Source organism: Klebsiella sp. ME-303, assembly GCF_007910085.1.
In the GTDB taxonomy this organism is placed as follows: domain Bacteria; phylum Pseudomonadota; class Gammaproteobacteria; order Enterobacterales; family Enterobacteriaceae; genus Klebsiella; species Klebsiella michiganensis.
Window position 1 is genome coordinate 101,008 of the sequence record NZ_VOJB01000062.1, and the last position, 114,410, is coordinate 215,417.

General features: G+C 56.9%; 95 protein-coding genes and 3 pseudogenes. 40 read left to right on the forward strand and 58 right to left on the reverse strand.

Annotated features, from left to right (window positions below; translation table 11 throughout):
- On the reverse strand, window positions 1–400 hold a 400-nt coding region (locus FQK12_RS27595; RefSeq protein ID WP_261392899.1), incomplete at its 3' end, for an enterochelin esterase domain-containing protein.
- Window positions 401–672: 272 nt separating this feature from the next.
- Here FQK12_RS27595 and FQK12_RS07850 point away from each other — a divergent pair.
- Window positions 673–2,922, forward strand: a complete 2,250-nt coding sequence (locus FQK12_RS07850; protein WP_014228348.1) for a TonB-dependent siderophore receptor — start codon at window positions 673–675, stop codon at window positions 2,920–2,922.
- Window positions 2,923–2,990: 68 nt separating this feature from the next.
- Entirely contained in the window at window positions 2,991–3,614 is a 624-nt protein-coding gene (entD, locus tag FQK12_RS07855) for an enterobactin synthase subunit EntD (RefSeq protein WP_014228347.1), read from the forward strand.
- Window positions 3,615–3,669: 55 nt separating this feature from the next.
- On the opposite strand, the gene FQK12_RS07860 is transcribed toward entD, so the two are convergent.
- Complete coding sequence (locus FQK12_RS07860) at window positions 3,670–4,605, reverse strand: transketolase family protein (protein WP_014228346.1); 936 nt, start codon at window positions 4,603–4,605, stop codon at window positions 3,670–3,672.
- Entirely contained in the window at window positions 4,598–5,428 is an 831-nt protein-coding gene (locus FQK12_RS07865; RefSeq protein ID WP_004848651.1) for a transketolase, read from the reverse strand. Before FQK12_RS07865 ends, FQK12_RS07860 begins: the two co-directional genes overlap by 8 nt.
- Before the next feature lie 364 nt (window positions 5,429–5,792).
- Between FQK12_RS07865 and FQK12_RS07870 the strand changes: the two genes are divergently transcribed.
- The 8 genes from FQK12_RS07870 to FQK12_RS07905 all read left to right on the forward strand — a co-directional run bounded on the left by FQK12_RS07870 (window position 5,793) and on the right by FQK12_RS07905 (window position 14,957).
- Window positions 5,793–6,743: a sugar-binding transcriptional regulator gene (locus tag FQK12_RS07870; protein ID WP_004848649.1), complete on the forward strand. Its 951-nt coding sequence runs from the start codon at window positions 5,793–5,795 to the stop codon at window positions 6,741–6,743.
- Between the two features lie 362 nt (window positions 6,744–7,105).
- Complete coding sequence (locus FQK12_RS07875; RefSeq protein ID WP_014228345.1) at window positions 7,106–8,626, forward strand: FGGY family carbohydrate kinase; 1,521 nt, start codon at window positions 7,106–7,108, stop codon at window positions 8,624–8,626.
- Window positions 8,627–8,906: 280 nt separating this feature from the next.
- Window positions 8,907–9,842: a D-ribose ABC transporter substrate-binding protein gene (locus FQK12_RS07880; RefSeq protein ID WP_004130307.1), complete on the forward strand. Its 936-nt coding sequence runs from the start codon at window positions 8,907–8,909 to the stop codon at window positions 9,840–9,842.
- A gap of 43 nt (window positions 9,843–9,885) precedes the next feature.
- Window positions 9,886–10,506, forward strand: coding sequence for a DUF2291 family protein (locus tag FQK12_RS07885; RefSeq protein ID WP_014228344.1), 621 nt, complete (start codon window positions 9,886–9,888; stop codon window positions 10,504–10,506).
- Window position 10,507: 1 nt separating this feature from the next.
- The gene (locus tag FQK12_RS07890) at window positions 10,508–12,052 is read left to right on the forward strand and encodes a sugar ABC transporter ATP-binding protein (RefSeq protein WP_014228343.1); all 1,545 of its coding nucleotides are present in this window, start codon (window positions 10,508–10,510) and stop codon (window positions 12,050–12,052) included.
- A gap of 17 nt (window positions 12,053–12,069) precedes the next feature.
- Window positions 12,070–13,125: an ABC transporter permease gene (locus FQK12_RS07895; RefSeq protein ID WP_004848640.1), complete on the forward strand. Its 1,056-nt coding sequence runs from the start codon at window positions 12,070–12,072 to the stop codon at window positions 13,123–13,125.
- Window positions 13,126–13,185: 60 nt separating this feature from the next.
- Entirely contained in the window at window positions 13,186–13,983 is a 798-nt protein-coding gene (locus tag FQK12_RS07900) for an SDR family oxidoreductase (RefSeq protein WP_014228342.1), read from the forward strand.
- 188 nt (window positions 13,984–14,171) lie between these two features.
- Window positions 14,172–14,957, forward strand: a complete 786-nt coding sequence (locus tag FQK12_RS07905) for an SDR family oxidoreductase (protein WP_014228341.1) — start codon at window positions 14,172–14,174, stop codon at window positions 14,955–14,957.
- Window positions 14,958–15,151: 194 nt separating this feature from the next.
- On the opposite strand, the gene FQK12_RS07910 is transcribed toward FQK12_RS07905, so the two are convergent.
- Window positions 15,152–15,304 (reverse strand): Hok/Gef family protein, encoded by a 153-nt coding sequence (locus FQK12_RS07910; RefSeq protein ID WP_004130292.1) that lies wholly within the window; start codon window positions 15,302–15,304, stop codon window positions 15,152–15,154.
- Between the two features lie 222 nt (window positions 15,305–15,526).
- Complete coding sequence (locus FQK12_RS07915; protein ID WP_014228340.1) at window positions 15,527–17,560, reverse strand: choline transporter; 2,034 nt, start codon at window positions 17,558–17,560, stop codon at window positions 15,527–15,529.
- A gap of 128 nt (window positions 17,561–17,688) precedes the next feature.
- On the opposite strand from FQK12_RS07915, the gene betI reads away from it, so the two are divergent.
- Genes betI through betA form a run of 3 tightly spaced genes read left to right on the forward strand, consistent with a single transcriptional unit; the run spans window position 17,689 to window position 21,444 of the window.
- On the forward strand, window positions 17,689–18,282 hold the full coding sequence (gene betI / locus FQK12_RS07920) for a transcriptional regulator BetI (protein WP_014228339.1): 594 nt from the start codon (window positions 17,689–17,691) through the stop codon (window positions 18,280–18,282).
- Window positions 18,283–18,292: 10 nt separating this feature from the next.
- Window positions 18,293–19,765 carry a betaine-aldehyde dehydrogenase gene (betB, locus tag FQK12_RS07925; RefSeq protein WP_014228338.1) on the forward strand — a complete coding sequence of 491 codons (1,473 nt, stop codon included), beginning with the start codon at window positions 18,293–18,295 and terminating at the stop codon, window positions 19,763–19,765.
- Window positions 19,766–19,779: 14 nt separating this feature from the next.
- Window positions 19,780–21,444, forward strand: a complete 1,665-nt coding sequence (gene betA, locus FQK12_RS07930; RefSeq protein WP_014228337.1) for a choline dehydrogenase — start codon at window positions 19,780–19,782, stop codon at window positions 21,442–21,444.
- 51 nt (window positions 21,445–21,495) lie between these two features.
- Here the strand turns inward: betA and FQK12_RS07935 are convergent, their stop codons facing one another.
- The gene (locus FQK12_RS07935) at window positions 21,496–22,191 is read right to left on the reverse strand and encodes a GNAT family N-acetyltransferase (RefSeq protein WP_014228336.1); all 696 of its coding nucleotides are present in this window, start codon (window positions 22,189–22,191) and stop codon (window positions 21,496–21,498) included.
- 209 nt (window positions 22,192–22,400) lie between these two features.
- On the opposite strand from FQK12_RS07935, the gene FQK12_RS07940 reads away from it, so the two are divergent.
- The 5 genes from FQK12_RS07940 (at window position 22,401) to FQK12_RS07960 (ending at window position 27,536) form a co-directional block, all read left to right on the forward strand.
- Window positions 22,401–23,969, forward strand: a complete 1,569-nt coding sequence (locus FQK12_RS07940) for an ABC transporter substrate-binding protein (RefSeq protein WP_014228335.1) — start codon at window positions 22,401–22,403, stop codon at window positions 23,967–23,969.
- A gap of 164 nt (window positions 23,970–24,133) precedes the next feature.
- Entirely contained in the window at window positions 24,134–25,183 is a 1,050-nt protein-coding gene (locus tag FQK12_RS07945) for an ABC transporter permease (RefSeq protein WP_014228334.1), read from the forward strand.
- Complete coding sequence (locus FQK12_RS07950; RefSeq protein ID WP_014228333.1) at window positions 25,183–26,016, forward strand: ABC transporter permease; 834 nt, start codon at window positions 25,183–25,185, stop codon at window positions 26,014–26,016. The genes FQK12_RS07945 and FQK12_RS07950 overlap by 1 nt, the downstream gene beginning before the upstream one ends.
- Window positions 26,009–26,845 carry an ABC transporter ATP-binding protein gene (locus FQK12_RS07955; RefSeq protein WP_014228332.1) on the forward strand — a complete coding sequence of 279 codons (837 nt, stop codon included), beginning with the start codon at window positions 26,009–26,011 and terminating at the stop codon, window positions 26,843–26,845. The genes FQK12_RS07950 and FQK12_RS07955 overlap by 8 nt, the downstream gene beginning before the upstream one ends.
- Entirely contained in the window at window positions 26,832–27,536 is a 705-nt protein-coding gene (locus FQK12_RS07960) for an ABC transporter ATP-binding protein (protein ID WP_014228331.1), read from the forward strand. The genes FQK12_RS07955 and FQK12_RS07960 overlap by 14 nt, the downstream gene beginning before the upstream one ends.
- A gap of 108 nt (window positions 27,537–27,644) precedes the next feature.
- On the opposite strand, the gene FQK12_RS07965 is transcribed toward FQK12_RS07960, so the two are convergent.
- Window positions 27,645–28,982 (reverse strand): aspartate aminotransferase family protein, encoded by a 1,338-nt coding sequence (locus tag FQK12_RS07965; protein WP_014228330.1) that lies wholly within the window; start codon window positions 28,980–28,982, stop codon window positions 27,645–27,647.
- Window positions 28,983–29,164: 182 nt separating this feature from the next.
- On the opposite strand from FQK12_RS07965, the gene FQK12_RS07970 reads away from it, so the two are divergent.
- Complete coding sequence (locus FQK12_RS07970) at window positions 29,165–29,929, forward strand: SDR family NAD(P)-dependent oxidoreductase (RefSeq protein ID WP_014228329.1); 765 nt, start codon at window positions 29,165–29,167, stop codon at window positions 29,927–29,929.
- A 544-nt stretch (window positions 29,930–30,473) separates the two neighbouring features.
- On the opposite strand, the gene FQK12_RS07975 is transcribed toward FQK12_RS07970, so the two are convergent.
- From FQK12_RS07975 to FQK12_RS07990, 4 genes are read right to left on the reverse strand one after another with little or no spacing between them, the layout of a single operon-like run.
- Window positions 30,474–31,235, reverse strand: coding sequence for an amino acid ABC transporter ATP-binding protein (locus FQK12_RS07975; protein WP_014228328.1), 762 nt, complete (start codon window positions 31,233–31,235; stop codon window positions 30,474–30,476).
- Window positions 31,228–31,893, reverse strand: a complete 666-nt coding sequence (locus FQK12_RS07980) for an amino acid ABC transporter permease (protein WP_014228327.1) — start codon at window positions 31,891–31,893, stop codon at window positions 31,228–31,230. Before FQK12_RS07980 ends, FQK12_RS07975 begins: the two co-directional genes overlap by 8 nt.
- A 14-nt stretch (window positions 31,894–31,907) precedes the next feature.
- Window positions 31,908–32,549: an amino acid ABC transporter permease gene (locus FQK12_RS07985; RefSeq protein ID WP_004100025.1), complete on the reverse strand. Its 642-nt coding sequence runs from the start codon at window positions 32,547–32,549 to the stop codon at window positions 31,908–31,910.
- Window positions 32,550–32,597: 48 nt separating this feature from the next.
- Window positions 32,598–33,449 (reverse strand): transporter substrate-binding domain-containing protein, encoded by an 852-nt coding sequence (locus FQK12_RS07990; protein ID WP_004848610.1) that lies wholly within the window; start codon window positions 33,447–33,449, stop codon window positions 32,598–32,600.
- 234 nt (window positions 33,450–33,683) lie between these two features.
- Here FQK12_RS07990 and FQK12_RS07995 point away from each other — a divergent pair, with 234 nt between their 5' ends.
- Window positions 33,684–35,150, forward strand: coding sequence for a PLP-dependent aminotransferase family protein (locus tag FQK12_RS07995; protein WP_014228326.1), 1,467 nt, complete (start codon window positions 33,684–33,686; stop codon window positions 35,148–35,150).
- A 24-nt stretch (window positions 35,151–35,174) separates the two neighbouring features.
- Here the strand turns inward: FQK12_RS07995 and FQK12_RS08000 are convergent, their stop codons facing one another.
- Both FQK12_RS08000 and FQK12_RS08005 read right to left on the reverse strand, forming a co-directional pair.
- On the reverse strand, window positions 35,175–35,816 hold the full coding sequence (locus FQK12_RS08000) for a LysE family translocator (protein WP_014228325.1): 642 nt from the start codon (window positions 35,814–35,816) through the stop codon (window positions 35,175–35,177).
- Between the two features lie 275 nt (window positions 35,817–36,091).
- Window positions 36,092–36,517: pseudogene (locus FQK12_RS08005) on the reverse strand (PLP-dependent aminotransferase family protein); the annotation flags it as partial.
- On the opposite strand from FQK12_RS08005, the pseudogene FQK12_RS08010 reads away from it, so the two are divergent.
- Window positions 36,506–37,222, forward strand: a pseudogene (locus FQK12_RS08010) (DMT family transporter); the annotation flags it as partial. The pseudogenes FQK12_RS08005 and FQK12_RS08010 overlap by 12 nt on opposite strands.
- An 817-nt stretch (window positions 37,223–38,039) precedes the next feature.
- Here FQK12_RS08010 and FQK12_RS08015 read toward each other — a convergent pair.
- Genes FQK12_RS08015 through FQK12_RS08045 form a run of 7 tightly spaced genes read right to left on the reverse strand, consistent with a single transcriptional unit; the run spans window position 38,040 to window position 46,080 of the window.
- A complete protein-coding gene (locus FQK12_RS08015) occupies window positions 38,040–39,308 on the reverse strand; it encodes a Zn-dependent hydrolase (protein WP_014228322.1) in 1,269 nt (422 codons plus the stop codon).
- Window positions 39,298–40,482, reverse strand: coding sequence for an amidase (locus FQK12_RS08020; protein WP_014228321.1), 1,185 nt, complete (start codon window positions 40,480–40,482; stop codon window positions 39,298–39,300). Before FQK12_RS08020 ends, FQK12_RS08015 begins: the two co-directional genes overlap by 11 nt.
- 18 nt (window positions 40,483–40,500) lie before the next feature.
- Complete coding sequence (locus FQK12_RS08025) at window positions 40,501–41,511, reverse strand: ABC transporter ATP-binding protein (protein ID WP_014228320.1); 1,011 nt, start codon at window positions 41,509–41,511, stop codon at window positions 40,501–40,503.
- Window positions 41,501–42,544 carry an ABC transporter ATP-binding protein gene (locus FQK12_RS08030; protein WP_004848592.1) on the reverse strand — a complete coding sequence of 348 codons (1,044 nt, stop codon included), beginning with the start codon at window positions 42,542–42,544 and terminating at the stop codon, window positions 41,501–41,503. Before FQK12_RS08030 ends, FQK12_RS08025 begins: the two co-directional genes overlap by 11 nt.
- A 3-nt stretch (window positions 42,545–42,547) precedes the next feature.
- Window positions 42,548–43,441, reverse strand: coding sequence for an ABC transporter permease (locus FQK12_RS08035; RefSeq protein WP_014228319.1), 894 nt, complete (start codon window positions 43,439–43,441; stop codon window positions 42,548–42,550).
- Between the two features lie 2 nt (window positions 43,442–43,443).
- Window positions 43,444–44,397 (reverse strand): ABC transporter permease, encoded by a 954-nt coding sequence (locus tag FQK12_RS08040; RefSeq protein WP_014228318.1) that lies wholly within the window; start codon window positions 44,395–44,397, stop codon window positions 43,444–43,446.
- 18 nt (window positions 44,398–44,415) lie between these two features.
- Entirely contained in the window at window positions 44,416–46,080 is a 1,665-nt protein-coding gene (locus tag FQK12_RS08045) for an ABC transporter substrate-binding protein (RefSeq protein ID WP_014228317.1), read from the reverse strand.
- Window positions 46,081–46,529: 449 nt separating this feature from the next.
- Between FQK12_RS08045 and FQK12_RS08050 the strand changes: the two genes are divergently transcribed.
- Window positions 46,530–47,645: a YbdK family carboxylate-amine ligase gene (locus FQK12_RS08050; protein WP_004848584.1), complete on the forward strand. Its 1,116-nt coding sequence runs from the start codon at window positions 46,530–46,532 to the stop codon at window positions 47,643–47,645.
- Window positions 47,646–47,696: 51 nt separating this feature from the next.
- The gene (locus FQK12_RS08055; protein ID WP_014228316.1) at window positions 47,697–48,416 is read left to right on the forward strand and encodes a phosphodiester glycosidase family protein; all 720 of its coding nucleotides are present in this window, start codon (window positions 47,697–47,699) and stop codon (window positions 48,414–48,416) included.
- A gap of 643 nt (window positions 48,417–49,059) precedes the next feature.
- Here FQK12_RS08055 and FQK12_RS08060 read toward each other — a convergent pair.
- The 3 genes from FQK12_RS08060 to FQK12_RS08070 all read right to left on the reverse strand — a co-directional run bounded on the left by FQK12_RS08060 (window position 49,060) and on the right by FQK12_RS08070 (window position 56,039).
- Complete coding sequence (locus FQK12_RS08060) at window positions 49,060–52,152, reverse strand: efflux RND transporter permease subunit (protein ID WP_014228315.1); 3,093 nt, start codon at window positions 52,150–52,152, stop codon at window positions 49,060–49,062.
- 10 nt (window positions 52,153–52,162) lie between these two features.
- Entirely contained in the window at window positions 52,163–53,245 is a 1,083-nt protein-coding gene (locus tag FQK12_RS08065) for an efflux RND transporter periplasmic adaptor subunit (RefSeq protein WP_014228314.1), read from the reverse strand.
- A 70-nt stretch (window positions 53,246–53,315) separates the two neighbouring features.
- A complete protein-coding gene (locus FQK12_RS08070) occupies window positions 53,316–56,039 on the reverse strand; it encodes a cation-transporting P-type ATPase (protein ID WP_014228313.1) in 2,724 nt (907 codons plus the stop codon).
- A gap of 494 nt (window positions 56,040–56,533) precedes the next feature.
- On the opposite strand from FQK12_RS08070, the gene FQK12_RS08075 reads away from it, so the two are divergent.
- The gene (locus tag FQK12_RS08075; RefSeq protein ID WP_014228312.1) at window positions 56,534–56,782 is read left to right on the forward strand and encodes a DUF1158 domain-containing protein; all 249 of its coding nucleotides are present in this window, start codon (window positions 56,534–56,536) and stop codon (window positions 56,780–56,782) included.
- Here FQK12_RS08075 and FQK12_RS08080 read toward each other — a convergent pair.
- Entirely contained in the window at window positions 56,711–58,333 is a 1,623-nt protein-coding gene (locus FQK12_RS08080; protein ID WP_014228311.1) for an alpha/beta hydrolase, read from the reverse strand. The two genes, FQK12_RS08075 and FQK12_RS08080, sit on opposite strands and share 72 nt — an antisense overlap.
- 153 nt (window positions 58,334–58,486) lie before the next feature.
- Between FQK12_RS08080 and FQK12_RS08085 the strand changes: the two genes are divergently transcribed.
- Complete coding sequence (locus tag FQK12_RS08085) at window positions 58,487–60,631, forward strand: TonB-dependent siderophore receptor (RefSeq protein WP_014228310.1); 2,145 nt, start codon at window positions 58,487–58,489, stop codon at window positions 60,629–60,631.
- A 36-nt stretch (window positions 60,632–60,667) separates the two neighbouring features.
- Here the strand turns inward: FQK12_RS08085 and FQK12_RS08090 are convergent, their stop codons facing one another.
- Both FQK12_RS08090 and FQK12_RS08095 read right to left on the reverse strand, forming a co-directional pair.
- The gene (locus FQK12_RS08090) at window positions 60,668–61,009 is read right to left on the reverse strand and encodes a RamA family antibiotic efflux transcriptional regulator (RefSeq protein ID WP_004848570.1); all 342 of its coding nucleotides are present in this window, start codon (window positions 61,007–61,009) and stop codon (window positions 60,668–60,670) included.
- 32 nt (window positions 61,010–61,041) lie between these two features.
- Complete coding sequence (locus FQK12_RS08095; protein ID WP_014228309.1) at window positions 61,042–62,142, reverse strand: MBL fold metallo-hydrolase; 1,101 nt, start codon at window positions 62,140–62,142, stop codon at window positions 61,042–61,044.
- A 190-nt stretch (window positions 62,143–62,332) separates the two neighbouring features.
- Between FQK12_RS08095 and FQK12_RS08100 the strand changes: the two genes are divergently transcribed.
- The 3 genes from FQK12_RS08100 to nfsB all read left to right on the forward strand — a co-directional run bounded on the left by FQK12_RS08100 (window position 62,333) and on the right by nfsB (window position 64,054).
- Window positions 62,333–62,914, forward strand: a complete 582-nt coding sequence (locus FQK12_RS08100) for a TetR/AcrR family transcriptional regulator (protein ID WP_004848568.1) — start codon at window positions 62,333–62,335, stop codon at window positions 62,912–62,914.
- Window positions 62,914–63,282 carry an MmcQ/YjbR family DNA-binding protein gene (locus FQK12_RS08105; RefSeq protein WP_014228308.1) on the forward strand — a complete coding sequence of 123 codons (369 nt, stop codon included), beginning with the start codon at window positions 62,914–62,916 and terminating at the stop codon, window positions 63,280–63,282. Before FQK12_RS08100 ends, FQK12_RS08105 begins: the two co-directional genes overlap by 1 nt.
- A gap of 118 nt (window positions 63,283–63,400) precedes the next feature.
- Complete coding sequence (gene nfsB / locus FQK12_RS08110; protein WP_014228307.1) at window positions 63,401–64,054, forward strand: oxygen-insensitive NAD(P)H nitroreductase; 654 nt, start codon at window positions 63,401–63,403, stop codon at window positions 64,052–64,054.
- Window positions 64,055–64,213: 159 nt separating this feature from the next.
- Here the strand turns inward: nfsB and FQK12_RS08115 are convergent, their stop codons facing one another.
- From FQK12_RS08115 to FQK12_RS27980, 18 genes are all read right to left on the reverse strand, one after another.
- Window positions 64,214–65,056 (reverse strand): prepilin peptidase, encoded by an 843-nt coding sequence (locus tag FQK12_RS08115; RefSeq protein ID WP_014837743.1) that lies wholly within the window; start codon window positions 65,054–65,056, stop codon window positions 64,214–64,216.
- Between the two features lie 61 nt (window positions 65,057–65,117).
- On the reverse strand, window positions 65,118–65,858 hold the full coding sequence (locus FQK12_RS08120) for a type II secretion system protein N (RefSeq protein ID WP_014228305.1): 741 nt from the start codon (window positions 65,856–65,858) through the stop codon (window positions 65,118–65,120).
- Window positions 65,848–66,342 carry a type II secretion system protein GspM gene (gene gspM, locus FQK12_RS08125; RefSeq protein WP_014228304.1) on the reverse strand — a complete coding sequence of 165 codons (495 nt, stop codon included), beginning with the start codon at window positions 66,340–66,342 and terminating at the stop codon, window positions 65,848–65,850. Before gspM ends, FQK12_RS08120 begins: the two co-directional genes overlap by 11 nt.
- Window positions 66,329–67,534: a type II secretion system protein GspL gene (gspL, locus tag FQK12_RS08130; RefSeq protein ID WP_014228303.1), complete on the reverse strand. Its 1,206-nt coding sequence runs from the start codon at window positions 67,532–67,534 to the stop codon at window positions 66,329–66,331. Before gspL ends, gspM begins: the two co-directional genes overlap by 14 nt.
- Window positions 67,534–68,520, reverse strand: a complete 987-nt coding sequence (gspK, locus tag FQK12_RS08135; protein WP_014228302.1) for a type II secretion system minor pseudopilin GspK — start codon at window positions 68,518–68,520, stop codon at window positions 67,534–67,536. The genes gspL and gspK overlap by 1 nt, the downstream gene beginning before the upstream one ends.
- Window positions 68,517–69,116 (reverse strand): type II secretion system minor pseudopilin GspJ, encoded by a 600-nt coding sequence (gene gspJ, locus FQK12_RS08140; RefSeq protein WP_014228301.1) that lies wholly within the window; start codon window positions 69,114–69,116, stop codon window positions 68,517–68,519. The genes gspK and gspJ overlap by 4 nt, the downstream gene beginning before the upstream one ends.
- Window positions 69,113–69,478, reverse strand: a complete 366-nt coding sequence (gene gspI / locus FQK12_RS08145; RefSeq protein ID WP_014228300.1) for a type II secretion system minor pseudopilin GspI — start codon at window positions 69,476–69,478, stop codon at window positions 69,113–69,115. The genes gspJ and gspI overlap by 4 nt, the downstream gene beginning before the upstream one ends.
- A complete protein-coding gene (gspH, locus tag FQK12_RS08150) occupies window positions 69,475–70,026 on the reverse strand; it encodes a type II secretion system minor pseudopilin GspH (RefSeq protein WP_014228299.1) in 552 nt (183 codons plus the stop codon). Before gspH ends, gspI begins: the two co-directional genes overlap by 4 nt.
- Complete coding sequence (gene gspG / locus FQK12_RS08155) at window positions 70,026–70,454, reverse strand: type II secretion system major pseudopilin GspG (protein ID WP_014228298.1); 429 nt, start codon at window positions 70,452–70,454, stop codon at window positions 70,026–70,028. Before gspG ends, gspH begins: the two co-directional genes overlap by 1 nt.
- Before the next feature lie 29 nt (window positions 70,455–70,483).
- Window positions 70,484–71,704: a type II secretion system inner membrane protein GspF gene (gene gspF, locus FQK12_RS08160; protein WP_014228297.1), complete on the reverse strand. Its 1,221-nt coding sequence runs from the start codon at window positions 71,702–71,704 to the stop codon at window positions 70,484–70,486.
- Between the two features lie 4 nt (window positions 71,705–71,708).
- On the reverse strand, window positions 71,709–73,214 hold the full coding sequence (gspE, locus tag FQK12_RS08165) for a type II secretion system ATPase GspE (RefSeq protein ID WP_014228296.1): 1,506 nt from the start codon (window positions 73,212–73,214) through the stop codon (window positions 71,709–71,711).
- Window positions 73,214–75,178 (reverse strand): type II secretion system secretin GspD, encoded by a 1,965-nt coding sequence (gene gspD / locus FQK12_RS08170; protein WP_369816083.1) that lies wholly within the window; start codon window positions 75,176–75,178, stop codon window positions 73,214–73,216. The genes gspE and gspD overlap by 1 nt, the downstream gene beginning before the upstream one ends.
- Window positions 75,179–75,193: 15 nt before the next feature.
- Window positions 75,194–76,051 (reverse strand): type II secretion system protein GspC, encoded by an 858-nt coding sequence (gspC, locus tag FQK12_RS08175; protein ID WP_071881718.1) that lies wholly within the window; start codon window positions 76,049–76,051, stop codon window positions 75,194–75,196.
- 280 nt (window positions 76,052–76,331) lie between these two features.
- The gene (locus tag FQK12_RS08180; RefSeq protein ID WP_014228292.1) at window positions 76,332–79,019 is read right to left on the reverse strand and encodes a glycoside hydrolase family 32 protein; all 2,688 of its coding nucleotides are present in this window, start codon (window positions 79,017–79,019) and stop codon (window positions 76,332–76,334) included.
- 131 nt (window positions 79,020–79,150) lie between these two features.
- A complete protein-coding gene (locus tag FQK12_RS08185) occupies window positions 79,151–79,999 on the reverse strand; it encodes a mannose/fructose/sorbose PTS transporter subunit IID (RefSeq protein ID WP_014228291.1) in 849 nt (282 codons plus the stop codon).
- Window positions 80,000–80,010: 11 nt separating this feature from the next.
- Window positions 80,011–80,811, reverse strand: coding sequence for a PTS mannose/fructose/sorbose transporter subunit IIC (locus tag FQK12_RS08190; RefSeq protein ID WP_014228290.1), 801 nt, complete (start codon window positions 80,809–80,811; stop codon window positions 80,011–80,013).
- Window positions 80,812–80,822: 11 nt separating this feature from the next.
- On the reverse strand, window positions 80,823–81,299 hold the full coding sequence (locus FQK12_RS27975) for a PTS system mannose/fructose/N-acetylgalactosamine-transporter subunit IIB (RefSeq protein ID WP_014228289.1): 477 nt from the start codon (window positions 81,297–81,299) through the stop codon (window positions 80,823–80,825).
- Between the two features lies 1 nt (window position 81,300).
- Window positions 81,301–81,732 carry a mannose/fructose/sorbose PTS transporter subunit IIA gene (locus tag FQK12_RS27980; protein WP_014228288.1) on the reverse strand — a complete coding sequence of 144 codons (432 nt, stop codon included), beginning with the start codon at window positions 81,730–81,732 and terminating at the stop codon, window positions 81,301–81,303.
- Between the two features lie 432 nt (window positions 81,733–82,164).
- On the opposite strand from FQK12_RS27980, the gene gspS reads away from it, so the two are divergent.
- Complete coding sequence (gene gspS / locus FQK12_RS08205) at window positions 82,165–82,560, forward strand: type II secretion system pilot lipoprotein GspS (protein ID WP_042934299.1); 396 nt, start codon at window positions 82,165–82,167, stop codon at window positions 82,558–82,560.
- A gap of 83 nt (window positions 82,561–82,643) precedes the next feature.
- Here gspS and FQK12_RS08210 read toward each other — a convergent pair whose 3' ends face one another.
- Both FQK12_RS08210 and FQK12_RS08215 read right to left on the reverse strand, forming a co-directional pair.
- Entirely contained in the window at window positions 82,644–85,520 is a 2,877-nt protein-coding gene (locus FQK12_RS08210; RefSeq protein WP_014228286.1) for a sigma-54-dependent transcriptional regulator, read from the reverse strand.
- Window positions 85,521–86,082: 562 nt separating this feature from the next.
- Window positions 86,083–86,946 carry a helix-turn-helix transcriptional regulator gene (locus FQK12_RS08215; protein WP_014228285.1) on the reverse strand — a complete coding sequence of 288 codons (864 nt, stop codon included), beginning with the start codon at window positions 86,944–86,946 and terminating at the stop codon, window positions 86,083–86,085.
- Between the two features lie 109 nt (window positions 86,947–87,055).
- Between FQK12_RS08215 and FQK12_RS08220 the strand changes: the two genes are divergently transcribed.
- Entirely contained in the window at window positions 87,056–88,483 is a 1,428-nt protein-coding gene (locus FQK12_RS08220; protein ID WP_014228284.1) for an MFS transporter, read from the forward strand.
- A 77-nt stretch (window positions 88,484–88,560) separates the two neighbouring features.
- On the forward strand, window positions 88,561–89,805 hold the full coding sequence (locus FQK12_RS08225) for a mechanosensitive ion channel family protein (RefSeq protein ID WP_009654157.1): 1,245 nt from the start codon (window positions 88,561–88,563) through the stop codon (window positions 89,803–89,805).
- Window positions 89,806–89,810: 5 nt separating this feature from the next.
- Here FQK12_RS08225 and FQK12_RS08230 read toward each other — a convergent pair whose 3' ends face one another.
- On the reverse strand, window positions 89,811–90,791 hold the full coding sequence (locus FQK12_RS08230) for a LacI family DNA-binding transcriptional regulator (RefSeq protein ID WP_014228283.1): 981 nt from the start codon (window positions 90,789–90,791) through the stop codon (window positions 89,811–89,813).
- Window positions 90,792–91,002: 211 nt separating this feature from the next.
- Here FQK12_RS08230 and FQK12_RS08235 point away from each other — a divergent pair, with 211 nt between their 5' ends.
- From FQK12_RS08235 to FQK12_RS08265, 7 genes are all read left to right on the forward strand, one after another.
- Complete coding sequence (locus tag FQK12_RS08235) at window positions 91,003–91,401, forward strand: NUDIX hydrolase (RefSeq protein WP_041165303.1); 399 nt, start codon at window positions 91,003–91,005, stop codon at window positions 91,399–91,401.
- A 681-nt stretch (window positions 91,402–92,082) separates the two neighbouring features.
- Window positions 92,083–92,700: a LuxR C-terminal-related transcriptional regulator gene (locus FQK12_RS08240; RefSeq protein ID WP_014228281.1), complete on the forward strand. Its 618-nt coding sequence runs from the start codon at window positions 92,083–92,085 to the stop codon at window positions 92,698–92,700.
- Window positions 92,701–92,770: 70 nt separating this feature from the next.
- Window positions 92,771–93,349: a common pilus major fimbrillin subunit EcpA gene (locus tag FQK12_RS08245; RefSeq protein WP_014228280.1), complete on the forward strand. Its 579-nt coding sequence runs from the start codon at window positions 92,771–92,773 to the stop codon at window positions 93,347–93,349.
- Between the two features lie 64 nt (window positions 93,350–93,413).
- Window positions 93,414–94,091 (forward strand): hypothetical protein, encoded by a 678-nt coding sequence (locus tag FQK12_RS08250; protein ID WP_014228279.1) that lies wholly within the window; start codon window positions 93,414–93,416, stop codon window positions 94,089–94,091.
- An 8-nt stretch (window positions 94,092–94,099) separates the two neighbouring features.
- Window positions 94,100–96,637, forward strand: coding sequence for a TcfC E-set like domain-containing protein (locus FQK12_RS08255; RefSeq protein ID WP_032694584.1), 2,538 nt, complete (start codon window positions 94,100–94,102; stop codon window positions 96,635–96,637).
- Entirely contained in the window at window positions 96,627–98,246 is a 1,620-nt protein-coding gene (locus tag FQK12_RS08260; protein ID WP_014228277.1) for a hypothetical protein, read from the forward strand. Before FQK12_RS08255 ends, FQK12_RS08260 begins: the two co-directional genes overlap by 11 nt.
- Window positions 98,243–98,926, forward strand: coding sequence for a fimbria/pilus periplasmic chaperone (locus tag FQK12_RS08265; RefSeq protein ID WP_032694585.1), 684 nt, complete (start codon window positions 98,243–98,245; stop codon window positions 98,924–98,926). The genes FQK12_RS08260 and FQK12_RS08265 overlap by 4 nt, the downstream gene beginning before the upstream one ends.
- A gap of 6 nt (window positions 98,927–98,932) precedes the next feature.
- Here FQK12_RS08265 and FQK12_RS08270 read toward each other — a convergent pair.
- Together FQK12_RS08270 and FQK12_RS08275 are read right to left on the reverse strand one after the other, a co-directional pair.
- Window positions 98,933–99,632 (reverse strand): annotated as a pseudogene (locus tag FQK12_RS08270) (helix-turn-helix transcriptional regulator).
- A gap of 266 nt (window positions 99,633–99,898) precedes the next feature.
- Window positions 99,899–100,807, reverse strand: a complete 909-nt coding sequence (locus FQK12_RS08275; RefSeq protein ID WP_014228274.1) for a LysR family transcriptional regulator — start codon at window positions 100,805–100,807, stop codon at window positions 99,899–99,901.
- A 180-nt stretch (window positions 100,808–100,987) separates the two neighbouring features.
- On the opposite strand from FQK12_RS08275, the gene FQK12_RS08280 reads away from it, so the two are divergent.
- Together FQK12_RS08280 and FQK12_RS08285 are read left to right on the forward strand one after the other, a co-directional pair.
- Window positions 100,988–101,737, forward strand: coding sequence for an SDR family NAD(P)-dependent oxidoreductase (locus tag FQK12_RS08280; protein WP_014228273.1), 750 nt, complete (start codon window positions 100,988–100,990; stop codon window positions 101,735–101,737).
- A gap of 127 nt (window positions 101,738–101,864) precedes the next feature.
- Window positions 101,865–102,281, forward strand: a complete 417-nt coding sequence (locus tag FQK12_RS08285) for an Exc2 family lipoprotein (protein WP_014228272.1) — start codon at window positions 101,865–101,867, stop codon at window positions 102,279–102,281.
- Window positions 102,282–102,318: 37 nt separating this feature from the next.
- On the opposite strand, the gene FQK12_RS08290 is transcribed toward FQK12_RS08285, so the two are convergent.
- From FQK12_RS08290 to FQK12_RS08330, 9 genes are all read right to left on the reverse strand, one after another.
- Window positions 102,319–103,470 carry a Gfo/Idh/MocA family protein gene (locus FQK12_RS08290; RefSeq protein ID WP_014228271.1) on the reverse strand — a complete coding sequence of 384 codons (1,152 nt, stop codon included), beginning with the start codon at window positions 103,468–103,470 and terminating at the stop codon, window positions 102,319–102,321.
- Window positions 103,470–104,495 carry a sugar phosphate isomerase/epimerase family protein gene (locus tag FQK12_RS08295; RefSeq protein WP_014228270.1) on the reverse strand — a complete coding sequence of 342 codons (1,026 nt, stop codon included), beginning with the start codon at window positions 104,493–104,495 and terminating at the stop codon, window positions 103,470–103,472. The genes FQK12_RS08290 and FQK12_RS08295 overlap by 1 nt, the downstream gene beginning before the upstream one ends.
- Before the next feature lie 16 nt (window positions 104,496–104,511).
- Window positions 104,512–105,753, reverse strand: coding sequence for an MFS transporter (locus FQK12_RS08300; RefSeq protein WP_014228269.1), 1,242 nt, complete (start codon window positions 105,751–105,753; stop codon window positions 104,512–104,514).
- 150 nt (window positions 105,754–105,903) lie between these two features.
- Window positions 105,904–107,280, reverse strand: a complete 1,377-nt coding sequence (gene pheP, locus FQK12_RS08305) for a phenylalanine transporter (protein ID WP_014228268.1) — start codon at window positions 107,278–107,280, stop codon at window positions 105,904–105,906.
- A 267-nt stretch (window positions 107,281–107,547) separates the two neighbouring features.
- Window positions 107,548–109,785, reverse strand: a complete 2,238-nt coding sequence (locus FQK12_RS08310; protein WP_014228267.1) for a TonB-dependent receptor — start codon at window positions 109,783–109,785, stop codon at window positions 107,548–107,550.
- A 342-nt stretch (window positions 109,786–110,127) separates the two neighbouring features.
- Window positions 110,128–111,081: an aldo/keto reductase gene (locus FQK12_RS08315; RefSeq protein ID WP_014228266.1), complete on the reverse strand. Its 954-nt coding sequence runs from the start codon at window positions 111,079–111,081 to the stop codon at window positions 110,128–110,130.
- 131 nt (window positions 111,082–111,212) lie between these two features.
- A complete protein-coding gene (locus tag FQK12_RS08320) occupies window positions 111,213–111,989 on the reverse strand; it encodes an ABC transporter substrate-binding protein (protein WP_004848539.1) in 777 nt (258 codons plus the stop codon).
- A 19-nt stretch (window positions 111,990–112,008) separates the two neighbouring features.
- Window positions 112,009–113,187 carry a M20 aminoacylase family protein gene (locus FQK12_RS08325; protein WP_014228265.1) on the reverse strand — a complete coding sequence of 393 codons (1,179 nt, stop codon included), beginning with the start codon at window positions 113,185–113,187 and terminating at the stop codon, window positions 112,009–112,011.
- A gap of 441 nt (window positions 113,188–113,628) precedes the next feature.
- On the reverse strand, window positions 113,629–114,111 hold the full coding sequence (locus FQK12_RS08330) for an RcnB family protein (RefSeq protein WP_014228264.1): 483 nt from the start codon (window positions 114,109–114,111) through the stop codon (window positions 113,629–113,631).
- Window positions 114,112–114,410 lie beyond the last annotated feature (299 nt).

The following is a 114,410-nucleotide window of genomic DNA, read 5'->3' on the forward strand; positions in this document are numbered from 1 at the left end:
TTTGCGGATTGAGCGGGTCGGCAATCGCCTGCGGCAGCAGCCTGCGCCAGCCTTCGCGCAGCAGCGCGCGGTCCGGGCCGTCACCGTTAAAAAGCTGGGGGGAAAAGTCGTCGTCGCGGGCGGAAGGGATAAAGCAATAGCTGCCGCGCCAGGTCGGAGAAAGCGTGGTTTGCCAGCACCAGGCATCGGTACCGGGAATGCGCCGCAGGGTTTGCGGTACGGCATTTTTATGATGGTCAGTCACGCCGGTGATATAAATCCATACCCGCCGGGTTGCCGAAGACGTTTCGTTGCCCGCCGGATCGCGCCACCAGAAGGTTACCCGATACGCGCCGTCAACGGCTTCGATTTGCGGGCCGGAGATATGCTGCCACCAGTCGTCACTTCCTGTCTTATGCATTCCTTTTCAACCCTATGTTTATCGTGACATTTATCAACAAACGCATTAATAAACGCAATATTTATTGATAATATTATTGATAACTATTTTCATTTGCAATAGCGTATTAGCGCGCTGTGGGAAGCGCGTCTTTCAAAATTAAACATGTCTGAGAGGGCTCATTTAGTCCGCGACGGAGCGCCCTTTGCCCTCTACCGGCAACATTGATACCGCCTCTCCTCCCGCTGGGAAGGGTCTTTTGGAGAAGGTGGCGACAAAAAGCAGGAATTACAATGAATAACAGGATCAAATCCCTGGCCTTGCTGGTCAATCTGGGAATCTACGGGGCTGCGTTTCCGCTGAGCGCGGCGGAAACCGCCTCCGATAGCAAAACCGCAACCGCTGATGAAACCATGGTCGTCACCGCCGCCGAGCAGAACCTGCAGGCGCCCGGCGTTTCAACCATTACCGCAGATGAAATTCGTAAACGCCCGCCAGCGCGCGACGTGTCGGAAATTATCCGTACCATGCCCGGCGTTAACCTGACCGGCAACTCCACCAGCGGCCAGCGCGGCAACAATCGCCAGATTGATATTCGCGGCATGGGCCCGGAAAACACCCTGATCCTGATTGACGGCAAGCCCGTGACCAGCCGCAACTCCGTGCGTCTGGGCTGGCGCGGCGAGCGCGATACCCGCGGCGATACTTCATGGGTACCGCCGGAGCTGATCGAACGTATTGAAGTCATTCGCGGCCCGGCGGCCGCGCGCTATGGCAACGGCGCGGCGGGCGGCGTGGTCAATATCATTACCAAGAAAAGCGACGGCGAATGGCATGGTTCATGGAACACCTACATGAACGCCCCGGAGCATAAAGAAGAAGGCTCGACCAAACGCACCAACTTTAGCCTCAGCGGCCCGCTGGGCGGCGATTTCAGCTTCCGCCTGCTGGGCAACCTCGATAAAACGCAGGCCGATGCCTGGGATATCAACGACGGGCATCAGTCAGAGCGTACCGGCGCGTACGCTAATACCATGCCTGCCGGGCGTGAAGGGGTTAAAAATAAGAACATTAACGGCGTCGTGCGCTGGGATTTCGCCCCGATGCAGTCGCTGGAGTTTGAATCCGGCTACAGCCGTCAGGGCAACCTCTACGCGGGCGATACGCAGAACACCAATACCAACGATCTGGTAAAAGAGAACTACGGGAAAGAGACGAACCGCCTCTATCGCCAGACTTACTCCGTCACCTGGAACGGCGGCTGGGATAACGGCGTGACCACCAGCAACTGGGCCCAGTACGAACGTACCCGCAACTCGCGTAAAGGCGAAGGTCTGGCGGGCGGTACGGAAGGTATCTTCAACAGCAACCAGTTCAGCGATATCGACCTGGCCGACGTGATGCTGCACAGCGAAGTTAACATCCCGCTGGATCTGGTGTTTAACCAGAACCTGACGCTGGGCTCCGAGTGGAATCAGCAGCGGATGAAGGATTTGGCGTCAAATACCCAGACCTTTATGGGCGGCGATATCGACGGCTATGACAGCACCGGCCGTAGCCCATACTCGAAGGCCGAGATCTTCTCCCTGTTTGCCGAAGACAACGTGGAGCTGACCGACACCACCATGCTGACGCCGGCGCTGCGTTTCGATCATCACACGATCGTCGGCAACAACTGGAGCCCGTCGCTCAACCTGTCTCAGGGTCTGTGGGATGACTTCACGTTGAAAATGGGCATCGCCCGCGCCTATAAAGCGCCGAGCCTGTACCAAACCAACCCGAACTATATTCTCTATAGCAAAGGCCAGGGCTGCTACGCCAGCGGCACCGGTACCGGTTGCTACATGATGGGTAACGATGACCTGAAAGCCGAAACCAGCATCAACAAAGAGATTGGCCTTGAGTTTAAACGCGACGGCTGGCTGGCGGGGGTGACCTGGTTCCGCAACGACTACCGCGATAAAATCGAAGCCGGCTACGCGCCGATTTCGCAGACTACGAACGGTAAAGTGAAAACTGATATCTATCAGTGGGAAAACGTGCCTAAAGCGGTGGTTGAAGGTCTGGAAGGCACCCTGAACGTGCCGGTCACCGAAACGGTGAACTGGACCAATAACATCACTTATATGCTGCAAAGTAAAAACAAGGAAACCGGCGATCGTCTGTCGATTATTCCGGAATATACCCTGAACTCCACTCTGAGCTGGCAGATTCAGGAGGATATTTCGGTGCAGTCGACCTTCACCTGGTACGGCAAGCAGCAGCCGAAGAAATATAACTACAAAGGTGAGCCCGCGGTGGGTTCTGAAACGGATGAAGTCAGCCCATACAGCATCGTTGGCCTGAGCGCCACCTGGGATGTGACCAAAAACGTCAGCCTGACCGGCGGCGTGGATAACGTCTTCGACAAGCGCCACTGGCGCGCGGGGAATGCGCAAACCACCGGTAGCCTGACCGATGTTTCTTATATGGCTGGCGCGGGCGCCAACACCTATAACGAATCTGGCAGAACCTGGTATCTGGGCGTCAATACCCACTTCTGATTGTCTGGCCGTTCCCCCCGCCCTCTTGCCATAGAGGGCGGCGGGGAGAATCTGTTAACATCCCCCCTATGCAAACCCAACGTTCTATTATTCAGCTTGCCGATCGCTCGCTGCAGCGTGTCGATTTCGACCCATTGACCTTTCGGCCTGAAGATCTCCTCTGGCTGCCTCATCATGCCCGGCTAAGCGACTGCGCCCGCAAGCGGCAGACCGAGCACCTCGCGGGGCGTATCGCCGCGGTTTACGCGCTGCGGGAGGTCGGTGAGACAGAGATCCCTGCCATTGGCGACCAACGCCAGCCCCTGTGGCCCGCGCCGTGGTACGGCAGCATCAGCCACTGCGAACGCAGCGCGCTGGCGGTTGTCTCCGCCGGGCCGGTCGGCGTTGATATTGAACGCATCCTGTCTCCCGCCCTCGCGGCCGAGCTGGAAAGCAGCATCGTCAATAGCGCGGAAAAAAGCCTGCTGGACGCCAGCGGCCTGCCGTCGGCGCTGGCGCTGACGCTGGCGTTTTCGGCAAAAGAGAGCGCATTTAAGGCCAGCCCGCCCGAAATACAGAACTGCGTGGGTTTCAGCGATTTTGAGGTGACGTATATAAAGGAAGGAAATCTGCTTCTTCGGCTCTCCGCCGGGGAGTATCGGCTGCAATGGATTAAGGCCGGTGACTACGTCATCACGCTCTGCGCAGCGTAAAAAACAAAACCCGCGCGGCAGACCGCGCGGGTTATCGGTTTACGGCGCCGTAAAATCAGCGCATTTTCTGCGCCAGCTCGGCGACGGAAGCTGCATCGAAGCCGTGGTGTTTGCGCAGCCAGCCGCGGTCCGCCGCCGCCGCATACTCGCCATCCGGGATCCCCAGACGTTTGAGCGGGATTCCCGCGCCGGCTTCGGCCAGCACTTCCGCCACCAGGCTCCCCAATCCGCCGTTGACGTTATGCTCCTCCACCGTTATTACCGCTTTGCACGGCTTCAGGGCCGCCAGCAGCGCGGCGGTATCGCAAGGGCGAATGGACGGCACGCTCACCACTTTGGCCTGAATCCCCGCGTCGGCCAGCCTCTGCGCGGCATCGACGATTTCATGCACCGTCGAGCCGGTGGCCACCAGCGCGATATCCTCGCCTTCCCGCAGCGTAACGACCGCTCCCGGCACAAAGCGATAGCTTTCATCGTGCAGCTCCGGCAGCGCCTTGCCGTCGAGGCGAATATAGACCGGCCCCTGATAGCCGATGGCGTAATCGATAATCTGCCGACATTCGCGTGGCGAAGACGGAGCGAAAATCTGGATATTACCGAAGCCGCGCATCACCGCCAGATCGTCAATCGCGTGATGGGTGCTGGCCAGCGGGCCGTAGCTGGCGCCGGCGTTAAGGCCAAATAGCTTAACGTTGGTGTTGTTATAGCAAACGTCGACTTTAATCTGCTCATTGGCGCGGGAAATCAGGAACGGCGCGGCGTTACAGGTGACCGCCACTTTGCCCCCCAGCGCCAGACCCGCCGCCGTCCCGACCATGCTCTGCTCGGCGATACCCACGTTCACCAGACGCCCGGGGAACTGTTTAATAAACGGCGCGATTTTGGCCGTTGACGTGGAGTCAGCCACCACCGGCACCAGATCGACGCCGCGGTCGACCGCATCAATAAAGGCCTGAACCATCACGCTCGCCAGGTGTTCTGCATTACTCATCTTTCAGTTCCTCCAGTGCCAGTGCAATTTCTTCGCCTTTCGGTACCCGGTGGTGCCACTCCGGGCGCCCCTGGATAAAGGAAATACCGGCACCTTTCGTGGTGTTGGCGATAACGACGTTCGGTTTACCTTCCTGCTTCAGCCCTTCCAGGGTCGCCACTACCGATGCCATGTCGTTGCCCTGGCATTCGGTGACCGTCATCCCGAAGGCCTTCCATTTGTCGGCCAGCGGATCGGTATTCATGATTTCGCGCGTCGGACCCGCCAGCTGGAGATTGTTCTTGTCATTAATAATGATCAGATTATCAAGGCCGTAGTGCGCCGCGGCTAGCGCCGCTTCCCAGTTGCTGCCTTCCGCCAGCTCGCCATCGCCGGTAATTAAAAAAATGCGGCGGGAGCTGTTGCTTTTTTTCGCAGCCAGCGCCAGCCCCACCGCAACAGGCAAACCGTGGCCCAGCGCGCCGGTGTTAAGCTCAATCCCCGGCGTTTTCTGGCGCACCGGGTGACCCGGAAGATGGGAGTTCGCATGCTGATAGGTTTCCAGCCACTCAACCGGAAAGAAGCCCGCCTCGGCCAGCACGCAGTAGTAGCAGCCCACCGCATGGCCTTTCGACTGGATGTAGATATCGCGCTGGTCGTCAGCAAGACGCTCCGGCGCGACGTTCAGAATACGGAAATAGAGCGCGGTGAGCAGTTCAACCTGCGACAGGTCGGCGCCGGTGTGCCCGCCCGCAGGGCTGTTGGCGTTCAATCTGACGATATGGCGACGTACGGCGCGGGCTTTACGCTCAAGGGCCTGGACATCATAGCTATAGGGATTCATTTAATACCTCTGAATTTATTTTCAACTTGGAATATTTATTCCGTCAGGGACTAAAAAAACCAGACATCCCCAGGCAACGCATCGTAAGGCTTACGCCGCTGCATCATACTCAGGAACATTCTGCCTCCTTACCACCGGGCGTGACGTCACCCGGGCACTTTTCAGTTGACCTGAAATCGCCATGAATATATATTCACTAACGACTCTTTATTCAATTATGCGGCTACTGTTCTGTTTTTGTCCATAGCTGATTTTGAGGATTGGCGAAAGTTAGATATCCATCACACTTAACTGTCTTTTCTTTTCGCGTATGATAATGAGCTCTAACATAATGGCTGCACGTAAATGATTTTCGGGGAAATATATGGCTAAGCAGGATGAACAACGGCTATTAGTTAAGATTGCCACGCTCTACTATCTTGAAGGACGAAAGCAGTCCGATATCGCTCAACTTCTCTCGCTTTCTCAGTCATTTATCTCCCGAGCGATCGCCCGCTGCCAAAAAGAAGGCGTAGTCAAAATCAGCGTTGTTCAGCCATCGAATATTTTCCTCAATCTTGAAAAAGGCCTCGAGGATCGCTACGGAATTAAACAGGCCATCGTCGTGGATACCGAAGAGGACGCCAGCGATCACACCATCAAGCGCGCCATTGGATCCGCCGCGGCCCACTATCTGGAAACGCGATTGCGGCCGAAAGATCTGATTGGCGTCTCGTCGTGGAGTTCGACTATCCGCGCAATGGTTGATGAGGTTCACGCGCAAAACCTGAAGGCCAACGGCGTGATTCAACTGCTCGGCGGCGTGGGTCCTAACGGTAACGTGCAGGCGACCATCCTGACCCAGACCCTGGCGCAGCGTCTGAACTGTGAAGCCTGGCTGCTCCCTTCCCAGAGCATCGAAGGTTCTACGGAGGAGAAAAATCGCCTCGTGGCCAGCAAAGATGTCGCCGATGTGATTGCGCGCTTCGACGAAGTCGATATCGCCATCGTCGGGATTGGCATCCTTGAACCTTCGCAACTGCTCAAAACGTCCGGTAACTACTATCACGAAGATATGCTGCAGGTGCTGGCGGAACGCGGCGCCGTGGGTGACATTTGCCTGCACTACTACGATAAAAACGGCAAGGCGGTGTTACGCGATGATGAAGATCCTGTGATCGGCATGGCGCTGGAGAAAGTGAAGAAGTGCCCTAACGTGGTGGCCCTTGCCGGCGGCAGCGAGAAGGTGGCGGCTATCAAAGGCGCGCTTTCAGGCGGTTATATCGATGTTCTGATCACCGATTATCCAACGGCCAGGCTGCTTATCGCCGGGTAATTTCCTCACTCAAACACTTTCCCACAGCCTTTACGCTTTCCTTCAGGCGTAAAGGCTTCGCCAATAAATTTTTATATTTCAATCGTATATAACCAGCCAACCGCGCTCTTTTCCCCCGACATCCAGAAGCTTCACCAAACGGATAAGTGTGATTGCCAGCACAATTGATAACTTTTCCTGTAGCCCGACGGGAAGTTTCTGGCTAAGGTAACAAATAAATAATCACCATCGAATATATATTCAGTGATTAAAAAAGTGAAAACGAATTGTCACATCATGGCCTGCTAAGAAGCAATGCGATAAAGAGGAATGCCGACTTCCCCCTCCGCGCCAGGACGAAGTGTGACTCAGGAGACTACCTAATGCAGGCAACACGTAAAGAGTTCATCATTGCGCTGGACGAAGGCACCACCAATGCCAAAGCCGTCGTACTCGATAGCCGCGGCCAGGTCGTGGTGAAATTCTCTCAGCCGCTGGCGATCCAGACGCCGCGTGAAGGCTGGGTCGAGCAGTCGGGAGAAGTCCTGGTTGACGCTTCGCTGGCGGTTATCGCGCAAGCGGTAGCGCACGTTGGCGCAGAAAACGTCGCGGCATTAGCCATCAGTAACCAGCGCGAGACCGCGATCGGCTGGTATCGCCAGAGCGGTAAGCCAATCAACGCCGCGATCACCTGGCAGTGCAGCCGCAGCGCCGCGTTTTGCGATGAACTGCGCCACAGCGACAAAGAGCGGCAAATCAAGGCCGTGACCGGCCTGCCGATTGCGCCTCTGTTTTCGGCCTCGAAAATGCGCTGGCTGCTGGAATCTCTTCCTGAGGGGCGCGCGCTGGCTGAGCGCGGAGAAATCTGCCTCGGCACTATCGACAGCTGGCTGCTGTGGAACTTAACCCAGGGCGAGGCGTTCTACTGCGATTACTCCAATGCCGCGCGTACCCAGCTGCTGAACCTGCAAACCGGCCAGTGGGATGACAACATGCTGGCGCTGTTCCAGATCCCGCGCGCCGCACTGCCGGAGATCAAGCCCTCCAGCGGATTGTTTGGCTATACCCGGGGGTTGAACGCTATCCCTGACGGTATTCCCGTAATGGCGATGGTCGGGGATTCCCACGCCGCGCTGTTTGGCCACGCGCTGGGCGAACTCGGTTGCGTGAAAGCCACCTACGGTACGGGGTCATCGGTGATGGCGCCGGTAAAATCCGCACAGTGCGATATCGGCGCGCTGGCCACCACCATCGCCTGGCACGACGGCGACAGCATCACCTACGGACTCGAAGGTAATATTCCGCATACCGGCGATGCCGTGGCGTGGATGGCGGACAGCACCGGCCTGAGCGAACTTTCCGATGCCGAACTGGCGCATGAACTCAACACCCTGCCCGCCTCCGTGGACTCCACGCTGGGCGTCTATTTTGTGCCGGCGTTAACCGGCCTGGGTGCCCCGTGGTGGGATGACAGCGCCCGCGGCGTGATTTGTGGCCTGAGCCGCGGCGTCAAGCGCGCCCATCTGATTCGCGCCGCGCTGGAATCCATTACCTATCAAATCGCCGATGTCGTGGTAGCGATGCGCCAGCAGGACGACTTCCACTTAACGGCGCTGATGGTCGACGGCGGCCCAACCAGGAACGACTGGCTAATGCAGTATCAGGCTGACCTGCTCGGCTGTCCGGTGATGCGCAGCGACGTTGCCGAGCTGTCGGCGATTGGCGCGGCCCTGCTCGCGCGCAAAGCCCTGAATCCCGGATCGGTGACCGACCTGAACGCGTTTTTAACCGAACACAGCGAATTTATCCCCGATATGGCCCGCCACCAGCGCCTGCAGAAAAGATGGCAGGAGTGGCGACATGCGGTGAACAGAACATTATGGAAACCGGCAACGTCCGCCTGACGCCCACCAGGGAATCGAACGCGTGACGCACCTTAGAGCCTATCCCAGTAGGCGTTATTGGCGCAGGCAGTTTGAACACGGACAGCGCGGAAGAACCGGAGCGTACACGTAGTACGTGAGGGTTTTGAGCACTGCCCTGGTTCAAAATGGCCAGTAAAATAGCCCTAATGGACAGGCTCTTAATCATCAACAAAAGGAGACCCCCGGCCCATAAACTCGATTTACAGGCCTTACGTTGTTTCACCGTACCCGACAATAACAACCAAGAGAGAAAATTGTCATGAAATTACGTTTAACGCTTTTAACCGCTGCTACCCTGACCGCCTTTTCTTTCGCTGCCCAGGCGGCAGAAAAAGGCACCATCATGATCATGGTTAACTCGCTGGATAACCCCTATTACGCCTCTGAAGCCAAGGGCGCCAGCGAGAAAGCTAAAGAGCTGGGCTACCAGACCACCATTTTGTCGCATGGTGAAGATGTCAAAAAACAGAATGAGCTGATCGATACCGCCATCGGTAAAAAAGTTCAGGGCATTATCCTGGATAACGCCGACTCCACCGCCAGCGTCGCCGCCATTGAAAAAGCGAAGAAAGCGGGTATTCCGGTGGTTTTAATTAACCGCGAAATTCCTGTCGATGATATCGCGCTGGAGCAAATTACCCATAATAACTTCCAGGCCGGTTCTGAAGTCGCCAACGTATTTGTCGAGAAAATGGCGGAGAAAGGCAAATATGCCGAACTGACCTGTAACCTTGCGGATAATAACTGCGTGACCCGCTCTAAATCTTTCCACCAGGTGATTGACCAGTACCCGGATATGGTCAGCGTCGCTAAGCAGGACGCGAAAGGCACCTTAATCGACGGCAAGCGCATTATGGACAGTATTCTGCAGGCGCACCCCGACGTGAAAGGCGTGATTTGCGGCAACGGTCCTGTGGCCCTCGGCGCCATTGCCGCGCTGAAAGCCGCGAACCGTAACGATGTGGTGGTGGTCGGTATCGATGGCAGCAACGATGAGCGCGACGCGGTAAAAGCCGGCACCCTGCAGGCCACCGTGATGCTTCAGGCGCAGGCCATCGCCGCTCAGGGAGTGACCGACCTCGATAACTACCTGCAAAAAGGTGAAAAACCGGCCAAGCAGCGCGTGATGTTCCGCGGCATTCTGATTACTCAGGACAATGCAGACAAAGTGCAGGACTTCAATATCAAATCCTGATTTCGGGTTGTTGCGCCCCGTCCGGGGCGCACAGGAGCGTATTATGTATAAAAAAATCTCGCTGACGCTGGTTATTCTTGCGCTCGGGGGCTGTCGTATCGTCTCTCAGCAGGAGCTGGCCGATCTTAAATCTCCGCCCAACCCGCATATGGCGGATATCGATCGGACATGGCAAGACCAGCTGGTTCCCCAGGTTGTGGCTAAAGCCCGCCCCGTTGCCGAGCTGATGACCGCCCTGCGCGCGGCGAAAGATATCGATAGCGCCTGCAAAACCTTAGGCTATCGCGCTCAGGACGAAAACCCCTGCGTGTTTTACGTCAAAGTCGAAGGCAATATCAGCAAAATTGATTCCGCTTCGCGCAGCGGAAAAATGACGATTCAGGATATCAGCGGCGGCAACGTGGTGGTGCAAATTGGCCCAACGCTGCGCGGCACATTATTACGCGACGGCTATCAGGGCGCCAGCTATCAGGACTTTAACGATCAGGTGCTGTTTGGCGAATATAGCCGGGCGATTAACGAACATGCGGTGAAGATGATCCAGACGGCGCAGGTGAAAACCGGCGAAGCGGTACAGGTGTACGGCGTGTTCTCGGCCTGGGATATTCCGCAGACCATGCCTGATATTACGCCAGCCAAAATTGTTCGTTTGGGAGGGCAATAACATGCAGCGGCAAGAACTCGTCAATTCCCAACCAGTCGACTCTGAAGTTATTATCGAAACTCGCGAATTATCTCGCGTTTATCCGGGCGTTGTCGCCTTAGATAGCGTGAATTACCGGGTCTATCGAAATAAAGTAAACGTTCTGATCGGTGAAAATGGTGCGGGTAAATCCACCATGATGAAAATGCTTGCTGGCGTTGAAACACCCTCTTCCGGTCAAATTATTCTTGATGGCGCCCCGGTGACCCTTAGCTCGACGCATCAGGCTGAAAAGCAGGGAATCAGCATCATTTTTCAGGAATTAAATTTATTCCCGAATATGAACGTCATGGATAATATTTTTATGGCTAACGAATTCTTTCAAAAAGGGAAGATTAACGAAAAATATCAATATGAGTTAGCCAAATCATTACTGGAAAGACTGGAGCTGAATGTCGATCCCTACACCCAGCTTGGCGAATTAGGCATTGGCCATCAGCAGCTGGTGGAAATTGCGCGCGCGCTTTCTAAGGACACCCGGGTATTAATTATGGATGAACCCACTTCCGCGCTCAGCCAGTCGGAAGTCAAAATCCTGTTTAACGTGATCGAACAGCTTAAACGCCGCGGCGTCACCATTATCTATATTTCCCACCGTCTGGAAGAGCTGATGGAAATTGGCGACCACATCACTATTTTCCGCGACGGGCGCTTTATCAGCGAGCGCGAGGTCAGCGACGCCAGTATTCCGTGGATTATCGAACAGATGGTCGGCGATAAGAAAAAACATTTCGACTACCGGCCGGCGCCGAAAGGCGAAGCGGTCCTTGCCGTTGAAGGCCTGACGGCGCTGCACCCCAGCGGCGGCTATAAGCTCAACGATGTGACCTTTACCTTAAGTAAGGGAGAAGTGATCGGCATCTACGGCCTGCTCGGCGCCGGACGCACGGAGCTGTTTAAAGGTCTGGTCGGCCTGATGCCCTGCCAGAGCGGTAACGTCCATCTCAACGGCGAAAATATCGAAAAGGCCCCGTTCCAGGCGCGGCTGAAAAAAGGGCTGGCGCTGGTGCCTGAAGACCGTCAGGGCGAAGGCGTGGTGCAGATGATGTCGATTCAATCGAATATGACCTTATCCGATTTCAGCCTGCAGGGATTTCGCCGGGCGTGGAAATGGCTGAATCCGCAGAAAGAAATCGCCTGCGTCAAAGAGATGATTCGCGAACTGGCAATCAAGGTGAGCGACCCCGATCTGCCTGTCACCTCGCTCAGCGGCGGCAACCAACAAAAGGTGGTGCTCGGCAAGGCGTTGATGACGAAGCCGGAAGTGGTGTTTCTCGATGAGCCCACTCGCGGTATCGACGTCGGCGCGAAAACCGACGTTTATCATCTGATCGGCAAAATGGCCCAGCAGGGTCTGGCAGTGATGTTCTCTTCATCGGAGCTGGATGAAGTGATGGCGCTGGCGGATCGCATCCTGGTCATGGCCGACGGTCGGATTACCGCCGATTTACCGCGTCATGCGGTGACCCGCGAAAAATTAATCGCGGCTTCAACACCTCAAGATTAATCAGGCTGGAACCCATCATGAACCAGAAATATATGATTTATATGTACCTGCTGAAGGCCAGAACGTTCATCGCTCTGCTGCTGGTTATCGCGTTCTTCAGCGTGATGGTACCGAATTTCCTGACCACATCTAACCTGCTGATTATGACCCAGCACGTGGCCATCACCGGCCTGCTGGCCATCGGCATGACGCTGGTTATCCTGACGGGCGGTATCGACCTCTCCGTCGGCGCCGTGGCCGGCATCTGCGGCATGGTGGCCGGAGCGCTGTTAACCAACGGCCTGCCCTTATGGAACGGCAGCGTTATCTTCTTCAACGTACCGGAAGTGATCCTCTGCGTGGCGCTCTTCGGCGTGCTGGTTGGCTTCGTTAACGGCGCGGTCATCACCCGCTTCGGCGTCGCGCCCTTTATCTGCACCCTGGGCATGATGTATGTCGCCAGAGGCTCGGCGCTGCTGTTCAACGACGGCAGCACCTACCCCAACCTCAACGGCATGGAAGCGCTGGGCAACACCGGTTTCTCCACCCTGGGATCCGGGACGCTGTTGGGCATCTATCTGCCAATCTGGCTGATGATCGGCTTCCTGCTGCTGGGCTACTGGCTGACCACCAAAACCCCGCTGGGCCGTTATATCTACGCTATCGGCGGTAACGAATCCGCCGCACGCCTGGCCGGCGTGCCTATCGTCAAGGCAAAAATCTTCGTTTACGCCTTCTCCGGCCTGTGCTCAGCGTTCGTCGGCCTTATCGTCGCTTCGCAGCTGCAAACCGCGCACCCGATGACCGGCAATATGTTCGAAATGGACGCCATTGGCGCCACCGTGCTCGGCGGAACCGCGCTGGCGGGCGGTCGCGGCCGGGTGACCGGGTCAATCATTGGCGCGTTCGTCATCGTCTTCCTCGCCGACGGCATGGTGATGATGGGGGTCAGCGATTTCTGGCAGATGGTCATTAAGGGGGTGGTTATCGTCACCGCCGTCGTCGTCGACCAGTTCCAGCAGAAACTGCAGAACAAAGTCATCCTGATGCGCCGCCATGAGGAGAAGCTGGCGGCGGCAGGCGCCACCAGCTAATCACGTCTTTATTACCCCGCCGGATGCTCTGCCGTCCGGCTTCAATAAGGGATGAAAAACATGCAAAGAAATTTCCACAACAAAACGGTTGTTATCACCGGCGCCTGCCGCGGAATTGGTGCAGGTATTGCCGAGCGCTTTGCGCGCGACGGCGCGAATCTGGTGATGGTCTCTAACGCCGAGCGCGTCCACGAAACGGCGGAAACCCTCCGCCAGCGCTACCAGGCCGACATCCTGTCGTTACAGGTTGATGTGACCGACGAAGCGCAGGTGCAGTCGCTGTACGAGCAGGCGGCAGCGCGTTTCGGCACCATCGACGTCTCTATCCAGAACGCAGGCGTGATCACCATCGACTATTACGATCGCATGCCGAAGGCCGACTTTGAAAAAGTGCTGGCCGTTAACACCACCGGCGTCTGGCTGTGCTGCCGCGAAGCCGCCAAATATATGGTCAAGCAGAACCACGGCAGCCTGATCAACACCTCTTCCGGCCAGGGTCGTCAGGGCTTTATCTACACCCCGCACTATGCCGCCAGCAAAATGGGCGTGATCGGCATCACCCAAAGCCTGGCGCACGAGCTGGCGCCGTGGAATATCACGGTTAACGCCTTCTGTCCGGGCATTATCGAAAGCGAGATGTGGGATTACAACGACCGCGTCTGGGGCGAAATCCTCAGCACCGAGCAGAAGCGCTACGGTAAAGGCGAGCTGATGGCAGAGTGGGTCGAAGGCATTCCGATGAAGCGCGCCGGCAAACCGGAAGACGTTGCCGGGCTGGTGGCGTTTCTCGCCTCCGACGATGCGCGCTACCTCACCGGGCAGACCATCAATATCGATGGCGGCTTGATTATGTCGTAATGCCGCCAGCCTGGCATTTTTCAGGTCAGGCTACACAAATCATGTCCCGGAGGCGGTGCTGCGCACCTGTCCGGGCTACCCGACTACCCGACGGCACAAGCCCCGTAGCCCGGACAGGCGCAACGCGCCGCCTCCGGGAACGCCAACACCGGGCATGCTAAAGAATATTTTTTTAGAGAGTAATAACTATGATCGCAAAAGATTTTGCCCAACAGCTGTTTAACCTGCAGGACCGCGTGGCCTTTGTCACCGGCGCGGGCAGCGGCATCGGCCAGATGATTGCTTACGGGCTCGCCAGCGCGGGGGCTCGGGTCGTCTGCTTCGATCTCCGCGAAGACGGCGGCCTCGCCGAAACCGTCAAAAATATTGAAGCCATCGGCGGAGAGGCCTGCTTCTACACCGGTGATGTGCGCCAGCTTAGCGACCTACGCGCCGGCGTGGCATTAGCGAAAAGCCGCTTTGGCCGCCTCGATATAGCCGTCAACGCCGCCGGGATTGCCAACGCCAATCCGGCGCTGGAGATGGAAACCGAGCAGTGGCAGCGGGTTATCGATATTAACCTGACCGGCGTGTGGAACTCCTGCAAAGCGGAAGCCGAACTGATGCAGGAAACGGGCGGCGGTTCGATTATTAATATCGCCTCGATGTCCGGCATTATCGTTAACCGCGGTCTCGATCAGGCGCACTATAACTGCTCTAAAGCGGGCGTTATCCACCTGTCGAAAAGCCTGGCGATGGAGTGGATCGGCAAAGGGATTCGGGTCAACTCCATCAGCCCCGGCTATACCGCCACGCCGATGAACACCCGCCCTGAGATGGTTCATCAGACCCGCGAATTCGAAAGCCAGACGCCGATCCAGCGCATGGCGAAGGTTGAGGAGATGGCCGGCCCGGCGCTGTTCCTCTCCAGCGATGCCGCCTCGTTCTGCACCGGCGTTGACCTGGTGGTTGATGGTGGTTTTGTCTGCTGGTAGAACGGATTTAGCTTAGAAAAATGCCGGTAAGGGTGAGGTTAACGTCAGCGAAGCAGTATGCAGGGTGGCGGCGCGATTGTTTTAACCGGTCGATGTTCTCTCGCCGTCCATCCTGCCCCCATAAGCAGAAAAAAGGTGCCTTAAGGTTCCTTACCCAGCCTGCGGATAAGCGGGGATAGCTCCCCGCATACCGGCTACTTCTTCGTTTCGTAAGCGAGAACGGCCTTGAACTCCATACTACGTTCTTTGATGCTCAGCTCGCACAGCGAATCGCGCACCATTAACGTCAATCCCAGCGCTGTCAGACACAGCACGATGATTGCCACCAGGGCGTATTTTGTCAGCATCTCGTTGCCTCCATGCGAAGAAGAGGCTACTATCCAACGTGCTAGGGTTGGATCGTGAGCCTCAGGTTGATGGGAACATCTCCTGGGGCTTCGTCTTTCTGAATCCTCACCTAAGCCTGAACGCAGAAAGCCTCAGGCACCCGCCGCCATCATACGCTTCCCTGCGCAATTCACTGTATATTTAACCAGCCGCAATCCTTTTTCAGAAAACGTTTAGATGACCTACATTCCGGGGAAGGTCACGCTGTTGCCCGGTGCTTCGCGATGCAGATGGATAAAGTTCAAATGACGCTCGTACTGGTCAAGAATATCGGTAATGACCTGCTCTTTGCTGTAGTCCATCAGGTCGTTGCCCTGACTCCCTTCCAGCAGGAAGGTCTCCAGACGATAGTAGGTCGACTTCCCGCTGCGCGCCCGGTAGGTAAAGCCGGGAATGGAGTACTGCTGCGGCCAGACCTGATAAACAAAGTTCTGCTCGTCGCCCATATGCACCAGCAGGTCAAGATGGCCCAGGCTGTCTCCCTCTTCCGGCGGCAGGCTTTTCAGCTCGACGTAAGCGCCGCGCAGCTTCAGCTCCTGCGCCACCTCTTCCATCGCCGGGAAGCACACCGTCTCCATCATCTGGCGGGTATAGCGCGTGCCGGGATAGTTCATCAGCCGCGACAGGCGCTTCTTCCAGCTCAGGCGATCCTGCACGCCGAGCGGTCGCGGAGCGGTGTCGCGGTTGGCGCTCTCGCGGCGATAATCCTCAACCTTCAGCGACTTGTACAATCCCGCCATCACGAAGAAGATCACGAAGCTAAACGGCAGCCCCATAATCACCGTCGCGTTCTGCAGGGCGGAAATTCCGTTAGTCATCAGCATCCCGAGGGTCAGCAGGCCGATAACCACCGACCAGAAGATCCGCAGCCAGTTTGGCGCATCGCTGTTGATATCCTTCAGCTTCGAGGTGAAGTTACCCAGCACCAGCGCCCCGGAATCCGCGGAGGTCACATAGAACAGCAGGCCGGTAATCGTCGCCACCGAAGCGCTAAAGGTAAACGCCGGATACTGCGCCAGCAGGTTATAGAAGCCGCGCTCCGGGTGGGCGACCGCCTCGGCGGCGAAGGCCGCATTGCCGTGGATGATTTCATACAGCGCGCTATTGCCGAACACTGACAGCCACAGCAGGGTAAAGGTGAACGGGATAATCAGCGTTCCCACCACAAACTGACGAATGGTGCGTCCACGTGAAATACGCGCCAGGAACAGGCCGACAAACGGCGACCACGCCACCCACCACGCCCAGAAGAACAGGGTCCAGTTGTTCATCCACTCTACCGGACGATCGAAGGCGAAGCTGTTCAGGGTCATGCCCATAAAACGATTCACATAGTCGCCAACGTTGAGCACCAGCGCGTTGAGCAGAAACTCGGTGTCGCCCATAAACAGGACAAACAGGATCAGCCCGAGGGCCAGCACCACGTTAAGCTCGGAAAGAATACGAATGCCTTTATCCACCCCGGAGGTCACGGAGATGGTGGCGATAATGACCGACAGCACGATCAGCGCCGCTTTCGCGCCCAGCGAGTCCGGAATATCAAACAGCACGTTGAGGCCGTAGTTTAGCTGCACCACGCCAATCCCGAGCGTGGTGGCGATACCAAAAATGGTGCCGATAACGGCGGCGATATCCACGCTGTGGCCGATTGGGCCATTAATCTTTTTGCCGAAGATCGGATAGAGCGCGGAGCGGATGGTCAGGGGTAAATTATAACGATAGCTAAAGTATCCCAGCGCCATCCCCATCAGGGCATACATCGACCAGCCGGTCAGCCCGTAGTGAAACAGCGTCCACACCATCGCCTGGCGCGCCGCCTCCATGGTCTGCCCCGCCCCTTCCGGTGGCTGCATATACTGGGTCACCGGTTCGGCGACGGAGAAGAACATCAGGTCGATACCGATACCGGCGGCGAACAGCATTGCCGCCCAGCTGAGCACGCTAAATTCCGGCTTCGAATGTTCCGGCCCGAGCTTCACCGAACCGAAACGCGAGCAGGCGATGCACACGACAAACACGATATAGAGCGTCGCGGCGAGCAAATAGTACCAGCCAAAGGTGCGGGAAACCCAGTTCAGGGTACGGCCAATCCAGGCCGCGGAAAAATCGCTGAAGAAGAGAGTCATCAGGGAAAACAACAAAATCAGTCCGGCGGAAGTGTAAAAAACCACCGGATTGATTTTGTCCTTTTCTCTGCTCGGCGAAAGGTCTGTCATCCATTCTCCTTACTGTTTTTGCAACTATTAGAACCAAAATCGGCAACAATTAAGACACATTTTATATTGAACGTCCAATCAAAAACCGCTTTAATAGATAAACAAAGCTGATGAATGGAGTCTGAGAAATGCCCAAACTGGGGATGCAACCGATACGGCAGCGGCAGCTGATTGACGCCACCCTGGCCGCCATCAATGAAGTGGGAATGCACGATGCCACCATCGCGCAGATCGCCCGGAGGGCTGGCGTATCAACCGGCATCATCAGCCACTATTTCAAGGATAAGAACGGGCTGCTGGAAGCGACGATGCGCGATATCACCGGCCAGCTGCGCCAGGCGGTGTTGGGCCGTCTGCACGCCCTGCCCGGCGCCGGCCCGCAGGAACGCCTGCGCGCCATCGTGGCGGGAAACTTCGACGACAGCCAGATAAGCAGCGCGGCAATGAAGGCCTGGCTCGCCTTTTGGGCCAGCAGCATGCATCAGCCGATGCTCTATCGCCTGCAGCAGGTCAGCAGCCGGCGACTGCTGTCGAATATCGTCTATGAGTTTCAGCGCGCCCTGCCGCGCGAAGAGGCGCAGGAGGCCGGATACGGTCTCGCCGCGCTGATCGACGGGCTGTGGCTACGCGCGGCGCTGAGCGGTAAACCGCTGGATAAAGCCCGCGCCGAAACGCTCGCCGAGCACTTCATCAGCAAATATCTGCCACCGACTTCTCACTAATGGAGGACCCATGTCCCGAATGGCCGAACAGCAGCTTTACATCGACGGTGGTTATGTTTCCGCCACCAGCGGTAAAACCTTCGAGACGATTAACCCCGCCAGCGGGGAAGTGCTGGCGACCGTCCAGGCCGCCGGCCGCGAAGACGTCGACCGGGCGGTAAAGAGCGCCCAAAAAGGGCAAAAAATCTGGGCGGCGATGAGCGCCATGGAACGTTCGCGCATTCTGCGTAAAGCGGTCGATATTCTGCGCGATCGCAACGATGAACTGGCGCGTCTGGAGACTCTCGATACCGGCAAACCGCTGAGCGAAACCGCCGCCGTCGATATCGTCACCGGCGCCGATGTGCTGGAGTACTACGCGGGCCTGATCCCGGCGCTGGAAGGGAGCCAGATCCCGCTGCGCGATAGTTCATTCGCCTACACCCGCCGGGAACCGCTGGGCGTCGTCGCCGGGATCGGCGCCTGGAACTACCCGATCCAGATCGCCTTGTGGAAATCAGCCCCGGCGCTGGCGGCCGGTAACGCGATGATCTTTAAGCCGAGTGAAGTCACCCCGCTCACCGCCCTGAAGCTGGCGGAAATTTACCGCGAGGCGGGACTGCCGGCGGGGGTATTTAACGTGCTGCCGGGCACGGGCGCCGAAACCGGCCAGTATCTCACCGAGCACCCGGACATCGCCAAAATCTCCTTTACCGGCGGCGTCGCCAGCGGCAAAAAAGTGATGGCCAACTCCGCCGCCTCCTCGCTGAAGGAAGTCACCATGGAGCTGGGCGGTAAATCGCCGCTGATCGTCTGCGAAGACGCCAACCTCGACCTCGCCGCCGACATCGCGATGATGGCTAACTTCTATAGCTCAGGACAGGTCTGCACCAACGGCACCCGGGTATTCGTTCCGGCGCGCCTGAAGGCGGCGTTTGAAGAGAAAATCCTCGCTCGCGTGGCGCGTATCCGCCCCGGCGATCCGTTTGCTGAAAGCACCAACTTCGGGCCGCTGGTGAGCTTCCCGCACCGCGATAACGTGCTGCGCTACATCGCGATCGGCAAGCAAGAAGGCGCGCGCCTGCTCTGCGGCGGCGAGGTGCTGAAAGGCGAAGGCTTCGACCGCGGCGCGTGGGTCGCCCCGACGGTGTTTACCGACTGCGATGACCAGATGACCATCGTCCGCGAAGAGATCTTCGGCCCGGTGATGTCGATTCTGAGCTACGACGATGAGGAAGAAGCGGTTCGCCGCGCCAACGCCACCGAATACGGCCTCGCCGCCGGCGTCGTCACGCCGGATTTAAACCGCGCCCATCGCCTGATTCATCGGCTGGAGGCCGGGATCTGCTGGATCAACACCTGGGGTGAATCCCCGGCGGAGATGCCGGTCGGCGGCTACAAGCACTCCGGTATTGGCCGCGAAAACGGCGTGCAGACGCTGCACAGCTACACCCAGATAAAATCCATCCAGGTTGAGATGGGTCAGTTTCAATCCATATTTTAACCAGGAGGTCATTTTTGCAGTTTGACTACATTATTATTGGTGCCGGTTCCGCCGGCAACGTACTGGCTACACGACTGACGGAAGATCCCCAGACCACCGTCCTGCTGCTGGAAGCGGGCGGCCCGGATTACCGTTTCGACTTCCGCACCCAGATGCCCGCCGCGCTGGCCTTTCCTCTACAGGGTCGGCGCTATAACTGGGCCTACGAGACCGAGCCTGAACCGCATATGAACAATCGCCGCATGGAGTGCGGACGCGGTAAGGGCCTCGGCGGATCCTCGTTAATCAACGGCATGTGCTATATCCGCGGCAACGCTATGGATCTCGATAACTGGGCCTCGGCGCCGGGGCTTGAGCACTGGAGCTACCTCGACTGCCTGCCCTACTACCGCAAAGCGGAAACCCGCGATATTGGCGCCAACGACTACCACGGCGGCGACGGCCCGGTCAGCGTCACCACGCCAAAGCAGGGCAACAATCCGCTGTTCCACGCGATGATTGAAGCCGGCGTACAGGCCGGCTACCCGCGCACCGACGATCTTAACGGCTACCAGCAGGAAGGGTTTGGCCCCATGGATCGTACCGTGACGCCGCAGGGACGCCGCGCCAGTACCGCGCGCGGCTATCTCGACCAGGCGCGCGCGCGTCCCAATCTGACCATTCGCACCCATGCGCTGACCGATCGCATTATTTTTGCCGGCAAACGCGCCGTCGGCGTCGAGTGGCTGGAGGGCGACAGCACCGCGCCGTCAAACGCCACCGCCAGTAAAGAAGTGCTGCTCTGCGCGGGCGCCATCGCTTCGCCGCAAATCCTGCAGCGCTCCGGCGTCGGCAGCCCGGAACTGTTGCGCCAGTTCGATATTCCGCTGGTTCACGCCCTGCCCGGCGTCGGCGAGAACCTGCAGGATCATCTGGAGATGTATCTGCAGTACGAATGTAAAGAGCCGGTGTCGCTTTACCCGGCGCTGCAGTGGTGGAACCAGCCGAAAATCGGCGCCGAATGGCTGTTCGACGGGACCGGCATCGGCGCCAGCAACCAGTTTGAAGCGGGCGGATTTATTCGCAGCCGGGAAGCCTTTGCGTGGCCGAATATTCAGTACCACTTCCTGCCGGTCGCGATTAACTACAACGGCTCAAACGCGGTGAAAGAGCACGGATTCCAGTGCCACGTCGGCTCCATGCGCTCCCCAAGCCGCGGCCACGTGCGTCTGAAGTCGCGCGACCCGCACGAACATCCGGCGATTCTGTTTAACTATATGTCCAGCGAACAGGACTGGCAGGAGTTCCGCGACGCGATTCGCATTACCCGCGAAATCATGCATCAGCCGGCGCTGGATAACTATCGCGGCCGGGAGATCAGTCCGGGGGCGGAGTGCCAGAGCGATGCCGAGCTGGATGAGTTTGTGCGCAATCATGCGGAAACCGCCTTCCATCCGTGCGGCACCTGTAAAATGGGCTACGACGAGATGGCGGTGGTGGATGGCGAAGGTCGGGTTCACGGGCTGGAAGGCCTGCGCGTGGTCGACGCCTCGATTATGCCGCAGATTATTACCGGCAACCTTAACGCGACCACCATCATGATTGGCGAAAAAATGGCTGACGCCATTCGCGGCCGTCAGCCGCTGCCGAAGAGCACCGCGGCGTATTACGTGGCGAACGGCGCGCCGGTTCGCCGGTAAGAGTAAGCCCCCGCCCCTCTCCCTGCGGGAGAGGGTTAGGGTGAGGAAAAACTAGCGAAAATCTTCCAGCCGCTTTAGCTGCCGTCCATCAGCATCAAAGTTCTCCGGCGCCAGCCACGCCCGCAGCGCCGCGTCGCGCGCGGGCCATTCGCTATCGATAATCGACAGCATATCGCTATCGCGGGTGCGTCCTTTGCGCACCATCCTCTGACGAAGACGCCCCTCCCAGGTAAACCCCAGCCGGTCGGCGGCGCGGCGGGAGGCGAGATTCATCGAATCGCACTTCCACTCCAGCCGACGATAGCCGTGAGCAAAACCATTTTGCAGCAGCAGCCACACCGCCTCGGTCCCGAGCGGCGTATTTTTCATCGCCCGCGACCAGGTGACGTGCCCTATCTCCACCGTGCCCATCGCCCGCTCAATCGCCATATAGCTGACCAGCCCGACGGCCCGCTCGGCGCGCAAATCGATAACCGCATACGGCACCAGCCCGTCGTCCATAACCTTACCGGTGATCCAGTTCGCCGTTGACTCCACGCTCTGTGGACAGGTGCTGGCAAGCCAGGTCCAGTCGCTGTCGTCGCCGAGGGCATAGGCGGCAAACAGATCCGCCGCGTGCCGCTCGGTATCCAGCGGCTCCAGCCGGCAAAAGCGGCCATTTAACGCCGTGCGGCGCAGAAGTCCCGCGCCCTGCCACCCTGGCACGCGATCGTTGACCTGCTGACCAAATTCATTAATTTCCGGCACGCTTATCTCTCCCGTAGTGTTATCAAATTGTTATATCAAGAAAGGCGAATGGCCGGAAGATGCCCGGTACGATCGATCGTCATAACCCCTTGGTCTTGCTTATGCTTTTTAAGCATAAACTTAGCCGATCTTTGACTTTACGCCCGTAATTAAGCGGCCTAACGTAGCGAAACATCAATAATCACAATAACTTTTTTCAGGGATCGCATATGACTAAAAAACTGCTGCCGCTGCTGGTGCTCGCCGCGTTATCCGCCGCCGTTCACGCCGCCACGCCGCCGGGGACCCTGGTGGTCGCGCAGGGCCTCGACGATATCGTCAGCCTCGACCCGGCGGAAGCCAACGAGCTCTCCAGCATCCAGACGGTACCGAGCCTTTATCAGCGCCTGGTGCAGCCGGACCGCGATAACCCTGAAAAAATCACCCCGATCCTGGCCGAAAGCTGGCAGGCCGATCCGGCGGCGAAAACCCTGACCATTAAGCTAAAGCCCGACGCCAAATTCGCCTCCGGTAACCCGCTGCGCCCGGAAGATGTCATTTACTCGTACACCCGCGCGGTCATCCTGAACAAATCGCCAGCGTTTATTCTTAACGTCCTCGGCTGGCAGCCGGACAACATCGCCAGCCAGCTGAAGAAGGTAGACGACCATACCCTGGAGCTACGCTGGACCGCCGACGTCAGCCCGGCGGTGGCGCTGAATATTCTCTCCACGCCGATCGCCTCTATCGTCGATGAGAAACAGGTCGCCCCGAACGCCAAAGATAACGACTTCGGTAACGGCTGGCTGAAAATGCACTCGGCGGGCAGCGGCGCGTATAAAATGCGGGTCTATCAGCCGCATCAGGCCATCGTGCTGGAGGCCAACAGCAGCGCACCCGGCGGCGCGCCGAAGCTGAAAAGCATCATTATTAAGAACGTTCCGGACCCGGCCTCACGTCGTCTTCTCATCCAGCAGGGTGATGCCGACGTGGCGCGCGATCTCGGCGCCGACCAGATTGCGGCTCTACAGGGTAAACCGGGCGTCAAGGTCCTCAGCATCCCTTCCGCTGAGCAGAACTATCTGGTCTTTAATACCGGCAACAGCGCCAACCCGCTGCTGAAAAACCCGGCCTTCTGGGAAGCGGCGCGCTGGCTGGTAGATTACAACGGCATCACGAAAGATTTGCTGAAGGGGCAATATTTCGTCCATCAGAGCTTCCTGCCGGTCGGCCTGCCGGGCGCGCTGGACAATAACCCGTTTACATTCAACCCGCAAAAAGCCAAAGACATCCTCGCTAAAGCGGGCATCAAAGAGGCGCATTTCACCCTCGACGTCGAAAACAAGCCGCCGTTTATCACCATCGCCCAGTCGATGCAGGCGAGCTTCGCCCAGGGCGGCGTGAAGGTGGATTTGCTGCCGGCCGCGGGTAGCCAGGTCTATGCTCGCGTGCGCGCCAAACAGCATCAGGCGGCGATTCGGCTGTGGATCCCTGACTATTTCGATGCCCACTCTAACGCCAGCGCCTTTGCGTACAACGACGGTAAATCCAGTACCGTCGCCGGGCTAAACGGCTGGCAGATCCCGGAGCTGAATAAAGCGACCCTGGCGGCAGTCGCCGAGCCGGACGCAGCGAAGCGCCTGGATCTGTATAAAAACATGCAGGAGGCGCTGCAGCGCAGTTCGCCTTACGTGTTTATCGATCAGGGTAAAACCCAGATTGTGGTTCGCGATAACGTGAAGGGTTATCAGCAGGGTCTCAATGCCGATATGGTCTGGTATGACCGGGTAACCAAATAACGCCTGGGGCAGGTACGATCACGTAGCCCGGACAGGCGCAACGCGCCGCCTCCGGGAACGCAGGCCCCGATACCTTATGTTTTCCCGGTGGCGCTGCGCTGACCGGGCTACAACAACAGATCGCGCCAGCTGATAACACTGTACTTTTTACCAACGGAATAACCATGTCTGCTGTGTTACCCCCCCGAGCAGAGCGGCGCGCAAAACGCCCCCTGCTCGCGCTGTTTCAGGGACTGCTGACGCTGGCCCTGACGCTGCTCGGCCTGCTGCTGGTGACCTTTGCGCTCTCGGCGCTGTCGCCGGTTGATCGGGTGCTGCAAATCGTCGGCGACCACGCCAGTCAGTCCACCTATGATCAGGTACGCCACCAGCTCGGCCTTGACCAGCCGTTGCCGCTGCAGTTCTGGCACTATCTGGTGAATCTCGCCCACGGCGATCTCGGTATCGCCAGCTCAACCGGCCAGCCGGTGCTGCACGACCTGCTTGCCGCTTTCCCGGCCACCCTCGAACTGGCTACGCTGGCGCTGATTATCGGCGCGCTGTCGGGCGTTATCGCAGGCGTTCTCTGCGCCCGCTACGTCGGCTCGCCGTGGGATCTGGCGATGCGCACCTTTACGCTGCTCGGCAACTCGGTGCCGATTTTCTGGCTCGGTCTGCTGATGCTGGCGCTGTTTTACGCCAAACTGCAGTGGACGCCGGGGCCGGGGCGGCTGGACGATATTTATCAGTACACCGTCGAACCGCGCACCGGCTTTGCGCTCATTGATACCTGGCTCTCGGGTGATAAAGAGGCGGTTAAAAACGCCGCCGGGCACCTGCTGCTGCCGGTGCTGCTGCTGGCCTATTATTCTCTGGCGAGCATCACCCGCCTGACCCGTTCCGCCTGCCTGAGCGAAATGAACAAAGAGTACATCCTGCTGGCGCGCGCCAAAGGGGCCGGTGAGATGACGATTCTGCTGCGTCACGTCCTGCCCAATATCCGCGGCACCCTGCTGACGGTGACCGCCCTCGCCTGGACCTCCATGCTGGAAGGCGCGGTGTTGACCGAAACCGTCTTCTCCTGGCCGGGAATTGGCCGCTATCTGACCACCGCGCTCTTTGCCGGCGATACCACGGCGATTATGGGCGGTACGCTGCTGATCGGCGCGAGCTTTGTGCTGATTAATAACCTCACCGACCTGCTGGTGCGGCTGACCGATCCGAGGATACGCTGATGCCTGGCTACCTTTTTTTACGCCGCCTGCGCCGTTCTCCCGCCGCCTTTTGCGGCCTGATCATCATTACGGTACTCCTGCTGATTGCGCTCTTTGCACCCTGGCTGGCTCCTCTCGACCCGAACTGGCAGGACGCCGCCGCGCGGCTGCAGGGTCCGGGCCCGCGGCACTGGCTCGGCACCGACAGCTACGGCCGCGATCTTCTCTCAAGGCTGATTTTCGGCGCCCGTCCGGCGCTGGGGCTGGTCGCGCTGGTGACGGCGATTACGCTCCCCGCCGGTCTGCTGGTGGGGATCCTGTCCGGCTATTACGGCGGCTGGCTGGAGCGCGTGCTGATGCGTTTTACCGACGTGGTAATGTCGATGCCGCGGCTGATTCTGGCCTTCGCGTTTGTCGCGATGCTCGGCCCGGGCCTGGTGAACGGCGCCCTGGCGCTGGCGCTAACGACCTGGCCCGCTTACGCCCGTCAGGCGCGCAGCGAAATTCAGCGCCTGCGCCACAGCGACTATCTGGCGGCGGCGGAGATGATGGGCATTCGCGGCTGGCGTCTGCTGATGGGTCATATTCTGCCGCTCTGCCTGCCCTCAGCTATCGTCCGGCTGGCGCTGGATTTAGCCGGGATTATTCTCGCCGCTGCCGGTCTCGGCTTCCTCGGCCTCGGCGCCCGCCCGCCAATGGCGGAATGGGGCGCGATGATCGCCGACGGCATGCAGGTTATTTTCGACCAGTGGTGGATCGCCGCCGCCCCTGGCGCCGTTATCCTGATCGCCAGCCTGGCGTTTAACCTGCTGGGCGATGGCCTGCGCGACGTTCTGGAGCCGCAACATGACTGATCCTCGCCTGATCGTTCAGGGACTGACCATCGACTATCCCACCGCCAGAGTGGTGGACCATTTAAGCTTCACGCTCGGCAACGAGCGGCTGGCGCTGGTCGGCGAATCCGGCTCCGGTAAATCCATGACCGCCCGCGCCCTGATGGGGCTGGTACGCCGGCCCGGCGTCGTCAGCGCCGAGGCGCTCAACGTGCTGGGGCGCGACGCATTAACCCTTCGCGAACGCGGCTGGCGCGAGCTACGCGGCAACGATATAGCGATGGTGCTGCAGGACCCGCGCTACGCGCTCAATCCGGTAAAAAACATTCAGGCGCAGCTGGAAGAGGCATTAACTCTGCATCAGCGCCTTAGCCGCCGCGCGCGGCTGGAGGCGGTCAAAGCCGCCGTTGCCGCCGTCGGTCTGGATTTACCGGTGCTCAACCGTTATCCAGGCGAACTCTCCGGCGGGATGGGCCAGCGGGTGATGATTGCCCTTGCGCTGCTCAATAATCCGCAGGTGCTGATCGCCGATGAGCCCACTTCAGCCCTCGATGCCCGGCTGCGTAATCAGATCCTCGAACTGCTGGTAGAGCAGTGCGAACAGCGGCGGATGGCGATGCTGTTGATTAGCCACGACCTGCCGCTGGTGGCCGAGCACTGCCAGCGGGTGCTGGTCCTGTATCAAGGGGAAAAGGTCGATGAGATGGCGGCGCGAGATCTGCCGAAGGCGACGCATCCCTACACCCGTACGCTCTGGACCTGTCGCCCGGCCGCGCAAACTTACGGTCAGATGCTGCCGACCCTCGACCGAACCCTGAACTTGACGGAGGCGGCGCATGGTGGTCGTTAATCTCAAGGATTTACAGGTTATTTTTGGCGAAAAAACCGCGGTGTCCGCCGCCAGCTTTGCCGTTGACGCGGGAGAAACGTTCAGCCTGATCGGCGCATCCGGCTGCGGAAAATCAACGATTCTGCGGGTATTAGCCGGGCTGCAGCGGGACTGGCGCGGCCGCGTTGAACTGTTCGATAAGGCCATTACGCCGGGCGCGCGTTTTCAGGGCGAGCTGCGGCGCAACGTACAGATGGTGTTTCAGGACCCGTACGCCTCGCTGCATCCCAATCATACGCTATGGCGCACGCTGGCGGAGCCGCTGAAAATTCACGCTATCGGCGAGATCGAACAGCGGGTGTCCACCGCCCTGCAAGAGGTGGGGCTGCCTGCCGACGCCGCGCGCCGCTATCCGCACCAGCTTTCCGGCGGCCAGCGCCAGCGGGTGGCGATTGCTCGCGCGCTGCTGCTGCGGCCAAAGATTCTGCTGCTGGATGAGCCAACGTCGGCGCTGGATATGTCGGTGCAGGCGGAAATACTGAATCTGCTCAATCGGCTAAAGCAGGAGCACGGAATGACCTATCTGCTGGTCAGCCACGATGCCGATGTGATTGCCCATATGTCGGACCGGGCGGCGTTTATGGCGGAAGGCGTGATTCAGCGCTTCTTTAACCGCGAAGCGCTGGTGAACGGCGAACATCGGATAGGCTGAAAACCCGCCCCCGCTCGCGCTACGCTTAGCGGGGCTACGGGTTCGCCGCCATCTGCGAGAAGGTCGCCCGGGTAAGGCATTTACGCCGCGACCCGGGAAATCATCCCCTTACTGAGCCAGGCTCGCGAAGCGGGCGAATACCGCATCAAAAATCGCCAGCCCTTTTGCCACCTGTTCGGCGCTGATGGTGCACGGCGGCACCACGTGAATGCGGTTCTCCACCACAAACGCCAGCAGGCCGGCTTCGGTTAACGCGCCTTTAATGGCCGCCATATCGGCAGCGGTCAGCGGAGTTTTCCGCTCGCGGCTGCTGACCAGCTCCAGCGCCTGGAACAGACCGCGGCCGCGCACGTTGCCGATAATCGCGTGCTTCTCCGCCAGCGCTTCCAGCCCCGGACGCAGCACCTCGTTGCCGATGGTCGCCGCGTTCTCCACCACCTTCTCTTCCTTCATCGCGTCAATGGTGGCGACAATCGCCGCCATCGCCAGCGGATGGCCGGAATAGGTCAGCCCCCCGGCAAAGAAATGGTCATCAAAGTAGCGGGCGATTGGCTCGCTAATCAGCACGCCGCCGGCCGGGACATAGCCGGCGTTCACCCCTTTGGCGAAAGTCACCAGATCCGGCACCACGCCATCCTGCTCGAAGGCGAACCAGCTCCCGGTACGACCAAAACCGGCCATCACTTCATCGAGGATCAGCACAATGCCAAACTCGTCGGCCAGCGCCCGCACGCCCTGCATATAGCCCTCCGGCGGGACAAGAATCCCGGCGGTGCCCGGAATCGACTCCAGCAGAATCGCGGCTATCGCGTTCGGGCCTTCGCACTCGATCATCCGCCGCAGATGGGCCAGCGCGCGCTGGCACTCCTCCTCTTCCGTCGCGGCGTTAAATTCGCTGCGGTAGAGATAGGGGTTAAAGAAGTGCACGTGACCGCGTGAATACTCATTCGGCACGCGGCGCCAGTCGCCGGTGGCGGCAATCGCGCTGCCGGTATTGCCGTGATAGGAGCGATAGGCGGAGAGCACTTTATCGCGCCCGGTATAGAGCCGCGCCATACGGATGGCGTTCTCGTTGGCATCGGCGCCGGCGTTGGTGAAGAACACTTTGCTAAAGCCTTCCGGCGCCAGCTCGACAATCCGCTTCGCCGCTTCGCCGCGGGCGAGGTTGGCGGTGGCGGGCGCGATGGTCACCAGCTCTTCCAGCTGGGCTTTCATCGCCGCCAGCACGCGAGGATGCTGATAGCCAATGTTGACGTTGACCAGCTGGCTGCTGAAATCCAGGTAAGTATTGCCTTCGTAATCCCACAGCTCGCAGCCTTTTGCCCCGGCGATCACCAGCGGATGTAAATTGCCCTGCATCGACCATGAATGAAACACATAAGCGCGATCCAGCTGCCGAACTTCATCATTGCTTATCGCTACCTCGTTCTGTAGTGCCAGCTTCATACCCTGCCCTCTCTCATGTCGTTGTTGTTGGCCTCATCATTGGCCGTGCGGGGGAGAAACGGATAGAGCCAGTCAGGCGAAAATGATGTGACACCGTGTCACATCGCCGCGCGCCGACTGGCCCTGTGCCCGCACGCGCGCGGTTTTTATAGTGGGAGCGACAACCTGCACAGGAGAATGAAATGGCAACGAGCAAAGTGGTGTTTATTACCGGGGCGACCTCGGGATTTGGGGAAGCAGCGGCGCAGGTCTTCGCCGATGCGGGCTGGTCGCTGGTGCTGAGCGGACGCCGTTTTGCGCGGCTGAAGACGCTACAGGATAAGCTCGCCTCGCAGGTGCCGGTGCACATTATCGAACTCGACGTACGCGATAGCGATGCGGTGGCCGCGGCCGTGGCGGCGCTGCCCGCGGGCTTCGCCGATATCACGACGCTGATTAACAACGCCGGGCTGGCGCTGTCGCCGCAGCCCGCGCAGAAAGTGGATCTGGACGACTGGAAAACGATGATCGACACCAACGTCACCGGGCTGGTCAACGTGACCCACGCGCTGCTGCCGACGCTGATTAACCACGGCGCGGGCGCGAGCATCATCAATATCGGCTCTATCGCCGGGCAGTGGCCCTACCCCGGCAGCCACGTCTACGGCGCCAGTAAGGCTTTCGTGAAGCAGTTCAGCTATAACCTGCGCTGCGATCTGCTCGGGACCGGGGTGCGCGTGACCGATCTCGCGCCGGGTATTGCCGAAACGGAATTTACCCTGGTGCGCACCAAAGGCGACCAGGCGGCGTCGGACAACCTGTATCGCGGTACCACGCCGCTGAGCGCGCGGGATATTGCCGAACAGATGTTCTACATCGCCACGCTGCCGGACCATATGAATATCAACCGGGTCGAGGTGATGCCGGTGCGTCAGGCCTGGCAGCCGTTCGCCATCGATCGGGATTAAGGTTTGATAGAGCGGAGAGGCGCGTCAAGCGCCGCCTCCGGGAGAGTTTCATGCAGCTACGGATATGTCTCTGAAACAACGTGTTATGCAGCGATGCCCTGGCCCCCGCTGAAATCGGCGAACCGGAGGACCGAAGACAAGGGCTGGCCGCCAGGGATGGCGGACAGAGGCGAATCGAGACAGTGATGTCGAGTTGAGCCGACCGCAGGCTGAGGTCCGGGAGGTGAGCGCAGTGCGCAGCACCGATTTCTTTGCGGGACCGCGGGGATTGTAAAGGGGGAGACGGTTTTCTCCCCCTTTACCCGTTCACCTACCACGGTGAGACATTTTCTGCGAAATAGCGGTGAACGGAACCCCTACCACACCGTCCCGGGGGCGGCGCTTGACGCGCCTGTCCGGGCTACCCAATCTGCCACCCTCAGGCGCCGAGCCCGGAAATCCCGGGTCGCGGCGTAAACGCCTTACCCGGGCTACTCCCCGCTGACGGCTGGAACCCCGTAGCCCCGGTAAGCGCAGCGCGACCGGGGAGAACGGCCGCTGATGCTTACCGGCTGCTCTGCAAAAACTGCCTGACGCGCTCGGAATCCGGGTTGGTGAAAAACTTCTCCGGCGGCGCTTTCTCAATCAACAACCCCTTCTCAAGAAACACCACCTCATCCGAGACCTGGCGCGCAAAGTCCATCTCGTGGGTCACCACCACCATCGTGTAGCCCTCGGCGGCCAGCGCCTTCATTACCCCCAGCACCTCGTTGACCAGCTCGGGGTCCAGCGCCGACGTCGGCTCATCAAACAGAATCACCTCCGGCGACATCGCCAGCGAACGGGCAATCGCCACCCGCTGCTTCTGTCCGCCGGAGAGCGTAATCGGGTAAACGTCGGCTTTATGCGCCATCCCCACTTTCTCCAGCTGCTGCATGGCGATAGCTTTCGCTTCATCACGCTTCATCCCCTTCACGTGCAGCAGCGCTTCGCTGACGTTCTGCTGCACCGTCAGGTGCGGCCACAGGTTAAAGCTCTGAAACACCATGCCTACCCGCTCGCGGATTTTCGACAGCTGGCGATGGGACATCGCGCGGCCATTATGCTCATCAATCCCCAGCCGCTGGCCGCTGATGCGGATCTCGCCGCGATCCGGCTGTTCCAGCCAGTTCATGCAGCGCAGCAGCGTCGATTTACCCGACCCCGACGAGCCGAGAATGCTCACCACGGTCCCCTTTTCTACCGTCAGGTTGATATCACGCAGAACTTCCACGTTATCAAACTGTTTAGAGACGTTTTTGACGCTTACAGCAGTAGTATCAGACATGACTCATTCCTCTTCTGACTCCCCAGGCGCTCAGGCGTTTAATCAGCAGCTCCAGCAGGATGCTGATCGCCCAGTAGAGCCCAATCGCGACGATAAAAGCGTTAAACGGGATAAAATAGGTGGCCTGCACGCTGTTAGCCGCGGCGGTTATCTCCTGGACGGTGATAATGCTGAGGAAAGCGGTATCTTTCAGGCAGATAATCAGCTGGTTCCCCATCAGCGGGAGCGCGGAAGAGAGAATATTGGGCAGAATAATGCGGCGGAATATTTTGTAGCGCGAAAACCCCTGCGCGACCGCCGCCTCGATATAGCCACCGGAAAATACCCGCCGCTGGCTGCGCAAAATCTCAAAGAAATAGGCGCCGTGGTAGATAATTAAGGCAATTAAACCGGCGGTCCAGGGCTCCATACTAATACCCACTTGCGGCAGCCCGTAATAGAGCAAATAGGCGAGGATCAAAAAGGGAATCGCCCGCATTAAGCTGACAAAGGCAATAATAAGCCGGTTAAGGGTTTTCTTTTGATATTCGGTTAAATAGCACAGGACAATGCCGATAATTAATCCGGCAATTGCCGCGGTAATAAAAAGCTCAAGGGTGGCGAGTAAACCGGCAATAAAGCTGTCGCGCACCGACCAGATAACGGCCCACTGATTCATAGCACCTCCCGTATTTATCGTGCCAGACGCTTCGCTTTACGCTCGGCCATTCCCTGCAGTTTCAGCAGCAGGCCAATAATCACCACGTACAGCAGACCCGCCGCCAGAATCGGCGAAAGCGGTTCATAGGTGACCGAAGAAATCCGGTTGGTGACGCGCGTCAAATCCACCACGCCAATCACCGCAATGGCCGGACTGCCCTTAATCAGGAACGACATCTCGTTAACCAGCGCGGGCAGGCTTTCAATCCACATCTGCGGCAGCATGATGTAGCGGAAGTAGGCCCAGCGGCGCATCCCGACCGACTCCGCCGCTTCCCGCTGTTCGCGGGGAAAAGTGCGAAAGGCGTTGCGCCATATTTCGGCGTTAAAGGCCGAGGTATTGAGCGTCAGCGCCACAATCGCCGCGACGTTTTTGTCGAGGTTAATCCCGACGGTCGGCAGAGAAAGAAACAGGAACAGCACCAGCGTGACCAGCGGCGTCGCGCGGGCGAGGCTGATATAGACCACCAGCAGCTGATCGATAACCGGAATGCGCAGCATGCGCACCAGCGCAATCAGCAGGCCAATCACCACCCCAAAGGCAATGGCGATGGCCGAAATCCAGAGGGTCGTCCATGCGCCTTCAATCAGTAACTGCCAGGAAATTGCATCCATGAAGCCCTCCTTCACTCAACGGGCGGCGGTTACCCGCCGCAGAACGCATTACAGACCGGCCAATTTATGGAACTGTTCCGGGCTGGTGATTGGCACGTTCGGAAGATCGTCATAGGTTTCGCCAAACCACTTTTTCTGGAGTTCCGCGAGCTTGCCGGTCTCCTTCATGTGGTTCATAAATTTGGTCATATAGGCCAGCAGCTGCGGCGAGTTTTTCGGGATCGGCCAGGCCATATAGCCCGGGCCGGATACCGCCAGACCTTTGGCGAACACCTTCGGCTTGGCCTTCGCCAGGTCGTTGACCGAGATAACCACGTTAATCACGTAGTCCAGGCGTTTGTTGGCGAGATCGGCGTAGGCTTCCGGGTAGGAGGGATACTCCACCACCGGCCCCAGCTTACCGCCGGTTTTCTCCAGCATCGCTTTCAGTTCCGGCAGCCTTGCCAGCAGCGCGCTGCCCGCCTGAACGCCCACCTTTTTCCCGCTCAGTTCGGCAATGGTGTTCAATGAATTATCGCCCGCGCGTTTGACAAAATAGTGCTGCGCTGACGCCCACGGCGGCGTGAAATCAAAGACCTTGAGACGGTCGTCGGTAATTACCGCGCCGGTTAAGGCCATATCGTATTGGCCGGTAGAAACCGCCGCCAGTAATCCGGTCCACGGCAAAATGCTCTGGTCGACGTTGAATTTCGCGTATTTGCGTAATTCATCGAGCATATCTTTGTTGAAGCCATCCGCCTGGCCGTTATTCATAAAGTTAAAAGGCGCGTAATCATCTTCGGTTGCGACTTTCAGGGTGCCGGATTTTTCTATTTCCGGAAGATCCGCGGCGGCTGCGTGATAAGAAAAGGCCATCGCCATGATGGCGCCCAGACAAATTGAACCTAATGATTTTTTCATTAATTCACCCCTAATTAATTCGCCAGACGTGTTCACTCCAGAACATGAAAAGGTTTTGCAAAATATGTGCCGACGGAAGTTCCGGTCCGCGACTGATGAATACGTTTTTACTGTAGGGAGCGTTTTAAATTTCCGGATAGAGCCAGATTCACCGCGCGGATGTGTCAGTCATTCTCAGGGTGGTATGGAATTTGCTCCAGTGTCTGTACTGAGCGTTTGAGTAAGGAGCCAGGCATGATCCGACACCTGTTACACGTTGATTTCGACCCGCGCCGCGGTTTGCAGGAGCAGGTGCGCGAGACGCTGATTAACGCCATTCTGGGCGGCATTTTTTCCGCCGACACGCCGCTCCCCTCCTGCCGCCAGCTGGCCAGCCAGCTGCGGGTCTCGCGCAACACCACGGCGCTGGTTTTTGAGGGTCTGGTTAACGAGGGATACCTCGTGAGCCGCCCGCGCAGCGGTTATTACCTGCATCCGGATTACCAGCACGCCAGCCCCTCTTCGGCGCCGGAAGCTGCACCGCAGGACGAGGGTTCTGCACCACGCTGGGGCACGCGGCTGCAAATCACCCCCAGCCAGCAGGAGTCGATTCTGAAGCCGGCCGGCTGGATGAACTACCGCTATCCGTTTATCTACGGCCAGCCGGATACTCGCCAGTTCCCGCTGGCGACCTGGCGCTCGGCGGCAAACTGGCTGCACGGCGGGGTTCGCGACCCGGAGTGGGTGGTGGATCACATCGATCGCGACGTGCCGATGCTGATTGAGCAGATCCGCACCCGGGTGCTGCCCAAACGCGGCATTGTCGCCTCGCCGGACGAGATTCTGATTACCCTCGGTTCGCAAAACGCGCTGTACCTGCTGACGCGCCTGCTGATGTCATCCAGCACGCGCGTTGGCGTGGAGAATCCCTGCTTTCGCGAGGCCATTAACACCTTTCTGCTTGCCGATACCGATATCGTGCCGCATCCGGTGGATGAACAGGGGATCGTCCTCAACGACGCCCCCTGCGATTACTACTACGTCACTCCCGGACACCAGGTGCCAACCGGGGTGGCGATGAGCAAAGCGCGGCGCGACCAGCTGCTGGAGCATGCCGCTCGCCATGATGCGGTGATTATTGAGGACGATTACGACTCTGAAAGTAACTTTATGCTCAACCCGCTGCCGGCGCTGAAGGCCAGCGATCGCTGCGGAAGAGTGATCTACGTGAGCAGCCTGTCAAAAGCGCTATCGCCGGGCCTGCGGCTGGGCTTTATGGTCGCTGACCCGGATCTGATTGACGAAGCCCGGGCGCTGCGGCGGCTGGTGTATCGTCATCCGCCGACCAATATTCAGTATCAGATGGCCCATTTCCTCGCCCAGGGCCACTATGAAACCCACCTGCGGCGCTACCATTACGACTCTGCCCAGCGCTGGGACCGTCTCAACAACGCGCTACAGCAGCATCTGCCGGAGTGCCGCATCATCCCCGGCAGCGAACACGCCAACGCGTTCTGGCTGGCCACGCCGGAGCAAATTAACACCCAGCAGCTGACCTGGCGCGCCGCCCACGCCGGGGTACTGATTGAGCCCGGCGCGCGGCATTTTCTCAGCGACGCGCCGCCGGCTAATTTCTTCCGGATGGGGTTCCACGCCATTCACCCTGACGCCATCGAACAGGGCGTGGAGGTACTGCGCGGCCAGCTGGCGCAGATGGGCTGAACGCCGGGCCCCGCGCCCTCACGGTCATGACGACAAATAAGGATGAACGGCGGAAACAATAAGACCGACGGCAAAACACACAAACACGATGCCACCGGTTTTATTCAGCTTAACAAAGGCATTCCCGGACGACATTTTCGTTTTTACGCTGTGTGCGAAAAGGCCGTAGAGTGAATGAATGACAACCACCAGAATACAGAAGGTTATCGACAGCACGCTGAACTGCGGAATAAAGGGCTGCTGCGGATGAATAAACTGGGGAAACAGCGCCATAAAAAACACAATGGGTTTGGGATTAAACAACGACACCAGTACTCCCTGACGAAACCGCTGGCTGGCGGAAGGCATCGTTGAATCGGCGGAAGAGAGAGGTTGATTCAGCGCGCGGGGCACCGAGCGAAAGAGCTTTACGCCCAGATAGATCAGATAGGCCGCCCCAACCCCCTTGACTATCAACAGCGTCAGCTGAGAGGTGGTAATCATCACGCCAACGCTGCTGGCAGCAATAATCGATATGACGCCCATCCCCACCGCCACGCCGATAATCCCCGCCATTGCATTACGCAGATTATAATTCAGGGTGTTGGTCAGCGTCAGAAGCACTCCTGGCCCGGGGCTGGCAATGGTCAGGCTGGCAATCAGTATATAAAGGTAGAGCTGCTGCATTGAAAAAGTATCCTGTACAGAACAGGGCGCGGCTCCGCCCCTGAAATGATTAACAACGTCGTATCTTCAGGACGTGCGCTCGCTCAGCGTCAACAGCACAACCGTACTTGATGTGTTTTGTACACTACCGTAACAATTTTATATTGTCATTAAATTTAAAATTAACCCTATAAATCATAACAATAAAAAAACAACATTTATTTTAAGACTATTAACCCGCTATCTACCCCATAAAACGTTACTAATAAGTCACCCTATCGCTCGCCGCCGAAACGCTAGCGATATTGCTCATACTCCACGGCTTCGCGAACCTGGTTCAGCGCCGCGCGCAGGCTATCGAAGGGAACGGAGCCGAGGGCGATGCGGAGCGCCTGCGGAACGTTCGCTGTAACGCAAAAAGGCTCGGCGGTCGACACGGAAATATGGCGCTCCATCAGCGTTTTCGCCAGCCGATCGGCCCGACTCTCCTCGCCCAGAGGCAGCCAGACAAAATACGAACCCGGATGGCTGACGAAGGGAAGCGCGCCGAGAACCTCGCGGGCAACCCCCTGCCGCCGCCGCGCATCCTGGCGTTTCTGCGCTTCAAAACGCGCCACCGTGCCATCTTCAATCCAGGTGCAGATCAGCGAACTCACCAGCGAAGGGGTGTTCCACGTGGTGGCCCGTATAGCGCGCTCAATCTCCGGCCGATAGCGGGACGGGCAGGCTTTCGCCAGAAACGGCCGCGCGCGTAGCAGCTTGTGCCGCTGGCCATCGTCTCGTCAGGGGTGGTGATCGGCTTTCCGCTGCTCACGGCGCTGGCCCTGCGGCACGTCACGTCAGCGCATTCGATCGTTTTTATCGGGCTATTGCCGCTGATGACGGCCATTTTTGGCGTACTGCGCGGCGGAGAACGTCCGCGCCGCGCTTTCTGGATCTTTTCGGTTATTGGCAGCCTGCTGGTGGTGGGATTCGCCCTGACGCAAAACGCGGCGGCGTCGCTCAGCGGCGATCTGCTGATGCTGGCGGCGGTGATCGTCTGCGGCCTCGGCTATGCGGAGGGCGCGAAGCTGACCCGGGAGCTCGGCGGCTGGCAGGTGATTAGCTGGGCGCTGATTATGGCGCTGCCTTTTATGCTGGTGGCCTCGTGGATGACCCGGCCAGCGTCATGGGGCGCTATATCGCCTTCCGCCTGGATCGCGCTCGGCTATGTGTCGCTCTTTAGCATGCTTATCGGCTTTATTTTCTGGTACAAAGGGCTCGCCGCTGGCGGTATCGCCGCCGTCGGCCAGCTCCAGCTATTACAGCCGTTCTTCGGGCTTGGCCTGGCGGCGGCGCTTTTGCACGAAACCGTCAGCCCATTGATGCTGGCCGTGACGCTGGGCGTGATTCTGTGCGTTGTCGGTTCGCGCAAATTTGGCAGCTAGCCTGTATTGCCCTTGTAGCCCGGAAATCCCGGGTCGCGGCGTAAACGCCTTACCCGGGCTACCGCCCCGCAGACGGCTGGAAACCCGTAGCCCCGGTAAGCGCAGCGCGACCGGGGAGAACGGCCTGATGCTGACCGTAACCCTGGGCGTGATTCTGTGCGTTATCGGTTCGCGCAAATTTGGCAGCTAGCCTGTATTGCCCTTGTAGCCCGGAAATCCCGGGTCGCGGCGTAAACGCCTTACCCGGGCTACTCCCCGCTGACGACTGGAAACCCGTAGCTCTTGTAGCCCGGACAGGCGCGTCAAGCGCCGCCTCCGGGAGAGTTTCATACAGCAGCGGGGATATCTCTGAAACAACGTGAGATGCAGCGATGCCCTGGCCCCCGCTGAAATCGGCGAACCGGAGGGCCGAAGACAAGGGCTGGCCGCCAGGGATGGCGGACAGAGGCGAATCGAGACAGCGATGTCGAGTTGAGCCGACCGCAGGCTGAGGTCCGGGAGGTGAGCGCAGTGCGCAGCACCGATTTCTTTGCGGGACCGCGGGGATTGTAAAGGGGGAGACGGTTTTCTCCCCCTTTACCCGTTCACCTACCACGGTGAGACATTTTCTGCGAAATAGCGGTGAACGGAACCCCTACCACACCGTCCCGGAGGCGGCGCTTGACGCGCCTGTCCGGGCTACTCAATCAGCCTCCCTCAGGCTCCGGACCTGGAAATCCCGGGTCGCGGCGTAAACGCCTTACCCGGGCTACTGCCCCGCAGGCAGCTGGAAACCCGTAGCCCCGGTAAGCGCAGCGCGACCGGGGAGAGCGGCCGTTTATACCACCCGCGCGTACTGCAGCATCACCTGCAGCAGCACGTTCGCACCGGCCTCAACGTGCTCCGGCGACGCATACTCAATTTCGTTGTGGCTGATCCCGTCCTTGCAGGGGATAAAAATCATCCCGGTCGGCGCCAGATAGCTCATATACACCGCGTCGTGCCCGGCGCCGGAGACAATCTCCCGCGCCGGATAGCCCAGCCGCTGCGCGGCGTCGGCGATTGCCGCCTGGCACTCCGGGTGGAACGGCGCCGCCGGATAGTGGCTCACCTCTTTCAGCGCCACCTTCAGGCCGCTCTCCCGCTCAACCCCGGCGATAAACGCCCGCAGCTGGCGGTCCATCTCATCCACCAGCGCATCGCTGAGATTACGCATATCAATCGAAAAAGTGACCTCTCCCGGCACCACGTTGCGGCTGTTCGGATAGACCTGCACCCTCCCTACCGTACCGCGCCCCTCGTCGCTGCGCCCGGCGATCGCCACGACCTCCTGCATAATGCGGGTCGCCGCCTGCAGCGCATCCTGACGCAGGCGCATCGGCGTCGGTCCGGCGTGGGACTCCTGGCCGGTCACCACGCAGTCATACCAGCGGATCCCCAGCACGCCCTGCACGATACCGATAATTTTCGCTTCATCCTCCAGAATCGGCCCCTGTTCAATATGCGCTTCAAAGTAGGCGCCAATCGGATGATCGCCCGGCGTCTGGCTGCCGATATAGCCGATGCGCGCCAGCTCCTCGCCCACGGTTTTACCGTCCGCATCCTGCGCGGCATAGACTGTTTCTAGCGGGAATACCCCGGCAAACACCCCGGAGCCCATCATCACCGGCACAAAGCGCGAGCCCTCTTCGTTGGTCCAGAACACCACTTCAATCGGCGCTTCGGTTTCGATATGCCGATCGTTCAGGGTGCGCACCACCTCCAGCGCCGCCAGCACGCCGTAGTTGCCATCAAATTTGCCGCCGGTGGGCTGGGTATCAATATGGCTGCCGGAGACAATCGGCGGCAGCGCCGGATTACGCCCTTCCCGGCGCATAAAGACGTTGCCGATTTTATCGACGGTGACGCGCATCCCCGCCGCCTGCGCCCAGCTAATCACCAAATCCCGCCCCTGGCGATCGAGATCGGTGAGCGTCAGACGACAGCAGCCGCCCTTCGGCGTGGCGCCGATTTCCGCCAGCGCCATCAGCGACTCCCACAGACGCTCGCCGTTAACCCGGCAGTCGGTGGTTTCGGTCATCGGGGTAAAAAGGACATCACTGCTCATTTCGGTCTCCTTGCATAAACGCGGCGGCCAGCTCGACAAGCAGACGATCGCTGCCGCGCGGGCCTAAAAATGACATCCCCAGCGGCAGACCGCCCGTCTGGGCGACCGGCAGCGTCACCTGCGGACGTTGGGTCATCACGGAAATTAACAGCAGGTCGTGAGACAGGCGCCGGACCGCTTCTATCTCTTCGGCCTGCGCCGTCAGCAGCGGCGCGCCATCGGGAACGGTCGGCATCACCAGGACCGCATCGCCCAGCTGCGCATCCCACCAGGCGGTAAAACGCTCGCGCAGCTGGCAGGCGGCGTCAAACTGCGCGCGGGTGACCGCTTTGCCCCAGAAAAAGCGCTCGCGGACGTCCGGGCCTAGCTGCAGACCATAGCGCTCAATGGTTTCGCCCTGCGCCTGCCACGCTTCGTAGCCCTGAATCTGGCGGAAGGCGAGATAAATATCGTCCGCGTCGGGCAGCGGCGCGTCGAGCGGCGCTAACGGGCCGAAAAAGCGCGCCAGCCGTTGGCGGACCGGCAGCAGCGCCTGCTGGCTGCGCAGCGGCAGGCGGGAAAACAGCCCATCGTGGCAGGCCAGCCGCACGCCGTTGAAATCCGCGCGTTCAGCATCGAACAGACAGGCGGCGACGGCGGAAAAGACCTCCGGCGAGCGGGCAAAGAAGCCGCAGGTGTCCATGGTGGCGCACAGCGGCTGGCAGCCGTCGAGGGAGAGACGGCCGTGGGTTGGACGCAGGCCAAACAGTCCGCAGTAGCTCGCCGGCGTGCGTACCGAGCCGCCGGTATCGCTGCCGAGGGCAAAGTCGCACGCCGCGTTCGATACCGCCGACGCCGAGCCGGACGACGATCCGCCGGGTATATGATTCGGCGCGGCGCCGTTGCGCGGGGTACCGTAATGCACGTTGTGCCCGCTCATCGAATACGCCAGCTCGCTGGTATGGGTTTTGCCGATAAAGCGCGCGCCGTTATCTAACAGCTTTTGCACCACCGGCGCGGTGCGGTTTTTAATCCCGGACAGCGCCAGCAGGTGCGGATTGCCCCCGCCGGTGGGGTAGCCCGCCACGTCGAACAGATCTTTGACCGCAAAGGTTAAGCCGCTCAGCGGCCCGCTGAGCGCATGCGCCACCGGATGCGGCGGATAGGGCATAAAGGCGCGAATGTCGTCCTGCATGATGGTTTCCTCCTGGCCTCAGGCGTAAAGCGCCTGGTTTTCAACGGACGGGCTCAGCTCACGCCAGCGATGGCAACTTACCACGTGACGCGGCCCGGCCGGTTCGGTCGTCGGCTGGCTTTGCGCGCAGGCGGGGCGCGCGTGTGGACAGCGTTCGGCAAACGCGCAGCCCGGCGGCAGGCGCGAGAGATCCGGCGGTGAGCCGGGGATACAGTGCAGCGCATCGCCCTTTTTCAACCCCTCTTTCGGCCGGCTGCCCAGCAGCACCTGGGTATAGGGATGGCGCGGACGATACAGAATCTCCTCGATCGACGCCTCCTCCACGATGCGCCCGGCGTACATCACCGCCACCCGGTCGGCGATCTCCACCGCCGCGCCGATATCGTGGGTCACAAATATAATCGACAGATCGCGCTGCTTTTGCTGCTCGCGCAGCAGAATCAGGATCTGGATTTGCACCGTGGCATCGAGGGCGGTGGTCGGCTCATCTGCCAGCAGCAGCTGCGGGTTGCAGGAGAGCGCGAGGGCAATCATTGCCCGCTGGCGCATCCCGCCGGACATCTCGTGCGGGTAAGCATCCAGCCGCCGCTCGGGGCTCGGAATGCGCACCTGACGCAGCGCCTCCAGCGCCCTTTCCCGCGCCGCCTGCCGCGACAGGCCTTCATGGCGACGCAGCCCCTCGACAATCTGCTGGCCCACGGTATAGACCGGGTCGAAGGCCAGCAGCGGCTCCTGGAAAATCATCGCGCAGCGCGCGCCGCGGTAGCGCCGCAGCTGCCCGGCGCTCATGTTCAACACATCCTCTTCCCCGACCCTCAGGGTACCGGAAAGCACGCTGCTTTTCGGCGGGTGCAGCCGCATCAGGGCGCGCAGGGTGACGCTTTTCCCGGAGCCAGACTCGCCGATCAGCGCCATCACCTCGCCTTTTTGCACATCAAAGGAGACGCCGTTGACCGCGTTGACCGTCTGACCGTCGCGGCGAAACTCAACCCGCAGGTCGCGGATATGGACGTAGGCTTCATGCGACATGGCTGACCTCCTGAATGGCGATATTTTGATGCCAGGGCGACGCGGGCTGCGCCATCAGGCAGGCGCTCTGGTGCCCCTCGCCGACGCTTTCGAGCGTCGGTTTCACCTCGGCGCACACCGCTCTGGCGTGCGGGCAGCGGGTATGAAAGCGGCAGCCGGAGGGCGGAGAAATCGGGCTGGGCGGATCGCCGCTCAGCGGCGAGGTTAAGGTGCGATTGTGCGGGTCCATCGACGGCATCGAGCTTAACAGCGCCCGGGTATAGGGGTGGGCCGAGGCGGTAAACAGCTGCTCCGCCGGGCCAATCTCCACCACCTCGCCGAGATACATCACCAGAATGCGGTCCGACAGCCAGCGCACCACGTGCAGATCGTGGCTGATAAACACATAGGTCAGCGCCAGCGTCCGCTTCAGCTCCTGCAGCAGCTGCAGCACCTGAGCTTCCACCGACTTATCCAGCGCCGAGACGGCCTCGTCGAGGATCACCAGACGGGGCTTCATCGCCAGCGCGCGGGCGATATTCACCCGCTGGCGCTGGCCGCCGGAAAGCGCGTGCGGATAACGATGGGCAAAACGTTCCGGCTCAAGGCCGACGTGCGCCAGCAGATAGCGGGCGTACTCGCTGGCCTCTTTGGCGCTGACGCCGTGTACCCGCTGGCCGAACGCAATGCTCTCTTCCATGGTCATGCGCGGGTTGAGCGAGGCGTAGCTATCCTGGAAAACCATCTGCACCTGGCGGCGATACGCTTTCATCGGCAGGCGCGATGAGCCCACCTCCAGACCATCGAAGATCAGCTCCCCGCTGTCCTGCTTAAGCAGCTGCATCAGCAGCCGCGCGGTGGTGGATTTACCGCAGCCCGACTCCCCCACCACGCCGAGGGTTTCGCCTTTGATCACCGAAAAACTGACGTCGTCCACCGCCTGCACCACTTCGCGCGCTTTGCCGCCGCCGGCGGGAAAATGTTTCAGCAGATTGTTGACCTTCAGCAGCGGCTGCGCCGGTCCGCCGAGGTCGATATTGATAAAGGGTTGCATCGCTTACTCCTTAATCGCCATTGCCGCACGCAGGCGGTCCGCGAGGATATTGAACGAAATGGAGGTGATAAAAATCATCAGGCCGGGCAGCGCCGCTACCCACGGCTGGGTATAAATCGCCGTACGCAGGGTGTTCAGCATCAGCCCCCATTCCGGCTCCGGCGGGCGAACCCCGAGACCGAGAAAAGAGAGCCCGGAGGCGAGGATCATGCACACCGAAATCAGGCCGGTGGAGAAGACGAAAATCGGCCCCAGCACGTTGCCCAGCACCTGGACGCGAATAATGGTGAACGCGCTGGCCCCGGTGGCCCGGGCGGCGTCGATATAGTCCATATGCCGCACCTGCGCGGTGACGCTTTCGGCGATACGCGCCACCTGCGGCACGAACACCAGGGTCAGCGAGAGCAGCGCGTTACCGATCCCCGCCCCCAGCGCGCCGGAGAGCGCGATCGCCAGCAGCACCGAGGGAAAGGCGTAAAACACGTCCACGGTGCGCATAATCAGGGTGTTGGTTTTACCGCCCGCATAGCCGGCGATGATGCCGATCGCCCCGCCGATGAAAAAGGCGAACACCACCGGGACAATCCCCATAAACAGCGACAGCCGGGTGCCGAGAATCAGCCTTGATAGCATATCGCGCCCGAGCTCATCGGAGCCCAGCGGAAAGCCGTCGGCGCCAATCGGTTTGAGGCGTAAAAACATCGACGTTTGATACGGATCTTTCACGATTAGCCAGGGACCGAACAGCGCCAGCGCCAGCAGGATGAGAATGATCGCGCCGACGAATACGCCGCCCGGGTCGCGCAGCAGACGGCGAAACACGCCGCGCCAGTAGCCTTGTCTGGCAACCGTCGCGGCAGAGACGGTAATGCCTTTGGTCGTCACGGTATCCACCATCGTCAGCTCCTCTTAATTCGCGGATCGAGACTGGTTTGCAGAATATCCACCAGCAGATTGAGCAGGACAAAGAACAGCGCCAGTACCCAGATGGTGCCCTGCAATAGCGGCAGATCGCGCTGGAAGATAGCGGTGTTGAGCAGCAGACCGGTGCCGGGCCAGGAGAAGACGGTTTCCACCAGAATCGAGCCGCCCATCAGATAGCCGACCTGCAGCCCCATCACCGCCAGCGCGGTCGGGGCGGCGTTTTTCACCACGTGCAGAAAGATCCGCGACTCGTTGAGCCCCCGGGCGCGCAGGCCGACGATAAACTCCTGGCTGAGAATGTCCGCCACCTGCGAGCGAACGGTGCGGGCGATAATGCCGGTCGGGATCACCGACAGCGTGAAGGCCGGCAGCAGCATAAACTGCAGGTGTTCCCAGTTCCACTGCCAGCCCACCTCGCCGATTGGCCCGCCGCCGGTCGCCGGCAGCAGCGCGAATTTGACGCTAAAAACGATGACCAGCAGCATCCCCAGCCAGTAGTGCGGTACGCTGACGCCAAACACGGATAGCACCGAGGCCAGACGGTCAATAATGCTGTTACGAAAGTAGCCGGCGACAAAACCGAACAGACTGCCCAGCGCAAACCCGATCGCCGTCGCCAGCAGCGCCAGACGCAGAGAGTAGGCGACCGCCGTCATCACTTCATCGATGACCGGGCGCCCGGTAGCGACCGACATGCCCAGATCGCCGTGCAGCGCCCGCCATAGCCAGTGCACAAACTGCAGCGGCAGCGGTTTATCAAAGCCGTAGGCCTGCATTAAGGTCTGACGCAGCGATTCCGAAGCGTCCGGCGGCATCACCGATACCAGCGGGTCGCCCGGCGCTATCTGCACCAGCATAAAACAGATCACCGCGACCCCGAGCATGGTGGGGATGGCCAGCAGGATGCGATATAGCAGCGTATTGATCATCTCTTGCTCCCGTGTCGATTACTCTTTTTTGCTCACCAGGCTGAGGTCGATAAACCAGCTTTGCGGCTGTACCACACCGGTGACGGCTGGCGATATCGCCCTTGGTCCGACATCGTGGGCGACGAACAGGAACGGCACCTGATCGACCAGCGCGGCGTGCAGTTCACCCGCGGCTTTATCCATTTCAGCCGGGGTAAACGCGTGTTTCACCGCCGCCGCCAGCTTTTCGGTTTCCGGGGTCGAGAAGTAGCCCCAGTTGGTCGCCACCGGCGGGAAGGCCTTCGCGGTGGAGAAGCGGATCATGCCGAAATAGGGATCGTTAACCGCGGCGCTGACGTTGATCGCGTCGATCCCTTTCGCCGACGGATCTTTCGCCCCGAGACGCCAGTTGGTAAACAGGGTGTTCCATTCGTTGACCTTAATGTCGACGTTAAAGAAGCAGCTTTTCAGGCTCTGCTGGATGTACTCATTCATCGGCAGCGGCTGCATCTGCCCGGAGCCGGAGGCCGAGGTGGCGACCGTGACGTGCAGCGGTTTCCCGGCGCTATACCCGGCTTCGGTCATCAGCTTACGGGCGGTATCCGGGTCATATTTGATCTGGAAGGTGGGTTTACCGTGCCACGGGCTGCCGGCCTCGTAGACGCCGGTCGCTTCGGTCATATAGCCGCCGAGATAGCTTTTGAGCTCCGCGCGGTTCAGGCACAGGTTGGCGGCTTTGCGCACGCGAATATCTTTCCACGGCGAGCCCTCTTCGAAGGAGAACTGCCACGGCCACAGGTGCGGCTGGGTGTTGGCGTAGATTTTAAAGCCCTGGGCTTTTATCTGATCGACCGCGTCCGGGGCCGGGGCTTCGATCCAGTCCACCTGCTTCGAGAGCAGCGCCGCCGTGCGGGCGTTAGCTTCCGGCAGCGGGATCAGCACCACTTTGTCCACTCGCGGAATGCGATCTTTGTTCCAGTAGTCGGGGTTCTTATCGAGGATCAGCTGCTGGCGAGGAACCAGTTTTTCCATTTTGAACGGACCGCTGCCCACCGCGTGGGCGGCGAACTCGGTCCACGCCTGCTTACTACGCGCGGCGGCATCGCCGGCGTTTGCCGGCACCGCGTCATACAGCTTCTGCCACGCCGTCGGCGAAACGATAAACAGGTTGGTAAGGTTGTACGGCAGCAGCGCGTCCGGTTCGGAGGTGGTCAGCGCCACGGTGTGGTCGTCAATCTTTTCCGCGCCGGTCAGGGTCGGCATGCGTGAGAGGGTGTTGCCTATCTGGCCCGGGGCATACTGCGGCGCGGCTTTATTCAGCACCTTATCCACGTTCCAGACGATGGCATCGGCGTTGACCGTTGAACCATCGTGAAACTTAACGCCCGGGCGCAGGGTGAAAATCCAGCGGCTTTGATTTTGCGGGTCAACGTGCCACTCGGTCGCCAGCCCCGGCACCAGGCCGCTGGGCTTTTCTCCCTGAGAGAGATCCCATTCAACGAGGGCGTCGTAGAGCGGAATGCCGGTGAAGCGATTGCCCTCAAAGCCCTGATCGGGCTGGCCGAGGGTCAAAGGGATATCGGCGGCGGTCATGGCGATCCGCAGGGTTGAGGCATTGGCCGGCAAAGAGGCGATCAGCGCCAATGCTCCGCTAACAGCAACGGCGAGATGGCATTTACGCGAAAATATTTTTTTCTTCAGCATCACATTGTCCCTGTTAAATAAAAGTCGCTATTTAACAGGCAAGATACATACCAGTTCTGAACGCGCGGGGAATAAGCGTGAAATGGCTTATAAAATAAGAATGACTTATATCATCTATATGATTTTATTTAAAAAATAGAATAACCTTATCTTTTTGCACCACCGGCGGGAATTCTGTTGCAGGATTGCACCAGCCTTACTTTCTTTTTAAAGGGATAATCACGTGGCGTTATTTTCTATAAATTAAATTCATAATGTCCGGCAGATCATCAGTTTGAGGCGTTGTCTTCTATACCCTAAATAATTCGAGTTGCAGGAAGGCGGCGACGCAGGGAATCCCCAGGAGCTTACTCCAGTAATTGACTGGGGTGAGCGAGGAAAGCCAACACACCTGCAACTTGAAGTATGACGGGTATATACTTTCTGATAAAGAGAAAGAGGGAGTCGCCATGCCGTTACCTGATTTTCACCGCTCCGAGCCGTTTACCCTTGGCATCGAGCTGGAGCTCCAGGTCGTCAACCCGCCGGGCTTCGATCTGAGCCAGGACTCTTCTGCGCTTATTGATGAGGTCCAGGGCACGCTGAAAGCGGGCGAGGCCAAACATGACATCACCGAAAGCATGCTGGAAATCGCCACCGGCGTCTGCCGCGATATCCACCAGGCCACCGCGCAGCTGAGCGCGATTCAACAGGCGGTGCTGCGCGCCGCCGCCCGCCATCATGTGCAAATCTGCGGCGGCGGAACGCATCCGTTTCAAAGCTGGCAGCGTCAGCAGATCAGCGATAACCCGCGCTACCTGAAAACCGTCGAGCACTTTGGTTACCTGGCGAAGCAGGCGACGATCTTCGGCCAGCACGTGCACGTGGGGTGTCAAAACGGCGATGATGCCATCTATCTTCTGCACGGCCTGTCGCGCTTCGTACCGCATTTTATCGCGCTGAATGCGGCATCGCCCTGGCTCGACGGGACCGATAGCGGCTTTGCCTGTTCGCGGCTTAACCTTTTTGCCGCCTATCCCGATAACGGCCCGATGCCGTGGGTGAATAACTGGCAGGCTTTTACCGGTCTGTTTCGCCGTCTTAGCTATACCAGCATGATCGACAGCATGAAGGATCTGCACTGGGATATCCGCCCCAGCCCGCGCTTTGGTACCGTCGAAGTCCGGGTGATGGATACGCCGCTGACGATTGCTCAGGCGGTGAATATCGCCGGGTTTATTCAGATCATCGCCTGCTGGCTGCTGACGGAGCGGCCGTTTAAGCATCAGCCCGAGGATTATCTGCTCTACCCCTTCAACCGCTATCAGGCCTGTCGCTACGGGCTCGATGGGATCAATACCGATGTTAACGGCGGCGAACAACGAACATTGCGCGAAGAAATTTTACAGCTGGCGGATAGGCTGGCCCCCAGCGCCCACAAGCTGAATGCCGGCAGCGCGCTGGAGGCGATTGTGCGCCAGGCGAAGCAGGATCGCAGCGAGCCGCAGCAAATGCGCGAGTTCGTCGCCAACGGCGGTTCATTGATCGGGCTGGTACAAAAGCACTGCGAAATCTGGACGGCGTAGCGGCGATAAAACGCTATACTGCACGCTTTCGTCGTCTGTCTGGAACCTGTCGTGCGCTTTTTCTCTCTTCTGCCGCTGCTGCTGTTATCCCTGCCCGCTTTCGCCAGCGGGAAGTGCTCGCTGACCGACCCGTCGCTGACGCTGCAAAGCTATACCGTTGATCCGCAGCGCGAACGCATCGTGATGTACTGGCAAAAAGAGGACGGCAAAGCCTGGGGATCGCTGCGCTCCCTGCTGGCGGATATCGACCACAACGGACAGGTGCAGATGGCGATGAACGGTGGAATTTATGATAAAGCCTACGCGCCGCTGGGGCTGTATATCGAGAAAGGCAGGCAGCTGACCCCGCTTAACCGCGCTTCCGGCGGCGGCAACTTTTTTATTCGTCCCGGCGGGGTGTTTTATCTGCGCGGGCAAAACGCGGGGATTGTCAGCATCGATAAATTCAGGCCGTCGCCGGCCATCCGCTACGCCGTGCAGTCCGGGCCGATGCTGATTGAAAACGGCAAGATCAACTGGCGGTTGAAGCCGTCCGCCAGCTCGCGCAAGCTGCGTAACGGCGTGGGCATCACCGGCGATGGCAAAGTGGTCTTTATGCTCAGCGCGCGCGAAACCAATTTCTATGATTTTGCCTGCTACGCGCAGTCCAGGCTCAACGTGCGCCAGATGCTCTATCTCGACGGTACCATTTCGAAGATGTACCAGAAAGGCGGCAGCGTGCCGTGGCAGTACCATCCGTTCGTCACCATGATCGCGGTGGAGAGCAGATAGTTTTCATAACATCGTCTGCGGGGAGTAGCCCGGGTAAGGCGTTTACGCCGCGACCCGGGATTTCCGGGCCCGGTGCCTGAGGGAGGGAGATTGGGCAGCGCCGCCTCCGGGACGGTGTTGAGGGGTTCCGTTCACCATCAAGTCGCAGAAAATGTCTCATCGAGGCACGTGAACGGGTAAAAGGGGAGAAAACCGTCTCCCCCTTTACAATCCCCGCGGTCCCGCAAAGAAATCGGTGCTGCGCACTGCGCTCACCTCCCGGACCTCAGCCTGCGGTCGGCTCAACTCGACATCACTGTCTCGATTCGCCTCTGTCCGCCATCCCTGGCGGCCAGCCCTTGTCTTCGGTCCTCCGGTTCGCCGATTTCAGCGGGGGCCAGGGCATTGCTGCATGACACGTTGTTTCAGAAACATATCCGCAGCGGCATGAAAATCTCCCGGAGGCGGCGCTGCCGCGCCTGTCCTGGCTACGGATTACCGGCAATCTGCGGCCCGGTAGCCCGGCTAAGCGCAGCGCAAGCCGGGAAGAAGCCACAGCAATACCACGTCGCGGCATATTCCCCGGGTTGCGGCGTAAACGCCTTACCCGGGCTACGGGTTATCGGCAATATGCAGTACTGTAGCCCGGACAGGCGCGGGCCACCTACATCCGGCGGTGGGCCCACTCGCGCAGCCGCTGGAACAGCACGTATAGCGAAGGAATAAATAAAATGCCGATTACCGTCGCCACCAGCATGCCGCTGAACACCGTGGTACCGATAATCCGCCGGCTCTGCGCCCCGGCGCCGGTGGCAAGCATCATCGGCACAATCCCGATGATAAAAGAGACCGCCGTCATCATTACCGCGCGGAAGCGGCGGGTCGCCCCTTCGCGGGCGGCATCGACGATCGACATTCCCTCTTCGCGCTTCGCCCGGGCAAACTCGACGATCAAAATCGCGTTTTTCGCCGCCAGCGCGATCAGTAGCACCAGGCCTATCTGTACGTACACATCGTTGGCATAACCGGCCCACCAGAGCCACAGCAGCGACCCGCCGATGGCGAACAGCACCGACAGCATCACGCTCGCTGGCAGCGTCCAGCTCTCATACTGGGCGACGAGGAACAGCCACGCCATCGCTACCGCCGCCAGCACGATCCACACCGCCTGGTTACCGGTCTGCTGCTCCTGCCAGGAGATGCCGCTCCAGGCGTAATCATAACCGTGCGGCAGGTTCGCTTGTAAAATCTGCTCCATCACCGCCATTGCCGTCCGGCTGCTGACGCCTTCGGCCGCCGACCCGCTCACCGATACCGACGGGAACTGGTTATACTGCTGAATAAACGGCGCGCCCACCGTCGGCGTAATCGTCACCAGGTTACTCAGGCGAACCCGCTCGCCGCTGTCGCTGCGCACGTACAGCTCGCTTATCTGCTCTGCCCGCTCGCGCCACTGCATCTCGTTTTGCATCACCACGTGGTAGACACGATTGTTGATGCTGAAATCGCCGGCGCGGGTGCCGCCAAACGCGGTTTGCAGGCTGCTGAAAATCCTCGCCACCGGTACGTTCAGGCGGGCCGCCTGGTCGCGATCGACGGTGAGCGTCAGCTGCGGCACGTTGCTGCTCCAGGTGGTAAATACCCGGCTCAGCTGCGGGTACTGGTTAGCCGTCCGCAGCACCTGATGCGTCACCTGCTCCAGCTCCGCCGGCGATTGTCCGGCCTGGGCCAGAATGCGTAAATTAAACCCGGAGGCGTTGCCCAGCCCCGGCAGCGTCGGCGGCGCAAAAGTCATGATCGTCGCCTCCGGTAGCCCCATCAGCTGGCCCTGCACCTTTTCCATCACCGCCTCCAGCGGCGGCCGCTGGTGCCAGTCCTTCAGCATCACCGAGATAAATCCGCCGTTTGAAGCGCTGGTACCGTTGAGAATATTAAAACCGGAGACCTGAATCACATCCTCAACCGCCGGATTCAACAACAGCAGCTCGCGCGCCTGGGCCATCACCGCTTCGGTACGCTCCAGCGAGGCAGCTTCAGGCAGCTGCACGCTGGCAAAGAAGTAGCCCTGATCTTCCTGCGGCAGAAAACCCTTTGGCATAGTGGTAAAGCTAAACACCACCACTCCGGCCGCCGCCATCGTCGCCGCCAGCGCCAGCCAGGGGCGACGATTCATCCTCCCGACCAGACGCCCGTAACCATCGCGCACCGTATCCAGACCGCGGTTAAAACCGCGCCAGATGGCGGCTGGCTGCTGCGGCCGCGGACGCAGCAGCAGCGCGCACAGCGCGGGCGTCAGGGTCAGCGCCACCACGCTCGACAGCGTCACCGCCGTCGATAAGGTCACCGCAAACTGGCGATACAGCTCGCCGACGATCCCCGGCAGCATCGCTACCGGCACAAACACCGCCAGCAGCACCAGAGTTGTGGCGATCACCGGCCCGGCGATTTGCCGCAGCGCCTCGGCGGTCGCGGCGCCGCGATCCAGCCCCTCCGCCATTTTCGTTTCCACGCTCTCCACCACCACGATGGCGTCATCCACCACCATCGTCAGGGCGAGAATAATCGCGAACAGGCTCAGGGTATTGGCGCTGTAGCCCAGCGCATAAAGCACGGCAAAGGTGCCGATAAGCGACACCGGGATCGCCAGCGCGACAATCAGCGTTGCCCGCCAGCTCTGGAGGAACAGCGAAACCACCACCACCACCGCCATAAGGGTCAGCGCCAGCGACACGCCGATCTCTTTGATCGTCGCCGCCACAAAGCGGGTGGTATCAAACTTCACTTCCCAGGTGAGATCCGCCGGGAAACGCGCGTGCAGCCGGGTCAGCTCAGCGCGCACCGCGGTGGCGACCTGCAGAGCGTTGGCGGTGGGCGTCGGATAGATACCGAGATAGGCGGAATCTTTACCGTTCAGCTGCGCGCCGGAGCTGTAGCTGCGCGCGCCCAGCTCAATGGTCGCCACGTCAGACAGGCGCACCAGCTGGCCGCGTTCGCCGCTGCGAACCACAATTTGCCCGAAGCCGGCGGCGTCGCTGAGTCGCCCGATACCGTTGATGGTCAGCGTCTGCAGCTGGCCGTTAAATACCGGCGGCGTCCCCACCTGCCCCGCCGCGCCCTGCACGTTCTGCTCGCGCAGCGCCTGGGCAATATCGTCGGTTGTGATATTCAACGCGTTCATGCGGTCGGGCCGCAGCCAGATGCGCATGCTGTAGTCGCGCGCGCCGAACATCTGTACTTCCCCGACGCCGGGTAGACGCGCCAGCGCCTCGCGCACCTGAGTGCTGGCGTAGTTGCTGACAAACAGCGGCGATAGCGTGCCGAGCGGCGAATAGAGACTCACGCCCATCAGCAGGTTCGTCGCCCGCTTGCGCACCTGTACGCCGTTCTGCTGCACGTCGGCAGGCAGCTGCGCCACCGCCTGCGACACGCGGTTCTGCACATCGATCGCGGCTAAATCGGCATCGGTCCCGGCGGCAAAAGTCAGGCTCAGGCTGTAGGTCCCCTCATCGGAACTGGTGGACTCCATATAGAGCATATGATCGACGCCGTTGATCTGGGTCTCCAGCGGCGCGGCAATGGCTTCCGCCACGTCCGCCGCGCTGGCGCCCGGCCAGCTGGCGCTAACGTTGATGACCGGCGGCGTAATCTGCGGATACTGCTCGACCGGGATCAGCTTCAGCGAGACCGCGCCGACAAAGGTCATCAGCAGCGCAATCACCATCGCAAAGCGCGGGCGACGGATAAAAAATGTGAGCATCGCCTCTCCCTTATTCACTCAGCAGCTGAACGGCCGCGCCGTCACGCAGGCGCTGGGCGCCTTCCGTCACTACGCGCTCCCCCGCTTTCAGACCATCGGCCACCACGAAGCTTTGGCCATGCTGACCGGCGGGCGCTAAACGGCGCATCGTCACGGTGTTGTCCGCCGTCAGTACCCAGCAGTAAAAGCCCAGCGCATCCTGCTGTAGCGCAGAGGCCGGGATGATCGGGCTCTCCTTAAGCTGCTGCGGCCGGAAGAAAACCGTGACGTTGCCGCCCGGCAGCAGACGGTGCTGCGGGTTGGCAAACTCAGCGCGCAGCGCCACGCTGGCGGTGCGGCTATCAATACGGTTATCGACGGAGGTCAGGGCGCCGACTTCACGCCGTCCATCGACATCCACCTGCGCCAGCCACGCCTGCTTTAGCGCGGCGATATCCGTGTGCTGCCCCGCTTTCGCGAAAAAGGCGGTTTCATCCAGCGAGAACGCCACGCGAATGGGATCAAGCTGGACCACATCGACCAGCACGCCGCTGGCGGGATTCACCAGACCGCCGACGTGAAAAGGACTATGGCCGACGCGCCCGGTGACCGGCGAGGTAATGCGGGTGTAGCCGAGCGTAATCTGCTGGGCGGCAATGCGCGCCCGGGCCTGCTCGACGGCGGCGGCGGCGACATCGCGCTGCATCTGCGCGGTGTCTACGTCGTTGCGGCTGATTGCGTGGTTATTTTTCAGCTGCTGGTAGCGGCTCAGCTGCTGCTGGGCCTGGCGTAGCGAAGCCTGCGCGCTTTTCAGTTCAGCCTGGGCGAGCGCCAGCGCGGCTTTCGGCTGGGCGTCATCCAGCGTAAACAGCGGATCGCCCTGGTTGACGTACTGCCCATCCTGGAAGTGGCGCTGCACAATCTTTCCTTCGGTGCGGGCGCGAATATCGACGGCGTGAATGGCCTCAACTCGGCCGGAGATTTGCCGTTCATCGGCATGCGGCGCGTTTTCCACGGTGGCGACGCGCACCGGAATAGCCGGCGCGGCGGCGGCAATAAGCGCGTAGCCTGCCAGGCCGCAGGCCAGCAGGGCGGAGCGGATAATCTTGTTCATGGGGAATTCCTTACGACGATGCGGCGTCCCTCCCCCCTCAGGAGAAGGGACGCCGGGCGGGTCAGACACGCTATGCGGCTTTGCGGAAACGACGGGTCAGGCGCTTCTCAACTTCCACCACCAGGAACATCGCGATACCGATGACCAGCGTGATGAACCAGTAGCGCAGCGGCAGCCCTTCGGTGCCAAACATCGTCTGCATCACCGGTACGTAGATGATGACCAGCTGCATCAGCAGCAGCACGCCGCTCACCAGCCAGATGCCTTTGTTGCGCAGCAGTCCCATGCTCAGCGAGAAGCTGTCGCTGCTGCGGCAGTTAATCATATAAACCCACTGTGCGGTGACCAGCATCTGCAGCAGGACGGTGCGGATAAACTCCGGACTGTGGCCGCGCGGCGCCAGCCAGGCTTCAAGCATAAAGGCGGCGACGGCGATCATGGTGCCGACGAAAGCGACGCGCCAGACGGCGAAGGCGTCCATAACGTGCTGGCCGGTTTTACGCGGCGGCCGGTTCATGGCGTTGCGCTCGGCGGCTTCAAACGCGAGGCCGAAGGAGAGCGTCGCGGAGGTGGCCATGTTCATCCACAGAATCAGCACCGGCGTCAGCGGAATGATGTTCCCCGCCAGCAGGGCGATGATAATCAGCAGCCCCTGCGCCAGGTTGGTCGGCATGATGAACAGAATGGTCTTCTTCAGGTTGTCGTAGACCCGACGCCCCTCTTTGACCGAACTGGCGATGGTGGCAAAGTTGTCGTCGGTCAGGACCATGTCGGCGGCCTCTTTGGTCACCTCGGTGCCTTTAATCCCCATGGCGATCCCGACGTCGGCCTGGCGCAGCGCCGGGGCGTCGTTGACGCCGTCGCCGGTCATGCCAACTACTTCGCCGTTATCCTGCAGCGCTTTTACCAGGCGCAGCTTGTGCTCCGGGCTGGTACGGGCAAAGATATCGTACTCAACGGCGGCTTTCGCCAGCTCGGCGTCGTCCATGTGCTCCAGCTGATAGCCGGTCATCGCCTGGCTGCTGTTGGTGATCCCCAGCATCTGGCCAATGCTCATCGCCGTCTGCGGGTGGTCGCCGGTAATCATCTTCACGCGGATCCCCGCGTTCTGGCAGGCGTGGATAGCGTCAATCGCTTCCGGACGCGGCGGGTCCATCATTCCGGCAATGCCGAGGAAGACCAGACCTTCGCGCAGATCGTCGTGGGTCAGCGTGGTGCTGCCAACGGTGGCCGGTTTGTAGGCGGCGGCGACCATACGCAGGCCCTGGCGGGCAAAGCGCGCCATCTCCTCTTCCCAGTACTGCGGCTCGAACGGCACCGCCCCCTGCTTGCTCAGCTGATGGCGGCACAGGGCAAAAATCACGTCCGGCGCGCCGGTAATCAGCACCTGCTCGACGTCGCCCATTTTCTGGTGGGTCGCCATGTACTTGTACTGCGAGTCGAACGGTATCTTCGCCACCAGGCGCGCGTCGACGGGCGCAAGCTGCGCTTTCGCCGCCAGCACCTTCAGCGCCCCTTCGGTCGGCCCGCCGGTAATGCCCCACAGGCCGCGCTCGTCCTGAATCATCTGGCTGTCGTTACACAGATCGATGGTGCGCAGATAGGTTTCCAGCACGCTGCCCGGTTTAATCTGCACCGGCTCGTTGCTGCCTTCCAGGCAGATGTTACCCTGAGGCTCGTAGCTGTCGCCTTCGACGCGGTAGCAGCAGTCGGCGGTGATGATCGCTTTGACGGTCATCTCGTTCATCGTCAGGGTGCCGGTTTTATCCGAGCACACCACGGTCATGGCGCCCAGGGTTTCCACCGTCGGCAGCTTGCGGATAATCGCCCGCTGACGCGCCATCGCCTGTACGCCCAGAGAGAGAATAATCGAGATAATCGCCGGTAAGCCTTCCGGCACGGCGGCCACCGCCAGGCTAATCAGGGAGAGCAGCAGCTCGCCGAGAGGAATGTCGCGCAGCGCGAGGCTGAAGACGAACAGCGCGGCCATCATCGCCAGGATGATAACGAAAATCGCTTTACCGAGCTTATCCATCTGCACCAGCAGCGGCGTGCGGTGCTTCTCAATCCCCGCCATCATCTGGTTGATGTGGCCGAGTTCGGTCTCCTGACCGGTTGCGGTCACCACGCCAACGCCGCCGCCGGCGCTGATGGTGGTGCCTGAGAAGAGCATATTGGTACGGTCGCCCAGCGGCAGTTCGCCTTCCAGCGCGTCGGTGGTTTTATCCACCACCGTCGACTCGCCGGTGAGAATCGCCTCTTCGACCCGCAGATTATGGCTCTCAATCAGGCGCATATCGGCAGGTACGCGGTCACCCGCGCGCAGTATCACGATATCGCCCGGCACCAGGTCGCGGGTCGGGATGGTTTCATGCTTGCCGCTGCGCTGCACGCGCGCGTCGCTGGAGAGCATATTGCGGATGCCCTGCAGCGATTTTTCGGCGTTGCTCTCCTGGATATGGCCGATCAGGGCGTTGATCACCGTGACGCCCAGGATGACGAGCGTATCGACCCAGTGGCCCATGACCGCGGTGAGCGCGGCGGCGGCCAGCAGGACAAAAATCAGGACGTCGTTAAAGTGGGCAAGGAAGCGCAGCCAGGCCGGCTTGCCTTTTTTCTCCGGCAAGGCGTTGGGGCCGAAGGTCTTCAAACGCTCGGCGGCCTCGGCGGCGCTTAGGCCGTTGGCATGGCTTTTATTCTGCGCCAGCACCGCATCAACCGTCTGCTGATATGCGCGGCGTGGCGCGACATCCCCTGAGGGGGTGGTATTATTAGTTTTGATCGTTTTGGTCAAAATATATCTCCCTTAAAATTCCGTGAGGCGGAAAGCCTGGAATCATTCCGGGCCAATGAGAAAAATTTCAAACAGGCGGGAGATAATTTGAGCTTGCGCAATATTTACTCTCTCGCCAATACAAAATTTATGGTAAGTTAATTCTATAAAACAACTATTGCAGAATATTAATAAACCAAAACTAAACGAGGTCTACTATGTTTGGAATCTATCGCGGACGCCGTCTGGTGCTGTACATCCTGCTGGCCATTATTATCGCTACACTTGTAGGATATAGCACCTATACTTTTGTAAAAGCGCTGGCTTAATAATGACGTTAATTTACATTGCAATGTAATTAACTTAATCACAAATATTACCAAAATAATTAACATGGGAATAAACGAGGACGTTTAAATATAATATCTAATGCGTATTATAATTACGTACGAAACGATATTGCATTGATTCTCTTTTTACCGGACAATATGTTTTTAACTGATGATTAACAAATAATGAAACATCCGCTAGAAACGCTCCTCAGCGCCGCCGGCATTTTGCTGCTGGCTTTACTCTCCTGCCTGCTGCTGCCGGCGCCCTCGCTGGGCCTGACGCTGGCGCAGAAGCTGGTTGCGACATTCCATCTGATGGATCTCAACCAGCTTTATACCCTGATCTTTTGCCTGTGGTTTTTAGCGCTGGGCGCCATAGAGTATCTGCTGCTGCGCTGGGTCTGGCGTCGCTGGTTTTCCCTTGAGCGCTAAGCCGGTCAGGTCGCGCATGCCGTTGACCAGCGCTTCGCACCAGGCGGCGTAATCGTGGCCGCTGGAGGAGGGATGAAAGCTCACCGTATAACCCTTCTCTTTTAGCACCCGCTCAAATTCAAGCGTATTGGCATAAATGCCGCCGTCCGGCCCGCTGGTTTCGAATTTCCCCGCCTGCAGCCAGAAGCGCACCGGATAGCGCGGCGACTGCTGGTACTGGCGGGTCAGCCAGCCGGCCTCCTCCCCTTGCGGCGCCCACCAGTATGACCCGGACAGGCTCAATACGTTGCCAAACTGCCGGGGGTAGCGCAGCGCTACCCAGGACGCGGCCAGCCCGCCGTAGCTGGACCCGGCAACCACGGTTTTTTGCCGGGTCAGGCTGATCCCCTGGCGGTTCAGCCAGGGCAGCAACTCATGGGCCATAAAATCGGCAAAGTGCGGATTTGGCGGCAGCTCCTTCGCCCGTCGCGAATGATCGAGACTATCGATAAACACCACGTTAATCGGCGGCAGCCGGTGACTGGCGATCAGGGCGTTCAGCACGTTGGCGAGGCGGTATTCGTGCTGGTAAGTTTTACCGTCAAAGAGCAACAGGGTCCAGCGCGCGGGCTGCGGCAACCGCGGGCGATAAATCAGCACTTCCCGCGTATTTTGCAGAAAGTCGCTGCGCAGCTGATGGCGGGTTAAGGTTCCGTAGCGTAGCGGCTGCGCCATACGCTGGGCGGTGCAAAAACGCGCGGCGTTGAGGGCCAGCAGAGAGTGGCGATTCCAGCGGTCGTGGGCGGCATTGATGCTGTTCGGGTTGAGCGGGTCAGCCTGGGCGCTGACCAGAATCGCCCGCCGCTGCTCCCGCGCGCTGCCGGTTACCTGCGGCACGTCCGGGGCCAGCTTATACTGCATGAGGGTATCGGCGGGCACCACGTAGCTGCGAAACCAGACGTCAGAATCCCCGAGGCGAAACAGCGGATCGTGATCCCCCGCCGGCGAACCCAGAATAAACACGTTGCGGCTCGCCCCGCGCCACAGGAAAGTTACCCGCTTATGGCCGGCGTCCACCGGTTCCACCATTGGCGTCCCTTCCCGCTCGCGCTCCTGCCAGAAATGCGCCGTTGAACCTCCCGCCGCCAGTTCACGCTTCAGCCGCAGCAGGCGCGGGCTGACCGGATCCAGCGGCTGAACTTTGGCCAGAGCGGTGGTTTCCCGCATCTGCCACTGAAAGCGCCAGCGCGCCCCCTCTTCGCCGTGCAGCACCAGCGAGGAGGCGCGATTTACCGGCAGAGAAAACAGCAGGGTTTGCTCGCCGTCCGCCGGACCGCCCGTCAGCAGCGTGCGCAGACGGCGGTTATTGTCATCCAGCAGTCGGGCATCGGTGACGCCGGAGAGGGTCGCCGCGACGTAGTTCTCGCCCAATGTCGGCAGGTCAAAACAGACCTCGCCGCTGGCGTCGAACTTCCCCTCCAGTTCCCCCTGTAACGAAGGAGATTCGCAGTTCATCGCCGCCGCCGGTAGGGTACTCATGCCAATCAGCAGGCCGCTCCACGCCGTCTTCATTAGCCAATAGTTCCTTGTAAGAATTTGTTAATAACGCTAATGCAAATAATAACTATTTGCAATAACATTAACACCGTTAATGATAACCGCCGGTCGATTCCCCTCGACTCGGGCGTTTTTTGATGGCGATTCAACCAAGGATAAAAAATAAACATGTTTAAATATAATAAGATAACAGCTTTCTGGGCCGCGGGCGTGGCGGCATCTCTGTTTGGCGGGCCGGCGCTGGCAGCGGAGGAAACGATCGTCGTCACCGCCGGCAGCGGCGAGGATCCTACAGCGCCGCTGAAGGGAATAGTGGCGACAAAAACCCTGTCGGCAACAAAGACCGCTGCGGAGATCGTCAAAACGCCGCAGTCGGTATCGGTGGTCACCCGCGATCAAATGCGGGCGCTGGACGTCACCTCGGTTTCCCAGGCGCTGCGCTATAGCGCGGGCGTTTTTACCGAATACCGAGGTTCATCTAACCGCAACGACGAAGTATTCGTGCGCGGCTTCAGCTACGTGCCCAAATTCCTCGATGGCCTGAGCTACGGTGCCACCGCCTCGTCACAAACCGGCACTTTCGACCCGTGGCTGCTGGAACGCGTCGAGCTGGTGCGCGGCCCGGCCTCGGTGCTGTTTGGTCAGGTCAACCCCGGCGGGCTGATTAGCATGACCAGCAAACGCCCGACCAGCCAGCCAATTCATGAGGTACAGTTCCGTACCGGCAATAACCAGCTCGCCGAAGGGGCTTTCGACGTTGGCGGCCCGCTGAGCGATGACGGCCACCTGCTCTATCGCCTGAACGGGATCGCCCGCACCCAGAATAACCAGATCGATGACTATAAAGAGACGCGGATGGCTATCGCCCCCGCCCTCACCTGGTATCCTGATGACGCCACGCGCTTTACCCTGTTAACCAGCTATCAGAAAGACCCGGACGCCGGCTACCGTAACTTCCTGCCGCGTTACGGCACCGTGGAAAGCGTCGACGGCAGCTATATTCCTCGCGATTTTAACGTCAGCGATCCCAGCTACAACCAGTCGTGGCGTGAACAAACGATGATTGGCTATGAATTTGATCACCAGCTCAACGATACCTTTACTCTGCGCCAGAACGCCCGCTACGCCACCATCAAACAGAAGTATCGCTACCTGGTTTATTCCACCAGCGCCGCCAACAGCTCGGTACTCTCCCGCCGCGCCCAGCATGAACAGCGTCAGACCGATGAGTTTGGCATCGATAACCAGCTTGAAGCGCAGTTCGCCAGCGGTCAGGTGGCGCATACGGTGATTGGCGGTGTGGATTACAAAACCAGTAAGGATAAGCAGTACCTTGGTCGGGCCGGCGGCTCGCAGTACGATATCGACTGGCGCAGCCCGACCTACGGGGTTAGCGTCGATGAAAGCGTCTTCAGTCCCGCCACTAATGAACAGCAAAATCTCGACCAGGTTGGGGTGTATATTCAGGATCAGCTGAGCTGGCGAAACTGGGAACTGTTAGTTTCCGGGCGCTACGACTGGGCGGAAGTACGCACCACCGATTTTACCGACGCCAGCAGCACCCAGCAGAATGATAATAAGCTCACCTGGCGCACCGGCCTGCTGTACGCCTTTGATTCCGGTCTTTCCCCCTATATCAGCTACAGCACCTCCTTCGAACCTAACCTACAGACCAACCGCGCGCCGGGCGTCGGACCATTCGATCCCAGCGAAGGCAAACAGGTAGAGGTGGGTCTGAAATACCAGCCTGACCCAAACGCGTTAATGACCCTCGCGCTGTACGATCTGACGCAGAGCAACGTCGCGACCTACAACAGCGCGGCCGGGTGGTTTGAAAACAGCGGTAAAGTGCGCTCGAAAGGCGTTGAAGCCGAAGCGCACGCGACGGTCTTCGATAACCTCAATCTGATCGCGTCTTACACCTATACCGACGCGGAAACCGTCAATACCACCGTCGTCGGTACCGAAGGGAAAACGCCGGCACGCATTCCGACCCATATGGCTTCGGCGTTCACCAGCTATACCCTGCCGGACGGCGCGTTAAAAAGCCTGACCGCGGGCGTTGGCGTACGCTATATCGGCACCAGCTACGGCGATGCGAAAAACACGTTTAAAGTACCGGCAGTGGATCTGTACGACGCTATGGTCAGCTATGAGTTAGGCGAGCTGAATTCGAGCCTGAAAGGGGCGAAAGTGCAGTTCAACGTCAACAACCTCGCCAATACCAAATACGTGGCCTCCTGCGCCAGCGATAGCGCCTGCTTCTACGGCATTGGTCGGACGGTGACGGCGACGGTCAACTACGCCTGGTAAAAAAGCGTCCGCCGGTCTTCCCCCGGCGGGCGCTTTTCAGTGCGCGCGGCTGTGATTTTCTTTACGGTAGGCACCCGGCGGCTGATTAAACGTGCGGGTGAAGATGCGGGTAAAGGTTTGCTGCGAGTCAAAACCGTATTTCAGGCAAATATCGTAGACCCGCTGATCGGTATCGCGCAGATCGCGGGCCGCCAGCAGCAGCTTACGCTCGCGGATATAGCGCCCAAGACTCTCCCCTTTATACTGTAAAAACAGTCGTTGCAAATGCCACTTCGAATAACCGGCGTGGCGCGCAATATCGTCAATACGTAGCGGCTGATGCAAATTATCATCAATCCACTCGACGATAGTATCAATGACCTGAGCGGAAATAGTCATATGTCCTCTCTCCTCCTGAACCACTCTCATCGTTAGCGCCACCAGGCGTTAAATGATTGCGTTTTATCAGCGACCCAAACCGGCTCACCCAACATTGGCGTCAGCAGTCGCCACGGTCGCCCTGTGCTGGCCTCCGCCAGCCTTTTGTACGGATCGTCCCATGTGTGTTTTGCCAGCACGAAGCGCCCGGCGTGACCCGGCAGTACCGCGCGTGCATGAACATCGTCAGCGGCTTGCGCCGTCTCTTCCGGCATCATGTGGATGTACTTCCAGTCCTGGTCATACTGACCGTTTTCCATGATCGCCAAATCCACTTCGCCAAACTGTTCGCCGATGGCTTTAAAGTGCGGGCCGTAGCCGCTGTCGCCGCTGTAGTAAATTTTCTGCTGCGGGGTAACGAACATAAAGCTGGCCCACAGGGTCTGGTTGCGCTTGAGGCCGCGGCCGGAAAAGTGGCGCGCGGGCAGGACGTGTACCGTCAGCTCATCGCTCACCTGCAGCGACTGATTCCAGTCCGCCTCGCTGATGATCGCGCTCTCCATTCCCCAGTAGCGCAGGTGCGACCCCACGCCCAGCGGCGTCACCACGCGCTTGACCTTCGGCATCAGAGCTTTGATGGTGGCGTAATCGAGGTGGTCGTAATGATCGTGCGAGATAATCAGCAGGTCGATATCCGGCATGCCCTCAGCGTGCCACGGGTAATCCCCGGCAAAGGCCTTATTAATAAACGAAAACGGTGCGGCATAGTTGCTAAATACGGGATCGATCAGGATGCGTTTGCCCGCCAGCTGCAGGTACCAGGAGGAGTGACCGAGCCAGACCATCACGTCCTGCCCTGACGGCAGGCTGGCCAGATCGGTGTTCACCAGCGGCAGCGGCTGCGCCGGTCTGGCATTTTCACGTTTGGCGACCAGAAACTCCCACCATGCGGCCAGCATATTTTTTTGCCCGGTAAACCCCGGCGTCGGAAGCTGATTGTGAAACTGACCGTCGTGATAGTGCGGCGACTGCTCCACCAGGCTGAGCTGCGCGCCCTGCGGCGCCTGACCAAATCCGGCATTTAACACAAACGGCAAAGTTGTTGCTGACGCTAATAACATGATGGCGACCACGCTGAAAGTGACACGGTTCATATCCTGACCTGGCGAAATCCCCCTTCCTGGAGGTTTTTGTTATAAGGCTTGATTATGAGTGAGTAAGCACTCATTATTAGGAAGAAGCTGAAAGTCGTCAAGACGATTTTCAAATTTTGACAGACAGCGTTGCAGCGCCCATGCCGGGCGTGCTTAGATCGTGGTTTTATTATGAGTGAGGTAAAGTGTAGTGGCTCGTCCTAAGAGTGAAGATAAAAAGCAAGCGTTACTGGAGGCAGCAACCGCCGCCTTTGCCCAATCGGGAATCGCCGCCTCAACCTCCGCCATCGCCCGCAGCGCAGGGGTTGCCGAGGGTACGCTGTTTCGCTACTTTGCCACCAAGGACGATTTGCTCAACGAGCTTTATCTGACCATAAAAGCAGACCTGGTTCAGACAATGATAGCGGGTCTCAACCCGAACGAAACCCGGCCAAAAGAGAACACGCGCAATATCTGGAATAGCTATATCGGCTGGGGCGTACGTAACCCCATGGAGCATAAAGCGATTCGCCGGATGGCGCTGAGTGAACGGATCACCGACGAAACCCGCAACCGCGTCCAGGAGATGTTTCCCGAGCTCAATGAACTGTGCCAGCGCTCAATCAAACCCGTTTTTCAATCCGACGAGTACCGTACCTTCGGCGATGCGTTGTTTCTTTCGCTGGCCGAAACCACCATTGAATACGCCAGCCACGAGCCGGAGCGCGCCGTCCGTTTTGTCGAGCTGGGCTTTGAAGCCATGTGGCAGGCCCTTGCCGAGGACAATAGCTGATGGATCACCGCTCGCTGCATGACAACGCGCATCGTATCGCGCTGGAGCTCCCCTTTACCGAGCACTGCTGGCCGTTTGGCCCGGAGTACGATGTGTTTAAAGTCGGCGGGAAGATTTTTATGCTCACCGCGACGGTACGCGGCCGCGCGCTGGTCAACCTGAAGTGCGATCCGCAAAAATCGCTGCTTCATCAGGCGATTTACCGCAGCATCGAGCCCGGCTATCACATGAACAAAAAGCACTGGATCACCGTAGTTCCCGGCGAGGACATCAGCGTGGATCTGCTGGCGGAGCTGATCGATGATTCGTGGAATCTGATCGTCGATAAACTCAGCAAAAAAGAGCAGCAGCGCCTACGTCCGGGGTGATTTTCAGCGCTGCGCGATAAGTGTTATCGCATTTTTGCCCCTTATCATTTGCCCGCCATCGCTGTACTCTTCCTTCACGAAACGCACCCGCAAGGGGTTGTAAACAGTGAGGAAGAGTATGGATATCGTATCGGTTGCCTTAAAGCGCTACTCCACCAAGGCATTTGACGCCACCAAAAAGCTAACTGCCGAGCAGGCGGAAAACCTGAAAACGCTGCTGCAGTACAGCCCGTCAAGCACCAACTCCCAGCCGTGGCACTTTATCGTTGCCAGCAGCGATGAAGGCAAAGCGCGCGTTGCCAAAGCGGCGAGCGGCACCTACGTGTTTAACGAACGTAAAATTCTCGATGCCTCCCACGTGGTGGTGTTCTGCGCCAAAACCGCAATGGACGACGCCTGGCTTGAGCGCGTGGTGAACCAGGAAGAGGCCGATGGCCGCTTCGCAAACGCCGACGCCAAAGCCGCGAACCATAAAGGCCGCACCTTCTTTGCCGATATGCACCGCAAAGAGCTGCACGACGACGATCAGTGGATGGCGAAGCAGGTTTATCTCAACGTCGGCAACTTCCTGCTGGGCGTGGCGGCAATGGGCCTGGACGCCGTGCCGATTGAAGGCGTCGATTTCGCGATTCTCGATGCCGAATTCGACCTGAAAGCCCAGGGCTACACCAGCCTGGTGGTGGTGCCGGTCGGCCATCATAGCGTCGAAGACTTCAACGCGACGCTGCCGAAATCACGCCTGCCGCAGGCGACGACCATTACCGAGATTTAATTCCCTTCAGCCGGGAACGCCCGGGTCATGGCGCAGCTGCGCCTCGCCCGGGGCTTTCTTCCCCCTCTCTTTCCCCCCTCTTTTTCTGCCGTTAGCGCTCCGCAGGAAGGATATCGCCGTTGACCCGCCTTCCGGGCGCGAACATCAACCGTCTCTCGGTCAAATACCCTGAAATAGCAGCATATTTGCCACACCGGCTAACGCCAGCCACGGGCCGAATGCCAGCGGCTGATTGAGATCTTTTTTTGCCCCTCCTCGCTGTACGAACGCAAACAGCAATCCGCTTAACGCCGCCAGTAAAACCACATGGGGTAATGCTTGCCAGCCTAGCCAGGCTCCCAACGCGGCCAGTAGCTTAAAATCGCCATAGCCCAGCGCATCCTTGCCTGTCAGTAGCTTGAACAGCCAGAACAGGCACCACAAGCAGAGATATCCTGCCACTGCGCCAATCGTCGCCTGCGGCAACGAAACAAAATACGACTGAAGATTAAACAGTAAGCCGATCCACAATAAGGGCAGCGTCAGGACATCGGGTAGCAGCTGTCGGTGATAATCAATAACGGCCAGGATCAATAAAAAAGAGACGAATACCCAGGCGCCACACAGCGCCAGCCCCGGCGGAAATACACGTGCGGTTAAGACAAACAGCGCAGCGGTGGCCGCCTCAACCAGCGGATACTGCGCGGAAATAGGCGCGCCGCAACAGCGAGCCTTGCCCTTTAACAACAGGAAACTCAGCAGAGGTATATTATCCCTTGCGGCAACAGGAGTATGACAATATGGGCAACGAGAGTGCGGCAATACCAGATTAAAGCGCGCCGTGGGTTCAGGTGAAGGCAGTGACAGCTGCAGCAACGCCTCACGCTGCCAGTGTTTCTCGAGCATTACGGGTAAGCGGCAGATCACCACATTCAGAAAACTCCCGACGATAGCGCCTGTCGCCCCAAGACCAAACCACCAAATGATGGGATACGTGGATGAAAAAGCCACTAATAATGTCATAAAGCGCCCTCTGCGGGTCCAGCATCTCCCTCTTTTTCCTGTCGGAGGGGGACATCACGGATCAAAATAATTGCCCCTGCGTTTGCCAGGCTATCTGGCCCTGCTCGTTAGCCCGGCCAACCTGCGCTATCAATGGTTTCATGACCTCAGGCAGCATCGGTCCGCTCCGCACCAGTCCGTTAAATCGATAGCCGCCGCCAGCCCCCACGACTCCCCTTCCCTCGATGTTCAGATGAGGAGAGTCCTGTTTCAGGACCAACGCCAGTTCCCCTTTTCCGTTGCAGCTCAACTCTCCGTCAACATCGGTGAGATCCAAATCGCCCAGAGGCGTCGCCATCTGAGCCTGCCGCCACTTGATGACGCCGCCAAGACGCTGGCAGCCATGGGAGGTAAACTCCCCCTGGTGCAATTGCAGCTGCAGCCCCCCTTTGAGGGTCATCGCTAACGCCAGCGACAGCTGCTGGCGGACAAAATCGGCAGGCGCGGAAAGTTGCCACTCATACCATTCAAGATCGTGCCAACCGCGTAAAGTTCCGGTTCCCTGCAAGCCCCGGGGATCCCGCAACGCGACTTTTATTGCAGGCCGCCAGGAGGAGAAAGTGAGCTGCCAATGGACGTCTTCAATCGTAACGTTGCGCCAGGTGAGCTGGTACACGCGACCTTGCCATAAAGACCCGGAAAAGCGACCGGCCTTAATATCGGCGGGCATAAAAACGCGCACTACCCCGGCAGGGGCATTTCCCGCCAGCAGCAGCAGATAACAGACCAATACAAGCACCAGCTTCTTGAGTTTAAGGCTCATCTTTACGCTCCAGCGTCAGTTTATTTACCGCTACCCATCCCGGTTTATCGCGGTACGCTGCCACCTCCAGGGCCGTAATATGGATGCGATGCTGTTGCTCCAGAGTAATCAGCCAATGCATGAATCCGTTAAAGTCGCCGGGCTCCAGCGTTATTGCCAGCTGTTGTCCCTGCGGCTGAATACGCGTGATACTCACCCCCTGAGCTGCCGCGCTCTGCGTAACAACCGCCGACACGCTGAGATTTTCGTCACGGGCGGATAGCGGCCGTGTATCCTGTTGGCGTATACGTGGCGCCAGCTGCAACATCCGCTCTATCGTGCTCTTTTCATCGGCAATCGTGCGCTGCCATTGCGCCGCCTGCTGCCGCCACGGTAACCACAGGATGTAATAAAACAGACACGCGACAGCCAGGCCTCCGCCCCCCAATACCAGGGCACGCTCCCGTAGGCTAAGCTGTTGCCAGTAGCGCTTAAATGTATTCATCTTTTATTTCCAGCGTCAGCCGGCTCTCGACCCCATGCGGATTCTGTTTAACCTCGCCCGGCTGCACCCGATAATGTTGCCCCGCGCCGCTCTGGAACTGCTCTAACACCAGAAAAGATGCGGCATAGAGATCAATTTTCAGCGTTTTACGCCCGGCATCATAGGACAACGCCCGCAACTCGATGTGCGGATGCTTCGCCATCAGTTGTTGCAACTGATGCATGTGTACAGCCAGTCCATCCTGCCCGGCCGGCCGTAGCTGCTGTAGATGCTTTTGCAGCTGCGTACGAGGGTTAAGCACATTTTTATCCGCCGGGAACAGCGCCTGGTAGACCCGACGGCTTTCCTGCCGCCAATGGTCTGCCTGTTGTCCCAGCTGATAGTGAGATAAACCGGCATTCACGCACGACAAGAGTAAATAGCCGATGAATAACATCATCACCGGCCGCCAGGGCCGTAGTCCCGCTCGCAAAGTCCCGACGCGGGCAAATTCACCCTGACGAAGATCGGCGCCATCATAGGGTTCCCCCCCGGCCGCCAGTTGCAGAAAATTCTGCGGCGTATGCGCTCGCCATTCACAATAAGGGGGGCTTAACGCAGGCGGTTGGGAATAGCTCTCAATCACCTTCGGACTCCAGATGGCCAAAAACTCGGGTAGCCAGGACGATTCCACCGCCATCCCGGCGTGAGCCTCTCGCCGAAATAACCACCGATCATCGACGTTCACCGCGCTCCAGCCGTGGTCGACCCGCGGCAGCGCAAGCACATCCGGAAGCATTGTCAGCACCCGTACCCCTAGCCGATCGCAACGGCTGATCCACTGACGCATATCGTGTTTGTCGACTACCGCAACGTCACATACCTCGCCGCGCTGGTGTAAAATGGCAAAATGAAGCCCATCAACCTCGGTTGCCAGCTGCTCCTCGAGCATGAACGACAGCAGCTGCAGACGCTGGCGCCCGGCGTTAGGCGGAAGCGTCACTTGATGGAAAACAAACTCACTCGCAGGGACCAGGATATGTGCCGGATAAGTCGCGAAAAGATGCGTTAATCTCTCATCGTTTTCCCCCGCCGCCAGTTCGCCTTGCTCATCCCCGTCTGGCGAACGGAAAGACCACCGCACGGGCTGTTTTTCATCACCGGGCAAATGCAGTATCAACCGGGCCTGTAGACGCGATTTTTTGCTTTTCATTAAGGCTCCCTCAGCATGCTCAATCCAGGCTGTCGTCGTATCACCTGGAAGCGATGACCCGACTTGCTCAACAGGCTGCGCTGGCTATAGTGAATGTCCCCCACCTGCACATTAAAATCGGCAAAAAACAGATCGCTCTTTACGGTCAATACGTACTTGATCGCAGAGGTATCCCTGTCCTTAAGCGCCTCCTGAGCCAAAAATGCTGTTGTGCTATTCCAGCCGCCGTGCGGACGTTGCTGTAGCAGCTTCATCGCCCCCGCGGGATCCAGTTCCCCCACAAATAGCGCCGCGAATAAGGGACTTTGCGACTCGCTCAACGTATTGATATTTATCGACAGCGTCTGGACAGGCAGTACGCAAACATAGGGCAAAAGGCGACGATAAAGTTCGGCATCAACGCCGGAAACGGTCCGCAGCTCGCTGATATCCTGCATCGGTTGATGCGCGGGTAGATAAGGCGCCGATTGCGGCCCGTCGCGCGCATCTTCACTCCCCTCGATTCCCGGCGCATTATCGCTGTCTATCCAGTCGCTCAGGGCTGCGGTTATCTGCGTCGCACGCAATGCCCCCTCCCCCAGGTTGATAAGTAACTGTCTAAAAACCTGTCTGGAGTAAGGTAACGTCGACTGCCTTCCCTCGCCGGCGCCCCCCTGGTTAATCGCATTGAGATTAAAACAGGCCTGTCCATCAACGATCAGCCCGGAGACTTCGCCATCATCAATGGTAAAACGGCGAGGCCCCTGCGCCCACTTTTGGGCTAAATCCATTTTATTCGGTGAACCAGATGCGTCTCTCTGTAATATTTTTGCGGCCAATGATTCCGCCGACCGGGCATACCATTTCGCCCGCAGACGCTCCACTTGAGCCATCGTCCGCTGCCAGGCTCGGCCATTACGCTCGGCTATCGTTGTCGACATGGTCACCATGAGCGCCAGAATCAGCAATACCACCAGCAACGCCACGCCTCTTTGCCGCCGCTTCATGCTTGCTCCCCGGTCGTGACGAAAAATAAGCGGCTCACTTCACCCACGTCGGCCACGACTAACGACACTTCAATTCCCTCGGGTAAACGCGTTGTGTCGTTCCAGCTATCGCGCCACATACCGTTGGCAAAAAAGCGCAAACGAAAAGCGCTCACGTCTTTCAGCAAAACCTTCACGATTGGCTCTTCCCCAGCCTGCGGATCCGTATGAACATAGCTCAGCCGCTCCAGCTGCTGATGGCGCAGACGATACCCCACCCGCTGCAGCTCGGAGCGGGGTAATATTCCCATCGGGTTTTGCCAACCGTTACGCATGAAGGAGATGCTCCAGTCCGCACTTTGGCGCTGATAACGAGCAGCGTAGAACAGACGTTCATCCCCTCGCGGAGGGCGCGGAATGATCTGACCAAAGTCGCCCTCCAGGTAAACGAAGGCGCGCTGAAGCTCGGTTAACCGCTGCACCTGACGCTGTGCCATCTCATCATTGCGCATCACCCCCTGTAATATCTGGAAAGCGCTGAGACTCAACGCCGCAAAAATGGCTAATGCGAGTAGCATTTCCAGCAGCGTAAAACCTCGTTCGCGGCAACGGCTCATTCGTGCACCACGTAGCTGCGTAAAGAAAATATCGCCGCGGTATCTTGTTTATGGCGCCGCACTTCAATATCCAGCGCCCGTAGCTGGCTGAACTCTGTATCAACCCCCTGCCAGCTGAGATACCACTCTTCTCCGGCATAGGTCACCAAAGCGCCCGTCGCGCTTTTTTCGGGCCATAGTTTGTTGAGATGTAATCTGACCTGTTGGTTATCGGCCAGCCAACTTGCCAGCATTTTCTCTTTCATCATGCCAGCGTTTCTGGCCTGCTGGGCGGTGGTTTGCAGCAGTGTCAGCCCGGCCAGGGAAAAAATGGCCAGCGCCACCAGAACCTCCAGCAGCGTCATCCCTTTTTGTTTATTCATGGCGCGCCTCCTTTTGCCGATGTCGCGATCGCGCCGCTTTCATCTACCCGCAGCCAGACTTCGGAGCGATCGTCTTTCTCGCCGAAAATTAATGTAAAGGGCGTAATCTCCCCGCCAGGCAATAGCAAAATATCGGGGTCCGCCGCCGGTTCCGCGGTTGGCGGCCACTCCTGCGGAGGAGGGAGACGTAGCGTGAGCGGCTGGTTATCCGGAACCTGGCCGCCTAACGCAGCCTGACGCGGTTGCCATATTTGCCAGACATAGCCCTGCCAACGATCCGAATGCGCCACCGAAGAGCGCGTTTCCGCCGCCTGGCTTTGCAGTACCTGAAACTGCCAGCCATTGGGTCGAATCTGGATCCCCAGTAGCCGATCGTTTTGCATACCGCTATCCATGGCAAACTCCAGCTGCGCCTGAAAGCGTTGCAACTGCCGCTCCGCGGTATCCTGCTGCATGGCCGGAAATGACATGATGACCAGACTGGCCGCACTCCCCATCAGCAGCACAACAAGCATCATTTCCAGCACGGTAAAACCACGCTGACGCACTATTTCTTACTCAGCGTCCAGTTACCGATATCATCGTCAGTACCCGGCACGCCATCTTGCCCGGAGGAGAATATGTCTATCTGTCCGTGCTGACCCGGACTGACTAGCTGATAATCCCCACCCCACGGGTCCTGGGGCAAACGGCGAATATAGCCATCCTGGGGATAATAACGCGCTTCGGGTGGTACCGACGGTTTAGTGATTAGCGCCTGCAGCCCCTGCTCCGTGGTGGGATATCGGCTGTTATCCAATTTATACATATCCAGCGCGCTCTCTAACGCCACAATATCGCTGACGACTTTTTGACGATCGGCTTTATCTTTATTTCCCATCAGATTAGGTACAACTAAACTTGCCAGAATGCCCATAATGACAATGACCACCATGATTTCCAGCAGCGTAAAACCACGCTGACTCTGCCGCCGCATTTTTATCTCCTTATATTTGCCCATCAGATTCACATACTGATTAAATTATTTAATTGCAGGATCGGTTGCAGAATGGCGATGACGATAAATAACACTATTGCCGCCATACCGACGATCAAGAGAGGCTCAAACAGCCCCAGCGCTAATTGCATGTGAGACGTAAATTCCCGGTCCTGGTTATCCGCAGCATGTTCCAGCATGCTGTCCAGTTCCCCACTACGTTCACCGCTGGCGATCATATGGCGCATCATGGGGGGAAAGAGTTCGGTCATTTCCAGCGCGCGATGCAGGCTAACCCCCTCGCGCACCGATTCCGTCGCTAACGACAGCTGTTGACGCGCATATTCGTTGGTGAGCACCTCGCCGCTAATACGCATCGCTTGCAGCAACGGCACGGAACTGGCGTTCAGAATACTCAGCGTTCTGGCATAACGAGCGGTATTCAGGCCGCGCGCAACGCGCCCAATAACGGGCAGGCGCAGCAGCCGATGATGAACGGCAATACGTCGACCTTCATGACGTAGCAATCGACGTATCAGCACCAGCCCGGCGAACAGCAGCAACAGTATCCCGGGACCAAAAGTGCGAACCCCGTCGCTCATCGCCATGAGCACTCGCGTTGATAGCGGTAGCGCCTGCTTCATATGAATAAACTGCTCAACGACCCTGGGAACGACGGCAGAAAGAAGCGTGGCAACGACGCTAATAGCGACAACGGTAAGTACGCAGGGATAAATCATGGCCTGCATGATGCGCGCTCGCATTTGCTGGCGCTGTTCGGTGTAATCAGCGAGTCGATTCAGAACCTGGTCCAGGTGACCAGAAGCTTCACCCGCCGCCACCATCGCGCAGTACAACCGCTCAAAACTGGCAGGATATCCTGCCATCGCTTCCGCCAGCGAATGACCTTCAAGAACTTTGCTACGCACGGCGGCCATCAGGCTACGCTGGCGCGGTTTTTCACTTTGTTTTGCCACCGCATCCAGCGCATCTTCCAGAGGTAAAGCGGCGGCGACCAGCGTCGCCAGCTGGCGAGTCAGCAGCGCCAGATCGGCGCTGCTTATTCCACGCGACCAGGAAATACGCCACCCGCGTTTATTCCGCCGGGCCTCATTCAGCCCTTCGACCAGCGCCAGCGGAACCAGCCCTTGTTCTCGTAAGCGTTGACGCGCATGACGAGCGGAATCTGCCTCCAGGCTCCCCCGCCGCTTTTTACCCCGCTCGTCTAACACCTGATAATGGAATAACACGCGGTCACTCCTTTTCCTGCGACTGGTTTTCAGTCACCCGGATGACCTCTTCCCAGCTTGTCTCGCCGGACAGGGCTTTTTCCAGCCCGGCATAGCGTAACGTTTTGTATTCATGCTGCAGTAAGCGGGCAATCGCGAACTCGCCGTGGCCCTTATGGATTGCGGTACGGATCCTATCGTCAATCAGCAGTAATTCATGTATCCCGGTACGCCCACGATAGCCAGTAAAGCCGCATTGCGGACATCCCTTCGGCTGCCATAAGCGAGCTCCGGGCGCAATCCCCATCTGATGGGCCAACGCGGGAGCGACTAAGTAGGGCTGGCGGCAATCGGGGCAAAGAGTCCGCACCAGCCTCTGCGCCAATACGGCCAATAACGACGTAGACAGTAAAAAAGGTTCAATCCCCATATCTTGCAGACGTGATAATGCCCCCAACGCACTGTTGGTATGGAGCGTTGAAAGAACCAAATGCCCGGTCAAGGATGCCTGAACCGCAATCTGCGCGGTTTCACTATCGCGGATCTCCCCAACCAGTACGACATCAGGGTCCTGACGCAGAATGGCGCGTAAACCGCGCGCAAAAGTCATCTCCACTTTGGCGTTTACCTGCGTCTGGCCAATCCCCTCGAGCTCATACTCAATAGGATCTTCAATCGTCATAATATTGCGTTCACTCGCATTGAGACGACTCAACGCCGCATAAAGCGTCGTGCTCTTCCCTGAACCTGTCGGACCGGTGACGAGGAGAATACCGTGCGGCCGCTGAATCAGTTCATCGATCTGCTGCTGGTGTGATAACGACATGCCTAACGTCGACAGATCCAAATTCACGCTGCTTTTATCCAGCAAACGCAGAACAATTCGTTCACCGTAATGAGAAGGTAAAGTCGACACTCGCACATCAATCGCCCGGCCGCCAATGCGTAACGCCATGCGCCCATCCTGAGGAATACGCTTTTCCGCGATATCCAACCGCGCCATAACCTTAATACGAGAGATCAATAAAGAAGCCAGACGGCGCTGAGGGCGTAATATTTCACGCAGTACGCCATCTACCCGAAAGCGAATTTGCAAATGACGTTCATAGGTTTCGATGTGAATATCTGACGCTTTATCCTTAATCGCCTCGGTCAGCATGGCATTAATCAGACGGATTATCGGAGCATCATCATCGGCATCCAGCAAATCATCGCTGTCAGGTAACTCTTCCGCCAGGGTATAAAAATCCACTTCGTTGCCGATATCAACCATCAGTCGCCGCGTTTCGGTTGAGTCTCGCTGGTAACTACTAATCAGTTGTTTCTCAAATTCCGCATTCGATAGCGTACGAATATTCAGGGCACACCCGGCAACCCTACGGGTTTCAAGCAACGCTGCGGCTGTCGTTTCCACGACGCGCAGCACCCGGCATTCAGTATTCTCCCACTGCAGTAAAATGCGTTGAGCATGCGCATAGGCAAAGGGAAGCTGCGGATGCGGTTTATTCACGTCGGCAACAGACATATTCATTACCCCTCCTGCGAATAAAATGCGCTAATCGCCGCGCGAACCTTCAGGAAGGTGGCGCCATTTTGATCCGGAGGCAGCTTTAATACGTCATTGTTTAACGTCGCTGGGTTATCCTGATGACCACGCTGCTGAACTTGTTCCTGATTAAAAGCATGATATTTATCAGCGGATGCATGACGATACTGATCGCGATCGCGGATAATTGATGGGCGAATAAAGAGCATCAGATTACGTCTGGAGACTTTTTTACTGTTAGAGCGAAACAGGTAACCCAGAACCGGAATATCTCCCAGCACCGGGACTTTATCCACGCTATCCGTCACGCTTTTATCCAGCAGCCCTCCGACGACGACCGTTTCGCCACTTCCCACCAGCACCGCATTATTAACCGTGCGAGTATTGAAGGTCGCCCCCAGGTCAGCGCTACTGCTGGAGGCGGCGTCAGCCACGCTGGAAACCTCCTGTTCGATTTCCAGTAAAACAGAATCCCCTTCGTTAATCTGTGGCTTTACCTTCAACTTAATTCCGACCGTTTTGCGCTCCACGGTATTGAAGACGTTATCGCCAGAGGTTGTTTGCGAGCCGGAGAGCACCGGTACCTCCTGGCCAACATTGAACATGGCCTCCATATTATCCAGCGTCACGATGCTCGGCGTCGCCAAAATATCATTCTTGCTATTACTGGAAAGCGCGCTCAATAACATCGCCCAATTCCCTTGATAAAACCCCGCCGCAATACCATTAAGACCGTTGAGCGTACTGGCAATCGAGCTATCCACCGCGCCCTCTTTTTTATATTGATTGGCTCCGGCAATTGCGGTCGTAATAGGTAGGCCCGTATTGGTAAATTGCGACATGCCGCTATTTTTATTGGCCCACTGAATGCCCAGATTGAGACCATCAGCATCCTGTACTTCGGCAATAATCGCTTCGACCAGGACCTGGGCGCGACGAATATCCAACTGAGCTATCACCCCCTCCAAATCCCGCATAACGTCCGGGGCCGCCGTCAGGATCAGCGAGTTGGTTTGCTCATGCGCTTTGATAGTAATGTCTTTGCGTAATGCGATGGCCGGTTTAGCACTCTTTTGCTCGCCCTGAATAGTGTCGCCGATCCCCGTTAAGACCTCGACCAAATCGGTCGCTTTGGCATACTTCAGATAAATAACCCTGGTGTTGCCCTGAACAAATTGTTCGCGATCCAGCTGCTTAACTATCGCGATAATTAATTGACGAGAATTCGGTTCGCCGCTAATCAATACCGAATTCGTACGTTCATCCGCAACAACATTCGCTATCATTAAGCCCGATGACGCTGATTTACCGGCATCCCGGGTTAATTCGGTCACCATTTTGACAACGTCGGCAGCGGACGCGTAGGCCAGCGGTAACGTGACGACGCTGCGATCGCCCGCTTTATCAACGCGCTCAACTATTTCCATCAAATGCTTAATCACTCCCGCCCGTCCCGTCATCAACAGGACGTTGGAAGGCTCATAATGCACAACGCTGCCCACCCCGGCGTTATCATTCAATTGACGAAGTAACGGGACCAAATCACGGGCAGGCACATTATTGACGGGCACAACGCGCGCCACGACTTCATCTCCCTTTCCCGGTTGAGCATCGCTGGCGAGAGGTACCGCCGCGGTTTTTGCATCTTTGGCGCGGACCACCTTCAGCACGCCGTTCTTCATGTCCACCACGGCAAAGCCGTATACATCCAGCACGCTCAGGAAAAACTGGTAATATTGTTCATCGTTGAGCCTATCGTAACTGCGCACCGTAATCGTGCCGTGTACAGCCGGATCGATAATAATCGTTTTATTCAGGTTCTTGCTGACGGTATTAATAAACTCCTGAATATCCACCCCCTTAAAGCTGGCAGAAAACTCAGCGCCCGCGCCCTGCCGAATGACCAGCGAAAAAAACACCAAGACAACGATACAGAGTCTTTTGATTATTTTTATATTCAACAATTAATCATCTCCAGGCACAAAATAAATATTCTGTCGCTTACCGTCCCGCTCAACGGTAAGATTCAACTCACTGAGTTCAGCAAGCTGTTTCAGTGCCTGCTGAGCCTGTTGAGTGTCGCGTAAATCCATACCATTAAGCACAATAGCAAGATCGTTGTCCTGCAAACCTGATTGATAAAATAAATCCCTATTCTTACCTGCATTAAGGCGATAGCCTGCAAGTTTGTTCTCCACCATGACGGGTGTCACCTTGATATAATCAAGAATATTTTGCGGGTGTTTTTGCAACCGGGTCTTGATTTGCGCTACTGATGATTTATTGATGCTTCTTCCGGCATCCGATTGTTCATTAAACAATAACGATTCATAGCGCCCCTGGTAAGAAATCACAATGCGATCAGAAAAAATAGACATAATTTTGGCAGAATAACCCGGCAGGCTGTCACCGACAAAAAGCGTCAATTGCTTGCTATCTTTGGCAATAATCGCCATCGAATTTTGGGGGTCGGAGCTCACCACAACCCCGGCCAAACGGAGTTTGAGCGACGACGGCGGCGCATGACGAATGATATTGTCGGATACCGATGGGCCTGAGGCGGAGGAAGCGGACGACGAAGTCCCAAAGAGGGTAAAACGATCGTTTTCCGCCGCAATTCCGCGGTCTGGTTTTGCTGGAGCGGAATTGGCTTTCGCTTTCGCCAGGTCCACATGGTATATATCGTCAGCCAGCCAGCTCCGCCAGCTCAGCAGAGCGAGCTGATTTAATATCAAGAGCGATAATCCCCATATCATCCAACGCGGAGTCAAAAACCGCGAAGCCGCTTCTCTGCATGCCAGCAACCTGCCAGATAATTGCATCTCGCCCCCCCTACCCAGCTTTCTGTTTATTTACAGAAGAACTTTTATGGAACGCGACATTTATGCCTTTGGACATCACAATGCTAATCCTTGCTCTGTTATCTCATCAGGACAATATTTATTAATATAACTTCCGCAATATGAACCGCGGCATACGCAGACAATAAACCAATTGGTTTCACACAAGCACGGTTGAATATTTTACGATTATCCAGACCGCGCTTGCGTGATTAAAAAAACGAACCAACGGTAAAGTATTACGCGATACTCGCTTAATATTTTATTTATCTGCCCAGATTGATTTCAGAGGCCAGATAGTCAACGATTTTACGTTTATATCTCCACCTTTACTGTATATCTCAATGCCTTGACTGGTCGGCTCCGGGAAAATCTGATCCGTCAGCACGACTTCGCCTTTCCCTGAGAAGACGGTAACAGATGAAGTATCGACAATAATACGCAGCGCTACCGAGGCGTTATCCGACAACGGCAGCGGAGCGCTATGGCGGGCCGCAAATCCAGAATTAAACGCATTCGTTCCCGATTTTGTACGATCGATAAACACTTCGCCGGCCGCGGCATCATAGCCGACCAGCGTCTCCTCGCCGTGGCTCCCCGTGCGAACCTTAAAGCCCGCTTCGCTCGCGCTGCCTGGCTGCAGCTCCGCCTCGATTTCATACACCTGGCCCTGAACCTGGCTATCCGCTAATAGCGTGTCGCCAGGGGCAACCACCTTCTCCTCGGACAGGGTAAACAAGGCGTTATTACGCAGCGATTTCAGCGCATCCACCGGCGTTTGTACCAGGCGAATCTTATTATCAATCGTCTGCAAACTTAACTCTCTAACCAGAGTCTGCCCGCCCCGCCACGGGGTGGTAGGAATGCTGCCCGCGTAGTTCCAGTTGCTCATCCAGCCAAGCCAATAGCGTTTACCATCAGGTGCGCCATTCCAGGTCACTGCCGCGTAAAAATCCGACCCGAAGTCCCCCCAGTTCGCAATCTGCCTGGGCCGATCGGACTGTATGATGTGATCGACCAGCACATGACCAAAACCGGCGGTGCTATTGTCCACAATGCGGATTTGCGCCATCTCTCCCTTCAGTGCGGCCACGTTCCAGGAACGCCAGCCCAGCGTTTCCGAATTATCCCCGGTTACGCTATAAACGACCTTGCCATCCACCAGCAGGTTAACCGTGGTCTCCGTTGATACTGGCTGCGCCGGCTCATCCCCGGCCATAAACTGGTCAGCCAGAATATGGCCATATCCACCGGTATTTTCATCAACGATCATTATCCGGGCGGGCTTACCCTGATACTCTTGTACATCCCAGTGCGTCCAGTTCAGCGACTCACTGTCGCTACCGGTCGCTGACCTGACGACTTTATCATCGACCAACAGCACGACGGCCGCCGCGCCTTCCGCGCCATAAGGATGATTACCGCCGCCAACGAGGAAGTTGATATAGGGTTTATTGATGGTGAAGTTCGCTGAAGTCAGGGTCCCCGTCACTGCATCTCCCCCTTTACCCACTAATTCACCAAAATAGCTGTTGACCAGTTTCCTGCCCATAAAACCGGAGACCTGCTGCTGCGTCGCTATCGTGCCGCTGGCAACGACCTGGCCAACAAAATCGCCGCTTGAGGTCCAACCAATATCATCATAAGTTGCGCCATCTTCCCCCTCAAAATCGGCACCGGCAAACAGCAGATCGCCGGAAGGCGGAACGCTGTCTTCGACCGCATCCGGGTTACGCGGATGATTGCCGCCGCCGACCAGCAGATTGATGTAGCGATCGGTAATTTTAAACGCCGGGGACGTTACGCTGCCGACGCTGGCATCACCATTAACGAAGGTATTGACGAGCTGCTCTCCCAGATACTGGCTAACGCCAGACTGCCCGGCGCGGTCGCCTTTAGACAGATAAGCCCCCTGCAGATCTTTTGTCGCCGTCCAGCCGGATTCGCTCTCGCTTTCCTCGAAATCGGCAATGAGTGAACCGACGGGCGCCTCGCCGTTGAACACGCTATCATCATCAGGCGTGAAACGTTCACCATCAAAGTGACCAATAAAATACTGATTACCCGATCCGCCAGCAGGCCCGCCGGGATTAATATTTATAACCATTACCCATTTTTTATTATTACTGTCACCGTCAACAGGCAGTTCAAATAAATCAGGACATTCCCAGACGCCACCAACGGCATTCGCCGGACCAAATTCGCTCATAAAGTTCCAATCACGCAAATCGGTCGATGAATAAAATACCGCTTTATGCTGAGTCGCAATGACCGCCACCATGATCCATTTGTTTTCCGGCGCATACCAGAATATTTTAGGATCGCGAAATTCCTTAAACTGACTCTCATAGCCCGCTGGCGGTAAAGGGATGACCGGATTATCTTCATACTGCGTCCAGGTTCGCCCTTTATCCAGGCTATAAGCAATAGACTGCGCCTGGGTTCCTGCCGCGATAGTCTTTCCATTATCCAGCGTCATGTCGGTTGGATAATAGCTGGTGTACATAGCCACCATTGCCGGCCGATCCGCTTTACCAAAACCGCTACTATTATTGAAATCAACTACCGCGCTGCCGGAAAAATACATCTGCGTGACGTTACCATCGGCATCTTTTTCCACCGGCAGCGCAACGGGAAGCTCCTCCCAATGGACCAGATCCCGACTGACGGCATGTCCCCACGAGAGATCTCCCCAGCTATTGCCATTCGGATTATATTGATAAAAAAGATGATATTCGCCGTCAAAATAAACCATGCCGTTAGGGTCGTTTTGCCAGTTTTTAGCCGCAGTAAACTGTAGCTGAGGGCGATATTTCTCAAGATACGATGACTGCTGATGTGAGGGATGATTCTCGCTATAATCATCCGAATTATCACACCCCGCCAGTAACGCTAAACTTGCCAGAGTAATAAGGCTGAGTCTATTTTTCTGAAAAAAATGATATTTCATATACTGTCCTTATATATTCTTCCGTTCTGTTCCGATGCTGGATATGTAAAGAACAAGTTTAATGAGGAGATATAATGTGTTATCCATAACATGTAATATTTTAATAATTTGTACTATCTCCTCATTATTATTTATGCCAGGAACCCGGCCCAGTAGCCAAAAATGCCGATGATAAATATGACGATAATCATCAGCAGCGGGTTCACCTTCTTACGGAGTAGCTTTGCCACGAACAGGGTCAACAGCAGCGGTAACATACCCGGCAATAGCTGATCCAATATCCCCTGAACCGTTGTCACGACGACCTGCCCATCCGCGCCGGTAATGCGGGAGACGACAATCGGCACATTGATCGTTGTCCATCGACAAACCAGCGCTCCCATAATAAACAGGCCCAGGATTGACGCTGACTCGGTCAGTTTCTGGATTCGATTACCGCCGAGATCGGTTAATATCTCACGCCCTTTTTCATAACCGTATTTCAAACCGAAATATTTCACCGCCAGACGAATAGCGTTAAAAGCGAAAAAGAAGAACAACGGGCCAAGCACATTTCCGCCCAGGGCCAGGGAAGCCCCCAGCGCCGCGAGAACCGGACGAATTGTCCCCCAAAAGATCGGATCTCCGACGCCAGCAAACGGCCCCATCAGGCCCACTTTTACGCCGCTGATGCTGCTACCATCAATATCCGCGCCGTTGGCCTTCTCTTCCTCCATCGCCCCTGTCACCCCCAGAATCGGCGCAGTACAGAAAGGCTGCGTGTTAAACCATTCAAGGTGACGCTTCAAGGCTTCATTACGTTCCGCGCCCGGCCCATACAGGCGTTTAATGGCGGGGATCATGATGAAGCAGTAGCCCATCGCCTGTACACGTTCAAAGTTAAATGAACCGAGCAAGAAATTTGAACGGATAAACATGTTAATAATATCACCGCGGGTTAATTTTTTTTCACCCAGATTGGCGGCGTGTCTCGTCATCATAGTGTTCTTCATTATGCATCCAAATCGTCGTTATTATTTAAAGAAGCCGGCCCACCATCCGCCACGGCGGTCAGGGTTTTAGGCTGGTATTTTGGACTCAGCTGTATATACAGCAACGCACCGACTAATCCCATTCCCCCTAAACCAACAAGGTTGAAACTGGTAAAAGCCGCAATCAAGAAACCGGCAAAAAAGAACGGCATAAGATATTTGACGCTCATCATATTGATGACCATGGCATAACCCACAACAACAATAATACCGCCGCCAATTTGCAGACCATGCGTCACCACTGGCGGAATACCGTTCAACATGGCCTGCACCGAATCAACGCTCATCATGACCACCACAAAGGTAGGAATCATCACGCGCAGCGCCTGGAAACCAAGCGCAGTGATATGCATGATTTCGATACCGCGCATATTGCCCTTTTCAGCATAGGTATCCGCCCGGTGGATCAAGAACACCGTCATCGTTCTGACAAAAATCGTCAGCGCCTGACCCGCAGCGGCTAACGCGACGGCAATCGCGATGCCTTCGCCAATCCCCTGATTTGTATTAATCACCAGAATGGTCGATATCACCGAGGCGATGGCGGTATCCGGCGCCATCGCCAGCCCAACGTTCATCCACCCGAGGGCCATCATTTCCAGCGTACCGCCAAGAATGATACCGGTAGTCATATCGCCAAGTACCCAGCCAACCAGCGTACAGGCAACAAGTGGACGATGCGTTTGCCCTTCATCCAGCACGCTACCCATCCCGGTAATGGCTGCAATCACCAGCAGCAATATAATTTGTATAGTGGTCATGATTCCCTCGATTATTTTAATTTGGAGATAAAGTCGACGGCGGCATCGGACGGCAGTTGGCGTAATTCCAGACCTACGCCCAACGCATGCAGAGCATGAAATGCCGCAACATCGTCTGAGGTTACGCTGACGGATTTGGTGATTTGCTCGCGATCGTTCTCAAAGCGCATTCCGCCAACATTCACGCTTTTAATCGCGACGCCGCCCTCGATTAATCGCAGAACATCCCCCGGTTTTTCAAATAGCAGAAATGCGCTGACCCCTGCGTAGCGAGGGCTATGCCAGGCGTTAATCATTTTTTCCACGGACACCACGCTAGCAATCATGCCTGAAGGAGCAACGGAGATGAGCAGAGACTTGCGCAATTCATCCGCCGCCACGGCATCAGAGACGACAATTAAACGATCGGCTGGATACGCTTTTACCCAACGGGTAACCACCTGGCCATGAATAAAACGATCGTCGATACGTGATAATAAAACATTCATTTCAAAGATGATCCTCTTCTGTATTATTGTTATTTAAACTGTATTTGAGAGACTTAATGCCATCTCTTGCCGTTTGTTTTGAGATATCGACTAATTGCAGGTATTCCCCCACGCTCTCTCGCTCTAAAAACACGTTGATCAGCATCGGAACATTGACCCCGGTTATTACATCCCAGTTATCTTTTTTCATCGATAGCAAGCTGGCCGCATTGAAAGGGCTACCGGCGTAAATATCAACCAGAAAGATAACGCCATCTCGTTGATCCAGCGTCTGGAGAACGTTTTCAAACTTAGTGACCAACGTATCAACGTTTTCCCCAGGTAGAAAATCAATCGTGGCGATATTTTCCTGCTGCCCGACGATCATCTGAGTGGTATTAATCAAAGGTCCTGCGGCTGCGCCATGAGTAGCAACTATGATTGCTGTATTCATTGATTCAAATTCCTGTTTAAACCATCACGTCTGCTTTTAGTAAATGAAACCATAATCTTATTGAGCGAAAATAATATACGAGTCTGTACCAGCAAAGAATGTGCCAGGTTAGTGTATTAATGACGTTAACAGGGCTGAGAAGTCGATGAACTCGGGGTTTGTGAAAGGGGCTATATTTTTGTGTATTAAAATATCAATACACTAGAACAGGGAATTAAGGATACAAATCCATGTGTATCACACTATTATTATAGCGTGAATATTAAGAAGTGTTAGCCGAAGGCGTGATGGATTCACTGGGGGATAAATCAGAAATTATAAAAGCAAATATGAGAACAAGATCGCAATAAAGTAAGCCGGCCGCGCTAATTCGTGACAACCGGGGGTAACTTGCTAGAATGCTGTTTTTTAGATAAGAGTAAGATTATTGCCATGCGGTCATCTCGTTTTTGCCATTTTATGCTGATTGCATTTCTGCTAGTCAGCACAGGTTGTCAACAATCCCGTTCTTCATTACAACAAAAGCCTATTCCTCCTGACGAGCAAATAGAACAACTGGCCTCCGTGAGCGCCAGCGCAAAATATCTGAAATATCAATGTCACCGCAGTGATTTACCCAGCGACGCGGTCATGACCAACGCTATTGATAAGGTAGCCAGGCAGCGGGGTTGGGATATCGCTGAAGATAAAGCCGTATCGCAGCGGAGTGAGCAAATTTATCAACATCTGCAGCGCGACAGCACGCCAGAATCAACCAAGTGTAGTAGCTTTAATCGTCTACTGAAGCCTTTCATCGACGATCTACCCACAGCATTTAACGGCCAGTAGGCGAAAAACGTCACGCTTCACCGGACAGAACAAACCGCCCGGCGCCGGAGAACCTGCGCATTCTGAAAGAGGCCATTAAACGACTACGATAAATCTTCCTGTTGTGCAGCCGAACGCTCGGAGAGTTCCGCGACCATCTCCAGGATGTAGCTAAGCTCGTCGCGATCCAGGGTAATCGCCAGCTTTTTCTGGAAGCAACGAGCAATCGTCTGGTAGGTATCCAGTTTTTTCTGGTTGTCTTCGCTAAGGCTACCATCATACTTCAGGCCACAGTGTTGTACCATTCGCTCCAGCGCGCTCCCGATATGCACGCTGATGCTGACCTTCATGCCATTATCGAAGGGGAATCCCTCCAGCTTCTCCAGCTCACTGATATACTCCAGCACCGGATCGACCACTTTTTTCGGGTTAAGGTAAGTCAGAAACTCGGTCATACTCTCCTCGCTAATTTTGCGCACCATCGCATGCGGCCGAATAACCGACTGTAAATGGCTCCGTTGAACGAGAAGCGTAAACTGCGCCTCACCGTTGCTGGAAAACAACGTTTCCAGAGGTAAGAAAGGGGCATTGATTCTGGGATCTGCTATCCCCAGAGACATAATGAACTCGTAACGTTTGAGTAAAAGGTCTCTTTGTATTTCGACTTCATTCAGCGGCATCGCGATAACGTTAATATCGCAACGTTCCATATTACACAGCATACCGTCGACAAAGGTTTTCAGCTTCTCCGCCGTTCCCTGCCCGGTTGAGCACACGCAGAGGATCGCCTTCACTTTCTGATAAAGCATGGATGTATCCAGCTGCTGCGTCGTTTTACGATAACTGCCATATCCCTTGAAATCGCACAGCGAAAAGTAGATATCATCCAGCTCCATTCCCATGACCGCCGATTTTCTTACTGCCTCAATGACCGTGGGCGTCGAAGCCATGGTTAATGTGCGTATCTGTATTCCCGTTTCCTGCATGATAATGTCGCCAAAACCGTTCAACGATCCCATATCCACCAGCAGCAGCACGCCTTTGTTGCAATTCAGCTCTTTAATACGCTGGCGCATTTGATCGAGCACCAGTTTGGGACTGATGTCCAAAGGCATATCAATGCTGTCAATATTGCCCTCACCCAGTAACTTTTGGGCAACGCTAGCCATCGAACTGGCGGTATGGCTCCCGTGCATTACGACAAGTACCGCAACACGCTCTTCCTGCTGGGTTTTCAACAAAGAACCAATCAGCAACGTTAAATACATCTCTTCGACGACAGGCACATCAATGCCAAATTTGTCTTCAATGTGCTGCTTGACTATTTTAGCGGCCTGATACTCCTGCCCCTGGTTCATCAGTAGATGCTCAATACGGGGAAGCAGAGCGGTATGGCGATTTTCCGTTCGCGCTAAAAAAGATGTTAGATGTAAACTAAATGCCAATAAAAAGCGCTCCGTCAGATGATGATTCAATTCCCGTTCCACGATTTTTTTCATCTGCTGTGAGAAATGCAGGATATCCTCATTGACTACTTTTAATATATTTTCCTGCATCCCGGCATTGTTCTGAAACTTCATATAAAAAGTATTCAGATGAATGCTGATGTCCAGTAAAATAAAGCGCGTAATTTCCTCATGGGACAGGCCATGATCCTGCATAAAAGTGACTTTATCTTCAATAATATTATACAGGTTGAAAGTGGGTTCATATTGATCGTCTTCCTGCAGCGGCGACGGCTCGCCTCCCGGCTGAATAACTAAAAAATCCTCAAGGTAATCATTGATCTGCTGCATTTCATCGCGCCGTGCGCCGAGATGAAACAGGCCATTTTTAATTTCGCTGGGCAGATCGCGGAAGCGGATATCAATAATATCTTGATGCAAACAGTGTAAAAAGCCATTCGCACATACCAGCTGCACATTGGATTTCATTTGCCCAATGTTGCCAAAAGAAGTGTTACCTATCAGCGCCTTCATTGCTTCTACATCAATTCTGATCGGTTTCTGAATACGCTGTGCTTCTCTATTCAATAAGAATTTCAATAGCGATATTTTCTCCTGGGTGCTGCGCCGTTCGAATGTTGGCAGATGAATGATGATTGGAATACGGCGAATGAAGGTCTTGAGCATTGCAGATTCTAAATTCTCGGTAGTGGCTCCCACCAATAAAACGCTCGCTGTACGTCTTCTTTCCGTTTCCCCCAGCCGGCTGTAGGTACCGGTATCCATAAAGTAGAAGACCATCTCCTGCCCTTCCGGCGGTAATCGGTGTATCTCATCCAGAAATAACATTCCGCCGTTAGCTTTATCAACCAATCCCTCTTTGTCCTCGCCAGCGCCGGTAAACGCCCCTTTGATATGACCAAAAATATGCGCCATCAGCAGCTGCGGGTTCATTGCATAGTCTGCGCAGTTAAACACAATGAAGGGTTTTTTCGCATCAAAACGGCCAACAAAACACGCATAGTTGAACATAACTGAAGCAAACAGGCTTTTCCCAACGCCTGTCGGCCCGGTAATTAATGTATGCAGGCTGGACGGTGGATACAGGATAGCGGCTTTTGCCTGTTCGACCTGCGTTTTTAAGCTGCCATCGAAGCCAATCAGCAAACTAAAAGGATCGGCGCTCCGGTGCTCAGAAACCCGCGAATCGGCTGGCGCCTGCGCCGCGACTTCCCCGCCAGGAGAAACCAGCGCATTCAGCGCATCAAAACTGTCAAACTCCACCTCTGACAGAGAGATACCCAACGCACGTTCAACGCTGACTTTAGGAATGTAGGCTATCGGTCTTCCTTTCACTTTAACGATCTGCTGCATACGTAACAAATTACCCAGTTCGAAACTGACATTGTTTCGCAAAATACGCAGCCCATCAGCAATATCGTGGGTATTGAACCCTCTCTGCAAACACATATCATGCCAGCTCATTTTGTCTGCGTGTTCCAGCAGCCAATGGTAAACCCGGTCAATTCGTTTCATTCAACTCCCCGTTATATTTAGATGTTCTGAAAATATATAGATTTATATGAATTTATTATTTAACAAGCAACCTATCACAATAGAGGAAACCATGCATTCAACGCATGTGAAATATATTCTCAACAAGCTCAATAATTGTAATTATTTGTACTGTGTCACATAACCCGCCGGAACTATCATCATGGATAATGATAATAACAAAAACACTTATTTAATCTTTGGATAGTTTTCCCAGGATGACTCAACCTCCCGCCGCCACAATTAATAGATTCCTGGCGTAAATGATTATTTAATTATCGTCTTCACCCTGGCCACGCTATCGCCAGAATAAGCAAACAGCCGGGTTATTGGCAATAAACAGAGAAATATCTATCCCCGCCATACTTCAGGTTGCCTGTGCGTTGTCTTCGGATTACTCGGCCCATCCATGGGCCTCGCCCTGATAGGCCGCCGTTACCCGGCGTTCAAATCCGCTCCCGGCGAACCTTACCCGCGGAGGATTTACCCCTCTGGCAAAACGTGGCTGGAGAGTCCCGCTCTGACTCTCCAGCAATATATGGTTTTATTTATCCAACCACGCCAGCGCCCGCTCGCCCGTTTCATCCATCGGCAAATAGACCAGCAGGCGCGAGCCGTTGCGCGGGGCCGAGTACCAGTACATCTGCTGCAGGCTGAAGCGTCCGAGCTGCGGATGGTTAAAGTGTTTCACCTGATTTTCCACCCCGCGTACCTCATAGCGCTGATGCCAGAGCGCCTCGAACTCCGCCGACGCGGCGAAAAAGCGCGCCAGCTTATTCTCCCACAGCGGATCGCCGCGGTGCTCCGCCATCGCCGCGCGGAAATAGGAGACAAACGTCGCCAGCACGTCGCGATTTTCAATACGGCTGCGCCAGGTTTCATTGGTCAGATACAGATAAATGCAGTTGCGATCCTCTTCCGGAATGGTGGCGAAATCGATGCCCATCAGGCGGCAGAAGCTGTCGTTCCACGCCACAATATCGAAGCTCGGCTTCTGAATACTGGCGGGCTGCGGCATCAGGCTATCGAGCATCCGCCGGGTGCCGGGGCTGATGCCTTCGCATACCGTGACCTGCGCGGCTTCCGGCGGCGTCAGTCCGGCCAGGACAAACAGGTGCCGGGTCTCCAGCGGGCTGCACTGCAGCGCGTTCGCCACCGACACCAGCACGGCCTCGGACGGATTCACTTCCCGCCCCTGCTCCAGCCAGGTGTACCAGGTGACGCCGACCTCCGCCAGCATCGCCACCTCTTCCCGCCGCAGGCCCGGCGTGCGTCGTCGGCCAACGCGCGGCAACCCCAGGCGCTGCGGATCGAGGCTCTCACGCCGGGCGCGCAGAAACGCCCCCAGCTGTTTACGGGCATCATCGGGCGCGGCGATCGTCGATTCACGTTGCGGCATGGTCGTCATAAAACCTCCAGCATGGTAGTGCCAATACCAGTATAAGCAGGAACTGGTACCCGTTTAATTTATCGGTGATGCTACGGCCATCCGCTGAATGACGCAATGGAGAGATCCGATGAATTCGTCTGCTGTTTCACCCGGCCGCGCCGGTTTATTCCTTCTGTTGACCGGCCAGATGCTGCCGCTGATCGACACCTCGATCGCCAACGTCGCGCTGGACTCCATCACCCAGTCGCTGAACGCCAGCGCCACCCAGCTGGAACTGATCGTCGCGCTGTACGGCGTCGCCTTTGCCGTTTGCCTGGCGATGGGCAGCAAGCTTGGCGATAACTATGGCCGCCGCCGTCTGTTTATGTGGGGCGTGGCGATTTTTGGCGTCGCCTCCCTGCTGTGCGGGATGGCGAACTCCATCAGCACGCTGCTGGCGGCGCGCGCGGTCCAGGGCGCCGGCGCGGCCCTGATCGTGCCGCAGATTCTCGCTACGCTGCATATCACCCTCAAAGGCACCGCCCACGCCCGGGCCATCAGCCTCTACGGCGGCATTGGCGGAATCGCCTTTATCGTCGGTCAGATGGGCGGCGGCTGGCTGGTCTCGGCGGATATCGCCGGTTTAGGCTGGCGAAATGCCTTCTTTATTAACGTGCCGATCTGCCTGCTGGTGCTGGCCTTCAGCCCGCGATACGTCCCGGAGACCCGGCGCGAAGCGCATTCGCGCATCGACTGGCAGGGCACCTTCAGTCTTGCGCTAATCCTCTGCTGCCTGCTGTTTCCGATGGCGCTGGGGCCGGAGCTGCACTGGCCGTGGACGCTGCAGCTGATGTTAGCTGCGGTGCTGCCGCTGCTGGTCTGGATGCGGGCCAGCGCGCTGAGCAAACAGCAGCGCGGCGAGCAGCCGCTATTGCCGCCTCGCCTGCTGAAGCTCACCAGCATTCGCTTTGGCATGGCCATCGCCCTGCTCTTTTTCAGCGCCTGGTCCGGGTTTATGTTCTGCATGGCGCTGACCATGCAGGCCGGTCTGGGGATGGCGCCGTGGCAGTCCGGCAACAGCTTTATCGCGCTCGGCGTGGCCTACTTCATCTCCGCGCTGTACGCGCCGAAGCTGATTGCCCGCTACAGCATGGGGCGCATTTTGCTGACCGGCCTGTCGGTGCAGATTGTCGGCCTGCTGCTGCTGAGCGCGACCTTTTATCGCCTTGGTATCCACACCACCACCCTGGCGCTGGTCCCCTCCACGGCGCTCATCGGCTACGGGCAGGCGCTGATCGTCAACAGCTTTTACCGTATCGGGATGCGCGATATCAGCGCCTGCGACGCCGGGGCCGGGAGCGCGATTCTCAGCACTCTGCAGCAGGCGACGCTGGGCCTGGGCCCGGCAATTCTCGGGTCGCTATTCTTAACCCTTGCCCAGCGCAGCGGCGGCGACTATCCCCGGGCGCTGATCGATTTCCTGGCGGTGGAAGTGGTGATGATGCTGGTCCTGGGCGCCATCGCGCTGTGGCTACGCCATCACCTTAACGTCCGTCCGGCGGTAGCGACCCCATAATTCACAACAGCGTAACCTGCGATTTGCATAATAGACATCCAGCGGTCATCATAACCGCTGGATGTAAAGGAGACGTTATGCAGGAATTCATATCGCAAATCGCCGCATTAGGCATCAAAATTACCCCCACCACCTCACTCATTATTATCTTCGGCATTATTTTTCTGACGGCGATTGTCGTTCATCTTATTCTGCACAAAGTGGTGCTGCGCACCTTCGAAAAGCGGGCGCAGGCCAGCAGCCACCTGTGGCTGCAAATTATTACCCAGAACAAACTGTTTCATCGTCTGGCCTTCACCCTGCAGGGGATTATCGTCAACGTGCAGGCGGTGTTGTGGCTGCAAAAAGGCAGCGAGGCCGCGGAAATACTCACCACCTGCGCGCAGCTGTGGGTGATGATCTACGCGATGCTGTCCTTCTTTTCGCTGCTGGATGTGGTGTTCAATTTATCGCAGAAATTCGCCACCGCTTCTCAGCTGCCGCTTAAAGGGATATTTCAGGGTATTAAGCTGGTCTGCGCGATTATTGTCGGCATTCTGGTTATCTCCTTACTGATTGGCCAGTCGCCGGCGATTCTGATTAGCGGACTCGGCGCGATGGCCGCGGTACTGATGCTGGTATTCAAAGATCCTATTCTTGGCCTGGTGGCGGGAATTCAGCTCTCCGCCAACGATATGCTCAAGCTCGGCGACTGGCTGGAGATGCCAAAATATGGCGCCGACGGCGCGGTGATTGACATCGGCCTGACCACGGTGAAGGTGCGCAACTGGGATAACACCATCACCACCATTCCAACCTGGTCGCTGGTTTCCGACTCGTTTAAAAACTGGAGCGGTATGTCGGCATCCGGTGGTCGCCGCATTAAGCGCAGCCTGAATATCGATACCACCAGCATTCATTTTCTTGATGAACAGGAGCAGCAGCGCTTAATTCAGGCCAGACTGCTGAAGCCGTATATGGATTCACGTCATCAGGAAATCAGCCTGTGGAACCAGCAGAACGCCGCCGATCAATCGATATTGAATCAGCGCAGGATGACCAATATCGGCACCTTCCGCGCCTATTTGCAGGAGTATTTGCGTAATCATCCGCGCATCCGTAAAGATATGACGCTGATGGTGCGCCAGCTGGCGCCGGACGCCAGCGGCCTGCCGATTGAGATTTACTGCTTCACCAACACCGTGGTGTGGGCGGAATATGAAAGCATTCAGGCGGATATATTCGATCACGTCTATGCCGTGGTTGACGAATTCGGCCTGCGGATCCATCAGTCCCCTACCGGTAACGACATTCGTTCGCTGGCGGGCGCGGTGTCTCAGTAATATCCTCAGGCACTGGCGCGGGAAATGACGCGCCAGTCCATCATCACCCGCTCGACCGCGGCGTCGGGATTGTCGATTCTTTTCATCAGCAGCGTGACCGCCGTACGGCCAATCTCGCGCGAAGGCTGTTCCACGGTGGTCAGCTGCGGCGATACCACTTCAGCCAGTTCGGTGCCATCAAAACCGACCACCGCAATATCTTCCGGCACCCGCATTCCGGCCTGAGCGATAGCCCGCAGCGCGCCCGCCGCCAGCGAATCAGAGACGGCAAACACCGCGTCCGGCTGCTCTTCCTGCGCCAGCAGCGTCTCCATCGCCTGTTTACCGGCCGCGGCGCTCAGATCGCTGGCGTAGATCACCTGTTGATACGCCAGTTCGCGAACGTGCAAAACGCTTTTATAGCCGCGCTCGCGCAGGCGCGAGTAGCGATAGCTGAGATCGTGGTTGATTAAAGCAATGCGTTTACGCCCGCCGTCAACCAGCCGGGAAACGGCGCCCTGCGCCGCGTCGACGTCGTTGATGCCGACGCAGGAGATGCTGCCGTTATCGGCATATTCCGCGCACTGAACCCAGGGCGCGTCGCCGATCATGGTGGTGAGTTCCGGCAGGCTGGAGAGCGCGTTCATGGTGATGATGCCGTCGACCATTTTGCCGGAGAGCAGCTGCAGCCCAGAGGTTGAACGGGCTAAATCCGAACCTGAATTACACAGCAGGATCCGGTAGCCGTTCTTTTCCGCCTCTTCTTCAATGCCCTTGACCACTTCGGCGCAAAAGGGGTTGGCGATATTAGAGACCATCACCAGAATCATATTGCTGCGGGCCGTTCGCAGCTGGCGGGCCAGCAGATTCGGCTGGTAGTTACTCTCTTTGATCGCCTGCAGCACACGTTCGCGATTCTTCGCTTTAACGGTATCGCTGTTATTCAATACCCGCGATACCGTCGCCACCGAGACGCCCGCCAGGCGAGCGATTTTCTGAATTGACATAGAGGCTGCACTTCCCGCATAGACGTTATATTTCGCAGGCTATCATAAATGAGCCCCGCCTGCGCCGTCAGCAGGTTTTGCGATAATCGACGGGATTGATTAGCACGCTAAGGTCGCTATCATGATAGCGCCGGCGTTGTTTCGCGAGAGATGAAACGTACGCTGGCCGTTGAACATCATCGGCATATAACTGGGGTATCTCTTGAACACAATAAAAAATATTCATATCGCGGCGGCAGTGATCGCCGACGGCCAAGGACGCTGTCTTTTAGTGCGCAAACGAGGGACTGAGTACTTTATGCAGCCCGGTGGAAAGCCTGAAATCGGGGAAGCCCCGGAAGCAGCGCTGATCCGCGAGCTCGAAGAGGAGCTCAACTTCATCGTCTCACCTGAAGAACTGGTCCCGTTAGGCCACTTCACCGATACGGCGGCAAACGAGCCGGGCCATACGGTCTCTGCGGATATCTTTCAGATAGCCACCAACAGAGCGAGCTTTACACCGACGGCAGAAATAGAAGAAGTTATCTGGTATACGCCGGGCCAGGATCGGCATATTAAGCTTGCTCCCCTTACCGAGAACCACCTGCTTCCTCTGCTGAAAGGGGCGTAAGCGTCCGGGGCGCATCGAAAGTATTCGCTCATTTGTCTGCAAGTCAAAATCCACGCTGCCATCGTCCCGGGTGCGCTACGGCGGCTTGCAGGCAGAGCCAGTTCAGGCTGAAGCGCCATGTCTCTCCGAAAATCCTTTGTCCTCTTCTTCTGTTTAAGATTTAATGCATCCTTCTGATTCACTCCCCTTCAAACGCCGACGCGTTTTAGTGCATAAAAACGCCCTGTTTTGTACGCCAGATCATATTTCACCAGACTATCCTTTCCCCATTAATCCAAAATATCGCAACTTTCCCTTACAAAAAGCAGGTGTTTACATAATAAACCTCATAAAATAAAACAAAATAAAAACACAAAACTAACAAAAAGTGATGGGATAGCGTTTTTTTTGACTTATTGTGCTGTTTTTTTTTAACCAATCTTCTCCCATTCAGCGAGAAAATTCCTGGTCACCATGGATAATTCTTAAAGAGGAATCGACATAAAACTCTGCATCTTCAGATTTTTCTTATTCATTAGAGTAGGTTAGTATAAATCCAGACAGTTTTTGGCATTAAGAATTTACACATTTTTCATCTATATAACCATCCAGAAATTAAAGTTGTCACATTTATTAACTAGCCATAATATAGCCACATCACTGAACGATAGGGTAAGACAATATAGGGAAATAAATCGACATATGGCTCCACAGAAATATGAGAAGGTATACTGCATAAGCTGTCAGTATCAATGCGAAATCTATCCCCGACCAACGATAAAATCGATTAACTGCATTGAAACCCGCTATTGCGTATGGCCCGATAAAAACATCTATTTAAAAAATGGTGTGCATTGTTTTTTAATTAACAAGCACTACAACTTCTCTAATTCTGGCTTTATTTTTGTTGATTTTTCTCGCTACAACATCAGATTATTCACCAATAATAAATGGCTTGAATATCTGATCAAAACAGGATTGCGGGTAGTGTTGATTGCCGACAGATTAGCACAACCGCTCGCGCTGTACTGGAAACACCGCTGTCAGCAGATAATTTCGATTATCAACGCCAGCGATACCCGGCATGAGATTGGAAAGAAAATACAGCTTTCGTTTCTCGGTCAAAGAGATGGTCGAGGTTACCGCCAAAAACTCAGCGACCAGGAAGTGTTGGTTCTCGATCTTTTACTCGCAGAAAAGTCGATTAAGCAAATAGCCAACGAATTGCAGATGGCCGAAAAAAGAATCTACGCAATCAAGCTCAGCTTGCAGAATAAGATGGGAGGCAGAGGGAAGTTAAACATTATTCTATCTGGATAAAGTCATTATCAGTATTTGTAGCAATAACTCCATAAATGGAACTAACTTAATTATTCTCAGGAAATTTAAAATGAAAAAAATCGTATTAGCGGGTGTTGTGGCTGCGGCTCTTATCTCTTCCAACGCAATGGCTGACGTGACCACTTCCGCCACGGCAAGCTGGGATGCAAGCGCAACTAAAGACACCACCAGCGCGCTGGTCGTCACTCCGCTGAAATCCCTGAACTTCCAGTACGCTGAAGGGATTAAAGCGTTTAACGCCCAGAAAGGCGCTTTTGACATCACCATCCAGGGCCAGTCTGGCGCGACCGACTTCACGCTGACCTCTCAGATCGTCAGCAACACCCTGAGCCGTACCACTGATGCCTCTACTCTGGCCGTTGGTGTGAGCTGGAACGGCAACGCGCTGAACAAAACCACGCCGGTAACGATGATTGATACCGCCAACAACATCTCCGCGGGTCTGGATGCGCTGGCTGTCGCTACCGCCTTCGCAGGCGCCGATCGCGTCAGCACTCAGGGTAACTTCGATTTCACTGTCGACTCTGCGACTTCTGACGGCAGCACCGCCGCTGAGTTCAAAGATTTAACCGACGGTTACTGGAGCGGCGACGTTCGCGTTCAGTTCAACGCGGTCTGGACTATCTAATCAGGTGTAGCCAACACCTGTCCGGTATGACAAGGAGGCTTCGGCCTCCTTATAAGGATGCGCCATGAAACTGAATCCATTATTACTCTCTCTCTTCTTATTCACCGTGACGCCCTCCTCCTATGCGATTAATGTCGGAGACGTCACCTCAATAATGGGGCCGGATGCCTCGACTCTGGCAAAAGAAATCATTAATACCACCGATACGGCGCGTTACGTTAGCGTCAGCGTGGAGCGTATCTCATCGCCTATGGCCGGCGGCAAGGTTATCCCGATGGCGAGCAGATCGGAATTATTATCAACGCCAGCCAGTCTGATATTACCCGGAAATGCCAAAGAGAACTTTCGTTTTTTTTACAAAGGACCTCAGGACAACCAGGAACGTTATTACCGCATATCCTGGACCGATGAGCCGGTGACCGAATTCGAAGCCAGCAAGAAGAAAAAACAGGGTGAGGCAACGACCTCTGCCATTATTGGTACCATTCTGGTGGTCGCGCCGCGTGAAGAAAGATTTGACTATCGTCGCGATAATGACACGGTCACCAATACCGGCAACGCTTCATTCCGCGTTATCTCCTACGGGCCCTGTCGTGATAAAGCGAAGGATGAGGGTCAAGGCTGCCGTGAACGCTATTATGTCATGCCTGGTGTCAGCGTAAAAATAAAGCATACCGATCTCACCAACAAACAAACGCGAATTGGAATATGGCACGGTGAGCAATATATAAATGTAAACTGAGTAACATTATGGATAATCTTGGTTATGTCAAAGGGACGTTGTTCGCTGGGTTATTGATCACGGTAAACCAGGGTTGGGCAGCTAATGCTACAGCGCCAGTGAAAGTCAGTAACTATGTTATTCCTTCGGTATTTGCTAACGCGTTATATCAGGGCATGACGGTCCCTGTTTTTATTCGTTATGAAGGCGATAATAGTACCCAACGCAGCCAGCAAAAAATCGCCGATGCTGTCCTCACAATCAAGGATAATGAGTTTCGCCTGAACCAGATCGCGCTGAGCGATCTCCCTGAGCGAACCGAATTATCACCGCAGATAAAATCGTTGCTCAACGAGATGCAGGACAAAAGCATCGGCGACGGTCAGCGCGTTTATATCAACAAAGACGCCTCACTTTCACTCGATACGCGTTCCTTTTATCTTGAGCTGACGGTTAACCGGGCAGCCATGCAGGCCGCTATTTTGCCGCGTACCAACATGCTTGGGGAATCCACTGCTCAGAATCTCTCGAGCGTGCTGAATTACTCGATGGGGAGCTATTACAACAAATATGAGAATACCGATAACGCCAGCAGCTACCTGACGCTGGACAATACCTGGTCGCTGCGCGAGCACCATCTGAACTTTAACGGTTCCCTCTACGGAATTGGTACCGGCAACCAGCAGGGTAAACTGTATCGCTCGATGTACGAACGTGACTATCAGGGACGCCGCTTCGCCATGGGAATGGTGGATACCTGGAATCTGCAATCGATCGCCAGCATGAGCGCCCTGAACTCCAGCCGCATTTACGGCATCAGCTATGGCAATAAAAGCAGTTCCCAAACGCAAGACAATACGCTTGCTCTGGTGCCCGTAACGGTGTTCCTGCCAGCCGCCGGTGAAGTGCACGTTTACCGTGACGGTAAACTGCTCAGCATTCAAAACTTCTCCATGGGCAGCTACGAACTGGATACGTCGCGCCTGCCGTTTGGCATCTACAACGTTGATATACAGGTGGTCGTTAACGGGCGCGTGGTCAGCAGCCGGACGGCGAACATCAATAAAACGTTCGCCCGGAAATCGAGCGTCACCGGCGATCTCTCGTGGCAAACCTTCGCGGGCAGCCTCGAATACAACAAGATGGACTATCGTCACAACTACAACATCAATTATGGTACACGGAATACGTGGATAGCCGGGGTCGCCGCTGCAACCAGCCAACCCTGGCTTTCCGGCGTGAATCTGAAAACCACGCTCTACGGTTTTGACAATAACGGCGTCAATGAAACGGAAGCGAACGTTATTTTCAACAACGCGTTCAGCTTTAACCAGCAGGGGCTGCTCGCTACCGACGGCAGCTGGCAGAGTACCTCCACCTTCAATATGAGTTTACCGGACGGGTACGGCAACCTGTGGGGATCGCGCCAGTACAGTTCCATCGGTAACGCGCTACCGATGCAGCAAAACGACTATGTGACCGTCGGCGCCAACGCGAACCTGCGCAAAATCGCGCCGTTCCTCGGTACGCTGAGCGTCAGCCGAACCAATAACAAATATACCGGGAGCACCTATACCAACGTCGATTACGATCAATCGCTGCTAGCCAATCGCTACGCGACGATTTCTCTGCGCGCCGGTATTCAGAATTATCAGTACAACACCCACGAAAATCTGCGCGATAAGTACGTCAATATTGACGTTTCTATCCCCTTCTCCGCCTGGCTTAGCACCGGCGTGTCCAGCCAGAACGGTAACATGCTGGCGAACGCCACGCTGCGCAAGAGCTTTGACAACAGCGCCATTACTCAGGTGGGAGCATCGGTTTCAAAACAGATTAAACAGAACAAAAATGACGATAGCCGCTATCGCACCGACGATTACGCCGCCAATGGTTACGTCAGCTATGACACCAAATATAACGCTGGCACCGTCTCCGTCAGCCGCTCATCGCAGCACAGTTCAAACTACAGCCTGAGCTCGCAGGGCAGCGTGGCCTGGACGGAAAAAAATATCTATGCCGGAAAAGGCACCCAAACCGCGGGCCTGGTGGTGAATACCCATTTCAGCGGCAAGGGCAGGATGATGGCGCAGATCAACGGCCAGAACTACCCGCTGACCGGCAAAAGCAACTTCATCAGTCTTCCGCCTTACGCGGAATATAAAGTGGAGCTGATGAACGACAAAAATTCGGAAGACAGCGTCGATATCGTGACCGGCCGACGTAACAAAGTCGTGCTCTATCCCGGCAACGTCAGCGTGCTTAACCCGGAAGTCAAACAGCTGGTCACCGTATTTGGCCGGGTGAAAGACCGTCGCGGCGGTTACTACGCCAACGCCGATATTCATAACCACATTGGTAAAACGCGCACCGACGAACTCGGCGAGTTCGCCATGGACGTCGATAAGCGCTTCCCGGTAATCACCCTGGTCGATAAATTCGGCGGCATCTGCGAAGTGGATCTGGATCTGACAGAGGCGAAAGGCGCCGTATGGGTCGGTGAGATCCCTTGTGAGATCCAACAACAAACGGCATCAGTGACTGGAGATGTTAAGAATGTCTATTAAACCCCAGGCCATCATGCTGCTGGCCGGCTGGCTGCTGGCCGCGCCGGCTATGGCGCTCACCGCTACCAACGACGGGAGCGGCAGCAACACCTATATGTTTATCGACAATGATGTCGATGATGAATATTTCATCACCACCAGCTCCCTCTCCCCGCGCTTCACCGGGGCCAATATCTGGACGAAATATAAAACGAACCAGCGTAGTCTGGGATATCTGGGCAACTCGGGCTGGAGTTACAGTAACCGCTATTTTGATCTCTGGATCGACAACTCCCCCATTAACCAACCGTTTCTCGGGCTCCGCTGCATGTCTACTGGCGCAAACTGCCCGGCTTCCGGCTATATCCCTGCGGATGTCCTCGACAAAGACGGTTACTATCACGCGATGTCCGGCAACAGCGTAGCAAACGGTTACTACGGCGCCGGAGTGCTGAGCCAGTCGGCCTATGAGTATTTTCGCAATCAGCCGGTGGGAACCATCGATAGTTTGCAGCTTAATCTCTGCTATATGGACTCCAAAGCCGATTATGACTTTGCTTCCGGCGTTCGCTGTAAAGATCTCCCCAGCGGAGGAAAGTGGGTTTACTATACGATGAACCTCGAAAAGGTCTCGCATCTGACCTTAAACAGTACCGGATCTATGGCGGAAGTGTGGATTGCCAGCGACGGTACGCCAAGCGTTAACCTCGGCTCTGAATTGTGCCAGATGGGCGTAGTCGGGAGCGCTTCCGGGATCATTTGTAAAATGGTGTCTTACAACTTTCAGGAGACCAAAACCCTCACCACCTCACTTGATTTCCGGATGGTTATCGACACGGCGATGCTGGGATTTTCCCCTTCTTCGTCTGACGTAAAGTACAGCGGTGATGGGGCTAGCTGGACTAATTTCGGTACTGCCATTACCTATAACAAGGTTTTCAAGCCGTCAGGCGAGTACGTCTACGTATTCCTGTCCAATGCCTTTTTCCAAAAAGCCCTCAAGGCAGGAACGGATTTAACCAACAAGAATGAACTGTTTACCTTCTATTTTGATAACTCCGTCACCCCGCAATCGGGTTATTATCAGTTCACGCCTTCCACATTAATTAACATCATCCCGCGGGAATACGGTATCAGCATTGTTGCCAGCGACGGGCGTTCTCATCCCAAAGCATCCGGCAAGATCGGTAGCGAAGAGCCCATCACTTTTGAATATAAAGTCACCACCTCCGCGTCGCGTCAGGCCGACAGTATTACCGCCCAGGTCATCGGCGACTCCATCAACATATATGGTCTGCCGTACTGCCTGTTTACCTCAGCGGACGAGACGCTAAAAGTCCCCATCCCGGCCTACCTCGAATGGACGTCCGCTGCCGGTAAAGCGGTAAAAGTCCGCAACAGCTGCGGTGAAAACCCTGTCGATATGACCAACGCCGCCTGGGTACAGACGGCCTGGAACGCTAACGTCAACGATGGTTTCTTTTTTACCACCACGCTGAAACTGCTGTTTCCGATGGATGACCCGCATTCACAGTTCACCACCGATGGACATGACTGGATGGGGACCGTCAGCGCCACCGGGGATGTAAAAGTGACCGCCACATGGGTCGGCGTCGATCGGGGGGTATGATGCAAAAAATCCTGGCCATCGGATTGTGCGGGCTGTGTGTCCAGCCCGCTTCCGCGGTGTACTTTGATTCCATCATTTATGATATGGATGCCAGTAAAGATTTTATCTCCCGGCCGCTAGTCAACGATACAAAAAGCACTAACTTATATACCATTTCGGCTTACAAAATCTCCCGGCCGGGCAACGGTGATGAAATACCGGTGCCCGGTCAGAGCAAAGACCTGGTCTGGTCGCCGCTGCAGTTCACCGTACAGGCCAAAGGTCAGGAATATTTTAAACTCTATTATCGCGGGCCCAAAGATGACGTTGAGCGATATTATCGGGTGATCTTTAAGGAAACGCCCGTCACGGTTTTCCCCTGGCGCATGGATCAGAAAAAAATGGCGGTTGTCCCTTCGGTGTCGATGAGCACGATTCTCATCGTGCGCCCCCGCAAGACGCGATTCCAGTATGAAATTAACGAAGCCACGGGCACCATTAAAAACACCGGCAACACCTATTTTAGAGTCATTCTGCAGAAAGGCTGCAATGGTGACGATGAAAGTTCAACGCAATTTTATATGCTACCAGGGGAGAGCTGGACAGGCCCCGAAGCGAACAATAGCCACAGGAAATATATTGTCGCATTAGGCCGCTATCATCAGTTAGGAAACGGCTGTTTTATAGATTCGCCGGGTTAAGCGCTGCTAATCCAGAGCGGGTATGGTATGCCTGAAGCGCAGCTCGCGCAGGCGATTGAGTCCGCCGAACTTCTTGCATAAAGAGTATTGAAAGCGGTAGACGCTGCGGGTATCGCATGCCATGATGCGGGCGATATCCTGACTGGAATGCCCGTCTGCCAGCAGGCGCAGCGTCTTCATTTCATGCTCAGTCAGCGACGGGGTGCGCCGACAGCGAAGATTCCGCCCCAGCATGATGCGTTTTATTTTCTTGATTAAGCTGCTCAAGCTATCGTTGACCTCCACCACCGACCATAATAATCCGGAGCGGAGCATCCAAAAATTAGCCATGGGCAGCATGCTTTTATCCGCGAGTAAAATAATCTTCAGACCGGTCTCCTGCAGTTTTTCAGCCCAGCCCTCATGCAGAAAATACAAGATATTGTCGAGGGAGAAGTCCACCACCACCATTCCTTCAGGCAGAAAACAGGTGAGTTCACGAAAAACCAAATCATTGACCGCTCGCTTAAAAAAATAGTTTTTATCCGGCCATACAGAAAACTTCCTCTCTCCGCAAAGGGATCGCTCCATTTTATCTTCCGCTTCAATAGGGCAGTTTAAACCACACGCCATACATTTAATCTCACGGTTACCTGCCGGCATTATATTTACCTCTTGAGTGGCTAAAAAATACTTTCAAAAAAGATACATACGTAATACCAAACATACTATAAACAAAATAAATTGCTGCTATTATATTTACTGTAAACAAAGAAAAAAAAGACTAATCTATAATTCCAGACCTTAGGGCAAATAACATTAACACATTTCATTAAATATTTTAATAAAACACCCACTGAATTTAACCATGTCATATTATATAGAAAAATATATCCCCATACTGTAAGCGGGCGTAATATTTATTGTTACTTGATTTATAATCACACGATGAATATTTTTCACAGGCTGCCATTATATGTTGGTTCCTCTCATTTAGCCCCCTTTTACCGCTGCCGGAAATGCCTCCGCCAGCCAGTCGATAAATACGCGCAGCCGGGATGTGACGTGGCGATTCTGCGCATAAACCACGTGAAAGGGATAAGGGGCCGGGCGCCATTTGCTGAGTATTTCCACTAGTGTTCCGTTCACCAGCGCATTTCTCAACGAATATGAGAAGGTCTGCACAATACCCAGCCCAGCCTCCGCAGCCGCGATATGCGCGTTGCTCTCATTTACGCCAAGGTGATGTTCCGTTTTGATCTCCTGACTGATGCCGTTATCCAGAAAGCGGAACGGGAAGGCTCTTCCGCTGGCGGGAGATAAATAGCTGACCAGCCGATGTCCGTTCTTCAGCTCATCGGGATACGCGGGAATGCCGTAGAGCCTGAAATAGCCCGGCGTAGCGCAGGTCACAATCGTTGCTTCGCCGATTTTGCGCGCGATCAGCGTCGAGTCGTCCAGCGGCCCTCCTCTAATCGCGCAGTCGATATTGCCGCTGATAAGGTCCGAGGGGCTGTCAGCGACCGCCAGATCGATGCGGATATCCGGATAGGTCGTCATAAAATCAGCCAGCAGCGGGATCAGCACGTCGCGAGCGGTGGAGCCGCCTACCGCGACGCGCAGGTGGCCCTTTGGCTTATTGCGGGAAGCGCGAAATGAGGCATCAATCTCGTCCAGATCTTTCAGAATTCGCACCGCTTTTTCATAGTATTCACGCCCTTCCGGCGTGACGGTAATGCGTCGGGTTGTGCGCTGCAGCAGGCACACGCCAAGATGCGATTCAAGCTGTTGAATCGCTTTACTGAGAGTGGCGTTGGGCATATTCAGGGAGTCTGCGGCCCGGGTAAAACTGTTGGCTTCGACAACGCGCGTAAAGACTTTAAGGGCTGAAAACCGATCCATTATTCATTTTTCCTGATAATAGCCGCTGATTATTCACCGGTATGAAGAGTGTTTTTCACATTACTCCGTTTTTTGCATCCGTGGCTGACGGTAGAGTGACCCCCGTACTCAGTCGCCAGGTAGTCACGGTAAGTGGATGACTCAATTGGCATATTCATACTTTAGTTAAGGAAGTGCACCATGAGTAAAAAACTTTCGGCAAAAATCGCGTTAGTCACCGGCGGCACCTCGGGCATCGGCCTGGCATCAGCCCGGGAGCTGGCCTCGCAGGGAGCGACGGTCTATATCACCGGTCGCCGTCAGGAAGAGCTTGACGCGGCGGTCGCGTTAATCGGTCCCGCCGCCAGCGGGATCCGCGCCGATGCCTCGGTATTAAGCGACCTCGATAGGGTGTTTTCGACCATTGCCAGCGAATCAGGGCGAGTGGATGTGCTTTTTGCCAATGCGGGCGGCGGCGATATGATGCCGCTGGGCGCCATAACGGAAGAGCACTTCGATCGCATTTTCGCTACCAACGTGCGCGGCGTGCTGTTCACCGTCCAGAAGGCCTTGCCGCTGTTGACCCAGGGGGCTTCCATCATCCTTACCGGCTCGACGGCGGCGGTGAAAGGCACCGCGAACTTCAGCGTGTACAGCGCCAGTAAGGCCGCCGTGCGTAATCTGGCCCGCTCATGGGCGCTGGACCTGAAGGCGCGCGCTATCCGCGTGAATGTGGTCAGCCCGGGGCCCGTCCGTACGCCCGGTCTGGGGGGACTTGTCGCCCCAGAGCAACGTCAGGGGCTCTTCGATATGCTGGCCGCCGACGTCCCGCTGGGCCGCATTGGCGAGCCGGAAGAAGTGGCTAAAACGGTGGCTTTCCTGGCCTCTGACGACGCGAGCTTTATTAACGCCGCTGAAATCTACGTTGATGGCGGGCTGGCGCAGATCTAAAAAATGCTGCCTGAAGCCCCTTGGATTCATGGGTCTTCAGGTGCTACCGTACAGACATAATTAGCCGTTTTGTCCTGTACCTGAATTATCAGAGTACCTTTTCTAATAATTATGGATGATGATATCAATGAAACTAAAAATAGCGTTTATCGCGCTTGGCTGTTCGCTTGCCGCCCTTTCCGGCTGTACCTCCTCAAAATCTTCCCCGGAACGCCACGCTTACTATTTTGTCTCACACCGCAGCGATTTCGTCGGCGGTAACTTCGTTAGTAACCGTCAGGAAAACTACCGCTTAAATCTGCCGAACTTTACCGATATCTATGCCCGCGGCCAGCAGGACAGAAAGTCGGGGATGAGCGAAAGCGACGCCCGCCGTACCGCCGACGCAATCAGGCAGCAGGTGGCTGAGGGCACAAAAACCCAGCACGCATTTACCGGCAACGTCAGCGATAAATGGGATAACGAAATGGAAAATAAAGACGCCGTGCTGTTCGGTAATGAACTGGCCGGAACGTATCTCGACGGCTATTTTGGCGTGAAATAACCCAGCGGGTGCGCGAAATGCGCACCGCGCCTTCGGCTTATCTTTCCACCTTCACCCAGCGCTGCTGCTGATGGCTTTTCACTATCGCCGCAATGATGTACATCACGTCCGCCCCCTCGTAGAACGAGGCGAAACGCCGTGACGATGCCGGCGGCATCTCACCGGCGCGCACCGCCTGATAAAAGCTCAGCATCATATTTTTAAACGCATCGGGCCAGCCTTCATTATGCCCGCCGGGGAAGTGGGCGCTGGCGGCGGCCTCGCCGAGCATCAGGCTCGGATCGTCGCTCAGCAGCTGGTTTGGCCCCTGGCGATGGCCAATCCACAGCCGCTGCGGCAGCTCCTGATCCCAGGCCAGCGAGCAGCGGCTGCCGCCGATCTCCACCGTCAGGCCGTTTTTTCTCCCGGCGCTGACCTGCGAAACGATAAAGCTCCCCTTGCTGCCATCGTCGAAGCGAAACAGGACCGACCCCAAATCTTCGGTATCGACGGGCCGCGCTTCATACGCGATATCATCGCGATGCTGGCTGAACGTCGCGTCGCCGGCCACGGGCGCCTGGCGCGTCGGCCAGACGATGGAGAGATCCGCCATCACCTCCACAATGCGTCGGCCGGTCATAAACTGCACCGTATCGCACCAGTGGGAACCAATGTCGGCCATCGCCCGCGAGGCCCCGCCCAGCGCCGAATCCACCCGCCAGTTATAGTCGGTCTCCAGCAGCATCCAGTCCTGCAAATAGCTGCCGTGCACCGCAAACAGCCTCCCGACATCGCCGTTGCGCATCATCGCCGCCGCCTGCTGCACCATGGCAAACTGGCGATAAACAAAGCTGACGCCATGAATCACCCCGGCGCTTTCCGCCAGCGCCACCAGCTCACGGGCCTCCTCCGCGGTCATGCAGAGCGGCTTTTCCGAAAAGACGTGCAGTCCGGCGGAGAGGATCTGTCGGTTAATCCGCGCATGCAGATGGTTCGGCGTACAGTTATGCACCACCTGTAGCCCGGGATGCGCCAGCAGCGCCTCAACGCTACCGTAGGCGTGCGCCACGTTGAGCTGGCGCGCCTTCTGCTGCGCCATCTCCAGCGAACCGTCACACAGCGCCACCACCTCGATGTCGCCCACCCGGCGCAGCGCTTCCAGATGCGCCGGCCCGATAAATCCGGAGCCAATAATGCCGACCTGAATCATTATTCCCCCTCCTTGCCTGCGGCGAAATCGTCAAACGCCCGCCCGGAGACCGGGATGATATGGCGGCGGATAAACTCGCTGCCTTCGCGCGCGCCGACCTCCGCGTCCTTCAGGCAGCACTCCCACTCCAGCACCGCCCAGCCGTCAAAATCATACTCGGTGAGCTTGCTGAAAATCGTTTTGAAGTCGATCTGCCCGTCGCCCAGCGAACGAAAACGCCCCGCCCGCTGCTGCCAGTTCTGATAGCCGCCGTAGACCCCGCTGCGCCCGTCGCGGCGGAATTCGGCATCTTTGACGTGAAACGCTTTGATTCGCGAATGATAGATATCGATGTAACCCAGGTAGTCCATCTGCTGAAGATGAAGGTGGCTGGGGTCATAGAGCATATTGCAGCGCGGATGGTTATCGACCCGCTGCAAGAAACGCTCGAAGGTCACGCCGTCATGCAGGTCTTCGCCGGGATGGATTTCGTAGCAGACATCCACGCCCTGTTCGTCAAAAACATCCAGCAGCGGTCGCCAGCGCCGGGCCAGTTCATCGAAGGCCTCATCGAGAAGCGGCTGATTATGCGGCGGCCACGGATAAAAATAAGGCCACGCCAGCGCCCCGGAAAAGGTGGCATGCGCCTTCAGCCCCAGACGCGCCGAGGCCACCGCCGCCTGGCGTACTTTTTCTACCGCCCACTGCTGGCGCGCCTGCGGGTTACCGCGCAGCGCGGCGGGCGCAAACGCGTCAAAGGCCGTATCATAAGCCGGATGAACGGCCACCAGCTGCCCCTCAAGATGGGTGGACAGCTCGCAGATCGCCAGGCCCTGTTCCGCCAGGATACCGCTCACCTCATCGCAGTAGGTCTGGCTCGCGGCGGCGCGTTCAACGTCGAAAATCGCCGGATGGTTACAGGGGATCTGCAGTGCCTGATAGCCCAAACCGGCGGCCCACTGCGCCAGGCCCTCCAGGGTATTAAACGGCGCCTGCGCGCCGATAAACTGCGCCAGGAAAATGCCCGGTCCTTTGATTGTTTTCATACCACCTCCTGAAAAATTAACGCTGCTCTTTCTCGTTGTACTGGAAAGAGAAAAGGAAAATCAGCGCGATAACCGCAGCGGCCACCGCCGGGATCCACCAGAAGGTCACCCACGCCTGCGGTACGCTCTGGCCTGCCACCAGATGGTTGTACAGCGCGCCGGAGATCTGCGACCCCAGCAGCATGCCGATACCGTAGGTGAACATCACGATCATGCTTTGCGCCTGGCCCTTCACTTTTTCACCGGCCACGCGGTCGGTATAGATAAAGCCGACAACAAAGAAAAAGTCATAGCACACGCCGTGCAGCAGGATGCCGAGATAGAGCAGGAAGCGCCCCTCTTCGCTGACCCCCAGCGCAAAGAAGGCGTAGCGCACGAACCACGCCGCCATGCCGATCAGCAGCATGTATTTCACCCCGAGGCGGCGGAACAGCAGCGGGATCACCAGCATAAAGAAGATTTCTGACATCTGACCGAACGACATCGCGGTGCTGACGTCCGCGATGCCGGCATCCGCCAGATAAGAGGCGGTATAGGCGTAGTAGGTCCCCAGCGGAATCGAAATCAGCGTCGCGCAGAGGGAGAAAATCAGGAAGTGGCGCGTTTTCAGCAGCGCGAAAGCGTCGGCGCACAGCAGATCGCGAAACTGGACCGGCGTCCCTTTCGCCGGCGCCGGCGTGTGCGGTAGCGTCAGGCTATAAACGGCCAACGCCGCCGAGCAGAGCGCCGCCAGGGTAAAAATGCCGGTGGTATCGGAGATACCGGTGACGCCGATAAAGATACCGGCGATAATCCAGCCGATGGTGCCGAAGACGCGTACCACCGGAAAGGTTTTATCGACGTTCGCCAGGCTGTGGAAAGCGATGTTGTTGGTCAGCGCCAGCGTCGGCATATAGCACAGGGTGTAGCCGAACAGCAGGCCAATCAGCAGCGCGCCGTTTTGCGCCACCAGCGCCTGCGGGACAAACCACAAAATAACCGCTCCGGCCAGATGCATCACCGCCATCACCTTCTGCGAAGCGAAAAAGCGATCGACCAGCATTCCCAGCACAAACGGCGAGAGAATAGACGCAATCGGCCCGGCGGAGAAAGCATCGCCGATCAGCAGCGACATCTCATAGCGGGTCATCACCAGCCCCAGCGTCACCGACCAGCTACCCCAGATAAAGAACTGCATAAACATCATTAACGACAGCCGCGGCACCAGAAAACGGTGGGCTACGCGGGGACTTTCACGACCTTCGGTTGTTGTGACCATTTCGACCGCCCTCAAAAAGTAATCGATTACAAATACACTCAAATAAAAAGTAATCGATTACAAAAAGAAGATCGCGGGTAAAATACGCTAAGCGCGAAGACGATCACAATAAAAAGAGATAATGCCCCGCCGGACGACGGGGCGATCGCGCTACGCCGGACGGCGCAGGGTTTTAAAGGCCACAAACAGGAACAGGATCCACACCGGCAGCAGAATCGCCGACAGGCGCATCCCGTCAATGGTGCACATCAGCACCAGGATCAGCCCCAGAAAGGCGATACAGATATAGTTTCCGGCGGGCGACAGCAGCGCTTTAAACTTCGACTCGCGCCCCTTGCGCCGCTGGGCGGCGCGGAACTTGAGGTGCGCCAGGCAGATCATAATCCAGTTCAGCAGCAGCGTCGCTACCACCAGCGCCATCAGCAGACCGAGGGCTTTTTGCGGCAGCAGGTAGTTAAGCAGCACCACCAGCGAAGTAATGACTCCCGATAGCAGCAGGGAGTTGACCGGCACGCCGCGCTTGCTGACGCGGGCGAGAAACTTCGGCGCATTGCCCTGCACCGACAGACCGAACAGCATCCGGCTATTCGAGTAAACGCCGCTGTTATAAACCGACAGCGACGCTACCAGAATCACGAAGTTCAGCGCGGAAGCCACCACGTTGCTGTCGAGATTATGAAAGATCATCACGAACGGGCTGCTGTCGGATTTGATTTCCACCCACGGATAGAGCGCCAGCAGAACCACCAGCGAACCGATATAAAACAGCAGGATACGATATACCACCTGGTTAACCGCTTTCGGGATGCTCTTTTCCGGGTTCTGCGCTTCCGCGGCGGTAATGCCGATAAGCTCCAGTCCGCCGAAGGAGAACATAATCACCGCCAGCGACACGATCAGGCCGTGCCAGCCGGTGGCGAAGAAACCGCCGTGTTTCCACAGGTTATCGATTCCCGCCTTGCTGCCGCCGTGGCCGCCGAACAGCATCCACAGGCCAAAGCCGATCATGCCGATAATCGCCAGCACCTTAATCAGCGCGAACCAGAACTCCGCTTCACCGTACAGGCGCACGTTCACCAGGTTTACGGCGTTGATAATGATGAAGAACGCGGCGGCCCAGATCCACGTCGGCACATCCGGCAGCCAGTACTGCATATAGATCCCGGCGGCGGTCAGCTCCGCCATCCCGACCAGCACGAACATCACCCAGTAGTTCCAGCCGGAAAGAAAACCGGCGAACGGGCCCCAGTATTTATAAGCAAAGTGGGCAAAGGAGCCTGAAACCGGTTCTTCGACGACCATTTCGCCCAGCTGGCGCATGATCAGAAAGGCAACTATCCCGGCGACGGCATAGCCGAGCAGTACGGCCGGTCCCGCCATTTGAATCGCCGGCCCGATGCCGAGAAACAGGCCGGTACCGATGGCGCCGCCAAGGGCGATAAGTTGAATATGTCGGTTCTGTAAACCGCGATGAAGCGTCGGGCCGCTTTCCTCTACGGCATCCGACGACGTTGACGCGTCTTTCACGTCGATCCCCTGTGTGTATATATGAAGGGGCACCTTTTAACACTTATACCCGTCATACTTCAAGCTGCATGTGCGTTGGCTTTTCTCGCTCACCCCAGTCACTTACTGGAGTAAGCTCCTGGGGATTCCCTGCGTCGCCGCCTTCCTGCAACTCGAATTATTTAGGGTATAAAATCGTCATACTTCAAGCCGCAGATGCCTTGGCTTTATACATTCATTGATTTATTACAACCGGCGAGCCGCCCTGCCCGCTCCTGCGGTTTTGCCTTAAAATTCGTAGCCGACCGAAACCTTGAACGTGCGCGGTTCGCCGCGGAACAGATAGGTTCCGCTGTCGTCCGCGCCGGACCAGTAGTTCTCATCCGTCACGTTATCGACGCCCGCGCGTACCGTCATCTGATTCTGGTTCTCGTTAAGCGCCAGACGATAGCGCACGCCGAGATCCAGGGTCGTGAAGCTATCAATCTTCTTGCTGTTCGCCTGGTCGGCATACTGCGAACCCGAGTGATTGAGGCGTGCGGTGGCGGTCAGGCCGTCGATAGGTTTGATGTCATACTCTGCGCCAAGCACCGCGTAGAAGCCCGGTACGCCGATGGCCGTTTTACCATCATTGACGCCATCCTTGGTTTTCGACAGTTCGGCTTTCAGCCAGGTCGCGCTGGCGTTAAGGCGCAGGCCGTACAGCGGTTCGCCGAATACGTTAAATTCCACGCCGCGATTGCGCTGCTCGCCGTTAAGGCCATAGCGTTTCTGGCTATCCAGGAAGGCGGAAGGCATTTTAATTTCAAACAGCGCCAGCGAGCCGCCAATGCGGCCAAAATCCGCCTTCATCCCGACTTCGTTTTGTTTTGAGTGAATAATGCCGACGCTTTCCCCATAGTTAGCGGCGGAGGTTGGCGCATTGCTGCCCGGCTGCAGGGCTTCGGTATGGTTAGCGTATAAAGAGAGAACCTGCCACGGCTTATAGACCACGCCATAGGTCGGCATCCAGCGGCTGTCGTCATACGCATCGCTTTGCAGGCCGGTGACTTTATCGTAGTTGCGCACCACCACTTTTTGATGACGGGCGCCGACGGTGAACAGCAGCGTATCGTCCAGCACGCCGAGGGTGTCGCTCAGCAGCCAGCCCTGGGAACGGGTGCGGCCGCTGGTGAGCGGATCGCCATAGTCGCCGCCGAATGATGCGTTCGCCGGGGGCGCAACCGGACGGGTATCGTAGATATTCACCAGCGGATTATCCGCCGCCTTCGACATCCGCCACGCGGTTTTGTCGTTCTGGGTTTTCGCCGAATAGCCGACGTTGACCTTGTGCGACACAAAACCGGTAGCGAATTCGCCGCGTATCCCGGCCATGCCGCTGGCGGTATCCATATAGCGGTTGGTGTCCAGGCGCCCCGCCGTGGCGTTGCCCGCCCGGTCAATCAGCTTCGAGGCGCTATAGAGACCGATTTCATGGGCATGCTGCGCCCCCAGAGCGGCGTAGGCGGTCCATTTATCGACAATGTCGTATTCCATTCTCAGCATACCGAACTCATTTTCGATATCGCTGTAAGCCCATTTTTGCGTGTAGTTGTGGGTGTTATCCGGCAGGCGCGGAATAAAATCGACGCCCGAAATGTTGATGCCCATCGGGCTACCGTGGAAGGTTTTTTTCTGATAGCCAAAGTCAAACGAGCTGCGCATCCGTTCGCCGCGATAATCGAGCCCTATGGAGGCCAGCGTGGTTCTGCGCTTATCACTCTCCACCGCCGCCTCGCCTTCGCGGTGCACCAGATTCACCCGCGCGCCGAACTGGTTGTCGTCGCCAAAGCGGCGGCCCAAATCCAGCGTGCCGCCGACCTGAGAATCCGAGGTATAGTCGACGCCCACGCGGGCGGTCGGGGTATCTTCCGCGCGCTTAGGCTCCAGGTTGATCATCCCGCCGACGCCGGAGCTGGCCGCACCGTTAAGCAGAGCGTTGGCGCCTTTAAAAATTTCGACCCGCTCAAGCATGGCGGTATCCACCACCTGACGCGGCACCACGCCCGCCAGCCCGCTCAGGGTCATATCGTCGCCGTCAAATTTAAGGCCGCGAATGCGGTAGGTCTCGGCGTAGTTACCGTAGCCCTGCACCGGCTGAACCCCGGCATCGTTACTCACTACGTCGGCGATGGTTTTCGCCTGCTGATCCTCGATAAGCTTCGAGGTAAAGCCGATGATACTAAACGGAACGTCCATCGCGTTTTGTTCGCCGAGCATCCCGAGACGGCCGCCGTTGGCGATCTGGCCGTCAAGATAGGCGGGCACCACCAGGTCGCCGCCGGCTTTAAAATCGCTGGCGGATGCGGCCTGAACGACCATCGTTTCTTCGCTTTTCTGGCGTTCGGCGACGTTTTCCGCCGCCGTTGCCGAATGGGAGATAGCGCCAACAGTTAACGCCAGCAGCGTTTTCCGCAGCGGGAAAGCCGGTGCGGCGCGGCCGCTTAAGTTGGCAGAGACGGCCAGCGCCGGGAGAGTGCGTTTCATAAGATCAGTCCTGAACAAAATCAACGATCCGATAGTGGCTCCGCCGCCGAAATTCGCGTTTCCGGTCTTGCGCCTGTGAGCCCCATCCAGTGCCTTCGCCGTTTCCCTGTGAGCCCGCGACGTACGCAGGTTATCTCCTGATAAAACCGCAAACAAGAAGAAGAATGAGAACTATACTCATTATCTTATCGTAATCAAGCCTGGCTTTTGCCGTCTGGAAAAACGTTTCATTTTTCGCTGAAAGGGATTCGCCGCAGAGGTTTGGGCTGAAGGTGAGGAAGCGCGCGCAGCAAAACGCGGAGAGACAAAAGGCCGGAACCCGACAGGCTCCGGCCTCAATCACTACGCGCTGGCGGTATCCAGACGCGCCAGCTGCCCGGCGCTCAGGCTCAGCGCGGCGGCGCGAGCAAAGCTCTCCACCTGAGCGAGGCTGGTGGCGCTGGCGATGGGCGCCGTCACGCCGTCGCGGCTCATCAGCCAGGCCAGAGCGACCTCGGCAGGTTTAGCGCCGCTTTGCTCCGCCACTTCAACCAGGGTATCGACAATACGCAGCCCGCGAGGATTGAGATATTTGCCGATACCGCCCCCGCGCTGGCTTTGCGCCAGGTCGGACTGCTGGCGGTATTTGCCGGTCAGGAAGCCGGACGCCAGGCTGTAGTAGGTCACCACGCCGATATCGCGGCTGATGCACAGGTCGCAGAGCGCGCCCTCAAAAGCCGAGCGATGATAAAGATTGTATTCCGGCTGCAGCACCTGCCAGGCCGGCAGGCCGCTTTTACGCGACACCTCCAGCGCGCCTGAAAGCTGCTGCGCATCGAGGTTCGAGGCGCCCATGGCGCGGATTTTCCCCGCCTGCTGTAGGGCGTGGAAGGCGTCGAGGGTTTCGGCGACCGGCGTTTCCGGGTCCGGCCAGTGGGCGAAATAGAGGTCAATATAATCGGTATTCAGACGTCGCAGGGAGTCGTCCACTGCCTGCTGGATCCAGGCTTTTTTCAACCCTTTATGACCGGGAAGGCCTAAATCGGAACCCACTTTGGTGAAGAGCTTTACCTTATCGCGCATGCCTGGCCGCGCCTGTAGCCAGCGGCCGATAATGGTTTCAGACTCGCCGCCCTGGTTGCCATCCGCCCAGCGGGAGTAGACATCCGCCGTGTCGATAGCATCGAAGCCGTGGTCTATAAACGCATCAAGAATGGCAAAACTGGTTTTTTCATCAATGGTCCAGCCAAAAACGTTACCGCCAAACACCAGCGGGGCGATGGAAAATCCGGTTTTGCCCAAGGGACGTGTCATCATGCCGTTCACTCCTTATCGCTTATATTCAGTATCCTTCGGAACGCCGTGAGGGCCAGAAAAGGACAATTACGGGATAGTAAGAAAAGGAAGCTTGAAGCGGGCTATCCGTGCCCGCTGAATGCATAACAACATTATGTCCCGGAATAGACGTCAAAGCTAAAATATTTCCCGGCTAACTTTTTATAGGTGCCGTCGGCGAGAATAGTGGCAATCGCGCCGTTAATCTCCTGGCGCAGGGCATCGTCCTCTTTGCGCAGGCCAATCGCCGCGCCGGCGCCGAACAGCTTGTCGTCCTTCAGGTGGCCGCCAACGAAGGCAAAATCTTTACCCTGCGGCTGCTGCAGGAAGCTGTAGTCGGCCATCATCCCGGAAAGCACCGCGCCGTCAATACGCCCGGACTCCAGATCCTGAACCACGCGATCCGCCCCCTGATAGGCGACGATATTGATCCCCGCCGTGCGCCAGTGCTGGTTAACGTAAGTCTCCTGCGCCGAGCCCTGCTCTACGCCGATGGTTTTGCCCTTCAGCTGCTCGACGGTATTCCCGGCCAGGGTGTTTTTACGCGCCACGAGGAACACCGGGCCGTTGTACAGCTTGTCGCTAAAGCCGATCTGCTCTTTACGCTTCTCGGTCATATACATGCCGGAGAGGATCGCGTCGAACTTACGCGCCTTCAGCGCCGGAATAATGCCGTCGAAGTTGCTTTCCACCCACACGCACTTCGCCTGCAGCTGGGCGCAAATCGCGTTGCCGAGGTCAATATCAAAACCCGCCAGCTTACCCTGCGGATCTTTCCATTCAAACGGCGCGAAAGTCGGATCGACGCCAAAGCGAATTTCCTTATTTTCTGCGGCCAGGGCTGAAGTTGAGGCCATCAGCGCGACCCACAGCAGAAGAGATTTTTTCATTATTTACGGACTCCAGAGATCAACGGCAGTGTGTTTCAACTAACCGGGCGAACAGCGTCGCGCCGGTAGAAATAATGTCATCATTAAAGTCATAGCCGGGGTTGTGCACCATACAGCTGCCCTTCCCGCCTTTCTCGCCATTGCCCAGCAGGAAGTAGCAGCCGGGGCGCTGCTGGAGCATAAAGGCGAAATCTTCGCTGGCGTTCATCGGCGAAATGGATTCCAGCACGCCCTCCTCGCCAAAGACGTCCAGCGCCAGCGCTTTGGCGAATTCGGTCTCTTCGACGCTGTTGGTCAGTACCGGATAGGAGTCAAAAACCGCTACCTCGCTGCTGGCGCCGTAGCTTTTGGCGGTAAAATCAGTGAGCTCCTTGATCCGCTTAATCAGCAGGTCGCGAATTTCCGGCTTCATCGCCCGCACGCTCAGCTCCATCACCACGTTCTCAGGGATGACGTTGGAGGCGATACCCGCCTGGAAGGTGCCGACGCTCACCACCGCGGTTTCGCCCGGCGGTACGTTACGCGCAACGATGCTTTGCAGATTCATCACCAGCGCCGCGCCGGTAACAATGGGATCGACGGTGCGCTCGGGGTGCGCGCCGTGGCCGCCGTAGCCGGTAATGGTGATTTTTACCGTATCCGCCGAGGCCATAAAATTCCCGGCGTAAAAGCCGATTTTCCCCACCGGCAGGCCCGGCATATTGTGCAGGCCGAAGATGCGCTCGCAGGGAAAGCGCTCAAACAGGCCGTCTTTGATCATTAAATCCGCGCCGCCGATCGCTTCTTCCGCGGGCTGGAAAATCAGGTGTACCGTGCCGTTGAACTGGCAGGCCGGCGAGGCGATATATTTCGCCGCCGCCAGCAGAATGGTGGTGTGGCCGTCGTGGCCGCAGGCGTGCATTTTTCCGGCCACGGTGCTGGCCCAGGGGAGATCGGTCGCTTCGAAAATCGGCAGCGCGTCCATGTCGGCGCGCAGGCCGATAGTGCGCGGCGAATCGCCCTTGCTTAACGTTCCTACCACCCCGGTTTTCGCCAGCCCGCGGGTCACCGTATAGCCCCACTCGGCCAGTTTTCCGGCCACCAGCTCGCTGGTATTAAACTCTTCCAGGCTTAATTCCGGATGGGCGTGTAAATAATGACGGATCGCAATCATTTCATCTTCGGTGGCTTTAATTTCAGGAATTACACAGTCGGTCATGCCGGTCTCCGGGATATAGAATCAGGTGCTAAGCTTTAATAACTTAACGTGCTAAGGGTTTATTGCAAGCAGGATTTCTTATTCCGCGCGGGGTTTTCATCTGATTTATTCATAGCGATTTAACGGCGAAGCGGATGAGTTTTACTATCACCTGAACCATGAAACGTCTTACATTCTCTGCCTTTTATTAACCATGAAGCACAATACTCATTTATAAAGCCTAAATAAGCAGATAAAACATCAAAGAAGAGGCGCAAGGATGATATTTTCAACTTTGCGGTTTTTAAGCGGATTTGATGTGAGAACAGGGGCGGGTGGGCAGTGCCCGATAGCGCCAGGCTGGCCGGACTACCGTCCCTCAGACGCGGGCAAATCGGTAGCGCGGACAGGTGCACAGCACCGCCTCCGGGGGAGGCGGTTGCGAGGTTAAAGCAGAAAAGGTTAGTGACTCAGCGCGCCGTTAATCAGGATCGACGTAATAATCCCGGTCGCGGCGGCAATCAGCACATAGTTACCGTCAATATAGGACCAGTGCTGCCCGTGCGGCGGTGCCGGTAATCCGCGATCGTTCCAGTCGTTTATCCGGTAATCATTGCCGCGATAACGTTCCGGAGCCGGCTGACCTTTGCGAAAATCATGGCCGTTCCACGCGAAGTGGTCCCGCTCATGGCGCTCCTGATGAGAGTTACCCTGCGGCCCCTTGTCACCGCGCGATGGGCCACGGTTATCGTCGTTACCCTGATGGTTGTTGGCCTGCGGCCCCTTGCCCGGCCCCTGCTGACGGTTGCCGTCCGGGCCGCCGCGGCCGGCGTCTTGCTGCCAGACCTGCTGCTGACCGTGGTTGTTGCCGCCAGGGCCATCCGCCCAGGAGACGGAAGTCAAAGCACAAGATAGAATAATCGCCAGTGAAAGAATCTTTTTCATAATACACCTCCTGATATATTTCCTTTGTACCGGGAAAATGTGGAGGAATAGTGAGTAACAATATAACCAGGACAATTCCTGGCTTATACCTTTCATCTTTTAAGGCGCATGTCCTGGCTGCGTGCATTCCCCCCGTTCACCTGGCAACCGGTGCTCCCGGGGACTTATAAATTCGCCGCCGTAGTGCGGCTAAAAATCCAGGGCGAGAGCATGATAACGTTTTAAAAATATTATCCCGACGCTGAACAAAGCGCACCAAATAACAAAAAAGGCCGCTTTCGCGACCTTTTTTAGAAAAT

Coding starts and splice junctions, on each gene's coding strand:
- FQK12_RS07970 (WP_014228329.1), top strand. CDS start 29,165: ATGGCAACGAGCAAAGTGGTGTTTATTACCGGGGCGACCTCGGGATTT.
- FQK12_RS07860 (WP_014228346.1), bottom strand. CDS start 4,605: ATGAGTAATGCAGAACACCTGGCGAGCGTGATGGTTCAGGCCTTTATT.
- FQK12_RS08265 (WP_032694585.1), top strand. CDS start 98,243: ATGATGCAAAAAATCCTGGCCATCGGATTGTGCGGGCTGTGTGTCCAG.
- gspE (WP_014228296.1), bottom strand. CDS start 73,214: ATGAATATGTCTGTTGCCGACGTGAATAAACCGCATCCGCAGCTTCCC.
- FQK12_RS08035 (WP_014228319.1), bottom strand. CDS start 43,441: ATGGTGGATACCGTGACGACCAAAGGCATTACCGTCTCTGCCGCGACG.
- FQK12_RS07880 (WP_004130307.1), top strand. CDS start 8,907: ATGAAATTACGTTTAACGCTTTTAACCGCTGCTACCCTGACCGCCTTT.
- FQK12_RS08085 (WP_014228310.1), top strand. CDS start 58,487: ATGTTTAAATATAATAAGATAACAGCTTTCTGGGCCGCGGGCGTGGCG.
- FQK12_RS08030 (WP_004848592.1), bottom strand. CDS start 42,544: ATGCAACCCTTTATCAATATCGACCTCGGCGGACCGGCGCAGCCGCTG.
- FQK12_RS07885 (WP_014228344.1), top strand. CDS start 9,886: ATGTATAAAAAAATCTCGCTGACGCTGGTTATTCTTGCGCTCGGGGGC.
- gspS (WP_042934299.1), top strand. CDS start 82,165: ATGCGGTCATCTCGTTTTTGCCATTTTATGCTGATTGCATTTCTGCTA.
- FQK12_RS08115 (WP_014837743.1), bottom strand. CDS start 65,056: ATGACATTATTAGTGGCTTTTTCATCCACGTATCCCATCATTTGGTGG.
- FQK12_RS07940 (WP_014228335.1), top strand. CDS start 22,401: ATGACTAAAAAACTGCTGCCGCTGCTGGTGCTCGCCGCGTTATCCGCC.
- FQK12_RS07865 (WP_004848651.1), bottom strand. CDS start 5,428: ATGAATCCCTATAGCTATGATGTCCAGGCCCTTGAGCGTAAAGCCCGC.
- FQK12_RS07850 (WP_014228348.1), top strand. CDS start 673: ATGAATAACAGGATCAAATCCCTGGCCTTGCTGGTCAATCTGGGAATC.
- FQK12_RS08285 (WP_014228272.1), top strand. CDS start 101,865: ATGAAACTAAAAATAGCGTTTATCGCGCTTGGCTGTTCGCTTGCCGCC.
- gspM (WP_014228304.1), bottom strand. CDS start 66,342: ATGAATACATTTAAGCGCTACTGGCAACAGCTTAGCCTACGGGAGCGT.
- FQK12_RS08325 (WP_014228265.1), bottom strand. CDS start 113,187: ATGACCGACTGTGTAATTCCTGAAATTAAAGCCACCGAAGATGAAATG.
- FQK12_RS08080 (WP_014228311.1), bottom strand. CDS start 58,333: ATGAAGACGGCGTGGAGCGGCCTGCTGATTGGCATGAGTACCCTACCG.
- FQK12_RS08040 (WP_014228318.1), bottom strand. CDS start 44,397: ATGATCAATACGCTGCTATATCGCATCCTGCTGGCCATCCCCACCATG.
- FQK12_RS08075 (WP_014228312.1), top strand. CDS start 56,534: ATGAAACATCCGCTAGAAACGCTCCTCAGCGCCGCCGGCATTTTGCTG.
- FQK12_RS07905 (WP_014228341.1), top strand. CDS start 14,172: ATGATCGCAAAAGATTTTGCCCAACAGCTGTTTAACCTGCAGGACCGC.
- FQK12_RS07875 (WP_014228345.1), top strand. CDS start 7,106: ATGCAGGCAACACGTAAAGAGTTCATCATTGCGCTGGACGAAGGCACC.
- FQK12_RS08220 (WP_014228284.1), top strand. CDS start 87,056: ATGAATTCGTCTGCTGTTTCACCCGGCCGCGCCGGTTTATTCCTTCTG.
- FQK12_RS07895 (WP_004848640.1), top strand. CDS start 12,070: ATGAACCAGAAATATATGATTTATATGTACCTGCTGAAGGCCAGAACG.
- FQK12_RS07900 (WP_014228342.1), top strand. CDS start 13,186: ATGCAAAGAAATTTCCACAACAAAACGGTTGTTATCACCGGCGCCTGC.
- FQK12_RS07915 (WP_014228340.1), bottom strand. CDS start 17,560: ATGACAGACCTTTCGCCGAGCAGAGAAAAGGACAAAATCAATCCGGTG.
- FQK12_RS07965 (WP_014228330.1), bottom strand. CDS start 28,982: ATGAAGCTGGCACTACAGAACGAGGTAGCGATAAGCAATGATGAAGTT.
- FQK12_RS08300 (WP_014228269.1), bottom strand. CDS start 105,753: ATGGTCACAACAACCGAAGGTCGTGAAAGTCCCCGCGTAGCCCACCGT.
- FQK12_RS07960 (WP_014228331.1), top strand. CDS start 26,832: ATGGTGGTCGTTAATCTCAAGGATTTACAGGTTATTTTTGGCGAAAAA.
- FQK12_RS07985 (WP_004100025.1), bottom strand. CDS start 32,549: ATGGATGCAATTTCCTGGCAGTTACTGATTGAAGGCGCATGGACGACC.
- FQK12_RS08290 (WP_014228271.1), bottom strand. CDS start 103,470: ATGATTCAGGTCGGCATTATTGGCTCCGGATTTATCGGGCCGGCGCAT.
- gspL (WP_014228303.1), bottom strand. CDS start 67,534: ATGAAAAGCAAAAAATCGCGTCTACAGGCCCGGTTGATACTGCATTTG.
- FQK12_RS08050 (WP_004848584.1), top strand. CDS start 46,530: ATGCCGTTACCTGATTTTCACCGCTCCGAGCCGTTTACCCTTGGCATC.
- nfsB (WP_014228307.1), top strand. CDS start 63,401: ATGGATATCGTATCGGTTGCCTTAAAGCGCTACTCCACCAAGGCATTT.
- FQK12_RS08320 (WP_004848539.1), bottom strand. CDS start 111,989: ATGAAAAAATCTCTTCTGCTGTGGGTCGCGCTGATGGCCTCAACTTCA.
- FQK12_RS07945 (WP_014228334.1), top strand. CDS start 24,134: ATGTCTGCTGTGTTACCCCCCCGAGCAGAGCGGCGCGCAAAACGCCCC.
- FQK12_RS07950 (WP_014228333.1), top strand. CDS start 25,183: ATGCCTGGCTACCTTTTTTTACGCCGCCTGCGCCGTTCTCCCGCCGCC.
- FQK12_RS08210 (WP_014228286.1), bottom strand. CDS start 85,520: ATGAAACGAATTGACCGGGTTTACCATTGGCTGCTGGAACACGCAGAC.
- FQK12_RS07995 (WP_014228326.1), top strand. CDS start 33,684: ATGATCCGACACCTGTTACACGTTGATTTCGACCCGCGCCGCGGTTTG.
- gspJ (WP_014228301.1), bottom strand. CDS start 69,116: ATGAGCCGTTGCCGCGAACGAGGTTTTACGCTGCTGGAAATGCTACTC.
- FQK12_RS08310 (WP_014228267.1), bottom strand. CDS start 109,785: ATGAAACGCACTCTCCCGGCGCTGGCCGTCTCTGCCAACTTAAGCGGC.
- betB (WP_014228338.1), top strand. CDS start 18,293: ATGTCCCGAATGGCCGAACAGCAGCTTTACATCGACGGTGGTTATGTT.
- FQK12_RS08240 (WP_014228281.1), top strand. CDS start 92,083: ATGGCTCCACAGAAATATGAGAAGGTATACTGCATAAGCTGTCAGTAT.
- FQK12_RS08250 (WP_014228279.1), top strand. CDS start 93,414: ATGAAACTGAATCCATTATTACTCTCTCTCTTCTTATTCACCGTGACG.
- FQK12_RS08215 (WP_014228285.1), bottom strand. CDS start 86,946: ATGACGACCATGCCGCAACGTGAATCGACGATCGCCGCGCCCGATGAT.
- FQK12_RS08245 (WP_014228280.1), top strand. CDS start 92,771: ATGAAAAAAATCGTATTAGCGGGTGTTGTGGCTGCGGCTCTTATCTCT.
- FQK12_RS08280 (WP_014228273.1), top strand. CDS start 100,988: ATGAGTAAAAAACTTTCGGCAAAAATCGCGTTAGTCACCGGCGGCACC.
- FQK12_RS27980 (WP_014228288.1), bottom strand. CDS start 81,732: ATGAATACAGCAATCATAGTTGCTACTCATGGCGCAGCCGCAGGACCT.
- FQK12_RS08260 (WP_014228277.1), top strand. CDS start 96,627: ATGTCTATTAAACCCCAGGCCATCATGCTGCTGGCCGGCTGGCTGCTG.
- FQK12_RS08330 (WP_014228264.1), bottom strand. CDS start 114,111: ATGAAAAAGATTCTTTCACTGGCGATTATTCTATCTTGTGCTTTGACT.
- FQK12_RS08180 (WP_014228292.1), bottom strand. CDS start 79,019: ATGAAATATCATTTTTTTCAGAAAAATAGACTCAGCCTTATTACTCTG.
- gspK (WP_014228302.1), bottom strand. CDS start 68,520: ATGAAGCGGCGGCAAAGAGGCGTGGCGTTGCTGGTGGTATTGCTGATT.
- FQK12_RS08090 (WP_004848570.1), bottom strand. CDS start 61,009: ATGACTATTTCCGCTCAGGTCATTGATACTATCGTCGAGTGGATTGAT.
- FQK12_RS07955 (WP_014228332.1), top strand. CDS start 26,009: ATGACTGATCCTCGCCTGATCGTTCAGGGACTGACCATCGACTATCCC.
- FQK12_RS08060 (WP_014228315.1), bottom strand. CDS start 52,152: ATGCTCACATTTTTTATCCGTCGCCCGCGCTTTGCGATGGTGATTGCG.
- FQK12_RS08105 (WP_014228308.1), top strand. CDS start 62,914: ATGGATCACCGCTCGCTGCATGACAACGCGCATCGTATCGCGCTGGAG.
- FQK12_RS08255 (WP_032694584.1), top strand. CDS start 94,100: ATGGATAATCTTGGTTATGTCAAAGGGACGTTGTTCGCTGGGTTATTG.
- FQK12_RS07890 (WP_014228343.1), top strand. CDS start 10,508: ATGCAGCGGCAAGAACTCGTCAATTCCCAACCAGTCGACTCTGAAGTT.
- FQK12_RS08120 (WP_014228305.1), bottom strand. CDS start 65,858: ATGAGCCTTAAACTCAAGAAGCTGGTGCTTGTATTGGTCTGTTATCTG.
- FQK12_RS07870 (WP_004848649.1), top strand. CDS start 5,793: ATGGCTAAGCAGGATGAACAACGGCTATTAGTTAAGATTGCCACGCTC.
- FQK12_RS08000 (WP_014228325.1), bottom strand. CDS start 35,816: ATGCAGCAGCTCTACCTTTATATACTGATTGCCAGCCTGACCATTGCC.
- FQK12_RS08025 (WP_014228320.1), bottom strand. CDS start 41,511: ATGTCGCATGAAGCCTACGTCCATATCCGCGACCTGCGGGTTGAGTTT.
- FQK12_RS08190 (WP_014228290.1), bottom strand. CDS start 80,811: ATGACCACTATACAAATTATATTGCTGCTGGTGATTGCAGCCATTACC.
- FQK12_RS08095 (WP_014228309.1), bottom strand. CDS start 62,142: ATGAACCGTGTCACTTTCAGCGTGGTCGCCATCATGTTATTAGCGTCA.
- betI (WP_014228339.1), top strand. CDS start 17,689: ATGCCCAAACTGGGGATGCAACCGATACGGCAGCGGCAGCTGATTGAC.
- FQK12_RS08315 (WP_014228266.1), bottom strand. CDS start 111,081: ATGATGACACGTCCCTTGGGCAAAACCGGATTTTCCATCGCCCCGCTG.
- FQK12_RS07990 (WP_004848610.1), bottom strand. CDS start 33,449: ATGAAAAAATCATTAGGTTCAATTTGTCTGGGCGCCATCATGGCGATG.
- FQK12_RS07975 (WP_014228328.1), bottom strand. CDS start 31,235: ATGTCTGATACTACTGCTGTAAGCGTCAAAAACGTCTCTAAACAGTTT.
- FQK12_RS07980 (WP_014228327.1), bottom strand. CDS start 31,893: ATGAATCAGTGGGCCGTTATCTGGTCGGTGCGCGACAGCTTTATTGCC.
- entD (WP_014228347.1), top strand. CDS start 2,991: ATGCAAACCCAACGTTCTATTATTCAGCTTGCCGATCGCTCGCTGCAG.
- FQK12_RS08275 (WP_014228274.1), bottom strand. CDS start 100,807: ATGGATCGGTTTTCAGCCCTTAAAGTCTTTACGCGCGTTGTCGAAGCC.
- FQK12_RS08230 (WP_014228283.1), bottom strand. CDS start 90,791: ATGTCAATTCAGAAAATCGCTCGCCTGGCGGGCGTCTCGGTGGCGACG.
- FQK12_RS08015 (WP_014228322.1), bottom strand. CDS start 39,308: ATGAGCAGTGATGTCCTTTTTACCCCGATGACCGAAACCACCGACTGC.
- FQK12_RS08225 (WP_009654157.1), top strand. CDS start 88,561: ATGCAGGAATTCATATCGCAAATCGCCGCATTAGGCATCAAAATTACC.
- FQK12_RS27975 (WP_014228289.1), bottom strand. CDS start 81,299: ATGAATGTTTTATTATCACGTATCGACGATCGTTTTATTCATGGCCAG.
- FQK12_RS08065 (WP_014228314.1), bottom strand. CDS start 53,245: ATGAACAAGATTATCCGCTCCGCCCTGCTGGCCTGCGGCCTGGCAGGC.
- gspC (WP_071881718.1), bottom strand. CDS start 76,051: ATGCAATTATCTGGCAGGTTGCTGGCATGCAGAGAAGCGGCTTCGCGG.
- gspI (WP_014228300.1), bottom strand. CDS start 69,478: ATGAATAAACAAAAAGGGATGACGCTGCTGGAGGTTCTGGTGGCGCTG.
- FQK12_RS08045 (WP_014228317.1), bottom strand. CDS start 46,080: ATGCTGAAGAAAAAAATATTTTCGCGTAAATGCCATCTCGCCGTTGCT.
- FQK12_RS08185 (WP_014228291.1), bottom strand. CDS start 79,999: ATGATGACGAGACACGCCGCCAATCTGGGTGAAAAAAAATTAACCCGC.
- FQK12_RS08020 (WP_014228321.1), bottom strand. CDS start 40,482: ATGCAGGACGACATTCGCGCCTTTATGCCCTATCCGCCGCATCCGGTG.
- FQK12_RS08295 (WP_014228270.1), bottom strand. CDS start 104,495: ATGAAAACAATCAAAGGACCGGGCATTTTCCTGGCGCAGTTTATCGGC.
- FQK12_RS07910 (WP_004130292.1), bottom strand. CDS start 15,304: ATGCTGACAAAATACGCCCTGGTGGCAATCATCGTGCTGTGTCTGACA.
- gspG (WP_014228298.1), bottom strand. CDS start 70,454: ATGCGGCGGCAGAGTCAGCGTGGTTTTACGCTGCTGGAAATCATGGTG.